Consider the following 115343-nt stretch of genomic DNA (forward strand, 5'->3'; position numbering starts at 1 on the left):
CCTCCTGACCCAGAACCTGACGCCCGTCCCGGCGCCCCCACTCATTGAGAGTCCGCTCCCTCCCGCGACTGGCACGACAGCTACCGGCGGGCGACTGCACGATGGTCTCGACAGGCTCGACCTACACGACAGGCTCGACCTACACGACAGGCTCGACCTACACGACGGGATTGACCCACACGACGGGATCAACCGGCGAGATGGGAACGACCCGAGTCCGGGTCGCGTGGGCGACGACTACCTCAACTGAACCGTTCGAGACCGGAGATCACTGCGATTCCGACGCGATACGGCCGCGATGCTGGCCGCGACACCGGCTGCGAAACTGGCAGCGAACGCGACTGCGAATCTGACCGACCATGAATCTGAATTCGACGACGATCCAGAACCCGGCTGCGGTCCCGACTGCGAATGCGATGCCAGCTGCGATTTCAGCTGCGATCCCGACTGCGAATAGTGCTGCGAACCAGGCTAGGCGGCTGGCTCGAGGGTAAGAACGTCGCTCGCGTCGCGGTTGATGGCGGCCGGTGTGTACAGCCATGGGCGGGTCTCATGGTCCCTCCAAAGCGGTGCCTGATCAGTGTAGTTGGCGTGAAAGGCGTGACCCGATGCCCCGGTGAGGTTGATCCAGGTGGAGTCGTCGAAGTTTTCCAGGCTAATCACCTGCCGCATCGAGGGCACCCAGTCCACCTGGTAGCCCTGGGTCGCATCCCAGCCGACAGCGTTCACGACGGACGAACCTCCGGCCAGGTGGTACGGACCACGGTTGAACAACCACTCCAACGGGGCAATCCCCGATTCACCGAAGGTGGCGCTCTTCAGGTCGAGGGTGTGGATGTCGCCCCACTGCCAATCCGCCGGGTTCGTTCCCATCAGATCGGCGGCCTCGGCCGCGGCATCCGTCATGGCCCGCCGAAGCATGCTGTCCTCGCCGACGGTGCCGCGCGCCGCGTTCGACCACCACGGGGAGTCTGGCTGATCGAGCAAACTCGTGACCACAGCGAACGATCGGTCACCACCGGTCAGGGCAGCACCGGCATCGATCTTGTCGGCGAACATGTCTTTCAGCAGTGTGCGCCAAATCACGTTGAAATAGGCAGCGGCGGCACTGTCGGCGTCGACTTGGTAATCCCAGCCGTCGAACAGCTTTTGCGCCTCGACGGCATTGCCGGTGAGGCGCACCTGCTGCAGAGCTGGCACCAGCGCCGCAGCAATGGCGCTGTAATTGTCACCCTGAATCTCACTCATCAGCTCTTTCGTCAGCGGGGTTTCCGCAGCGATGAGTTCTTGCAGCCGCGCAGTGATCTGGTTGGCTCGGTAACCCAGATCCCAATCGGCGGTCAATAGACTGGGGTAGCTCGGGTCAACGGCCGCGTTGTTGGCCGTGACGATGTATCCGCTAGGCGGATTGAAGGAAGTAGGCAGGGCGTCAAAGGGGATGTATCCGGTCCAGCCGTACTGGCTGGTCCAGCCCGGCACCGGCAATGTACCGTTGCCGCTGGCCCGAATCGGAATGAGACCCGGCGCCTGGTAGCCGATATTGCCGTCCACGTCGGCATAGGTGAGGTTTTGCGCTGGAACCTCGAACAGAGCGGCCGCGGCGCGGAAACTCGTCCAGTCCGTTGCTTGATTGAGGGCGAAAATAGCGGATGCTGTTCGCCCGGGGGTCAGCGCCGTCCACTGCAGCGATAGCTCATAGGTGGTTTGTTCAGCGCCCGCCTCGGCCGGAGCTGGCGTGGGCATCCCGGCGGCGACGGGAAAGTCACTCGCGATCTGCGGGTAGGCGGTTCCCGCAAAACCGCTCAGGAGCGGACCGTGTTCGGTCGAACGTATCTCGATCTTCACGTCGTCGCCGCCGGCAACGGCGATCTTTTCGTCGCGCAACAGCAGCGGCTTTGCCACACCGTCGAATTCGTAGCTGTCGCCGGTGACTTTCTCGACGTAGAGATCAGCGACGTCGGGGCCGAGGTTGGTGAAGCCCCACGCCACGCGGTCATTGTGACCGATGATGATGCCGGGCATCCCCGAGAAACTGTACCCAGCGACATCGAAGGGGCACTCCGCGCTGATCGACTGGCAACGCAACCCGACCTGATACCAGACCGAGGGCAGGGCGGGGCCGAGGTGCGGGTCGTTGGCGAGCAGAGGCAGGCCGGTGTCGGTGAGCGCGCCGGAAACGACCCAGGAATTGGAGCCGATCTCGCCGCCGGCCGGCCCGAGAAGTTCGGGCACCGAGCCGAGGTTTGCGCGCAGTTCGTTGAGTGCGCCGGCATAGGAGTTGACGTCGACCGGCTGCTGCGCGACCGGGACATCCGTTGAATCGGTGCCGGGTTCGGCGGCTTGCGGCGCGCCGGCCAGCGGCACGGTCACGGCCTGACTGCCGGTGATGGTGGGGTGCTGGCTGTACGGGAAGTCGGGGTGAAGCCGGTTGACCTCGGCGGGGGTGAGCGTGGTCGACAGCAGCGCCCGGTCGATCTCGTCGTCGAGGTTGGACCGAAGATCCCACGCCATGGCTTTCAGCCACGCAACGGAGTCGGCTGGGGTCCACGGTTCGACCTCGTACCCGGAGTTCTGTAAACCGAGCACCGCGTACTCCAACGACAGGTCTGCGCCGTGATGGTCGTCGAGGTAGGCGTTCACGCCATCGGCGTAGGACTGGTAATAGCCGAGGGTCACCGGGTCGAGCAGGTCCACTTCTTGCTCGGCGACGGCCCGCCAGCCCAGCGTGCGCACGAAGGTATCGGTGCCGACCTGGCTCTCACCGAACAACTCCGATAGACGACCACTCGTGACATGGCGGCGAAAGTCCATCTCCCAGAAGCGGTCCTGGGCGTGCACGTAACCCTGCGCAAGAAATAGGTCCGATGCCGTCTTGGCCGTGATCTGCGGAATGCCGGCGTCGTCACGTGTCACGGTTACCGCGCTCGACAACCCTGTGATGTTGACGGTGCCCGCCAGCGTGGGAAACGAGCGGGTGACCGTCCAGACGCCGAGCCCGGCAGTGACCACGACGAGGCTGACCACGATCCCGAGCGCAATCACCACCCGCCGAACGCGACGGTGGCCCTTGCTGCGCGGTGCGTCGGTGCCCACATCACTCCCTCGTGCGTTGGGTAAATCGTGCGGGCCGCCTGCAACGTGTCGTCGAAAAGCTCGGGTTCCGCTACCCGGATGCTAGCGGAACCCACCGACATCCGCTGAGCACGCGGGCGCTGGGCGCTGCGGAATCAGGCGTGCAGCGCGGCATTCAGGGTGATGCCGCTGCCGGCACGCGCGAGCACCTCAACGGCGCCGGAGACCGAGTTACGGCGAAACAGCAGGTTGGGCACGCCGGAAAGTTCGACGGCTTTCACCGTTGGCAAAGTGCCGTTGGAAGTGACCGGTTCGCCGACCAGAACAACCTTGGTGCCCGCCGTGACGTAGAGCCCGGCCTCCACCACGCTGTCATCACCGATCGCGATGCCCACGCCCGAATTGGCTCCGAGCAGCGCGCGAGCGCCGATTGAAATACGCTGCGTTCCTCCACCAGACAGGGTTCCCATAATGGATGCGCCGCCACCGATATCGGCGCCGTCACCGACTACCACACCCTGGGAGATTCGGCCTTCGACCATCGAGGAGCCGGTGGTTCCGGCGTTGAAGTTGACGAATCCCTCGTGCATCACGGTGGTGCCGGGGGCGAGGTGGGCGCCGAGCCGCACGCGCGAGGCATCCGCTATTCTCACGCCGGTCGGCACGACGTAGTCGAGCAATGGTGGGAACTTGTCGACGCCGCTGGCCTGAATGCCGGCGCGCTGCAGGCTCGGGCGCAGCCGGGCGAAGTCGGTCGGCAGCATCGGGCCAGCGTTGGTCCAGACCACGGTGGGCAGGTAGGCGAAGATGCCATCGAGGTTGATACTGTTCGGCAGAACGAGCAGGTGGGACAGCAGGTGCAGGCGCAGGTACGCGTCCGACGTGCTCGCCGGCGCCGCAGAGAGCGTGATTTCTACCGTGACCGCTTCGAGGCGAACCGCCCGGCGGGCATCGTCGACGGCTGCTTCGCTGAGTTCGGCGGGAACAATCCAACGATCGCGGCCGGCCGGCAGCGCACCGAGCGCAGGGGACGGAAACCACGTGTCAAGCACGGTGCCATCGGCGGCGACGGTCGCGAGACCATACCCCCAGGCCTGGGTTGAGGAAGCGGGCGGGGCATTTTCGGAAACAACGGAGGGCATACCTCTAGATTAGTAGGGTGACTTCTACGACTCCGGACCCCTCTACCCGCGCCACCGCCCCAGCAGAGTCAGCACAGCTCACCGTGCTTGACCTCACGGCCACGTCCATCGAACTGACCAGGCAAATCTGTGACATGGAGTCGGTGTCGGGCAATGAAACAGCCCTCGCCGACGCGATCGTCGCTGCCCTCGCCGGATTCAAGCACCTCGAAATCATTCGGGACGGTGACACCGTCGTCGCCCGAACCCAGCTGGGCCGAGCACAGCGGGTTGTTATTGCCGGGCACATCGACACCGTGCCGCTCAACGACAACCTGCCCACCCGTTACGAGACCATCGAGGGCACGGAGTACCTCTGGGGTCGCGGCACGGTCGATATGAAGGCCGGCGTCGCCGTGCAGCTCAAGCTCGCCGCCGAACTGAGCAACCCCAGCGTGGACGTGACCTGGATGTGGTATGACCACGAGGAGGTCTCCGATGATCTCAACGGGCTCGGCCGTCTGGCACGCAACCGACCCGACCTGTTTGTGGGCGATTTCGCCATTCTTGGTGAGCCGACCAAGAGCCAGATCGAGGGTGGCTGCAACGGCAACCTGCGCGTTGAGCTTCGCACCTTTGGACTGCGCTCCCACTCGGCGCGGAGTTGGGTCGGCGAGAATGCCATTCACAAGGCCGCACCGATTCTCAATATTCTGGCCGGGTATCAGGCCCGCGAGGTAGAGGTGGAGGGCCTCGTCTACCGGGAGGGTCTCAACGCGGTTGGCATCACCGGCGGGGTCGCCGGCAATGTCATCCCCGACGAATGCATGGTGCACGTCAACTACCGCTTCGCGCCGAGCCGCAGCGCGGACGAAGCGGTCGCCCATCTGCGCGAACTGTTCGACGGCTACGACCTCACCGTCGTTGACCGCGCTGAGGGAGCCCGACCGGGCCTTGACGCCCCGCTCGCCCGGCAGTTCATGAACGCCGTCGGCGGCGTCGCCGCTCCCAAATATGGCTGGACCGACGTCGCCCGATTCTCCGCGCTCGGCGTGCCTGCCGTCAACTACGGCCCCGGCGACCCGCTCAAGGCGCACGCCGACGATGAACGCGTGGCAGTGGCCGAGATCACGGCCTGCGAAAACGGCCTGCGCGACTGGCTGAGCACGTCGGTGAGCTAACGACGCGCCCCAGCCCGATGATGACTGAGCGGATGCTCCTCCCGCGACGGTCGCCGACTCGCTGGCTCCCGGCGCACTGGCACGCCCGCTACCGGCTGACCCCGTGGTGGGGCAAGGTATTCGTGGTCTGGGCGCTTTCACGCCTGGTCACGACGAGCCTCATCCTGGTCTTGGCGAGGGCGCAGGAGCCCAACGCCTGGACCGGTGCGAGCCCGAAATACACCGATTTCGCCACAATGTGGGACGGCCGGTGGTACAACATCGTCGCTGCAGTCGGGTACCCGGGCGTGCTGCCGAGCACCGAGGCCGGGCAGATCGGTGAGAACGCGTGGGCGTTCATGCCGGGCTACCCGGTGCTCGCGCGACTGCTGATGGTGCTCACCGGTTTTCCATGGGCGCCCGTGGCGGTTTTCGTATCGGTCGCCTTCAGTTTCGGCACCGCCTTGTTGTTCTACCGCCTCATGGTGCGCGTACAGCCATCGCCCACGGCCCTATTCGCGGTCGTGCTGTTCTGCGTCGCACCGTTGTCGCCGATTCTTCAGTTCGCCTATGCCGAATCGATGTACCTATTTTTTCTGACTCTCGCCCTGTACCTGCTGCTTGAGCGCCGATACTGGCTGCTCTATCCCGTTATCGCGGTGATGGCCCTGACCCGGCCGAGCGGGCTCGCTTTCGCCCTCGCTTTGGGACTGCACGTCATCTATCGCTTTGTTACCCGATCTCGTGATCCCTTCCCGCGCCGAGAGCGTCTGCTGGCGGCCTCCGTTGCCCTGTTCAGTGCGTTCATGGGCCTGGCCTGGCCGGCGACTGCCTGGGCCGTCACCGGCCAAATGTCGGCCTACACCGACACCGAGTTGGCCTGGCGCGCACCGTACATCGGCTATCAGGAGCTCGTGCCGTTCACGGCCTGGTTTCAGAGCGGACTCTGGTGGTTGGGGAGTCCGTGGGGCATTATTGTGGTCGTCGCCCTCATCCTCACCTTCGCCGTGCTGCTGTTCACACCGGCTGTGCGCCATCTGGGCGTGGACCTGCGACTCTGGCTGGTCAGTTACGGGCTGTATCTGCTCGCCGTGTTCTTTCCGCAGTCCAGCACGTTTCGGCTGCTGATGCCGATGTTTCCATTGCTCGGCGTCGCCGCGATTCCCCGTAGCCGAATCTACCGGGTGGCGATCATGCTGCTCCTGGTGGCCGGGCAGTGGGGCTGGTTGCTGATCTGCTGGCGCGTGGACGGTTACGACTGGACACCGCCGTAAAATTCCCCGCACTGATGATTTCCTCGCGTATGGTCGAGGTCGACGTACTCCTCGGAAAGGCAGCATGCCCAGCCCTAAACAGTCAGCGATTCCGCGCATCGACGTGGAACGACATCGCCGGGCCCTCCTTGAGGCCGCGGCCGACGAGCTCGCCCGCAATCCCGACTCCTCTATGGCGGAGGTCGCGCAGGCGGCAAAACTGACCAGAGCGACTCTATATCGTCATTTCAGCAACCGGCAGTCTCTGCTCACGGCCATCCAGGCTGAGGCACTGTCGCGCGCGTCGGAGACGCTCAGGGCGTGCCGTCTCGACGAGGGAAGCGCGCTCGAGGTGCTCAAGCGCGTGGTCGGTTCACTGGGCAAGCAGGGGATGCGCTTTCGCATCATTCTGATGCGGGCGCCCGACCACAACGCGCGATTTTTGACCCAGCGTGACCAGGTTCTCGCCCCGTTGGTCGGGGTCGTCATGCGGGGGCAGGCCGAGGGCGATATTCGTGCCGACCTGTCGCCGGAATGGATCGTCACGGCATTGGCCTCCCTGCTCATTTCAGCCGTGCGGGCGGCGCCCTTGGCGCAGCACTCCGAGGCGGAGGTGGCTGACCTCATCTTTCGTACCCTGGTCGGCGGGATCGCCACGGACGGAACGGCGAGGACGTCCAAAAACTAGACAACGCTGTCTCATTTCGTCTAGTCTCGGTTCAGGCGGCCCACATGGGCTGTCGGAGTCGATGAACCATGATGGGACTACCCGTGCTTTCTGCACTCGCTCGCATGTCAACCCGGTACCGCTGGATAGTGGTTGCAATCTGGCTGGTGCTGATCCTCGGGGCCGTGCTCGGCAGTCGAACGATCGGTGGCACTTTCAACAACGACCTGACGCTCGCCGGCACGGACTCGCAGGCCGCATACGACACCCTCCGCGAGCAGTTCCCCGAGCTGGCCGGTGATGGCATGCAAGCCATCGTGCACAGCACGGATGCCGCGGAGTCCGTCACGTCCCCGGCACTGCGCGCTGCGGTGGAGGATGCCGTGGCCACGGTCGCCGCCCTGGACGGCGTCGCCGCGGCCCGGTCGCCGTACGAACCGCCCCAGCCCATGGTGTCCACCGACGGCAGGACGGCTATGGTGACGATCCAATTCACGGCGCGGGCAAAGGACATTCCGGTGGAGACGCTGGCCCAGGCCCAGGCCGCATTCGAGGGCGTGCGCGTCGCCGGCGGACAAGTCGAATTCGGTGGCCCCGCCGCTCAGGCCGAGTCCGGGCCATCCGGCAGCGAAGCCTACGGGCTGCTCGCGGCCGCCCTGGTGCTGTTGATCGTGTTTGGTTCAGTTTTCGCCATGCTGGTCACGCTCGTCACCGCCCTGATCGCCCTCGGCGTCGGGCTCGCCTCGATCACCATGCTCGCTTCGACGGTGACCATCGGCACGTCCGGTCCTATCGTTGCCGCCATGATCGGTCTGGGCGTCGGCATCGACTACGCCCTGCTGATCGTGACGAGGCACCGTGAGGGGATGCGGCGGGGTCTGGCTCCGAACGCCGCTATCGAAGCGGCCATGACCACGGCAGGTCGCTCGGTGTTGGTCGCCGGCGCTACTGTGATCATCGCCATTTTGAGCCTGTATGCCATCGGAATCCCGTTCGTCTCCTCACTCGGCCTGGCCAGTGCCATCGTCGTGAGCGCGACGATGCTGGCCTCCGTTACCTTGCTGCCGGCGCTGCTCGCTATCTTCGGCCGAAACCTAGACCGCGTGCGCGTGCGCAGGATCGGCACGAAGACTCCCGCGGGTGTAACGGGCCCTGCCGGGCCCAATGGTGCCGGCCGCGCTGAATCTCAGCCTGGGGCGGGATGGCACGGCTGGGTCGAAAGAATCCAGCGCCGCCGATGGCTCGCCGCGTTCGCCTCGATCCTGGTTTTGGCCATTCTGGCCGTGCCGCTGCTCTCGCTTCGCCTCGGAACGGCCGACGGTGGGTCCCAAGCTGCCGACACCACCCAGCGAAAGGCTTATGACCTGATCGTGGAGGGATTCGGCGCGGGCTGGGCCGGTCCGCTCCTGGTCACGGTCGACTTCGGAGCCGATTCTACGCCGACCGAGAGCCAGGCCGCGAGCACTGCACTGCACGCCAAGCTGGCGGCGACGGAGGGTGTCAGCGCAGTTACCCCGCCGCGGTTCGGGACGAACGGGTCAACCGCGCTTTACACGGTGATTCCGACGAGTTCACCGGATGACGCGGCCACGGAGACCCTGGTTCACGAACTGCGCGACACTGTTCTGCCCGAGGCGGCGCCGGGCGCGAGCACCCACGTCGGCGGCGCGACGGCGACCAGTATCGATCTGGCTGACACGCTGCTGGCGCAGATCGGCTGGTTCATCCTGATCGTCGTGGTGCTGGCCTTCATCGTTCTCCTGATCGAGTTCCGGGCACCGTTCATCGCGGCCATGGCCGTGATCATGAACCTGTTCGCGGTGGGGGCCGCATATGGACCCGTCGTGGCCGTGTTCCAATGGGGCTGGTGGCCCGCCGACTGGCTGGGGGTCATGTCAGGGCCGGTGGAGTCGTTCGTTCCGGTCATGCTCTTCGCCGTGCTCTTTGGCCTGTCTACCGACTACACAGTGTTCCTGCTCAGCCGTGTCAAGGAGGAGCTCGCCCGCACGGGAGATCCGAACCTGGCGGTTCGCGATGCGTTGGCCGCCACGGCGAAGGTGATTCTGGCCGCGGCATCCGTCATGGTCGTGGTTTTCGGCAGCTTTATTCTGAATGACCAACGAACCGTGACGATGTTCGGTTTTGGCCTCGCCACGGCCATAGCCGTCTATGTACTCATCGTGATCCTGGTGCTCGTGCCGGCTCTGCTGGCTATAGCGGGCCGACCTGCTTGGGGGCGCACACCACGTCATCCGTCGAAAGATCCCGAGTCGGAACTCCTCGCTAGGGAGCCGAAACAAACCCCCGATCTAATACCTAATCCGACCTGAATTTACGTCTCAGGCCGTGATGGTCGATAATGGGTATACAAAGACGAATGGAAGGGGAGTTCATGGCGGCCATGAAGCCACGGACCGGAGACGGTCCAATGGAGGCGGTAAAAGAGGGGCGCCTGATCATCGTGCGTGTACCGCTCGAAGGTGGGGGTCGGCTCGTTGTCTCAGTCAACGACGCCGAGGCCAAAGAACTTCACGATGCGCTTGCCGGGGTTGTCGCTGCGGCGAAATAGCCTCGTGCTGGCTCAGAACCACACGTGATACCAGGAACGGCCGCGCAGTGAATGCGCGGCCGTTTCTGTGTACCCGTTCAGGGCTGAGCGGTGGAGCCGGTTAGCCGAGCCCGCCGGCCGAGAACCTACGCGCGCAATTTGGTGATCTGTAGCAGTCCATCGCCAACGGGGGAGAGGGCGCTGATTACGGCGCTCGATGCGGCGATCTCGGTGAGCAGGGTGCGAAACCCGGTCGCGACATCGTCGCGCTGCACCGGGTCGGCGACTCGGCCGCGCCAGAGGGCGTGGGCGACCAGTACGGTTCCACCAGGTCGGGCCAGGCGCAGTCCGTGTTCGACGTATTCGATGACCGACTGCGGGTCGGCGTCGATGAACACAATGTCGTAAGAATTCTCATTCATGCGCGGCAGTACCTCGCCGGCTTTGCCGGTGATGAGGCGCACCCGGTTGGCCGGAATCTTGGCCTCGGAGAAATTCGCCTTGGCGTGCTGCAGATGGTCGACCTCGGTATCAATCGAGGTCAAGGTTGCTCCGGGCGCCCCGGTCAGCAACCAGATACCCGACACTCCCGCCCCCGTTCCGACTTCGAGAATGCTGCGCGCCCCGGTTGCGGCGGCGATGACGGCCGATTGCGCACCGACGGACGGCGCGATCGCGTCGATCCCCAACTCGAGGGATTGCTGGCGCGCACGCGCGATCGCTTCGGACTCCACGACACAGTCGTCGGAGAATTTCCAGTTCAGTTCAATGTCAGACACAAATAACTCCAGAAGATGATTACGTCAAGACTAGGGCCGGGGCGCGTGTGGTCTGTGGATGCCTCGCCGGGCAGTTATTCTAAGGACATGTTTGGGTTGACGTTCGAGAAGATTCTTCTGATCGGGATCATCGCTGTCTTCTTGCTCGGACCCGACAAATTGCCGCACTACGCGGCCCAGCTGGCCCGACTGGTGCGCCAACTCCGCGACATGGCAAACGGTGCCAAGGAACGCATGCGCGATGAAATGGGCCCGGAATTCGACGATCTGGACTGGAAAAAACTGGACCCGCGCCAGTATGACCCGCGCCGCATCATTCGGGAAGCCCTCGCCGACGAAGATCCCTTCAAAGAAACGTCCGCGACCATTTCTCGCGCCGAGCCCAACCCCGACGGCGCATATCTGAAGCGCAAACGTGCCCGAGAGGCGGCCCTGGCCGCGCTCGAGCCGGCCCCGTTCGATTCTGAGGCCACCTAAGGCACCACATTCGTTCGTAAAGGAGTCGCGATGTCAAAAAGCCCCCCCCAAGTTCAGCGCATCAAGAAAAAGGTGTACGAGGCCGAACTGGCGCGGCTGCAGGCCGAACTCGTCACGATGCAGCAGTGGGTGAAAGCATCCGGTGCGCGGGTCGTGGTGATCTTCGAGGGCCGCGATGCTGCGGGCAAGGGCTCGGCGATCAAGCGCATCACGGAGTACCTCAACCCGCGCGTTGCCCGCATCGTCGCCCTGCCGATGCCCACCGAACGTCAGCGTGGCGAATGGTACTTTCAGCGTTTCATTGAGCACCTGCCGTCGACCGGTGAGATCGTGCTGATGGACCGCTCCTGGTACAACCGAGCCGGCGTCGAGCGGGTGATGGGCTACTGCACTTCCGATGAATACCGGCGCTTTCTGCACCAGGCGCCCCTGTTCGAGCGGATGCTCGTTGAGGACGGAATTCTGCTGATTAAGTACTGGTTCTCGGTGTCTGACCAGGAGCAGGAGCGCCGCTTTCGGTCCCGTCTGAATGACCCGATGCGACGCTGGAAGCTGTCCGAGACGGACGTGCTGTCGATCACCAAATGGGCCGACTATTCCAAGGCGAAGGATGAGATGTTCGTGCACACCGACATCGCCGAAGCGCCGTGGTGGGTGGTGGAGAGCGAAGACAAGCGGGTGTCCCGGTTGAACGTGATCAACCATCTGCTCTCGCTCGTGCCCTATGAAAAGATCGACCCGCCCAAGGTACACATTCCACCGCGCCCGCCGGCCTCCGACTACGAGCGGCCGCCGCGCGAGGAGAACCACGAGGTTCCCGACCACGCGGCGACGCTGGCCAAGCTCAAGGAGTAGCTGCGAGTGTGCAGCTAGCGCGGTGTGAGTCCGAGGCTCACGCCCGCCAGGCCCCTGGCCCGTGTCTTCATGCTGCGGGCGAGTTCTCGAATAGCGCGGGCGGCGGGGTCGTCCGGCGCGCCGAGCACGACCGGCAACCCGGCGTCCCCGCCGCTGCGCAGCGGCAGACTCAGCGGAATGTGCGCAAGAACCGGCACCGGGTTGGGCTGGCCGAGCGACAAACGCCGGGCTACTTCGGCACCGCCGCCGGTGCCGAACAGTTCCAGCAGGCTGCCGTCTGGCTGCACCATCGCCGACATGTTCTCGATCACGCCGTACACGGTTTGCCCGGTCTGCCGTGCCACGGTGCCGCTGCGCTCGGCCACATCGGCCGCGGCGGGCTGCGGGGTGGTGACGACGATAACCTCGGCGTGGGGCAGGAGCTGGCCGACCGTGATTGCGACGTCGCCGGTGCCCGGCGGCAGGTCGAGCAGGAGCACGTCCAAGTCGCCGAAGTAGACATCGGTGAGGAACTGCTTGATGGTGCGGTGCAGCATGGGGCCGCGCCAGGCGACCGCGGCCGACGCGTCATCGATGAACATTCCAATCGAGATGACTTTTACCTCGTGGCCGATGGGCGGCAGAATCATGTCGCCGACCTGGGTCGGTTTGACGGCGAGCCCCTCGTGTACGAGGCCGAGCAGGCCCGGGATGCTGAATCCGTGCACGTCGGCATCGACGATGCCCACCCGCAGCCCCTCCGCGCTCAGGGCCACCGCCAAATTCGCCGTGACGGTGGATTTGCCCACGCCACCCTTGCCACTCGTGATGGCGTACACCCGAGTAAGGGACTCCGGCCCAAACTGCACGCTGCGTTCCAGCTGACCGCCACGCAGCTTTTCGGTGAGGGCGGTGCGCTGTTCGCGGGTCATAATCGCGACCTCAACGCTCGCGTTGCCCGCCCCGCACACCGACTCGGCCGCGGCGAGAACATCGCTCTCAATGCGCTGGGCGGCCGGACAACCAGCGATGGTCAAGCGGATGCCGACGGTCACCAGACCCGTGTCGCTCACCGTCACGTCGGACACCATGTTGAGCTCTGTGATGGGTTTGCGAATTTCCGGGTCGGTCACTCCAGCCAAAGCGGTGAAGACTCTCGAGCGGATGCTGTCGGGCAGGGGTGCAGAAGTCATACGTGCGGGCGGCTTTCCGTGGTGCTGGGTTGCGGGGCGTCGTCGGACTCGCTGCGGTCATCCAGGTGCTCGAGCAATGCCCGCAGCTCCGCGCGAATAAAGTCCTTCGAGGCCATGTCCTTGATGGCGATGCGGAGCGCCACAACCTCGCGGGCCAGGTACTCGGTGTCGGCGAGGGTGCGTTCGGCGCGCTGTCGATCCTGTTCGAATTGCACCCGGTCACGGTCGTCCTGCCGGTTCTGGGCGAGCAGAATCATCGGCGCGGCGTAGGAGGCCTGCATCGACAGTACGAGAGTAAGGGCAATGAAACCGAGCGCGACGGAGTCAAATCGCCAGGCCTCCGGGGCGAGGGTATTCCACGAGATCCAGGCGACGGCGAAGAACGTGAGCCCGAGCAGAAACCACGGGGTACCCATACCGCGGGCGATGGCCTCGGTGAAGCGGCCGAACCGGTCACGGGAGTGGCCGTTGCGGCCGAGACCCACGATATTGCCGCTGCGCAGCCCTTTGGGCGCATCCAAACGCAGATCGGCGCGATTATTGCGGGCCACGAGTCATCCTCTGCGCTCCGGGCAGCGGAATGCTACCGGTCCTCAACTCGCTGCGGGCGGCGGCGCGGCGGCGCACGTCATCGTTACCGTCGTGGCTGCGCCAGTCGTCGGGCAGCAAATAGTCGAGCACGTCATCAATCGTCACCACCCCGACCAGTCGATAGTTCTCGTCGACGACAGGAACCGAGACGAGGTCGTAGCTCGCGAGAATACGGCTGACTTCAGCGGCTGAGGTGTCGGCGGTGACCGGGTCGAGGCCGGCGTCGAGCAGCGTGCCGAGGCGTTCGTGCGGTGGGTAGCGCAGCATCCGCTGAAAATGCACCATGCCGAGAAAACGCCCGGTAGGCGCCTCGTAGGGGGGCAGGGTCACGCAGATCGCCGCGCCGAGCGCCGGCGCCAGATCGTGACGACGGATGCGGGCAAGGCCCTCCGCAACCGTGGCGTCGGCCGAGACGATGATCGGCTCGGTCGTCATGAGCCCGCCGGCGGTGTCGGGGGCGTAGGTGAGCAGAAAACGTACGTCTTCGGCTTCTTCGGGCTCCATCAGGTCGAGCAGTTGCTCGCCGCGTTCTTCGGGCAGTTGGGCGATGAGGTCGGCGGCATCGTCGGGTTGCATCTGGTCGAGCACGTCGGCGGCGCGGGCGTCACCGAGGCTGGTCAGAATGCTGACCTGGTCGGCCTCGCGCATTTCTTCGAGCACGTCGGCGAGACGGTCATCGGGCAGCTCGCCCGCTACCTCGAACATGCGCTCGCGCGGTAGGTCCAGCAGCGTATTGGCCAGGTCAGCCGGTTTGAGATCGGAATAGGTGGCGATGAGGTGTTCGGCGGACTGCGCCTGCCCCTTGGTCAATTTCTCGCGCACCTCGGCCCAGGTGGCGAACGTCGTGACGCCCTTGACGAACGGCGAGGCGCTGGTCTTGGGGCGGCGCACGAACAGTTGGCTGATGGCCCAGTCGGCCTCGGTGCCTTCTTTGATCGCGACGTCTTCAATGGTGGCTTCGCCGGACCCGTCGTTGAAGAGCACCTTGCGGCCGAGCAATTCGGCGATGACACGCACCTCGCCGCCGCGCTGTTCGTAGCGGCGAACGTTGATCAGACCGGTCGTGATGATCTGGCCGCTGCCGATGCTGGTGACGCGGTTGATCGAGACGAACACGCGCCGTTTACCCGGGATCTCCACGATCAGGCCGACGACGCTGGGCGGGTCGTTTTTTCGGTAGACCACGAGAACATCGCGCACCTTGCCCACGCGGTCGCCCGCAGGGTCGAAAACGGTGCACCCGGCCAGTCGGGCAACAAAAACTCTGGTGGCACTCACCATATAAATGTAGGCCACTGGCCTGACAATGGGGGCGCGGCACGAACGGTTCGTCATTTCGCGGTGCCGCCGTGGGGCCGTGCGCCGGTCAAAGCACGCGGCTGCACGTTCAGGGGAGCGTGAAAGAATGTTGCTATGAGCAACCAGAGTCTTTTTTCCCGTCGCCGCTCGGTGTTGCCCCCGGTGTTGCCGCGCGGTGAGGTACTCGCCACGTATAGCACCTATGCCGAGGCGCAGGCCGCGATCAATTCGTTGGCCAAGGCGGAATTTCCGGTGAAACAGCTCTCGATCGTGGGTAACGATCTCAAGAGCGTTGAACGGGTCACCGGCAAACTCACCTACGGCCGAGTCGCTCTCGCTGGCGCAGCATCCGGTTCCTGGATCGGAATCTTCTTCGGAATTCTGTTCTTTCTGTTCTCGCCCACCGGGTCAAGCCTGCCGTTCGTATTTGCCGCCCTTATTATGGGTGCCGGCTTCGGCATGCTGCTCGGCATCGCGAGCTACGCCATCAACCGGCGCCGGCGTGACTTCACGTCGACCACGCAGGTGATCGCGAGCGACTATCAACTCATCGTCGATCCCGAACTGCTCAACCGCGCCCGTAACCTTCTGGCTGGCGCACCCGAGACGCCGCTAGCCCCAAGCCCGCAGACGCCCCCGCCTGAGTAACACGGGGTTAGCGCTGGGCGGCGGCGATCCAGGCCTCGACGTCGGTGGCGGTACGCGGGATGGCGGCGGAGAGGTTTTCCGCTCCGGTTTCCGTGACCAGGATGTCGTCTTCGATCCGCACACCGATGCCGCGAAATTCTGCGGGAACGGTGAGATCGTCCGGCTGAAAGTACAGGCCCGGTTCGATAGTGAAGACCATGCCCGGTTCGAGCACTCCGTCCATGTACATGTCGCGACGGGCCTGCGCGCAATCGTGCACGTCAAGCCCGAGGTGATGGCTGGTACCGTGCACCATATAGCGGCGGTGCTGGCCGTTCTCGGGCAGCAGGGCTTCCTCGGCGGTAACCGGGAGCATGCCCCACTCGGCGGTGCGCCGGGCGATGACCTTCATCGCGGCGGCATGCACCTCGCGAAAAACCGCGCCTGGGCGAACAACGGCCAGGGCGGCATCCGCTGCTTCGCGTACCGTCTCGTAGACCAGACGCTGCACCTCGCTGAATACGCCGTTGACCGGCAGGGTGCGGGTGATGTCGGCGGTGTAGTAGCTGTCGAGTTCCACACCCGCGTCGATGAGGATGAGGTCGCCGGGGGCGACGACGCCGTCGTTGCGGGTCCAATGCAGAATACAGGCGTGTGGGCCGGAGGCCGCGATGGTGTCGTAGCCGACCGCGTTGCCGTCGCTGCGTGCACGGGTGTTGAAGACGCCTTCGACAAGGCGTTCGCCCCGGGCGTGCACGCTCGACCGGGGCAGGTCGGCGATGACATCGTCGAACCCGCGTGCGGTGGCCGCGACGGCGAGGCGCATCTGCGCGACCTCCCACGCATCTTTCACGAGGCGTAGTTCCGAGAGATCGCGTGTCAGGGCCGCGTCGGGCTCGTGCTCGGCGTTGATCTCGATGCTGAACGGGGAGTCGGTGGCATTGCTGCCGAGTACCCGCTCGGCGGCGAAGCGCAGCCGGGCTTCATCCACCTGCTCGGTGAACGTGGGGTCGGCCTCACGCAGTACGAGGGTCTCGCTGTCGACCGCGAGCAGCACTGCAGTGAGGTCGGCGATGCCGCGCACAGCAACGGCCAGGTCGCTGGCGACCTGGGCAATCGAGGGGCGGGGGCCGATCCAGAATTCTCCGATGTCGGGGTTGGCATAGAATTCGTCGGAATCGCGGCCGGCGCGCTCCCGAAAGTAGAGAGTCGCGTCGTGGCCGCCGGCCGCAGTCGGTTCGAGTACGAGCACGGCACCGGGTTCGCTGTCGCTGCCCCAGCCGGTGAGGTGGGTGAAAGCGGAGTGAGCGCGGAAGGCGTAGTCGGTGTCGTTGGAGCGTTGCTTCAACCGACCGGCCGGAATGATCAGGCGCGCACCCGGATATTGGGCGGAGAGGCGCTCGCGCCGCGCAGCGGCGAAGGGCGCCTGTTCGCGGGCGGGCGGCAGCACATCGGTATGGTCGGCCCAACCGCTCGCGATGAACGATTTGAAGCCGGTGGAGTCCGGTGTGGTCGAACGGTTCTCGTTCGAGCGCGCAGCGGGAATAAGTGCGGAAGCAGTGGTATCAGCCATTCCTCCATTCTCGCACCGCACGCTGGGCAGCGGCCGATCGGGTTTGTGCAGATGCTGCGACGGATGTTACGTGGCCGGCGTGAGCGTGACCACGACCGGACGGTGATCGCTGCCGGCGTCGTCGAGCGACTCCACGATTTGCAGCGCGTTCACCTGCCAATTCGGGGTAGCCATCACGTGATCGATGGGGCTGCCCAGCAGAGCGGGAATATTGGTGGGCCAGGTGCCGACGGCTGCCGCACCGACCGACAGCGCGGCATCCGCGCAGTTGCCCAGCACGCTTTGCGCACTTCCGCTCGCGCGGCCGGCCATATGGTCGAGAGTGGAATTGAAATCGCCGGCCAGGATCACATCGTCGGTCTGGCACACGGTGGCGAGCCAGTCGAGGTCGCTGCGCCAATTCGACATCTCGTACTGGATCGGAGCGACGGCGTGCACGGCGACAATGGTCGGGCCATTTCCGTCGACCGGTTGGGCCACGACGGTGGGAAGAACGTTGGTATTGCCGGGAGGACCGGACCCGGCCGCATTGCTCACTGCGTACTCGCCGAGGTCGGGGCTGATCAGCAGCGTCGTTGACCGTGCTTTCGACACCAGATCGAAAGCGAGGGTGTGCACCCACATCGGCCGGCCCGCGTCGCGCATTGCCTCGGCGATGCGCACCCCGGTCTCTTCCGTCGTCTCGGGCAGGGTGACAACGTCCGCATTCTGGGCCACGGCGAGTTGGGCGATGACGGCGGCTCCGGGAGCGTCGCCGAGCGTATTCCAGCTCAGGACGGTGATGGAGCCGGACCCCGGTTCTGTGTCGGCCGGCACGCTGGCCGACGGGCTGCCGGCCGTTTCGGTGCCGGCGGTGAAACCGCGGGAGGTCAGAATGCCCACATTGGCCACCGCGAACAAGACGAGCAGCACCATGGCCATGCCGAAGGTGCGCCGCAATGGGCGAATAAAGCGCAGCAGGCCGCACAGAACGATGCCGCCGACGGCACCGACCACGGCGATCGCGCGGAACGACACGAGGTGGGCGACGATCCAACTGTTGTGCAGACCGAACGCTTGCGGCCAGGTGAGGACCAGAAGAACAGCGGCGGCACCGATTAAAAACAGTGCCTGAAGGAGGCGTGTGAACATTATTCTGAACCCTAGATCAGAATTCTGGGGAATCCCCAGTTGCCGCGGTACCAGCACCGCGGCACCTGGCCGGATGGTGGCCAACTAGCATGGGGGCATGGCAGTCGCGCGGCAATTCCAGGGTCCGATCGACCTGCATGCACACTCGAGCGTGTCCGATGGCACCGAGACCCCCGCCGAACTCGTGCGCGCTGCCGCCGTTGCGGGGCTCGGAACCATCGCCCTGACCGATCACGATTCGACTGCCGGCTGGGCCGAGGCATCCGTTGCTGCGCGAGCGGAACGGGTCACACTTATTCCTGGAATGGAATTCAGTACCCGGGTGCAGTACGCCAGTGTGCACCTATTGGCATATCTTTTCGACCCGGCTGATCCGGCGTTGCTGGCGGAGATGACGCGGGTGCGTGCAGCCCGCCTGACCCGGGCCGAACAGATGGTCGTCCGCATCGGCGCCGACTATGACCTGAGCTGGGACGACGTGCTCGCCCAGACCACCCCCGGCGCGACGGTGGGGCGACCGCACATCGCCGACGCCTTGGTGGCGCGCGGTCATGCCCTCAATCGGAGTGCGGCCTTCGCCGATATTCTGCACTGGAAAGCCGGCTACTTTCAGCCGCACTACGCCCCCGATCCGTTGCGGGCGATTGAGCTCGTGCGGGCTGCCGGGGGAGTGCCGGTCATCGCCCATCCCGCCACCCGCGGAATCGGTGACGTCGTCGAGGAATCCCGGCTGAAGACGCTGGTGGAGGCCGGACTGTTCGGTCTCGAATTGGAGCACCGCGAGAATATGCCCGAACCCACGGCGCGATTGTACGAACTGGCCGCAAAATTCGGGCTGTTCGTCACCGGTTCCAGCGATTATCACGGCACCGGAAAACCCAACCGGCTCGGCGAGAATACGACCGCCCCCGAGGTGCTCGAGCGCTTGATCATCGAGGGCCGCGGCTCGGAACCGGTCTACGGCTGAACCGACGGCTGAACTGCGTCGGCTGACGGCTGCGTGACGGTGCTGACTGCGTCAGCAGCGGATACAGCGGCGCGAAATCACAACAGCGCCCGGCCTCGGGACAGCCGCCGCCGAAGCGGAGCAGTACCGGACCGGGCGCTCATGGTACGAGGTCGTTAGATCGTGGTGCCGGCCTGCGGGGAGCGGCGGCGGGTGCGGCTACGACGCAGCGGCGCATTGTTACCGTCGTGGTGCTCGGCTCCGCCGCCATCGTGTGTTCCGGCGGCGGGAGTCGCGGCCGGAGCATCGGGGTTGGTGCTGGATCCGACGCGGGTGCGCGACCGGGTGGGCCGGCCGGCATCGTCGGGTCCGGCGGTCTTGGGGCGGTCGGAGCCGCGCGCGGAATCGCCGCGGCCAGAACCGCGGCCGCCCTCTGAACGGCCACCGTCTGAACGACCGCCATCGGAACGACCCGAGCGCCCGGAACTGGAGTGAGTCGAGTCGGAACGGCCACCAGCGCCGGAGCGTGCCCCGCCGGAACGACCCGCGCCGCCGGTACGACCGTCGCCTGCGGCGACATCCTTCACCGGGGTAGCGCGCAAACGGCCCTTGGCGCCGGCCGGAATATTCAGGTCGGTGTACAGGTGCGGCGACGACGAATAGGTCTCCATCGGTTCCGGCTGGCCGAATTCGAGGGCCTTGTTAATGAGCGACCACTTGTGCAGGTCATCCCAGTCAACAAAGGTGACGGCGATGCCGGTCTTGCCGGCGCGGCCGGTGCGGCCAACGCGGTGCAGGTACGCCTTCTCGTCTTCGGGAATGGTGTGGTTGATCACGTGGGTGACGTCTTCGACGTCGATACCGCGCGCCGCGACATCCGTTGCGATCAGAATTTCTTTCTTGCCGGACTTGAAGCTGGCCATGGCGCGTTCGCGCTGTTCCTGGTTCAGGTCGCCGTGCACGGCAGTGGCGTTAAAACCGCGGTCGCCGAGTTCTTCAACAAGCTTCGCGGCGGCGCGCTTGGTGCGGGTGAAGATGATGGTCTTGCCGCGACCCTCGGCCATGAGGATGCGGCCGATGACCTCGTCTTTGTCCATGTTGTGCGCGCGGTAGACGAGGTGCTCGATGTTGGCCTGCATGAGGCCTTCATCGGGGTCGGTCGCGCGAATGTGAATCGGGCGGTTCATGAAGCGGCGGGCCAGCGCCACGATCGGTCCGGGCATCGTCGCCGAGAACAGCATGGTGTGACGGGTCGACGGCGTCTGCGCGAAGAGCTTCTCAATGTCGGAGAGAAAGCCGAGGTCGAGCATCTTGTCGGCTTCGTCGAGCACCATTTCGCGCACGTTGGCGAGAGTGAGCAGACGCTGGCTGGCGAGGTCGAGCAGGCGCCCGGGGGTACCGACGACGATCTGCGCGCCAGCCTTGAGCTGTTCGATCTGGCCTTCATAGGCCTTGCCACCGTAAATCGAGACGATCTTGGTTTTTCGGCCCGTTGCAGCAAGCTCAAGGTCTTCCGAGACCTGCACGCACAGTTCGCGGGTCGGAACGACGATGAGCGCCTGCACGCCCGGCTCGGGGTCGAGGCCGAGGCGCTGAATGACCGGAAGGCCGAAGCCGAAGGTCTTGCCGGTGCCGGTCTTGGCCTGACCGATGATGTCCTGGCCGGCGAGGGCGAGGGGGATGGTCTGGGTCTGGATGGGGAACGGTTCGAGGATGCCCTTGGCGGCAAGGGAGTCGACCATGTCCTGGTCAATATTAAGTTCGGAGAAAGTCACGAATGTATGCCTGTCATTAACTGGAAGCGAAGTGCGCCCGTTTTTGCGTCTCGGGCAGCGGTCGCCGATCCTTGTCGGCGACGTAATTCCACCTTACTGCCCAGTCTGGACCGCGGCCACAGGCGCGCTGTTCTAAGCTAAGCCCGTGGTTACGTGGTTCGGTCGGCGCCCGCAGCGCAATGAAGCTCCTCGGCTTTCCGCCCGTGGGGTGGCCCAGCCAACCGAAAAAGTGGACATCAGTTCGCTTGCTCCGGGCGTGCGGCACTTTCTCGGCCAGGCCGCGTACTGCGAGCTGGGCGAATTCGAAAGTCTGGCCCGCGCCGTGGCGACCGCTCCAAACCTTGCCGTGAAGGAGGGACTCAGTGCTGCCGCCGGCCGGGCCCTGAGCAAGCATCACGGTCTGATCACCGAGATTCGTCGCCGCGGGCATGACCCGGCGACCGAGATGGCCCCGTTCGTCGCGGGCCTCGACGAGTTTCGCGGCAAAACCAACGGCTCCGACTGGCACGAACTGCTCGTGAGCTGCTACCTCGGCGGTGGCTTGCTCGACGATTTCTTTATTCGGCTTTCGGACGGCCTGCCGCGCGATATCGGGCCCCGAGTGGCACAGCTGCTCGGTGAAGATTCCGGCACCGACGTGCTCGTGCAGGAATTGCAGAAAGCCATCGAAAACGACCGGGCACTCGGTTCCCGGCTCGCGATGTGGGGCCGCCGTCTGGTCGGTGACACGCTGCTCGTGGCGCGGTCGGCGATGCCGGCTGCCGATCCCGCCGACGGTGCCGAGGCGCGCATCGAACCGGTGTTCACCGAGCTCATCGCCGCGCACACCCGCCGCATGGATGGTCTCGGACTCACGGCCTAGCCCACGCCCCGTTGACCGGCCCAGCTGAACGGCCAGGCCGAACCAGCTGGATGCCGGCCCGGTCCGACGCCGCCCTAGGCGACTTCTGGAGCCCCGGTTTTGGCGAGGCGTTGCAGCATCCGCTGGTCGGCGTGAATGCGTCGTCGACTGATCACAAGATTCAGCACGACGGATGCGACGGCGGATGTCCCGAGGGACAGCCACCAGATCCACCCGCCAGCCCAATTCCAGCCGAGCCAGGTCAGGGCGACCCACACCAGCGATGCGGCGGCCGTTCCGATTGCCGGAACCAGCACCGAACCCTGCGTTGACCGACCGGGCAGGAAGTACCGCGCCGCGAGACCGATGACCGCGCCGAACAGCGCGACGAACAAGAGCTCCATGACTGGTTAGGCGACGAAACCGACGCGGCGAGATTCTTCGCTGCCGAGTTCGACGTAGGCCAGACCCACGGTCGGAACGATGTACACGCGACCCTTGCTGTCGCTGAGCTTCAGGTAGCCCGTCTGACCGGAGAGGGCCGCCGCGACGGTCTCCTCAATCTCGGTCGCTGGCTGCGAAGTCTCAAAACCGATCTCCCGGGGAGAGTTGAAAATACCAATGCGAATATCCACCGAACTGCCTTTCGTAGCCTTGCGCCCAGAGTACGACAGAACGCAACGGTACCCTGACCGAGTTCACTGTCGGCGCAACCCGATACCGTTGAATCGTGATCAAGCACCCTCTCGGCCATCCCCTCGGCCAGCCCAGCGGCCAGCCTGCCGACTGGCACCTCGACGTTGCCCAGCAGTCCGTTCTCGACCTTCCCGACGGGGTGAGCGGCGCGGTCATCGGCGCTCCCGGCTCGGGTAAGACGACCACCCTCGTTGAACTTGTCGCCGACCGGGTGCTGAACCGGGGCTACTCGCCGAGCGAGGTACTGGTGCTGGTGCCGACCCGCACCGGTGCCACCGCGTTGCGCGACCGGATCGCCCTGCGCCTGGCCGTTCCCACCAACGGGCCACTCGCGCGCAGTGCCAACTCGGTGGCCTTTCAGATTGTGCGCTCGGCCGTGGCCCAGGCCGGCGGACCAACCCCGACGCTGCTCACCGGTGGTGAACAAGACCAGATAATTGCCGAGCTGCTGCAGGGACACCTCGACGATGGAGGACAGGCCGGCCCGGCATGGCCAACCACGCTCGGCCCCGACGTGCGCCGTCTACGCGGTTTTCGCACCGAACTGCGTGACCTCATGATGCGAGCCGTGGAGTACGGGGTGACCCCGAGCCAGCTCGAACGATTCGGTCTGGGCCGACCGGAATGGGTGGCGGCGGCCGCATTCATTCGCGACTACGAAGAGGCCAAAGACCAGGCCCGCCCCGGCCAGTACGATTCCACCGAACTCGCTCGTTACGCTGCTGCCGTCGTGGCCGGTGCAGAGACCGGACCGGCCGCTGTGGCGACGCTCGGCTCATTTGCGGGTCTTCGCCTGATCGTTCTTGACGACGCCCAGGAGGCGACTCAGGCCACGCTCACCCTGCTGGCCCAGTTTCAGGCGCGCGGGGTCGCGATCATTGCCCTCGGCGACCCCGACATCAGTACCGGTTCGTTCCACGGCGCACATCCGGATGCCCTCGGTCGCCTCGGAGCATATCTGCAAGCCCGGATCGGTGCGGATCTGGCCGCGCCGATCATATTGCCAACGGTGTACCGACACGGAGCGGGCATTCGCGGGGTCGTGCAGCAGATCACCAATCGGATCGGAGCGGCCGCGGCGGGCAGGCAGCGCGCTGCGCGGAGCGCTGGTTCTGATGACGCCGTTGCCGCTTCGGTCGAAGACCCTGGGGCCGACAGCGGTGCACTCAGCGACCAGTCAGTGCACACGGTGGTCGCGAGCAGTCCGGCGGATCAACTCGCGGAGATCGCTCGGCTGCTGCGGGAACGTCACGTGATCGACGAGGTCCCGTGGTCGCGCATGGCCGTGATCGTGCGCACCGGATCGCTGGTGCCATCGATCTCCAAGGGGCTCGCCGCACTGGAAGTGCCGACGCAGGTCTCGACCGCGAGCAGTGCTCTCCGCGACGAGTACGCGGTGAAAGCCTTCATCCTGGCCCTCGAGGTGACATTGGGGCGCAAACCGCTCGACCCCGACGCGGCCATCGAGTTGTTGCGCGGCCCGCTCGGCGGGCTCGACCCGATCACCCTGCGCCGGCTGCGCGCCGCACTGCGTCAGCAGGAGCTGGGCCAGCAGGAACCGGGCGAGCTGGTACCAGGCGAGCTGGAGCTGAGCGGCCCGGAGCTGAGCGGCGCTGCCGTCACCGCGCGGAGCGCCGATGAATTGCTCGTCGCTGCCCTGCACGATCCCGATCTGCTGGCCGGCATCGACAATCGCACGGCACGCCGCGCAGCCGGATGCGGGGAGAGCCTGCGCCAGGCCGCGATTGAGTACGCGGCCGGAGCGACCATCGAAGAGCTGCTCTGGGGACTGTGGCAACGCAGTGGCCTCGACCGGGAATGGAAGGAACAATCCGGTGGTACCGGCATTGTCGCCGACGAGGCCAATCACAACCTCGACGCAGTCGTCGCCCTGTTCTCCGCCGCGCAACGCTACGTTGAACGTACCCCGTCGGCGCCGCCGGTGTTGTTTCTGGAACACCTCGTCGATACCGATGTGCCCGAAGACACGCTCGCGCCGCGTGCCCTCGGCGCTGCCGTCACCGTGTCCACCCCGAGCGGCACGATCGGCGCCGACTTCGACATTGTCGTGCTCGCCGGCGTGCAGGCCAACGTCTGGCCCGACCTGCGAATTCGCGGCTCCCTGCTCGGCGCCGGCGACCTCGCCCGGGTCGCGTCCGGAGACGACGCCAGCGACGCGGATGCCCGCACCGGTGTGCTCCACGACGAACTGCGCATGTTCGCCCAGGCCGCCAGCCGCGCCACGTCGGAGCTTCTCATCACGGCCGTCAACAATGAAGAAAACGAACCGTCGGCCTTTCTGCGCCTGCTGCCGCAGCCCGACCCCGAGCGCGGCGTTGACGACCTCGCCCGCTACCCCTTGTCACTGCGTGGCCTGACCGGGCGCCTGCGCCGTGACCTGACCCGCGCCATCCGCTCGCCCGGTCGCGACGTCGAGACCGCCACCCGGGCAGCAGATGCCGCGGCCACCCTGGCCCGCCTGGCCAGCGAAAACGTGCCGGGTGCCGCGCCCGAACACTGGTACGGGCTGGCCGACCCGAGCACCGTGCGCCCGCTGAACGACCCGGACGCAGGGGATCAACCGGTGCGTGTCTCGCCCTCACGCATGGCCGCCTTCGAAACCTGCCCGCTGCATTGGCTGATCGGTCAAGTCGGTGGCGGAAGTTCAAACACCGCCGCGAATCTCGGCACGATCATCCATAAGGTGATGGAGGATGCCATCGATCGTCGCCCGGAAGCGCTCTGGCAGGGCGTGGAGGCCCGCTGGAACGAACTCGACTTCGATGCCGATTGGCAGTCGCGCGTGCAGAAAGTCGCCGCGCGGGCACTCACCGATCGGCTCGCCTCCTACCTGCTCGACTTCGAGCACGGGGGCGGCGAGTTGTTGAGCGCCGAGGGCACCTTCCAGCTGGCGGTGAGCGGCGCTGTGCTGTCGGGCACCATTGATCGAGTCGAGCGTCAGGCCGACGGCCGTGCCGTGATCGTCGACCTGAAAACCGGGAAGGGCGACGCGACGAGTGATTCCGGCGTCGCCGAACATCCGCAACTGGGCGCCTACCAGCTGGCGTTCCAGGAGGGTGCCATCGAGGGCGTGTCCGCCGATATGACCCTGGCCGGTGCCCGCCTGGTTATTGTCTCCTCCGGCACGGTCAAACAGAACTACCGCAATCCCACCCAGCCCGCCTTCACCCCCGAGCAGCTCGAGGCCTTTCGCACCCGGGTCGGTGACGACGCTGCCGGTATGGGCGGCGCCACATTCATCGCCGAGATCACCTCGCACTGCCTCGATCCGCGAACCCACGGATCCTGCCGCATCCACGTCATCAAGCAGGTCAGCTCATGAATTCCACCACCACGCTCGTCACGGTGTCGGCTCTCGACATCGCCGCGCAGCTCAAACTGCCGCCGCCCACGGACGAACAGCAGGCCGTTATCGAGGCACCGCTCACGCCCACCCTGGTGGTCGCCGGAGCCGGCAGCGGCAAGACCGAAACCATGGCGAACCGGGTGCTGTGGCTGCTCGCCAACGGTCATGTCAGGCCCGACCAGATTCTCGGGCTGACCTTTACCCGCAAAGCCGCCGGCGAGCTGGGGGAGCGTATCAATAAGCGCATCACCGACCTTGACGCGGCTGGCCTCATGCCGTCCCACGCCGGGCACGATGGTGACGCGAACGCGGCGGCCTCCGACCTGTTCAACACCCCCAATGTCTCCACGTATAATTCCTTCGCCAGCCGGCTTTTCACCGACAACGCCCTGCTGCTCGGCCGGGAGCCGGAATCGGTTCTGCTGAGCGAAACGAGCGCCTGGCTGCTCGCCCGACGTGTGGTCATAGACCACGGCGACGGTCGGCTCGTACCGTTTGGCAAGAGTCTCGACCTGGTCACCGACGCTGTGCTCCAGCTCAGTCGCGCCCTCGCCGAGAACCCGCCGGCCTGGCGCGACGGCGCCCCAGGCGCCCCGCACGACCTGGCCGGCCTGGCGCAGAGTTTCGCGTATCTCACCGATCTGCCCTACGGTAACCCGCGCAAAAAGACGCCGTACGGCTCGGTTGTTGATTCGTTGGCCGCGGTTGCGCCGCTGCCCGTGCTCGCCCACCTTGCCGCCCGCTACAGCAGCGAGAAACGCCGCCTCGGACTGATCGAATTCTCCGACCAGGTAGCGCTCGCACTCCAGGTATGCCAGAAGGTTGATGCGGTCGTCGGCCGCTACCGTGACCAATACCGAGTCGTGCTCCTCGACGAGTACCAAGACACCTCGGTCTTGCAGACCGAGCTGCTGCACACCCTGTTTCGCGATCATCCGGTGATGGCGGTCGGCGATCCACACCAGTCCATTTACGGATGGCGCGGCGCCAGTTCTGCAAACCTGCTCGGCTTTGCGCGCGACTTCAGCCCCGAGGCCACCGCCCCGACCATGTCGCTCTCGTTCACCTGGCGCAACCCCGCCCGCGTGCTCGATGCCGCCAATGCTCTCGTCGCCCCGCTCAGCTCGGCGCTGCGGGCCAAGCCGGGCGGAATCCAGGTTGAAACGCTCAAGGTGCCAGCCGGAACGAGAGCCGGTTCCGTCGACGTGCGCATGGCCGAAACCATCGCCGAGGAGGCCGGAGCCGTCGCCGACTGGTTCGCTGCCCGATTGGTCGGCGACCATACCGGTGCCATGCTCTTTCGAGCCCGCCGCGAGATGGACTACTTCGCCGAGGTATTGCGGGCGCACGGGGTGCGAGCCCACGTGCTCGGTCTGGGCGGCTTGCTGTCGACACCGGAGGTCGCCGACGTCGTTAGCGTGCTCCGCGTCGTGCACGACCCCGCTGCCGGCAGTGAACTGGTGCGCCTGCTCAGCGGCGCCCGCTACCGGGTCGGTGCGCGCGACCTGCAGGCACTGGCCGAGGTGGCCCGCTGGCTGGCCGCCCACGACTGGGCGCAGAAGGCTCTCTCGGCGGACCTGCGTGGCAAGCTGCGGGCATCCGTGGCCGGTGATGAGGGCAGCTCCCTCGTTGATGCCCTCGACTTTCTCGGCACGGCACCCGATTCCCACAGCCAGTTCGCCGGTTTCAGTGAGCTGGGACGTGCCCGGGTGCAGTCGGCCGGCCGACAATTGGCCTGGCTGCGTTCCCGCGCCGGGCTGCCGCTGCTCGACTTTGTGCGGTTGATCGAACAAGAATTTCGGCTCGACATCGAATTGACCGCCAACGAGGCCAACGATCTCGGCCTCGCCAATCTGTATTCCTTCCACGACACTGTCGGCGCCTTTCTTGATAGTGACGAGCACGGCACCCTGGCCAGCTTTCTGCGCTGGCTCAAACGCGCCGAACTGCAGGACGACCTCGGACCGCGCGCCGAGATGTCTGAGCAGGGCACCGTGCAATTGCTCACCGTTCACGGAGCCAAAGGCCTCGAATGGGATTTCGTGGCCATTCCCAACCTCACCGAGAAGAGTCTGCCCGCGGCCTCACGCGACACCAGCGGATGGCTGCGCTTCGGCGAACTGCCCTATAGCTTTCGCGGAGATCGCTCCGAGCTGCCCGAACTGTACGTCGGCGGGCACGACACCCAGCTCGACTACGACACCGCGTTCCAGACCTATAAAGACGAACTGGCGACGCGGCATGACGACGAAGAACGCCGACTCATCTACGTGGCCACCACGCGTGCCAAGCAGGAACTGCTGCTCACCGGCTCGTTCTGGGGCCCCGGACTTACCGTTCGTAAGCCCAGCCGCTACCTTCTGGAACTCGCCGAAGCCGGGCTCGGGCCGGATATCCCCGAGGCGAGCGCCGAAACCGACAAACCCGAGACCGCCGACGACGGCACCGAACTCTGGCCGTTCGACCCGCTCGGTACCCGCCGGGTCCTGGTCGAAGCCGCGGCTCTCCGTGTGCAGAGCAGTGAAGCGGATGCGCCCACCCGTTGGACCAACGCGGTCACCCTGCTGTTGGAAGAGCGGGCACTGCGACTGACCGGCGGCACGGTAGCCCCCATTCCCACCCGCATCCCGGCCTCCCGGTTCAAGGACTATGTTGACGACCCGACCGGCGTCGCCGCCGAACTGGCGCGCCCGATGCCGCAGCGCCCCTATCGGGCTACCCGGCTCGGCACACTGTTTCACTCGTGGGTCGAACGGCGCGCCGGTGGTGCCACCGGTACTGACCGCATCGATGTCGGGGTGAACGAACTGGACTTCGGCGACGACGACGGAGGCACGGGTACGTTGACCGACCTCGCCGTGCCCGAGCAGGAACAATTCGCCAAACTGCAGGCCACTTTTGAACATTCCGAGTGGGCCGAACGCCGCCCGATCGACGTCGAGATCGAAATTCACCACGTGCTCGGGGGACAGGTCTTCGTCTGCAAGCTCGACGCCGTCTACCGCACCGAGACGGGGTATCAGGTCGTCGACTGGAAAACCGGGCGGGCACCCAAGAATGCTGCCGACCTGGAACTCAAGCAAACCCAGCTCGCGCTTTACCGGTTGGCCTACGCCCGCTGGAAAGGTATCGATCCGAGCATCGTCGACGCCGTGTTCTACTTCGTTGCCGACGACACGGTCGTGGCCCCCGAGCGTCTCTACTCCGAGGCGGACCTGCTTGCCGCCTGGTCGGGAGCGCTGAACCCGCGCGTGGTGCCGACCGAATCGTCAACCGAATTGTCAACCGAATCATTGGCCGAACCGTCAGTCGAGTCGGCATCAGCGTCGTCTTCAGCGTCGTCAGAGTCAGAGTCAGAGTCAGACTCAGAGTCGGCGGTGAGTCCCGAAAAGTTGTAGCTGTCGGTGTGCATCGCCGCGTGCTGGTCGTAATCGCGAGCGGCGCGCGGCATGTGATCGAGCATGTTCTCCACGTCGCCGACGGTCATGATCGGGCCGGTTTCGGGGGAGAGCGGCTGCTGCGTATGGCTGTGCACCGTGTCGACGAGGCCGTCGAGCATGGCAACGGCGTCATCAACGATGGACTGATCGTGACTGCTCGAACCGTGCAGCAACCAGCGGGCCAGTTCCAGCTCCGCGTAGAGCATGGCGCGCTGGGTGATGTGGCTGTCGCTGCCCTGGCGGGCATCCACATAGGCGGTGATCGCCAGCTCGGCGGCGTCGCCGCGTGCGGCGAGCAGCCAGTGCAGGTCACGAGCGGGATCGCCGACGGCGAGCCCGGACCAACCGAGAATCCCTGACACGGCGTCGTCGGTGATCAGAATGGAATCCGCCGACATCGACCCGTGCACCACGGCCGGCGCGAACTGCCAGAGCGCCTCGTCGTCGGTGGCCTGCTCCCAACGGCGCAACAGCGCGGCGGGCAAATAACCGGTGTTGGCAGTCCGATCGATCAGGTCGATCGCATCCTTGCGGCACTGTTCAGCGCTCTGCTGCGGCAGCCCGGCGGTGCCGATGAAGGCGCTCGGCAGGGAATGGATCGCGGCGATGGCCCGCCCGATCGACCCGGACACACCCTCGTGCCCGGTGAGGGCATCCGCATCATAACTGTCACCGGCCAGCAGCTCATAGACAATGGCGCGGGTGCCCTGGATCGGCGTCTGGCCAACATATTCCGGCACGTCAAATGGCAGCCGGCTGCGATTGCCCGTGGTGAGCGCGCGCAGCGCCACGAGGTCGGCGGACTGCTCGGTTTCGGCCGACTGGCTGGTGGGAACGCGAATGATCAGCGCCCGGCCGTCTTTGTCAATGACCAGTGCCGAGTCGAAAAGTCCGTGCGCGCCGGCACTGTGCTTGCGGGCGTAGGCCACGTCGAGCCCCGGAACAGCGGAGGTGGCTAACGCGGCTAGAGTGAGTTGAGTTCTGGCCATACTTACTAGGTTAGATCGACTTCCGGCCTGGCGGTTGTTCGCCACGCCTCCACACAACGTTCTCGCAGAGCTCGGAGTTAAACCATGTCGTTCACTTTCACGACGCGGTTGCCGCTGTCTCGCCACGCGGTCGACCGTGACCACCTCAGCCGTGGCCTTCCCGGCCTGTTCGACCAGCTCTGGGCGGATGATGCCACCCGCGTTCTGCCCGTCTGGCATGGCAAAATTCTGCTTCAGTCGCCTATCTCCAACCCCAGCGGCGCTGAGAATCTGACCGACGTGCACCTGGCCCTGCTTCCGTCGCTGAACGTGGCGAACGCTGGCCTGCGCGTATACCTCGGCCGGTCGTTGCCGACCGACCTGCCCGAACCAGCCGGCACTCCCATCGTCGCTGTGCAGCTCGATGATGATGCCGCGGCCATCCTCGAACCCGACGAGAAGCGGTGGGCGAGCCTCCGAAGCGTGGCGACCGTGCTCGATGACCGGGACGCCGGTCTGTTTACCGAGGCCCTCGGCGTGCTCAACTGGCACGCCTCCCACTCCCACTGCCCGCGCTGTGGCGCCGCCACCATGGTTGAAGAGGGCGGCTGGGTCCGCCGCTGCCCGATCGATAACAGCCAGGTTTTTCCGCGCACCGACCCCGCCGTGATCGTGCTCATCACCGATGCCGACGACCGCATTCTGCTCGGCTCCAACGCCATGTGGGAGAACAACCGGTACTCGCTGCTCGCCGGGTTCGTTGAACCCGGCGAGCCGCTGGAAATGGCCGTGATCCGCGAAATGTTTGAAGAATCCGGACTCCGCGTCACAGACCCGGCCTATGTCGGCTCCCAGCCGTGGCCGTTCCCGGCTTCGGTCATGTGCGGGTTCACGGCCCGGCTGGCCGACGGGCAGCAGGCCCATGATCTACTCCCCGACGGCGCCGAAATTCTGGCGCTGCGCTGGTTCAGCCGGCAGGAACTGCACGATGCCGGCGAGTGGATGCTGCTGCCCGGCCCATCTTCGATCGCGCACGCCATGATCGCGCGTTGGCTCGGCGCGCCGCTGCCGGCCGCTCCCGAAATGATTCGCCCGTGACGGTGACCGCCGACTCGCTGCTGAAAGGCCTCGACGAGCAGCAGCGCATAGCGGCCGAAGCGCTGATCGGCCCGGTCTGCATGCTCGCCGGCGCCGGAACCGGTAAGACCCGTGCCATCACCCACCGCATCGCTCTCGGCGTGCTGACCGGCGCCTACACCCCCAATCGGGTCATGGCGCTCACCTTCACGAGCCGTTCGGCGGCCGAACTGCGCGGCCGGCTGCGCCAGCTCGGCGCCGGGGGAGTGGCCGCCCGCACCTTTCACGCCGCCGCTTTGTCACAGCTGAACTATTTCTGGCCGCACGTGGTCGGCGGGCAGGCGCCGCGCATCCTCGACGGCAAGGGCCGCATTCTCGGTCACGCCGCTGAGGCCCTGCACCTCAAGATCGATACGGCCACCCTGCGCGACCTCGCTGCCGAAGTGGAATGGCGCAAGACCTCGGGGCTGAGCATCGAAGCGTACGCGGCGGGCATCGCCCGACGCAGCTTGCCCGGTCGGCTCGACGTCGACCAGGTCGTCGCCCTGCAGCAAACCTACGAGAAGCTCAAAGACGAACGCAAGCAGATCGACTTCGAAGACGTGCTGCTGGCCATGGCCGGCATGATCGAAGCCGAACCCTCGGTGGCCCTGCAGGTGCGTGAGCAGTACCGGTTCTTCGTCGTCGACGAATATCAGGACGTTTCGCCGCTTCAGCATGATTTGCTCGCTCTCTGGCTCGGCGACCGCCGTGACCTCTGCGTCGTCGGTGACGCCAGCCAAACCATCTATTCGTTCGCCGGTGCCCGCAGCGACTACCTGCTGGACTTTCCCAAACGCTACGAAGATGCCACGGTGGTGCGCCTCGAACAGAATTACCGGTCTACCGCGCCGATCGTCGCGACCGCCAATCAGCTCATGCGGGGGCGTTCCGGAGCACTGACTCTGCACGCCGCGCAATCCGACACCGGTCCCGACCCGACCGTGCGCGGCTATGCCTCCGACATGGCAGAGGCTCGCGGCGTTGCCGAGCAGATTCTGCAGCTCATCGACTCCGGCACCAAGCCCGAAGATGTGGCGGTACTGTTTCGGGTCAACGTGCAGGCTGCTCTGCTCGAAACGGCGCTCACCGAGGTGGGGGTCAGCTACCAGATTCGCGGTGCCAAACGGTTCTTCGATCTGCCCGAGGTGAAGCAGGCGGTGATGAGCTTGCGCGCAGCATCCGTTTCCATCATCGGGGAACCGCTGTTCAAGTCGGTCAGCGACGTGCTGCGTTCCCTCGGCTGGAGCCAGACCGCGCCGGAGACGCGCGGTGCGGTGCAGGCCAGATGGGAGTCCCTGAACGCTTTGATGGGCCTGGTCGACGAGGCCGCAGCGGGAACCACTTTTCGTCAATTCACCGACGAACTGATGGAACGTCAGGCCGGCCAACACGAACCGACGGTCTCTGCGGTGACTCTGGCGACCATGCACTCGGCCAAGGGGCTGGAGTGGGATGCCGTGTTCGTGGTCGGCTTGAGCGAGGGGCTGGTGCCGATCAGTTATGCGAGCACGTTCGAGCAAATCGATGAGGAACGCCGGTTACTCTATGTCGGAATTACGCGGGCCCGGCGGCGACTCGCGCTCAGTTGGTCGTCATCGGGCGTGCAGGCTCGCGCGGCTCGGGAACGGTCCCGCTTTCTGCAAGAGCTTGGCAGCCGCACCGCTCGTGGAACCGGTGCGCGGAGCGCGTAATCGTGCCGGTGACGGCGTCAAAGCGAATTGATCGCGCGAACACCGCCGACCGGCCCGTCTCCAGGCGGTCTTGAACGAGTCCGGCAACCCGTGCGGCGACCTCAAAGCTCAGCCTGGGGGTTTCGCTGGGGGCCTGGCGCTGCGCGAGCTGGCAGGCCATGGCCGGCCAAGCCGGATCGACGTCGACGTGGGCCAGCTCGAGGCAGGTCAGGCAGGGTCCGACGCCCGGTTCGACCAACGGGCCGACCCGGGCGGCGCTGTCGCTGAACACCACCGGCAGGTGCGGAATGTCGCGGCGCAGCCAGTGCCCGTGGCGCTCCGGCGAGAAAACGTACTGCCCGACGAGCACCGCCAGCTCCGGCTCATCGCCGGGCGAGGGTTCCTCGATCCTGAGGTTGGACAGCAGGACGCGCAGTCGAAAGGCGGTCGGTCCGTCACCGTCGACGAGCACGGTGCGCGGCAGCGGTGTGCTGGCCGGCTGCGCGTCGTCGGGCACATACAACAGTGCCGGCTCGAGCAGCTCCAGCAGGCGCGTTACCTCGGCAGCGGATGCCCCGGCGAGCGTCCCGAGCAGAATGGCGCCGGAGCGGTGTACCCCCACGGTGAGTGCTGCCAGCACTGCCTCGTGCGCGACCGTGAGCTCGCGGATGGTCACGATGGCCTGGTCAATGCCGAGTTGCACGCTGTCCGGTGTGCGCCACACCAGCGGATATCGAGGATTCAGTCGAAGGGCCATGGCGACATGATGACGCAGATGTGCGGGGCGTGGAGAAGTTCTCCACAGGCAGTTTGGGTAACGGTGCGGGTTCAGTTCACGACACACCGCGCCTGCACCCAGAAGGGTGCGGGCGCGCTCACACCGAATATTGGGATTCAGCATTCACGCGGCCCGCACCTCTCCCGATTGAACGGGGGCGAACTAGTAGCGGATGACCACGCGACCGTCGATCTTGCCGCGCTTCATCTCGTCGAGTACCTCGTTGACCTCGTCGATGCGGCGTTCGGAGACCGTGGGGTGAATCTCGCCGCGGGCGTAGAACTCCAGGGCCTCTTCCATGTCCTGACGGGTGCCCACGATGGAGCCGCGAATGGTCAGTCCCTTGAGCACAATGTCGAAGATCGGAGCGGGGAAGTCTCCCGGCGGCAGGCCGTTGAAGACGATGGTGCCGCCACGGCGAGTCATGCCGATGGCCTGACCGAAGGCGGCCGGGTGCACCGCGGTCACGAGCACGCCGTGCGCACCGCCGGTGGCTTTCTGAATGGCGGCGACCGGGTCTTCGTCGAGCGCGTTGACGACAACCTCGGCACCGTGCTTGCGGGCGAGGGCGAGCTTATCGTCGGCGATGTCGACGGCAGCGACCCGCAGGCCCATCGCCTTGGCGTACTGCACGGCGATGTGGCCGAGGCCGCCGATGCCGGAGATGACGACCCATTGGCCCGGGCGGGCCTCGGTCATTTTGAGTCCCTTGTAAACGGTGACGCCGGCGCAGAGCACCGGTGCAATTTCAATCGGGTCGGCGCCGTGCGGAATGCGCACGGCGAAGCGAGCGTCGACCAGCATGTACTGCCCGAACGACCCATCAACGCTGTAGCCACCGTTCTGCTGCGCTTCGCACAGGGTCTCCCAACCGGTGCGGCAGTACTGGCAGCTGCCGCAGGCGCTCCAGAGCCAGGCATTGCCAACAAGGTCGCCGATGGCGAGATTAGTGACGCCGGCGCCGAGGGCAACGATCTCGCCGACACCCTCGTGGCCCGGGATGAACGGCGGGCTCGGCTTGACCGGCCAGTCGCCCTCTACGGCGTGCAGGTCGGTGTGACAGACGCCGCTGCTGATCAGCTTGACCAGGGCCTGACCCGGTGCGGGAGTGGGTACCGGCACCTCATCGATGGTCAGGTTCTGCCCAAACTCGTGCACGACCGCCGCGTGCATAGTCGTCGGTACCCGGGTCGAGGTGCTCGTCGTGGTCTCGGTTATTGTCATTGCCAAACTCCTTCGTTTGGGACATTTCGTCCGTTGACCGACTGTAGATCGGCAAAGGTTGCGGCAACGTTGCGACCCCACCTGAGGGGGAGAAAACTACAACTACTCCTCGTGCGGTCGGTCGGCGCCGTCATCGCGCAGCAGATCTTCGAGCGCCTGATCGACGTCGTCGAGCACTATCGGTTCCCCGCGAGCGGCGCTGGTGAGTCGACTGATCAGCCGCTGCGGATCGTCGATGTCCTCCGACGTGGGCAGTAAATCGGGGTGCGACCAGAGTGCGTCGCGCGCTTCGTTGCCGACGGCGTCCGTCACGGCCTGCCACATGACAGCGGCCTCCCGCAGTCGGCGTGGACGCAGCTCAAGCCCCACGAGCGTCGCAAAAGCGGATTCGGCGGGACCGCCGGAGGCCCGGCGGCGTCTCACGGTCTCGGCGATGGCATCCGCTTTGGGCAAGCGGATGGTGGCGCGAGCGGTGACGACGTCGACCCAGCCTTCGACCAGAGCGAGCATCGTTTCGAGGCGCGACAAGGCCGCGAGCTGCGACTCCGACTTCTGCTGGATGAGCGAACCGTCGACCATGGCCTGGCGTAAGTCCTCGGGGTTGGACGGGTCGAAGCTGCCGGCCAGCTCTTCGAGCCGGCTGGAGTCGATGCTGATGCCGCGGGCGTAGGCGGTGACCGCGCTGGTCAGGTGCAGGCGCAGCCAGCGGGCGTGGCGAAACAGCCGGGCGTGGGCGATCTCGCGCACGCCCAGATAGATCTGTACCTGATCTATCGGCACGTCGAGGCCATTGCCGAAGTCGGCCACGTTCTGGGGGAGGAGCGCGGCTTGTTGTTCGCCCAGGAGCGGAATGCCGACATCGCCACCACTGACGACCTCGCTCGAGAGCTGGCCAACGACCTGGCCGAGCTGCATGGCGAACAGGGTGCCGCCAATGCTGCGTACGAGCTGGCTCGCGTTGGCGACCATGCCCTGCATCTCTTCGGGCACCTGCTCGGCGAACACGCGGGTGAGGGAATCGGAGATACTCGTGGCGACGGGTTCGGCCAGCTGCGTCCACAGCGGCATCGTCGCGGTGACCCATTCGCGGCGGGTCATCAAACGCGGTTCAACGGTCAGTTCGGCCACGGTGATGACGTCATCGAGCCAGAGAGCGGCAATGTGAAAGGCCTGCCGCAGCTCAGTCTGCTGCACATCGGTCGCCGTGAGCTGGCCGTTGGCCGCTCGCTGCTGACCCTGCGTGAGCGCAATGTCCCAGTCAACGCCGGTGCCCTGCGTGTTGAGGGCGCCCTGCAACTGCTGCATGAGCGCGGCGATGCTGGCTGGGTCATTGGGCAGCCCGGCAGCACCGGCAAGTTGGCTCGGGTCGATACCGCTCTTGCCGCTTAAAATATCGCGCAGCATGTCGCGGAACTCATCACCGGGATTTTGATCGTCGGGCTCGCCCGGATTCTGATCGTTCGGGGGTAGGGAGTTGTCAGCCACTTCAGGCCCCTCTCAGTTGCATACTTCTACGCTAGTGCGAGTACCCCGCTCCGGGCTGGGAAATATCCTAGGCTGAAGGGCTCGCTGTGCGCTCGTCGCGAACACGGTACCGTGCACGGGCCAAGCGCAGGGCTCCAACACCGTACAAAGTAACCGCGGTACCCAACGCAAAACACGACCAGGAAAAAACGGAAGGAGCACGGTGGCTCTCTTCACCGATGACTCACCGGCACCCTCCGGTGTCCGGCGTCGCCGCCCATCGATCGGCGGGACCGCGCTGTTGATCGCCCTGGTTGCCGGGGTCATCCTTGGCATTATGCCGGCCCCGTACGTCATCGAGAAGCCGGGTCCGGTCTACAACACGCTGGGCACAGCGAAATACGACGACGTCGAAACACCGCTCATCACCATCGCCGACGAGACGGTCTACCCGACCAAGGGCACGCTCGACCTGCTCACCGTGTCGTTGCTGGGCAACCGGGAAAACCGCCCAAGCTGGCTGACCGTTGCCGGAGCCTGGTTTGACCCGAGCGAGGCCGTGTTGCCCATCGACCAAGTCTTTCCCGAGAATGTAACCGCTGAACAGCGCTCCGCGCAGAGCAGCGCCGACATGATCAATTCCCAACAGGATGCCATCGCAGCGGCGCTCACCCACCTCGGCTACGACTACCCCACGACGGTTTCGGTGGTCAGCCTGCCCGACGGCTCTCCGGCCGCGGGCATTATCGAGCCAAAAGACCAAATCTCCGCCGTGAACGGAACGGCGGTGGCCAGCGTCGCCGAGCTGCGGGCAGCCTTGCAGACCAACGGCACGGAGAAAGCGGCGAGTGTTGACATTGTGCGGGACGGTGCCGCCAGTACCGTCTCGGTCACGCCGGTCGAGAACGGCGGAAGCGTCGTGGCCGGGGTCAACGTATCCGTTGCGTACGACTTTCCCTTCGAGGTGCAGATCCAACTCGACAAGGTCGGTGGACCCAGTGCCGGCATGATGTTCGCGCTCGGCATCATCGACAAGCTCACGCCGGGGCAGTTGCAGGGTGGCGAAAACGTGGCCGGTACCGGAACGATCGACCAGGCCGGTGCGGTGGGCCCGATCGGCGGCATCCAGCAAAAATTGCACGGTGCGGTCGAAAACGGCGCCACCTGGTTTTTGGCACCGACCGACAACTGCGACGAGGTGACCGGCAATATTCCCGACGGTTTGAGCGTGTTCGCGGTTGCCACCCTCGATCAGGCCCTCGCCGCCCTCGACGGGATCAAAACCGGTGACACGAGCGGCCTGCCCACCTGCCCGGCGAGCTAATCCGCGGGGCACCCGCGAACGCGTCAGGGCAACGCCGGGCACGAGGGTCAGTGATGACTCTCTCAGGGGCAACTAAGTAAGATGGAGGCTGACCCTGATCACTTAGAGCAAGAGGCCAATTCGTGAGTTCATCAGCAGCCGACAACGCCCCACGGCGCAGCCGAGCCCCGCTAGCAATTACCGCAGCAATTATCGCGGGGCTGGTGATCCTGTTCTTTATTTTCGCCGGACTGTATACCGATGTGCTGTGGTTCGACCAGCTCGGGTTTTTGAACGTTCTCACCACGCAGTGGATCGCCGGCACCGTGTTGTTCCTGATCGGGTTCATCGCCATGGCCGTTCCGGTTTGGGTGAGCATCCAGCTGGCCTACCGACTGCGTCCGGTGTACGCCAAGCTCAACGCGCAGCTCGATCGCTACCAGCAGGTTATCGAGCCGCTCCGTCGCCTCGCGATGTACGGCATCCCCGCCCTGCTCGGCCTGTTTGCCGGAGTGGCCGCCGCCACCAGCTGGCAGACCGTGCTCATGTGGCTCAATCGCACCGAAACCGGGCGCGTTGACCCGCAGTTCAACTTTGACATCTCGTTCTACCTGATGGACCTGCCGTTCTACAAGTCTGTGCTCGCCTTCGCATCCGCTGTCGTGCTTATTGCGGCTCTCGTCGCGGTCGCGACCAGTTACCTGTACGGGTCGATTCGGGTCTCGGGCCGTGAAGTGCTCATCTCCAAGGCTGCCCGCGTGCAGATCGCTGTGACCGCAGCGCTGTACCTCATGCTCCAGGCCGTGAGCATCTGGTTCGACCAGTACTCCACACTCACCAACCAGGGCACGCTGATTACCGGTGCCGGTTATACCGACGTCAACGCGACCATCCCCGGCCGGGCCATTCTTGCCGGCATCGCCGCCGTCGTCGCGCTGCTGTTCATTCTCACGGCCATTATCGGCCGTTGGCGCCTGCCGGTTATCGGTACCGCGCTGCTGATCGTGTCGAGCTTGCTGATCGGTTCGCTCTACCCCTGGGTCGTCGAGCGCTTCCAGGTGGAGCCGAGCGCGAAGTCGCTTGAGGCGGACTATATCGAGCGCAATATCAACCTCACCCGGGACGCCTACGGCGTCGCCGACATCGAGGAGATTCCCTACAACGCGAAGACCACCGCGGAGCCCGGCGCCCTGCGCGAGGACGCCGCGACCACCGCGAACATCCGAATTCTCGACCCGGCGCTGGTCAGTGACTCGTTCGGCCAGCTCGAGCAGTTCCGCCAGTACTACCAGTTCCCCAAGAATCTTGACGTCGACCGGTACACCATCGACGGCACGTCGCAGGACACCGTCGTCGCCGTGCGTGACCTCAACCTCGACGGTCTCAATACCGGTAATACCTGGGTCAACTCGAAGACCGTGTACACGCACGGTTATGGCGTCGTGGCCGCGTACGGTAATCAGCGCTCGGTCGACGGCCAGCCGGTGTTCCTCGAATCGGGCATTCCGACCAGCGGTGCGCTCGGTGACTTCGAGCCGCGCATTTACTTCGGCGAGACCTCGCCGGAATACTCCATCGTCGGCGCTGAGGCGGATGCCAAGCCGATCGAACTCGACTACCCGTCGGGCACGGAGGGTGCCGGCCAGACCTACACGACGTTCTCCGGCGGCGGCGGACCGAAACTCGACAACGCGTTCAAGAAACTCATTTACGCGCTCAAGTTCCAGTCCGAGCAGATCTTCCTGGCCGCTTCGGTCAATGACAAATCCGAGATTCTGTACGACCGCGACCCCGTTACCCGCGTGCAGAAGGTTGCTCCGTACCTCACGCTCGACTCCGACGCCTACCCCTCGGTCGTTGACGGTCGGGTCAAGTGGATCATCGACGGTTACACCACCTCAGCGAACTACCCGTACTCAACTCCTGTCAGCCTGAGCGACGCGATCGCCGATACTCAGACGCCGGCGCAGCCCTACGCGCTCGACAGCATCAACTACATGCGTAACTCGGTCAAGGCCACCGTCGACGCCTACACCGGTGAGGTCACCCTCTACGCCTGGGACGAGACGGAACCGATCCTGCAGACCTGGCAGAAGATCTTCCCGTCAACACTCAAGCCCATGACGGAAATGAGCGGCGACCTGATGAGCCACGTGCGCTACCCGGCCGACCTGTTCAAGGTGCAGCGCGCCATTCTCGGTCAGTACCACGTGACCGACCCCGGTTCGTTCTACTCCAAGGACGATGCCTGGATTTCGCCGAACGACCCGGATTCCCCGGCGGCGAATCCGACCCTGCAGCCCCCGTACTACCTCACCATGCAGGTGCCCGGCGCCGACAAGCCCTCGTTCTCGCTGTACTCGACCTTCCAGCCGGAAGCGACTGGTGAATCCAGCCGCAACGTGCTCTACGGCTACCTCGCCGTGGATGCCGATGCCGGGTCAGAAGACGGCGTGCGCGCCGACGGCTACGGCCAGCTCCGATTGCTCAATCTGCCCAAGGACGGAACGGTGCCCGGCCCCGGCCAGGTGCAGAACGTCTTCAACGCCGACCCGACGGTGTCGACCGAGCTCAACCTGCTGCGGCAGGGATCCTCGACGGTGCTGAACGGCAACCTGCTCACCCTCCCGGTCGGTGGCGGACTGCTCTACGTGCAGCCCGTCTACGTGAAGTCCACCGGTGAGACCAGCTACCCGCTGCTGCAGAAGGTGCTCGTGGCCTTCGGCGATCAGATCGCGTTCGAAGACACCCTGAACGGTGCCCTCGATGTGCTGTTCGGAGGCGACTCGGGTGCCACAGCCGGTGACACGGCCGTACCCGACGCAGCTGCAGCCGGAAGTGCGGCAGATGCTGCCGCCGGCGGCACTGATGTTCCGACCGGGTCCACCGGCGATGCCGCAACGGATGCTGAACTCAAGTCGCTGCTCGCGGTCGCCAAGACGGCACTCGCCGACAAGGCAACCGCACTCGCCGCCGGCAACTTCGCCGACTACGGCACGGCAGACGCCAAGCTCTCCGAAACGATTGCGAGCATGCTCGCCCTCCTCGGCGAGTAGGCCACCGCAGCAGTAAGTTCTCCTACGCGAGTTTCATGGCACGATCTGCCGCAAGCCCTCATCCGTCTCGGGTGGGGGCTTGCGGCAGTTGTGCCTGATGGTGTTTGATTTGAAATAGAGACGCAATTTTCGGCGAATATTTTGCGATACCGACCCAAAGTGGTCGACCGAGCTTTGATGGTGTGCTAAATTTGTACTTGTAGCGCGGGGTGGAGCAGTTCGGTAGCTCGCTGGGCTCATAACCCAGAGGTCGTAGGTTCAAATCCTGCCCCCGCAACAAGTGAAAGGCTCGGAACTTCGGTTCCGGGCCTTTTTTGTATTCCAGGCCCGTGTCGCTCCAGTTCTACGGATCCGATCGCGGGTTCCCTATCGGGGTTCATAGATCTCGCGGCGATGTCCCAGCGGGAGGACGCTCGACGGTATGGCAAACGGTCGAGCTGGGTCGAGAGATCACGCTGAGTGAGTTAGGCTGATACGACCATCGCAAACACCGGGATCGAGAAAGTTCGATCCGACCAGGTTTTTTCGAAGGATGACCGCTTGAGTGGTCAGCGTCGCGGGGTGGAGCAGTTCGGTAGCTCGCTGGGCTCATAACCCAGAGGTCGTAGGTTCAAATCCTGCCCCCGCAACAAGTGAAGGCCCGGAACTTCGGTTCCGGGCCTTTTTCGTGCCTGCGGCGGTGCGCCACGGCTCGTTCCCTGCCGCATCGTGAACCAGGTTCCACCGGCCCCGTTGCGCGGTGGCTGTCCCTTACGCTGGGGAGGTGGTCGCCTATACGCTCAAGCAGTTGCAATATTTCGTGGCTGTCGCCGATCAGGGTTCGATTTCGGCGGCCGCTGCGTCCGTGCATATCTCGCAGGCGGCCATGTCGCAGGCCCTCACCGAGCTGGAGCGGATCGTGGGCTCTCAGCTGGTGGTCCGCCACCGAGCGCGAGGCATCGTGGTCACTGCCGTCGGGGTGCATTTTCTGCGTGACGCCAAAGCGTTGGTCCGGCATTCCGAGGAAGTGCAGGGCCGGGTGATCGAACGTCAGGATCGCCTCGTCGGACCACTCGTCCTGGGCTGCTACAGCGGCCTCTCGGCCTTCTGGCTTCCCGAGATCGGCCAGGGTTTCGTCAAGCCCAACCCGGGGCTGGAGGTGAAATTAGTTGAGGGTGACGGCGGGGAACTGCAGGAGCGGATGCTCGACGGCTATCTCGACGCCGTGATCACACACACTCGGCATCTCATTCCGCGTATCGGTTGGACGACGGTCATGGCAGGTGTGCCCTACGTGTTGGTGTCGTCGAGTCATTGGGCGGCTGGACGGCAGTCCATCCGCCTGGCCGAGTTGGCCGACGAGGACTTCGTATCCCTGGACATCCCCTCGGTCAGGGACAACCAGCTGGTCAACCTGCGGCAGTCGGGTCTTGATCCTAAAATCGCCTGGAAGTCCAGCAGCCTCGAAGCGGTGCGCGGCATGGTGGCCAAGGGGCTCGGATATACGGTCCTGGTGCAGCGACCACCCGTCAATGTCAGCTACGACGCGCTCCCGCTGACCGTGCTCGAGATTGAAGACGACGTCGGCCACAGCGACATTTGCGTGGCCTACCTGGATTCCGAGCGTATGAGCCTACGCCTGCGGGCATTCATCGACTTCTGCGCCGATGCCGGGGCCAGGAAGCAACGCGAAACGGCCAGCCACAAGGGCTGACCGTTCTAGGTGCTACCAGTGGAGGCTAGATGTCCTCCGCGGTGAGGTCCTGGTCTTTGCCTTCCTTGACGGTCAGCAGGCACAGCCCCGCGAGAACGAAAGTTCCCGCCCAGACGGCACCGGCCAGCCAAAGCGAGCCCCCGGTCGCGAGCACCAGTCCACTGATGACCAGCGGCGTGAATCCGGCGCCCAGGGTCGAGGAGAGCTGATAGACCAGAGAAGCACCGGTATAGCGAATGCGGGTGGGAAAAAGTTCGGCCGAAAACGCCCCGAACGGTCCGAAGATTGCGGCCTGAACGATGCCGTTTGCGATAAAGAGCGCCAGGGCGAACGACCACAATTCGCCCAGTTCCAGCATCCACATGATGGGCATCGCCATGACCGCGCCGGCGATGATGCCGAAAAACATGACCGGTCGACGGCCCAGCTTGTCGGAATGGCGGGCAGCAAACCAGATGCCGACAACGGTCAACGCCGCGCCGACGGCTTTGACGTTCAGCACATCGGTACGGTCCATGCCGGCACTGTCGACGACGTAGGAGATGGCCCAGACGGTCATCAGGCCCTGAACGGTGTAGGAGCTCATGCCGACGAGGGTGCCTTTGACAACGCTCAGCGGATACTTGGTGAGGACCTCCATGATGGGGATCTTCTTTCCTTCGGCCTTGTGCTCCAACGCCAGAAACAGCGGTGATTCAGATACCTTGAGCCGAATCACGAGGCCGATGGCGATCAACACGATGCTGATCAGGAACGGCACACGCCAGCCCCAGCTGAGGAACTGATCGTTGGGAAGGACGGAAACCGCGGAAACGGCGAGGGTGGCCAGTACCGCACCGGCCGGTCCGCCCATATTGGCGAAACTGGCCGCGAATCCGCGTCGTTCTTTCGGTGCGTGTTCCAGCGCCATCAACATGGCGCCGCCCCATTCACCGCCAACGGCCAGGCCCTGAACTATGCGAAGTGCGATGAGAGCGGCCGGGGCGAGCATTCCTATCTGCGCCGTCGTCGGCAACAGTCCGATCAGGACTGTCGCCAAGCCCATCATGAGCATCGAGGTGATCAAAACCCCCTTGCGGCCGAGCTGGTCGCCGAAGTGACCGAAGACGATACCTCCGATCGGCCGGGCCAGGTAGCCCACCGCTAGGGTGGCGAACGAGGCGAAGAGGGCCACGGCGGGATCGAGGTTGGTGAAGAAGACCTTGTTGAAAACCAGCGAGGCTGCCGTGGCGTAGAGGATGAAATCGTAGAACTCGATTGCGCTGCCGATGAAGGAGGACGCGAGGATGCGACGCATCTGTGGGGTGTTGAAGTGTGTCTCCGTCAAGCTCTCCGGAGTCTGCGCCTCGGCTGACGCGGGCGCAGCTGCTGGTGTGTTCATAGGGAAGACGTCATTTCCAATGTCGTGTATGAAAAGTTATCCGCTTCTTTGCGGATAACGGTGGTGAATGGAATCACATCCAGGTCGTCAGGGACCAGGAACGGGCCGGAGAAGGCATCGGCATGTGACAGCCAGACGGATATGGGCGTTGTGCCGGGAACCAGATGGTGCAGTGCCAGCCGTGCCGCTCCTGCTCGGTCGGCGATGGCGATCGCGTCCGGTACGGAGGTGTGCGACCGACGGTGGTGGTCCATGGAGGCCTGCGCTTCCTCCGTTCCGACGCTGCCGTAGGCGCGGGAGACCCAATCGAAGTCGATCGCCTCGTGGAGCAGCAGATCGGTACCCTGAGCGAGCCGGGCGAGATTCTCACAGGGTGCCGTGTCCCCGGAGATGGTCACGGATCCTTCCGCAGTATCGAAGCGGAAGGCGAAAGCCGGTGCGATCGGCGGATGCCGCACCAGCGTGGCCGTTACCGTCACCAATTCATCACGATAGATTTCGAACGGGATCATACCGATCGGCGTCGGGTTGGAGTTCGGATCGTAACCGATGTCGTCGGGAACGTGGATATCCGAGGGAATGAAGCGGTCCAGCGGCGAGGGCCGCAACGCGTCAATGACCCTGTCGTTCAAGTCGGCACCGTAGGCGCGCATGAGGTGCTCGAACATCACCGTCGTGCCCGGCGTGGGCTGCTCCGGGAAGAGCGGCGTGGGTGCAACTACGGCTCGTGGCGATTGGGGCGGCAGCGCGCCGCGGTCTCCGGGCCCGATGATCCTGATCGGTTCTTGATCAGGGCGGAGGGTGAACAGGCCGAAAATGGCTAGGCTGGCCAGGTCGATGCAGTGGTCCGAGTGCAGATGAGTGAGAAAAATCCCGCGGAGATTTCCGACGGAGTAGCCGGCCTTCATCAGCTGGTTGCCCACACCCGTTCCGGCATCGACCAGGTACACCGCGTCGCCCACAACGACCGCAGTGGAGATTCCAGCACGTTTGCCCGCGTTGGCACCGGTCCACCAACGAGGGCCACCCGCTGTGCCGAGGGTGACAACGTGGGGATTCAGTGATGTGGTATTCGCGATGGCCATTCCGATCCGCGTCGTCGATGACGCCTTGGGAAGCAACTCTGCCCGTGCCACTGGTTTCTGTAAAACTGATTAAAACAGTGAGACTTATCGGTTTTACCTCTGAATGGCCAAATTGGTGCGGCGCATCGTCGCGACATACCATGGGCACACCGGCCCCGTCAGGAGAAGCATGTCTCAGCCCAGTGAAGAACGTGGTTGGCTGGCGCGCACGGTTCTCCCGGGTGGTGACGAGCCTGACCCTCGGTTCACGCTGGCTAACGAGCGCACGTTCCTGGCCTGGGTTCGAACCTCCCTGGCTTTCCTCGCCGGCGGTCTGGCGCTGGAGGCATTCGCGTTCGAGTCCTTTCCCGACCCGCTGCGCAAGGCGCTGGCCGTGTTCCTGGTGGCGCTGGGAATGCTGATCAGTGCCGGTGCGGCCGTGCGGTGGGTATCCGTCGAGTCGAGCATGCGGCACAAAAAGCCACTGTCCCTGCCCATCACGGTTCCGCTCCTCAGCCTCGGCGTTGCCGCTGGCGCGGCGGTCGTGATCATTTTGATCGCCCTGAGTTAGTGTCCGGACCATCCTCCGCGCCCACGCATCAGGATCCCGGGCTGCAACCCGAGCGCACGATACTCGCCTGGGGTCGGACGGCCCTGGCGCTCTTCGTCGCCGCGCTGGTTTTTCTGCGCTGGTTGCCGCATTACGGTATCTGGATTCTCGTTCTCGTCGGTGCCGCCGGCGCCATCGCCGCCGGCATTTACGGCACGCAGCGCATTCGCTATTCGGCGCGAGTGCGGGGCATCGCGACGGAAAAATTTCACTCTGATATCGCTGCTATTTTCGCGATCAGCGGCTCCGTGCTGCTGCTGGGTGTGCTGGGCTTAATCATGCTGCTGACCAGCTAGGGTCGGGTTGTGCTCCCGGCCCGCGCGTTGCTCCGCGTGTAATGGCCGTATCGTTCACGCAACCGGGCGGGGCCCCGTGGCCGCTTGCTATCGGACTGACCGAAACAGGCGCACGATCACCCGTGCGCCGATCAGAATTTCCACGGCAGCTGACGGTCGAAGCCACCGTGACCGGGGGATCTCCACGAGTCTGCCCTGAAGGAAGCTCGCCACCGTGATGCCCGCCACCGGAGCGGCCCAGGCCGCCAAGGTCAGCGCACGGGCGCGACGGCTTGTTTCATGCCGCACGGTATACCAGGTCCAGAAAGCGGTGTCAGCAAGAAAGTCTGCCTGCTTCCCAAAAGTCGTCTCGGCGTGCGTGGCTCTGGCGAGCTTGCCGTCGAGCAGATCGGTGCCGAGCGCCAGTAGCGCTCCGGCTCGCCCCAATCTGTTTTCGAGGGCGGGCAGATTGGCACGAAACAGCGTGATCAGATTGGGCAGACCCAGATCGTCGTGTTTCTCGAGCAATCCGAGATGGCTGACCGTCATCATCCAGCTGGTCACCGCCCAGAGCCGACCACGCCGGTCGGCCAGCACGGCGATGACCAGGTGCAGGGCGGTCGTTTCCAGGAGAGCTCGAGGCCGCAGTCGAGCCTGAACCAGCGACCGAGCGGTGGCGGCGGTGAGAAACTCGGCCCACGCTTGCGGCCGCCATTGCCCGTGACGCAGCCCGTCGAGCAGAGCGTCGGTGGCTGCGCGGCTGGTCGTTGTGACCAGCGGTGAGCGCCATCGCGTTGGGCGGGGGTGTCGTCGGTTGTCTTCTATGAGTGGGTTGCCCGTCGTCGAGGACCGATCATCGCGGTCAAGCTGAGCAGGAGGCCAATGGCGATCGCTGCCACCGTCTCCGCGACGGCGCTGCCCGGTCCCCACAGGGTCGGACCCTGCAGGGCCTGAACATTCTCGAGCACGGCCGTTGCGAACATTGAGATTAGAGTACCGCCCGCCGCAAGGCTCAGCATGGGGCGAAAGGTCAGAGGGCGCTCACGACGCGCGCGAACGTATAGCGCAGCGGCGGCGACCGTGATGAGGGGCGCAAAATGGTAGGTCGTCGTCGGGTGGGTCGTGGCCATGAGCGCCCAGGTGAGCGCCACGGCGCTCGACACCGCTATCCCTTCGAGCGAGGCACGCCGGAGTGTGGGTGCGATGCCGGTGCGGGGTGAGTCCAGCTCTGGTGCCGCTGGGGGCGAGACCGGTGGCTGCGTCACTTGCGGTTCATGATGCGGTGGCACAGGGCGACGAAGGGATTCTCCTTGCGGTCGCCGTCGTCTTTAACCTTCACGATGTGCACACCTTTACCGAACGCGACATGATTACGGATGCTTTCTGCCGCCGGTGTGGGAGTGGGGTAGTACCAGGCTGCTTGCACGTTCTTCTGCCCGTCAACGGCAAGCGTGTAATACTTCGCGGTTCCTTTCCACGGGCACTGTGACGTAAGGGAATCGCGGGAAAAGTATGCGGAGTTCAGCGACTCCTGCGGGAAGTAGTGATTGCCCTCGACGCGGACAGTCTCCTCCGACTCGGCCAGCACGGTGTCATTCCAAATGGCTTGGTACATAGGGTTGCTCCTGTTCGTGATGCGCGGTATCGACTCAACTGCACCAACCGTAGGTCGCGTGCCCATCGGGGTTCCGTAATCTGGCACACATAACCCAGAGAATATGCATCGTCTGTGTGAGAGATCACAGAACTCGGCCGGTGCCGGCGCCTACCATGCAGGGAGGATGTGTACGTCGATAGGTGTACATCGATAGGGATGGAACAAGCATGAGCAACCAGAGCGCGAGACTGGAATTCACGGGATCCCAAGGGGCGACGTTGGCGGCACGGTTGGACCTGCCGGACTCGACGCCCCGGGCGTATGCCTTGTTCGCGCACTGCTTCACCTGTAGTAAAGACGTGTTCGCGGCAGCGCGCATCTCGCGGGCCTTGACCGACTTTGGAATCGCGGTACTTCGTTTCGATTTCACCGGCTTGGGGCAATCGGGGGGCGACTTTGCCAATACCAACTTCAGCTCAAATATTGAGGATCTGGTTCACGCGGCCGATTTTCTCCGCGAACACTATGTGGCCCCTTCGCTCTTGATCGGGCACTCCCTGGGTGGGGCTGCCGTGCTCGCCGTTACCAGCCGCATCCCTGAAGTTCGGGCGGTCGCCACCATCGGTGCGCCGGCCGATCCTGATCACCTCGCCCATCTTCTGCGCGAGAGCCGTGCGGAGATCGAAGCGTGCGGGGAGGCAGAAGTGCAACTCGCCGGTCGTACCTTCCGCATCCGTCGACAGTTCCTCGATGACATTGCCGCCCAGCCGCAAGCCGAACGCATCCGCGATCTGGGTGCGGCACTACTCGTCATGCACTCACCGGTCGATTCCACCGTCGACGTGGACAACGCGCGGCGCATCTACGGTGCAGCCCGGCACCCCAAGTCCTTCGTCGCCCTCGATGGAGCCGACCACCTTCTGACCAAGCCGGCCGATGCCGCCTTCGCCGCGGGGATGCTCGCAACCTGGGCCAGCCGCTATGCGCTGGACCCGAGTCCGGAGCCGATCGTTCCCGAGGTGGTGGCGGACCCGGCCGAAGGACTCGTCGTCGTGTCCGAGAGCGGTACGGGCGCCTTCGCGCAGAACGTCTTAATCGGTCAACATCGGCTCACCGCTGACGAACCCGAACCGATCGGCACCGACACCGGCCCCTCACCGTATGATTATCTCCTGGCCGGTCTCGGAGCGTGCACGTCGATGACCGTGCGGATGTACGCCGAGCGTAAGAAGTGGCCGCTGGAAAAGGTCACCGTGACGCTCCGGCACTCCCGAATCCACGCCCAGGATTGTTCCAATTGCGAAACCGAGACCGGTCAAGTGGATCGGATTGAACGGGTCATCCGTTTTGACGGCGACCTCGACGACGACCAACGGCAGAAGCTGCGCGAGATCGCCGACAAGTGCCCCGTGCACCGTACCCTGCACTCGGAGATCATTATCGACACCAGCGTCTCTCCGGATCGCTGAGGTCGCCCGGGCGTGCGGCTGGCACTGGGGAGATGCTTGTGCGCTTCATAGCCGACGCATAGACGCACTTGGTGGACTGTGGTTTCCCCACCCGGAAGGTACTTCATGCGTCAGTCCACACCCACCGATAGTTTCGGCCGACCGGCCCGCACACCTGGTCAGGCCCGGTCCAGGGCGGCTGCGAAGCCCATCGCCGCCGTGTTGGTTGGCATTCTTGCTCTGGGCGGCCTGGCGGCCTGCTCCTCAACCACGTCCGGCGCGTCATCTGCTCTGTCCTCCGAACAGGCCGCCGCTCTGGTCGGCTCGGACTTTTACGACACGAGCCTCGTGCACTCCATCACCATCGACTTTGATGAAGCCGAGTATCAGGCCATCCTCGATGCCTACACCGCCACCGGAGACAAAGACTGGATCTCGGCGACGGTCACCATCGACGGCACCGTATTCGAGCAGGTGGGGCTGCGGCTCAAGGGTAATTCCAGCCTGCGCGGCGTCGGCTCAGACACCACGGCGAGCGCCGATACCGACGACAGCGGCGACGGTTCAGCCAGCACCGATGATCCAGAGACTCTTCCCTGGCTGATCAGGCTGGACAAATATGTTGATGGTCAATCGTATGAGGACCGCACCGAGTTCATCGTGCGCGGTAACACCACCGAATCCTCGCTCAACGAAGCGGTGGCGCTAGAGCTCATCGGACTCAGCGGGCTCGTCACGGAGAAGTCAGCCGCGGTGCGGTTGAGCGTGAACGGCGGGGATGAGGCGCTGCGTCTCGTTATGGAGAGCATCGACGATGACCTCTGGAATGACGACACCTTCAGCAGCGACGGCATCACCTACAAGGCCGATTCCACCGGTGACTATACCTATCGCGGTGAAGACGCCGCTGACTATGAGGACATCTTCGACCAGAAGACGGGCGAGGACGACCTCACCCCGTTGACGTCATTCCTGGACTTCATCAACAATTCCGACGACGCGACGTTCAGCGCGGAGCTCGGCAACTACCTCGACGTCGACGCCTTCGCCACCTATCTGGCTATGGAGGACCTGACCTCGAACGCGGACGATATCGACGGTCGGGGAAACAACTCCTACCTGCGCTATGACAGCGAGACTGGGCTCATGACCGTGGTGGCCTGGGACGCCAACCTGTCCTTTGGCGCCGCGAACGTTGCAGCCGGCGGTGGCGGCGGTCAGGCTGGCGGCGGTCAGGCTGGCGCGGGTCAGGCTGGCGCGGGTCAGGCCGGCGATGGTGCGGCAGCAGGCGGTCCACCGGCCGGAGGTGCGGCAGCGGGCGGTCCACCGGCCGGCGGTGCGGCAGCGGGCGGTCCGCCGGCAGGTGGTCAGGGACTAGGCGATCAGGCCGCCGGCGCCGGCGCGGGCGGAATGGAGGGCAACAACGTGCTGGCAACCCGATTCCTGGCAGATAGCACCTTCTCTGCTCTCACCGAGACCGCAACGGCCGCACTCACGGCGAGTCTCTATGACAGCGGTGACGCCCAGGCGGTTCTCGACCGCTGGAGCGCCCTGCTGGAGGAGCAAGCGAGCGACCTGATCGCCACCGACACGCTGCAGAGCGAGGCCGACACCATCGCGGGGTTCTTCACCTCCTCAAACTGACAGTCCCGGGCCCGCACGAGCACGCTGCGTGTCCCTGATCTACCGGTGTCGTGCCACGGATAACGCGACTCGTGCGCGGCTCATAACCGGGTCATAGCTCACTCATAGCGATGTCCGACTGGATAGAGATCGTTGCACTACCGATTCTTGTATTACCGATTGTTCCTTTGGAGGACACCATGCTGCAGGCCACGATCATCCTGATCGATCTGCTCTTCATTAGCCTGCTCACGTTTGGGCTGTATTTCCCGCGTCACCGGCGCCGCGACCTTGTGGTCGCCTATTTGGTCGTCAACGTCGGTGTATTGGCCGTGGCCCAGGTGCTCGCGACCAGCACCGTCGGACTCGGGCTGGGGCTTGGCCTGTTCGGAGTGCTGTCGATCATCCGGCTGCGATCGAGCGAGATCGAGCAGCACGAGGTGGCCTACTACTTTGCGGCCCTCGCCATGGGACTGCTTGCCGGCCTGAGCACGGTGCCCACCGCGCTCACGATCTCGATGATGGGCCTCATCGTCGTCGTGGTGTTCTTCGGCGACAATCCCCGGCTGTTCCGCAGCTATCGGCAGCAGACCGTGGCCCTGGATGCCGCGATCGCCGACGAGGGTGCCCTGATCGCACACCTCGAAGGACTGCTCGGCGCCCGCGTGCACGGAGTGAATGTGCGCCGACTCGACCTGGTGAACGACACCACCCTGGTGGATGTGCGCTACCAGGTGAGTGCTGCGCGTTCCACCACCGCACCAACGCTGAACCGCACGTCCGGCGCAACGTCTGGCGGCACGGCCGACGCCGCGCCCGGCAGTCCAGTCCTGCAGGAGACGACACGATGACTGCCGACACCGCGCTGGACGGCACCGTGGTCGACGACACGCAGCTGGTAGATACTCCGCTGGAGGTGAGCCTCGCTCGCCTCGGCACAATCGGTCTGGCGGAACTCACGGAGCGAGCCAGCCTGCTCACCCGGATCGACCGCAAGTACGTGCTGCCGCGCAGCGAACTGCACCTGGTTTTGCGCGAACTTGATCCCGGTGTGCGAGTTCTCGACATTGAGGGGGTGCGGTCGTCAGCCTATGAGTCGGTCTATTTCGACACCCCGGAATTGACCAGCTTCATGATGGCCGCGCATCCCCGCCGGCGCCGGTTCAAAATTCGCACCCGCACCTATGTCGATTCCGCTCAAAGCTATCTCGAGGTGAAGACTCGGGGAGGCCGGGGCGTGACCGTCAAGGAGCGTCTGCCCTACGCGATCGACGACCGGTCGACTCTCACGAGCGAGGGGCGCCGGTACACGGACTCGGTGCTGGACGAGGCCGACATCACCGGCACGGCGGACCAGGAGCTGGCTCCGACCCTGCTGACCCGATACCTGCGCACCACCCTGTTCATTCCGGAGTCAGCCAGCCGGGCTACCATCGACACTGACCTGTCGTGGTCAGCCCTGACTGAGCCGGCCCGGTCCGGCTCGGCAGTGCCTCGGTACCAAACCCGGCAACGTCGACTGGATCGGCCCCGTCTGGCGATCATCGAGACGAAGTCGGGGTCGCGCGCCTCCGCCGTCGACCGGATTCTCTGGGCAAACGGACATCGGCCGGCCACGATTTCGAAGTACGGCACGGGAATGGCGGCGCTCTACAGCGATCTACCCGGCAACAAGTGGGCGCCGGTACTCCGCCGCCACTTCCGCTGATCCGCGCAGCCCACCCGCACCGCGCGGCGCATCACCCCCGGAACCCGTGGTTCCGGGGCGGTGTCGTACCCGGTCGCAGTGCCGTAGCGTTGCCGTCATGAGCACAGACGCGACAGCACCCCTTGATCCGCAGCTGGTCGATCAGCAGCTGGTGGATCAGCAGCTGGTGGATCAGCAATCCCTCGAACGTGAGTTGAACGACGCCCGAGCCGCCACGGCCTTCGTGTCAGGCCTGCTGCGCGGGCTTAGCGACACCGACCTCGACGGTAACTCCCTCCTGCCGGGCTGGACTCGTCGTCACGTTGTCGCCCACCTGGCCCAAAACGCGCTCGCGGTCGGCAGGCTGGTGAACTGGGCGGCGACCGGCGTGGAGAACCCGATGTATCCGTCGCGTGAGGTTCGTGATCAAGACATCGACACGACCGCCCTGCTCGCCCCCGCCGACCTGCGGGCACTGTTCCACGACACCGCTGCCGCGCTCGATGCGGCCTGGCTCGCTCTGCCGGAGTCACGCTGGTCGGCCCAGGTGCGAGCCGGGCAGGGGCGCATCGTGCCGGCATCCGCTACCTTCTGGATGCGCATCCGTGAGCTCTGGGTGCACGGTGTGGACTTGAACGCCGGTGCCGGCTGCGATGCCCTGCCCGAGCCGGTGCTCCGACGCATCCTGGGTGACGTGGTCACCTCCTGGCAGGCCAGCGGTGCGGGGGACGGTCTGGTCCTGTCGGTGTCGACGCCGGCTCCGTTCACGCTCGGCGATGCAACAGCGCCCGACGCGCGGGTAGTCACGGGCTCATTGGCCGCACTGACAGCCTGGGCCACCGGGCGAGGCAGTTCGGGCATTACGTCAGCTCAGGGAACCGTGGACGCGGCTCCGCACTGGCTATAGCCGCCGCTACAGTTCACCGCCGCTACCTTTCAACGATGGTGACGTCGAAGGAGTACAGGTCGGGGCGGTAGCAGTGTTGCCCGCACTCGATTGCGCGTCCGGCGCTGTCGTAGGCGGTACGGTCCATCGTGAGCAGCGCGGCATTCACCGCTATCTCCAGCAGCGCCGCTTCATGATCATTCGCAGAGCGCGCGCCGATGTGCTGCCGAGCCACGCGCATGTTCACACCGCGTGACCGCAACACCTGATAGAGCCCGTGTTCGACCAGATCGTTCTGCGCAAGATCGACGAAATCCTGCGGAAGCCAGTTTTCCATTATCGCCACCGGAACGTCATCGGCCAGTCTCACCCGGTGAATATAGAGCGTTGGGCTGCCGATCTCCACCACGAGTTTCTCGGCAATCCGGGGCGTAGCCGGCACGGTTTCCATGGCCAGGAGCCGGGTTGACGGTGTCTTCTGAGTATTGGTGAGGTCGTCCCACAGGCTGGTTAGTTCGACTTTGCGCGATACCTGACCGTGCACGACCTGGGTACCGATCCCACGTCGACGTACGAGTAACCCCTTGTCGACGATCTCCTGAATGGCCCGTCGTACGGTGGGTCGGCTCACACCGATTCGCTCGCCCAGAGCGATTTCATTTTCCAGTCGTGACCCCGGGGCAAGTTCACCGCTGAGAATCGCCGTCTCGATGCGCTGGGACACCTGGAAATACAGGGGAATCGGGCCGGAGCGGTCGAGGTCCATGAACAATCGCATGGGCAGTGGATTCTCGTTTCGCGCGCTCACTCAGCATCCCAACTGACTCGTCGTTTGGTCGACAGGTTGTAATGACATTATCAGGTCAGCCTGAGGTGTTACGCGCCCACGTGTTAAGCACCGAGCAGTCAGGCACCGAGACGGGCGACCGCGGCAACGGCGATTGCAACGGATGCCGCTGCCTCAGCTGCTTCGGCCGCCGTCGTGCCAGCGCCCAGCGTGAAACGCACGGCGGTCTGCGCAACGTCGGCCGATAGCCCCATTGCGGTGAGCACGTGTGAGGGCTCATTGCTGCCGGCCGCGCAGGCGGATCCGCTCGAACAGACAATGCCGCGCGCTTCGAGCTCGAGCAGCACGGCCTCGCCGCTCGTGCCTGGAAAAACGAACGATGCTGTGCCCGGCAACCGGTCGATCGGATCGCCGGTGAGTCGGGCGGTGGGCGTTTCGCGCAGCACCGTGCCGATGAACTCGTCACGCAGGGCGCTCGTGCGGCGGGCCGCTTCACTGCGTTCCTCGCCGGCCAAGCGCAGAGCCACCGCCAGGGCGACCGCTCCGGCCACATTCTCGGTGCCGCTGCGTTTGCCGCGCTCCTGGCCGCCGCCGTGCAGCAGGGGCTCGATCGTGAGACGAGAGCGTAGAAAAACCGCTCCGATGCCGGGGGGAGCCCCGAGCTTGTGGCCCGACAGGCTCAACGCGTCCACACCGAGCGCGTTGACGTTCAGGTCAAGCCAACCACCGGCCTGCACCGCATCGGTGTGGAACGGTACGCCCGCAGCGTGGGCAGCGGCGGCCAACTCCATGACCGGCTGCACGGTGCCCACCTCGTTGTTGGCGTAGTGCACCGAGACGAGCGTGCTGTCCGGGCGAAGAGCGCGGGCCAGTTCCGCGGGGTCGACGCGGCCGGAGGCATCCACTGGCAGCAGGGTCACCTCGAAACCGCACAGCCGGCGCAGGTAATCGCAGGATTCGAGCACGGCCTCGTGTTCGATGGGGGTGGTCACGATGTGACGGCCGCGCGGGGCGCCGAGGGCGATGCCCTTGATGGCGAGGTTGTCGCTTTCGGTACCGCCGCTCGTGAAGGTGACCTCGCCGGGGCGGCAATGCAGCGATCCGGCGACGCTGCGCCGTGCTTCCAGGAGCGCGGCCGCGGCGGCCTCACCGACCTGGTGATGGCTCGACGGGTTACCGAAGCTGGCGGTGAGGTGCGGCCACATGGCCGCCAGCGCCTCGTGGCGTACCGGGGTCGTCGCGGCATTGTCCAGATAGATCATGTGTCTTTTCGCGTTTCAGCGGGCAGGCGCGAAACCGACCGGCGTGCTCACGCGTACGGCGACGTCCAACCCCAGATCGAGAGCCTGCGCGCTGTGGGTGAGTGCCCCGACCGAGATCACGTCGACACCGGAGGCCGCGATGCGTCGAACCGTCTCGAGCGACACCCCGCCGCTCGCCTCGACGATCGCACGCCCGGCGACCTGAGTGACCCCGGCGCGCAGGTCGTCGGGGCTGAAATTATCGAGCATGATCGTGTCGATGCCCGCCGCGAGCACATCTTCAATCTGGTCGAGCCGGTCGACCTCCACCTCAAAATGGGTGGTGTGGGAGAGCCGGTCGCGCACCGCTCGCAGCGCCTCGGTGAGGCCGAGCGGCCCGGCCGCGAGCACGGCAAGGTGGTTGTCCTTGGCCATAACGGTGTCGGAGAGGCTGAACCGGTGGTTGTGCCCACCGCCATCGCGTACGGCTGCTCGTTCCAGGGCGCGCAGCCCCGGCGTGGTCTTGCGGGTGTCGACGATGCGGGCGGTGGTGCCGGCCGTCTCGGCTACGTATCGCGCGGTGAGGGTGGCGATTCCGCTCATCCGCTGCACGAAGTTGAGGCCGATGCGCTCGGCCTGCAGGATGCCGCGGGCGGGGCCGGTCACTTCGGCGAGGGTTGCTCCGATCTCGAAATGGTCGCCGTCGGCGATAAAACGGCGTACCTCGATGCGTGCGTCGGTCAGGGCGAAGGCAGCGGCAAAGACGGCACCACCGCTGAACACGCCGGGTTCGCGGGCCTGGAGTGTGGCCGTTGCGACGGCATTCTCGGGGATAAGCACGGCGGAGGTGAGATCGCCCCACGGTGCGTCTTCGTCGAGGGCCGCCTGCACAACTACGTTGATGGAGTGATCGGTCAGCATGCGATGGCCTCCTTGGCCGGAACGAGCGCGGGGTATCGGGTTTGCGAGCGGGACTGGGCCAGTTCGGGACGGGTGAGAGGGAAGTCCGAGCGGTAGTGCGCGCCGCGCGACTCTTCCCGGGCGAGCGCCGCCGACACGAGCAAGCGGGCGAGGTCGAGCAGGTTGCGGTCTTCGAGGTCAGCGACCGAGGTGCTCGTGGCTGCCGGCGCGATCCATCCCACGAGGGTGTCGGCGGCATGGGCCAGACCGGCGCCGGAGCGGTGTACTCCGGCGAATTCCCACATCAGGTTTTGCAGCGCGGCACGGTCGTGTCCTTGGGCGAGTGCGCTCGGGTCATCCTGGGTGGCCGCAACGGGTGCGTCCAGCTGGTGGGTGGGGGTTCCGACCGGCGCGACGGTCGCGACCGGCTCGAGTGCGGCGGAACGCCCGAGCGCGCGCACCGCGCGGTCGGCAAACACGGCCGCCTCGAGCAACGAGTTGGAGGCGAGCCGGTTGGCGCCGTGCGCGCCGGTCCGAGCGACTTCGCCGACGGCGAAGAGCCCGGGCAGGCTGGTGCGGCCCCAGACATCCGTTTCGACGCCGCCCATCCAGTAGTGCGCTGCCGGGGCTACCGGAATGGGAGCGACGGCCCAGTCGAGGCCCGCTGCCGTGCACGCTGCCGTGATGGTGGGAAAGCGGGTTTCGAGCAGGTCCCGGCCGAGCGCGGTCGCGTCCAGTGATACCGGGGCGCCGTGTTGGCGTTCCATCTGGCGGGCGATGGCACGGGCGACGACGTCGCGCGGCGCCAGCTCGGCGTCGGGGTGTTCGGCGAGCATGAAGCGCTCGCCGAGTTCGCCGCGCAGCACTGCCCCCTCACCGCGCACCGCCTCCGAGACCAGGGGAGTGCCCGGCACGGCCAGCGCCGTCGGGTGGAACTGGTAAAACTCCAGATCGGCAACGGATGCCCCGGCGCGATACGCCGCGGCCACGCCGTCACCGGTTGCGACCGTCGGGTTCGTGGTGTGCGTGTAGAGCGCCCCGGCACCGCCGGTGGCGAGGATCACGGCGTCGGCGTTGAGACTGTGCTGCACGCCGTCCGGGCCGAGAACTCGGGCGCCGTGCACCACCCGTGTGCCCGGCGCTGGGTCTGCGTGGGCGGTGGATTCGTGTGCCGTGCTTTCTGAAACGAGCAGGTCGACGAGCATGGTGTGTTCTCGAACTTCGATGGTGGTGCGACGCTGCACGGTAGCCACGAGCGCCGCTTCAACGGCCGCTCCCGTCGCGTCGCCACCGGCGTGTACCACCCGGGAGCGCGAGTGCGCAGCTTCGAGCCCGCGAGCCACGCCCGATTCGTCCCGGTCGAAGTCCACGCCAAAACGAATGAGGTCGCGCACCCGCGCCGGACCTTCTGTGCAGAGCACGCGCACGGCCTCCGGGTCGCACAAGCCAGCACCGGCCCGCAGGGTGTCGAGCACGTGGGCGTCGACCGAGTCGTCACGAAACAGGGCGGCGGCGATCCCACCCTGGGCGTACCGGGTGTTGCTTTCCGGCAGTACCGACTTGGTGACGAGCACGACATGGTGGCCGGCATCCGCTGCCCGCACTGCGGCCAGCAAACCACCGAGGCCGCTGCCGATGACGAGGACCGAAGCCATCTCAGGCACCGACCGCAACCGGTGGTCGGGCTGCGAGCATGCGCTCCAGGGCCACACGTGCGTGGCCGGCCACATCGGCCGACACCGTGATCTGGTTGAGCACCTGCGCCGGCGCTTCGCCACCGCCGACGAGCGCTTCGAGCACCCAGGCCAGGTAGCCGGCGTGAATGCGATACATAGTGGAGCAGGGGCAGATCACCGGGTCGAGGCAGAAGATCTCGTGTTCGGGATGCTGGGCGGCCAGCCGGTTCACAAGGTTGATCTCCGTACCGATCGCAAAAGTCGTGCCGGCCGGGGCCGCAGCGATTGCTTTCGCGATGAAGTCGGTGGACCCGGCCGAGTCGGCCGCATCCACGACGGCCATGGGGCATTCCGGGTGCACGATGACCTGCACGCCCGGGTGCTCGGCGCGGGCAGCGTCGATCTGCGGCACTGTGAAGCGGCGGTGCACGCTGCAAAACCCGTGCCAGAGCACGACTTGGGCGGTGTCGAGCTCGGCTGCCGTGTTGCCGCCGAGCGGCTTGGTCGGGTTCCACATCGGCATCGCATCGAGGGGAACGCCCATGGCCTTGGCCGTGTTGCGGCCGAGGTGCTGGTCGGGAAAGAACAGCACGCGCTGGCCACGTTCGAATGCCCACTCCAGAACGGTCTGGGCGTTCGACGAGGTGCACACAATGCCGCCGTGCTCGCCACAGAAGCCTTTGAGCGCCGCTGACGAGTTCATGTAGGTGACCGGAATCACCGGAACCCGGCCGGAGGCATCGGCGTCGGTGCCGTAGAGCTCCTCGAGCTGCTCCCAACACTCGGTGACCGAGTCGATGTCGGCCATGTCGGCCATGGAACAGCCAGCGGCGAGGTTGGGCAGAATGACGGCCTGATCGGGGCCGGAGAGCAGGTCGGCGGTTTCGGCCATGAAGTGCACGCCGCAGAACACGATGGCGGCCGCGTCCGGGCGGCTCTGAGTGGCCTGGGCGAGTTGAAAGGAATCGCCGACGAAATCGGCGTGGCGCAGCACTTCGTCGCGCTGGTAGAAGTGGCCGAGAATGACCACCGAGTCGCCCAGTACCTGCTTCGCTTCGACGATGCGGGCGCTGAGTTCCTCCGGTGAAGCGGTGCGGTAGCGCTCAGGCAGTGCGCCCTGGCGCGGCGAACCGGCCGGAATCACGTCGCCCATCGACGATCCAGGGCCATAGCCGGGCGTGCCGGCATCAAGCTCCCACGGCGGTGTCGCCAGCGCGGGGCTGCACGTGCTGCCGGTGGCGGAGCCGGTGCTGATGAGACGGATGGTGGTCTCGACCGAGGGAATCGTCATGGCCATACTCCTTGGAGATTGAAGAGGAGGGTGAAGTGAAGAGGGGTGAAGTGAACCGGGTGAACGTGGCAACCAGCCGGCTACATCGTCGGTCCCGGTGGATCGTGCTCGGCGGCCCGATCGTCGTAGCGGTAGAGTCGCGCCGGCCGATGCCGCGCCCCTGCCACATGCTGATCGGTGCTGATCAGGCTGCCCGATGACTCGATCGATCGTCGAAAATTGGCCGGATCGAGCGCCTTTTGCAATACGGCCTCGTGTACCTCCCGCAGCTGGGCCAGGGTGAACGTGTCGCCGAGAAAGGCGTGGGCAATGCGGGCGTATTCCACCTTCGTGCGCAGCCGCCAGAGGGCGTATTCCACGACGCTGTTATGGTCGAAAGCGAGTGGGGGCAGCTGGTCGGCGGCGAACCAACGCACGTTTTCGCCGACGGATGCCCGTTCCGCGACCTCGGATCGCACGAGTGCCCAGTAGACGACCGACACCACCCGCAGACCGGGGGAGCGATCGATATCGCCGAAGGTGTACAGCTGCTCCAGATAGCGCGGGGACAGGTCGGTCGTCTCGCGCAGCGTGCGGGCGGCGGCAGCGGCGAGTTCTTCGTCGGCCGGAAGCCAGCCCCCCGGCAACGCCCAGAGGCCGAGGTGCGGGTCGCGGGTGCGGCGCACGAGCGGCAACCACAGGGTCTTCAAGCCCGACTCGTCGTCGGGGCGCAAGGTGAAGATCACGGTAGACACGGCCAGGGTCGCCCGCACGGTGCTGCGTTCGAGCGGGCTCTGCTCGGTCAGGTTCTGTTCCAGCATGGGGATCCAGTCGTAAAGGTCTGTGTGACTTTAACTGCTGGAACCATCATATAGTCAAAACGACTCATATAGTCAAAATGACTCAAACTCGTGGCTGAGGCGACATCCGATCAGAATCAGGCTCCTGTGCGGCTGCGGCGGCAGCACGAGCACCGGCCCGGCTGATACCCATCCCGGTCAGGCCCCAGCGCGTGACCCTGGCCATCGCTTCCACGGCGATGCGCGGACTCATCTTGGATGACCCGCGGACCCGCTCGACAAAGGTGATCGGTACCTCGACAACGCGCAGGTTAGCGCGCACCGCGTGCAACAGCATCTCAATCTGAAAGCAATAGCCGAGGCTGTCCACGCTGGAAAGATCCATCCGCTCGAGGGCACGGGCCGAGTACACCCGGTAGCCGCCGGTGGCGTCACGTTGCGGCAGTCCCAGGAGCAGTCGGGAATAGAAGGATCCGCCACGGGAGAGCGCCCGCCGATGCCAGGGCCAATTTTCGATGGCCCCGCCCGGCACCCACCGTGACCCCATCACCACGTCGGCCGTGTCGGCCGCCGCCAGCAGGCTCGCGAGCTGTTCGGGCAGGTGTGAGCCATCGGCGTCGAGCTGCACGAGCTGGGTATAGCCGCGACTGAGGCCCCAACTGAAACCCTCGAGATAGGCCGCGCCGAGACCGGTCTTTTGCGTGCGGTGGAGCACGTGAACGCCGGGGTCCCGGTTGGCGATGGCGTCGGCGAGTGCGCCGGTGCCGTCGGGAGAGGAATCGTCGACGATCAGAACGTGCGCATCCGGCACGCTGGAACGGAGTCGACCCACGATCGAGCCGATGTTCTCTGCCTCGTTGTAGGTCGGCACAAGCACCAGGGTTGGGGTGGTGTTGAGATCGGGCACGGGGCTACCTCGTCATTTCAATGATCAGCGTGCGGTTCACCAGCGTCGTCTCGGCGACGTGAAACCCCTGGAGCGAAAGCGTGTGGACATCCGTTTCTCTTTGCGAATCTCCACTTCCCGAGTATTGCAGCAGCCAGATCCGGTTGAGGCCCGACACGGTCGGCAGCACGTCGGTCAGTGGTGCAACCTCGTCCCAAAGCCAGCCGGTATCGGCATACGACCGGGTCAGTGTCACGTCTTTCAAGCCGACGAATGCGTCGGGATACACGTGCATGGCCAGCCGCGGAATCCGGGAGGGGCGCACGCTCTGGTCGAACACGACGCCGTCGCCGGGGGTTGCCCGGCTGGCGATGATGTTCGCGGCCTGTCGCCAGTCGCTGCCATCGTTTTTACCGAAGTCGCCGCGCTGCACCGCGTAGGGGGGCACAGTCACGGCGATCAGCGCGATGATGATCGCGGCCCTCATCCAGTGGTTGGCCAGCGCCGCCACGCCCACCGCCATCACCACGCCTACCGCGGGGGCGCACAGCGAGAGGTAACGCAGCGAATACATCGGTGTGACCACGTGGGTGCCCACCAGCAGAATGGCGCTGGGAATAACCATCCAGGCCAGAAATATTGTCAATCCTCCGCGATCGGGCAGGACCGCAGATCGATGAGTGCCCGAGCGGCGACTGAACACCGCGATGACGGCCACCAGGATGAGCGCCCACGCCAGAATCGCCACCGGTACGGTGTCGAACCATTGCAGCACCGCCGCCTCAGATACGGTGACCTGCGGCCGTCGACCGATGAATGCGATCTGCTCCCGCTGTGCCACCCCGGCCAGAAATATGGGCACAGCCAGCACCAGGCCGAGCATGCTCGCGGCCAGCCAGATCACCGCCGTGCGCCAGAACGGATGCCGGCGCGACAGTACCAGCACGGCGACCGCGTGCACGGGGAGCAGGAGGGCGAGATAGAGAAAAACGTAGATTCCGATGGCCAGCAGAACCGCATACCCCAGCCAGAGAGCGACCTGCCGGCGCCGCCCGGCCGTGCGGCTGTGCACGGCGCGCACGAGCATAACCGTCAGCCAGACCGCGATGGCCGTTGCCATCGCGGTTGATCTCGCCTCAGCGCCCATGTAGGTGACGCGGGGCAAAATTGCAAACAGCAGTCCACCGATGACTGCGACCCACGGCGCGACAAAGGTGCGAGCCAGAACCACCGTGCCGGCTGCCGCTATGCCGATGGCGATGGCGCTCGGCGCGCGTGTGGAGATTTCCGAGGCTCCGAACACATCAATCCAGCCATGCAGGAAGAGGTAATACAGCCCGTGTACCGCGTCGACGTTGTCGAGCATGCGAAACAACGACGGAAGCGACCGTTCGGCGGACATGATGCTCGCCGCCTCATCACCCCAGTACGACGGCTGCCAGGACCAGGCAAACGACACTAGGAATGCTGCGATACCGACGAAAACGGCCGACCACCCGGCGGTGATGCCGGCAAAGAGGCGTCGAGGAACCGTGCGCAAGGCCGCGGGGTTCGGTGCGAGGTCTATGGTCACCTCGACAACTTACCCAGTGAACGTTAACGAAAGCCCTCGATAGACCCCGAGTTTGCTGCAAACACCAATCCCTTCCGCCGTCGGTGTCGGCACGTTCGGGCCAGCTAGGCTTCTGCCATGGTTCCAGTTGCACAGCCAGACCAAGCCCCCGCGGTTGGCGTTGCCGTCGCCCAGTTCGCACCGGGTCCCGATCGGGCACGCAACCGTGCCGTGCTGCGACAGCTCGCGACTACTGCGGCCAGTCGCGGAGCGCACCTGGTGGTTTTTCCCGAGTATTCCGCGTTCTTCGAACCGAAGCTCGGCCCCGCATTCGTGGCCGCGGCCGAACCTCTTGACGGCGAGTTCGTCACTGCGCTCGCCGCGCTCGCCACCGAGCTGGGCATCCACATTGTCGCGGGAATGCTGGAAACGACCAGCGACCCGGATCGGTTCTCGAACACCCTCGTCGCCGTCGATCCGTCCGGAGACCTCGTGGCGACTTATCGCAAGCTGCATCTCTACGACGCGTTCGGTGATCGGGAATCGGAATGGGTCCTTCCGGGGGCCATCGACGAACCCGAGATCTTTGACGTCGGCGGCCTGCGGGTCGGTCTGCAGACCTGCTACGACATCCGCTTTCCGGAGATTACCCGCCGCCTCGTCGATGCCGGCGCCACCCTGGTACTCGTGCCGGCGGAGTGGGTGCGTGGCCCGCTCAAGGAACAGCACTGGCGCACCCTGCTCACCGCTCGCGCACTGGAAAACACCGTTTTTGTGGCCGCCGCCGACCAGACTCCGCCGATCGGCGTCGGAACCAGCCTGATTATCGACCCGATGGGTGTCCCGCTGGCCAGCCTCGGTGAGGCAGCGGATGTCGCGGTCGCGTTTCTCGCACCCACCCGCGTCACCGCGGTGCGCGCGATCAACCCGGCCCTCGCGCTACGCCGCTTCGCGGTTGTCCCGCGCTGAGTTGATCAGCGTTCGGTGACGCTGGCCTTGGTCGCGCGGGTCTGGGCGGCGGCCCGAATACCGATCGCCGGCTCCACCTTGGGCGGCAGATTGGCATCGACAGCAGCGCTCTCTTCCGCCGTGACAACGAGGCCCTGCGAGCTGTTGGCCGAGCGGGTGAGCTGGGCGACCCAGTTCGGGTTGATGGTCGGTGCGTGGCCGCCAGCGAACTTGAAGTACAGCGGAATCGACGGGTGTAGCCAGGCTGAGCTGCGTCCATCGCCGACCACAGCGGCATCACGCCAGGACAGCAGAAAACTCTCGCCGCGGCGCAATTTCTGAATGATCACCAGCTGCAGGTGCGCCAGCATCCGGTCATCGAATTCGACGACGACACGATCGTAAGTAAGAGAACCCATGATTGCCACTTCCGTTTCATTGCAATCGGTCGCGCTGAGTGAAAACACTGAGGCCGGAACGAATGAAAGCGAAGCATGCACTTTGGCGTGGAACCGGGTACTGCTACCCACTGTCCTCTGTTGGGGGGACAAACACAAGGATTTTAGAAAGTATCCAGCTGGGGCGTGTGCGCTGTGTTCGCACCGGGCACGGCGACGTTGAGTCGGAGTAGCACCTCGAGGGGACGTTCGATCTGACCAAAGTGCCCGGCTCCAGCGATCGTACTGATGACACAGTGCGGCACGACGACGCGTAGACGCTCGTCGTCGTCTACCGCGACGAACACGTCGGCGTCGCCGTGCACCGAGCGCACCGGACAGCTGATCTGCGCCCAGCGCGTGGCCGCATCGTATCCGCCGGCCAGGGCGGCAGCCAGAACAAAACCGGCCGGGCGCACCTCGGTGCCGAGCGCGTCAACCACGCTGGCATCGATGGCATCGGGCTGACTGAAGAGCGGAGCGACGAGGGCTCGTAACAACCCGCGGCCCGCGACGGCCCGCACCAGGGCGCGGCCGAGGGAGCCGGTAAGCCGCAGCATCCGCATCGTGATGAGGAGGGCGGTGAAGGCCGGCAGAGTCGAAAAGTGACGAATCGGGTGACGAACACTGTCCGGAATCGAAAAAGACGTTGCGGAGACCAGACCCACGGATGCGGTGGCGCGCGTTTCGCTCGCAGCCAACTGCAACGCGATGAACCCGCCCATGGAATGGCCCACGACGTTCCAACGCTCGTAGCCGAGGGACCGGGCCAGTTCCGCGATGAGCTCGGCCATCGACTCGACGCTGGCCGCAGACTCGTCAGCGACTACCGGGGAGTCACCCCACCCCGGTAGGTCGGGAATGATGAGATCGTTCAGGTCGTGGTCGGTCGCCTCGGCGGCCTGCAGCAGGGGCGTCCAGGTGGTCCACGACCCGGCGGCGCCGTGCAGCAGTATGGTCGCGGTATCACTCGTGCTGCGGCGACCGTGCCGCACGACAACGGTTCCGCCCCTCAGACGCATGGTGCTCGTGGTCAGGCCGAAGCGCCGGGCCTCGGCGTTGAGCGCAAACGGGCTGTAGTCCGGCAGGGTCGCCGGTGCCGGCCTGGACGGTGGCGCCAGGGTGGGGGTGTGGCTCACGGGTCGCTCCAGCTGGATGCTCATGCTGGTAGTTCGGCGCCGCCGTTCCAGCGGATTGCCCGGGCCCAGGAGGTGGAGTCGCCGGCAACGCGCAGCAGATTAACAGGAAGGAATATCGCGCGGCTGCGGCCCGTTGCCGCCTCTGTACGGCACCGAACGTGTCGATGCCGTTCCCCCGAACGTGTCCGGCCTCAGTGGCCGGCTAATTTTTGAGAAAGAAGTGCGCGTGAATCTCTTTTCCCCGCTGAACCTGGGCGACCTTGAACTGCCCAACCGCCTCGTGATGGCACCGCTGACCCGCATCCGCTCTGGTCAGTCCGGCGTTCCCGGCGAACTCGTTGCCCGGTATTACACCCAGCGCGCTTCGCTCGGCCTGATCGTGAGCGAAGGCACCTACCCGAGCCACGCCGGCCAGGGCTTCCCCGGCCAGCCCGGACTCGTCGAGCCGGCGCAGCTTGCCGGGTGGAAGGCCGTCACCGACTCGGTGCACGCCGCCGGTGGCCGCATCGTGGCCCAGATCATGCATGCCGGTCGGGTCACCCACGAGGCCACCAACGGTGGGTTCCCCGTCGTGGCACCGAGCGCGATCGCCATCAACGGCACCACGCGCACCTACGACGGCAAACAGGACTACCCCGTGCCGCACGCGCTGACCACCGACGAACTTTCTGAAATCGTTGCCGAGTTCGTGCAGGCATCGAAAAACGCCATCGAGGCCGGGTTCGACGGCGTCGAATTGCACAGCGCCAACGGCTACCTGCTGCACGAGTTCCTGTCGCCCGCCTCCAACGTGCGCGACGATGCCTTCGGTGGTTCCCCGCAACAGCGTGCACGCTTCGTCATCGATGTGGTGACCGCGGTTGCCCTCGCGATCGGCGCCGACCGGGTCGGCCTGCGCATCTCACCCGAGCACAACATTCAGGACGCCCTCGAAACGGATGCCGCCGACCTCGCGGCCACCTATGGGGCCCTCGTCGACGGGATAGCCCCGCTCGGCCTGGCCTACCTGAGCGTGCTGCACGCCGACCCGCGTGGCGAATTCGTGCAGAATCTGCGCGCCGGCTTCGGTGGAGTCTTTCTCGTCAACAGCGGATTCGGCGCCGTCACAGCGCGCGACGAGGCACTCGGCCTCGTGCGTGACGACGTTGCCGATGCCGTCGTCGTCGGTCGTGCGGCCATCGCCAACCCCGACCTGGTGCGCCGCTGGCGCGAAGACCTGCCGGTGAACGAGCCCAATCCGCTCACCTACTACGGCGAAGGCGCCGAGGGCTATACCGATTATCCCGCCCTGGCTTCCTAGAACCCCGCTACCCCGCGTTGTTTCCCCGGGATGTGGTGGGGATTCAGCGGGGGGAGAGGGCGGCGAGCCGACGGGAGGCCTGCTGGAGCAAGGACTCTTTTTTGCAGTAGGCGAAGCGGAGGAGCGGCGCGTACTCGGCCCGGTAGCTGGGGGAGCAGAACGCCGCGATCGGTACCGCAACGACACCGGCCAGCTCCGGCAGGCGGCGACAGAGCTCGGCGCCGTCCAAGAAACCGAGCGGTGTGGCATCAGCCACGATGAAATACGAGCCCTGCGGCACACTGATCGCAAAGCCGGCCGTGCGCAGCCCCGTGGCCAGCACATCCCGCTTGCCCTGCATCTCCGAGGCGATTGACGCAAAGTAGGAATCGGGCAGGTCGAGTCCGACGGCAATAGCCGGTTGAAACGGTGCAGCATTCACGTAGGTGAGAAACTGCTTGACCGCGAGGATCGCCGTGACGATCCGGGCCGGCGCGCTGAGCCAGCCCACCTTCCAACCGGTGAGGCTGAAAGTCTTGCCGGCGGACGAGATCGTTACCGTGCGCTCCCACGCCCCTGGCAGCGTCGAAATCGGAATGTGCGGCGTTCCAAAGGTGAGGTGCTCATAGACCTCGTCGGTAACGATGATCGCGTCGTGCCGGTGCGCGAGCTCCACGATCAACTCGAGGGTTTGCCGGGGAAAGACGGCGCCGGTGGGATTGTGCGGGTCGTTCACGATAATCATCCGGGTGCGGTCGCTAACGACGGCCCGAAGCGCGTCCAGATCGGGTTGAAAATCGGGGGCGCGCAGCGGCACGGTGCGATGGATGCCTCCGCCGAGGCCGATGAGTGCGCCGTAGGCATCGTAAAACGGCTCAAAGGTGACGACCTCATCTCCGGGCTCGATCAGGGCCAAAACGGTCGCTGCGAGCGCCTCAGTCGCTCCGGCCGTGACCAGAATCTCGCTGCCCGGGTCAACGGCCAGGCCGTAGAAGCGCTGCTGGTGCCGGGCGATCGCCTCCAGCAGAACCGGCTGGCCGCGGCCCGGCGGGTACTGGTTGACCCCGTCGCTGATGGCCTGTCGAGCCGCTTCCAGCACGACGGCTGGCCCGTCTTCATCCGGAAAGCCCTGGCCGAGGTTGATGGCGCCGGTGCGCGCCGCGAGTGCGCTCATCTCGGCGAAGATACTCGCTGCCACGCTGCCGTCGGCGGCCAGGAGACCGGCGCCCTGGGCCGCGCGTCGCCAGGCGCCGGAAATGGTCATCGACTGTTCGGCATTCGTAGAGTCCTGCATCCTTCAAAACTACGACATCGGCAACGTCTCGGCTTGATCATTGAATGCTCTCAGTGTGTACATATCGAACATTCAGGTTTGAGCGCAAAGCTGGCAACGCTTGGAAGGAGCACCCATGACTGACAACACCAATGATTCCGGTAGCACTCCCGAACCGGTCGATGATGCCGCACCGATCGCCGTGAACGAGTCCGGTGAAGCCTCTACCCCCGCATTTCCGGCCAACCAGCCGGCACCCATGCACGCTCCGCCCGCTCCGCCCTCCGATGAGCAGCAGGCGGATTCCCAGCAAGCGGATTCCCAGACAGCCGATTCCCAGCCGGTCACCACCGCGCCCGCCGACACGAACCCGGTCACTACCCACCGCGCGACCACCAGTTCTGCGGTCACCCATTCAGCCACCGGCAATTCTCCCGACACGAACGCGGCCGACGCAGAAGCTACCGTTCCCGTCGGGAACGCACCGACGACGCCGGAAGTATTCGCCGCTGACCGGGCCCAGGCCCAAGTCCAGGCCGGCCACGATCAAACAGCCGCCTACCCGACGGATGCCTACCCCAGGGACGCCTTCGGCCGCCCGCTCGACGGCGCCGTCGGTCCCCACGGGGCAGCCGGGCAGCCGAACATCGCGCCGAACGTCGTACCGCGGGCTTACGCCACGGCGGATGCCTACCCTGGGCAGCCGTTCGCCGGCGCGAAGCCGCGCACGCCCGGTCGCCGCACGGGTTCCGTCACCCTGATTGCCGCGCTGGCCATTGGCGCCCTGATCGGCGGATCGTCCGGTGCCGGCATTACCGCGCTCATGATGAACGGCCAGAACAACGGCGTACCGGTCAGCCAGGCTGCCGGACCGAGCAATGTCGTGGTCAACAACACCAAGAGCGTCAACGAAATCACCGCGGTCGCTGCTAAAGCGTCACCGAGCGTCGTGACCATCGACGTCGCGAGCAGCTCGTCGGGCGGAACCGGCTCCGGAGTGATCCTCTCTGAAGACGGCTACGTGCTCACGAACACCCACGTCGTCACTCTCGATGGCGCAGCCTCCGATGTTAAAATCGAGGTCAAAAGCAACGACGGCAAGCTCTACACCGCCACTCTCGTTGGCACCGACCCCATTTCCGACCTCGCCGTGATCAAGCTGACCGACGCAAGCGGTCTCACCCCAATGGTGTGGGGCGATTCGTCTGAGCTGAATGTCGGCGACAGCGCCATCGCCATCGGCGCTCCGCTCGGCCTGTCCGGCACGGTAACCGACGGCATCGTCAGCGCTCTCAATCGCAGCATTACCGTCGCGAGTTCGGCCGCCCCGACCTCGCCCGACACGACAACGCCCGACGAGGGACAGGGTCAGAACCCGTTCTTCTTCGACTTCCCCAACCAGGACGGCACGCAGTCGCAGGGTAGTCAATCCGCCACCTCGAGCATCGCTCTTCCGGTGATTCAAACGGATGCCGCCATCAACCCCGGCAACTCCGGTGGTGCCCTGCTCAACGCCAGTGGTGAACTCATCGGCATCAACGTGGCGATCGCCAGTGCCGGCAGCACCACGTCATCCTCGGTCGCGGGCAGCATCGGCGTTGGATTCTCCATTCCGTCTAATTTCGCCAAGCGCATCTCCGACGAGATCATCGCGAATGGAACGGCCACCCACGGTCTGCTCGGCGCGAGCGTGAAGGATGCCTCCAGCTCGACCAGTAGCACCGTCGGTGCCCTGATCAGCGACGTCACCACCGGCGGCGCCGCCGAAAAGGCCGGTTTGGCCGCCGACGACGTCATCACCAACTTCAACGGTGTGCCGATCACGGATGCAATCGACCTCACCGCCCAGGTGCGCGTGCTCCCGGCCGGTGGAACCGCCGACGTCACCTACGTGCGCGACGGTAAGTCGATCACCGTCTCGGTCACGGTCGGGGAGCTCTCCAGCTAACCGCTCGCTCCTTCCACACAATCGCGTCGCCGGTTCCCCGGCGGCGCGATTGTGTGTATTCAGCGTCTCCAGGAAATGAGCGGCGCTCGTCCAATTCGCGGGCTGGTAGGCTCGGTCGTCCTACCCAACTACCGGAAAGCTGGCCAGCCAGGTGCACCAACGTGGTGACGGATTTCTTCCCGGGGTGTCGTATGTGATGCCCGTGCTCAATGAGGCGACGCACGTGCGAGCCGCTGTCGAGAGCCTGCTGGCTCAGGACTATCAGGGGGCGTTCGAGGTTACCCTCGCGCTCGGTCCGAGCATCGACGGCACGACCGAACTCGTCGAAGAAATGGCCGCTGTTGACTCCCGCATCCGGGTCGTGCCCAATGACGTCGGGTCGACACCGGCCGGACTGAATATCGCGATTCGCGCCTCCCAATACGACGTTGTCATTCGCGTCGACGCACACTCGGTACTCCCGCCCGACTATGCCCGGATCGCGGTCGAGACACTTGAGCGCACGGGCGCCGACAACGTCGGCGGCATTATGGATGCTCGCGGTATCAGCGCCTTTGAGCGGGCCGTGGCCCGTGCCTACGGCACCCGCATCGGCCTCGGCGGCACTCCACACCATGTGGGTGGGGCAGAAGGCGCCGCCGAAACGGTCTACCTGGGCTGTTTTCGCACCAAGAGCATCCTCAAGGTCGGACTGTTCGACGAGGGCGTCAAACGCGGCCAGGACTGGGACCTGAACCGTCGCCTTCGGGAAGCCGGAAGTTTGGTCTGGTTCACCCCAAAACTGCGCGTGCTCTACCGGCCTCGAGCCACCATGGCGCAGCTGGCACGACAAATGCTGTCCACCGGGCTCTGGCGCGGCGAGTTGGCCAGGCGCTATCCGGCGGCGAACGGCATCCGCTATTTCGTGCCACCGGCCATGGTGCTCGTTGTAGCCCTGGGATTGCTCCTCGGTATCGGTGGTCTCGTGCAGCTGGCCGTGGGGGCCGCGCCGTGGCTTCTGCTGGGCTTTATCGCGCCCGCCGGGTACCTCCTCATCGTGATGGCCGCGACCATTGCGGTGGCCCGGCCGGACGGATTTCGTGCATCCCTGCACTTTCTCGTAGTCTTGCCCTGCATTCACTTCTGCTGGGGGGTCGGGTTTGTGCTCGGTTTTCTTAAGCTCACCAGCAACATCACGGCACACACTGGAAGGTGAGCAGATGACCAGTTCGCCGAATTCCGCACACCCCCGCCCGGCTCGACCCGAGTCAATCGCTCAGCTGCGCGCGGTGGCGCAGCCCCCCGAAGTGCGGCTGCGCGCCAACGCCGAGCACTGGACGGCGAGCCTGTACCTGCGCGACCTGTCGCCGTACCTCACTTGGATGCTGCTGAAGACCCGCATCTCCGCCAACGGTGTGACCGCGCTCATGATTCTGGCCGGTTGGTCGACCGCTGCCGCCCTGCTGATTCCCGGCATTTGGGGCGCTCTGTTCGCGCTCGCGCTCAGCCAGGTCCAGATGCTCATTGACTGTTCCGACGGCGAGGTGGCACGTTGGCGTGGCACCTCCTCGCCGGCCGGGGTCTTCCTGGACAAGGTCGGGCACTATTCCACCGAATCGCTCATCCCCATTGCCCTGGGGTTTCGGGCGTCGGCGGCCCCATTCGAGTCGCCGGAGGACTTTTTGTGGACCAGCCTGGCGCTGATGCTCGCCTTGATCATCGTGTTGAACAAGGCGCTCAACGATATGGTGCATGTGGCCCGGGCCAATGCCGGGCTTAATCGTCTGGCCGACACCCACGGTGAAAAAACACCGACCTCGAGTCTGATCGCCCGGGTGCGTCGCCTCGCCCGCTTCGTGCCGTTTCACCGCATCTACCATTCGGTGGAGCTCACCATGGTGATCTTCGCCGCGGCCGTCCTGGGGCTGTTTTTGGGACAGCCGCTCGTGGACCGGGCCGTGCTCATCGTTCTGGTGCCGCTCGCGTTTTTGTCTCTCATCGGTCATTTCGTGGCCATTATGGCTTCCAAGCGTGTCCGCTCCTGAAATTTCCGCCGGCACTCCGACGGTCGGTGTGGTGGTGCTCACCCAGGGCACCCGGCCCCGGGACCTCGACCGGGGGATCCGGTCGGTGCTGGCACAACAGGGCATGGCACTCGACGTCGTGTGCGTGGGCAACGGCTGGCAGCCGACCGGTTTGCCCGACGGGGTGCGGTCGCTCGGGCTGCCGGAGAATTTGGGCATTCCGGCCGGGCGCAACCGTGGGGTGGCCCTCGTCACCGGCGAATATCTGTTCTTCCTCGACGATGACGCGAGCATTCCCGACTCGCATTTTCTCCGCGACGCGATTGCGAAACTGCGCGCTGACCCGACCATCGGCATGCTCCAGCCGCGGGTTGAGGATCCGACGGGTGTGGAATCACCTACGCGGTGGATTCCCCGGATCCGCAAGGGTGAGGCCACCTCACCCGGTCCGGTGTTCTCGGTTTGGGAGGGCGCTGTTCTGCTTCCTCGGGATGTATTCGACGCGACCGGTGGATGGGCGGAACCATTCTTTTACGCTCACGAAGGCATTGAACTGGCCTGGCGAGTCTGGGACCAGGGGAGAATCGCGTGGTACGCCGGCGATCTTGTGGCCAATCATCCGGTTATTTCGCCCACCCGGCACGCCGACTACTACCGATTGAACGCCCGTAACCGGGTGTGGCTGGCTCGTCGTAACCTGCCGGCCCTGTTGGTGCCGCTCTACGTGGGTTCCTGGACGCTGATTCAGGTTCTGCGCTGGGGTCCGCGCAACCGGTCTGCCCTGCGCGCCTGGTTTGGCGGCTGGCGCGAAGGGTGGCGCAGCGATCCGGGGCCGCGGCATCCGCTTCGAGCGCACACAATCTGGCGGATGACTCTGGCCGGGCGTCCGCCGATCATCTGATCGGTGTGGCGTGCGGGTAGTCTTGTCCGGTGGTTATTCGGACAGACGTCAGGCGTGCAGTCAAACTGGTCAGGGACGTTGTCGCTTCCCGCAAAGCCCAACACCGGCTGCGCGGCCCGCTGAAGCTGCGGGAGCCGCGCGCAGACAACCACTTCAAGATCGCCGTTTATTTCGCCGACGGCCCGGTCAACATGTATCAGATGCGCCAGTGGTATCAGCCCCTGGCCACGCTCGCCAAGACCTGGCCGGTACTCGTGCTCAGCCGTACCGGCGGTGGCACCCTGAAGCTCATGGACGAATCGCCGGTTCCCGTGGCCTACGCGCGCACGGTACCGCAATTGGAGCGGATCGTCGCCGAGCAGGACATCCGCATCGTGTTTTACGTCAACCAGAACCCGCGCAACTTTCAGATGATGCGCTACGGGCGCTGCTGGCACGTTTTCATCAACCACGGTGAGAGCGACAAGATGTATATGATCACCAACCAGTTCAAGGCCTACGACTACTCGCTCGTGGCCGGTGACGCGGCGCTGGCTCGACTCGACCGCGTGCTCTGGGACTACGATTTCGACAAGCGAGCCATCAAGATCGGGCGCCCGCAGGCCGACTACTTCAGCGGAGAGCTGCCGTACACGCCCGATGACCGCCAGGTCGTGCTCTATGCACCGACCTGGGAGGGCGACCGGGCCGGCGCCGCCTACGGTTCCATCGCCACCCACGGGGTGGCACTCGTCACGGCCCTGCTCGCCACCGGCAGCCACCGTGTCATTTATCGACCGCACCCGCGTAGTGGAGTCGTCGATCATCACTACGCGGCGGCCAATAAGACGATTATCGCGGCGATCGCGGCGGCGAATGCCCGGGACGAGCGCGCGCAGCACATCTATGACCATGGTCCCAACCTGGGCTGGCAACTGGCGGCAGCCGATGTTGCCATCGTCGATATCTCCGCCATGGTTTACGACCGGCTTGCCACCGGGAGGCCGCTCATCATCACCCGTCCGCTGAACCCGGCGGCCGTCATCGACGCGAGCGGGTATCTCTCCGACTGCGAGTGGCTCTCCGCCGAGCAGGCTGCATCCGTCGTGAACGTCGTCGAACGAATCACCCACGACGACGCGGCGGTTGAGCGTCTGCAGGTCTGGGTGCAGCGATACTTCGGGGACACCACCCAGGGCGTGGCCACCCAGCGTCTGCACGATGCCGTGCAGCACCTCATGGACGAGTGGGACCGGTTCGCGGCCGTGCACGATGCGGACATCACGATGGTGCCCGATCCGGCAGCAAACCCGCCGGTTGACCTATAGCGGTTGATCCTGAGGTTGATCCTGAGGTTGATCGGGCGTTTGATCCTGAGCGTGGTCCGGCGGGGGAGCAGGTAGGGACTTTCGTCCGCGTGGTACCCGCACGGCTCTTTGCCGGGGTGCCTTGTCGCGCACCGTCTTTTCTCGAATCGGCTTTTCGCGAACCGGCTTTTCTCGAATCGTGATTTCCCGCGCTCTCGGGTCGAGATCGGGCTGAAAACCCGCGGGCGCCGGACCGAATGCGAGGCGGGAGGCGTGCATGACCTTGCTGCCCAGAATGCGGTTTCCGGCACCGCCGATGACCGCGCCGATTCCGAACGGCAGGGCTTTGCCGATCAGGCTGGCACTCCCGCGGGTCGCGAATTGGCGCAGGAAGGCACTCTTGAGTCGGTCGGTGAGCGGGCCGAGAATCGCCCGTGGGAGGCTATTGGTGATGAGCTCACCCCAGTAGGTCGTGCGGGCTGTTCCCGAACCGGTGACCTGACCGGCGAGCTGCCGCACCAGATCGCTGCCCTCCCGGCCCAGCATCATGGTCATGACGAGGGCCCGGGCCCGGTCCGGGTCTTCCACGGCAATTCCATGAACCTCGCTGATCGACTGTGTGAACAGCGCCGTGGCTTCCAGGAATCCGGCGGTCTCCACGCCGGACAGCGCCAGGGTGATACCGGTGCCGACGCCGGGGATGACCGCGGTAGCGCCCACAGCGGCACCGCCGGTCGTGACCGCCGCGAGGTAGCGATTTTCCAGAATCCGCACGATCTGTTCGGGGGAGGCGTAGGGGTTGCGCCGACGGATGCTGCGAATATGCGCGAGAACGACGGGGCGGTGAACGGCCAGAACCCGATCGAATCCCCGGACGAATCCGGTCGGCAAGGCACCGCCCTGCGGGGTGCCGCCGGTCGACGACAGCATCGGTGGGCTTTTTCGTGGCATGTCTCGCCTTCCTCGCGTGGGTCTGGCCAAGTTTACGCGGTGCACCGGAGAGCACGCCCAGCCGCAGGCCCACACGCCGGCCCCGACGTGCGCAAGAAACTAACTTTCGTCAAATGTCCACCCGCTAGTCAAGATTGCGCTGTGCCACTACAACTAAAGAATGCGTGAGCCCAAATCAGAAGCGTCCCGACTGCTCGGCATCCGTTTGCGGGAGCGCCGTCTGGCGCTCGGGTTCAATCAGGAGTCCGTCGCATTGCTCGCCGGACTCAACGTGTCGAATTATGCCCGGATCGACCGGGGTCATGGCAACCCGACGATGTACACCCTCATTCGGTTGGCGGCGGTGCTGCAACTTGAAGTGAGCGAACTGATGATCGGTCTCGACGTAGCGCAACTACCGCCCACGCACGACGCCTACATCGCCATAGAATTTCAGCGATCGCAGGATTCGATGGCCAATCGACGGGTCGGCTAGTTCGTCTCGGTCGTCTCGGACGACTCGGCTCGGCTCGGTCAGGTCGCTGGTTTGACGCCGTAGTCGCTGTTGTACCGAGCCAGCACCTCGGTGATTGGTGCGTCGAGCACCAGATCGCCCTTGTCGAGGTAGAGACCACGGCTGCAGAAGCGCCGCAGGTCGCGTTCGTTGTGCGAAACGATGAACAGGGTGCGTCCGCCGGCCAGAAGCTCTTCGATGCGGCGATAGCACTTCTCCCGAAATGCCTTGTCGCCCACGGCCAGAACCTCGTCGACCAGCAGAATCGGTTCCTCGAGCCTGGAGATGACAGCGAAAGCGATCCGAACCTTCATGCCGCTCGACAGATGCTTGTAGGGCGTATCAATGAAGTCGGCAATCTCAGCGAATTCAATGATCTCGTCAAACCGTTCGGCGACCTGTTTGCGCGTCATACCGTGCAGACCTGCCGTCAGATAGACGTTGTCGCGCACGCTGAGATCGTCGACAAACCCGCCGGTGATCTCAATCAGGGGAGCAACGCCCTCGGTGACGTGCACCGCGCCCTCATCGGGCAGGACCACTCCGGTGACCAGCTTGAGCAGGGTGGACTTGCCCTGACCGTTGCGGCCAACGACGCCGATCGCTTCACCCGGTTGCACGGTGAAGCTCACGTGCTGCAATGCCCAGAATTCGCCCGGCCGGCTGCGCCTTTTTCTGGCACCGAAGAGGTCCTTGAAATTGCGACGACCACGCCGATTCCTGCGAAAGCGGATGCCGACATCCTGCAGCGAAATCACCGGCAGAGCTACCGCTAATTCTGTGCGCGACTCCTTCACGGGGACCACTAGATCTCCTTCAGAACGGCGCGCTCGGTGCGACGAAAGACCAGGAGCCCCAGCCCGAGAAAGACGAGGGACATGACCAGACTGATGATGACCCCGAACCAATCGAGTTGGTCGGGAAAGAACGCCGACCGATAGAGGCTGAAAATTCCGTTCAACGGGTTGAAAGCGGCCCAGAAGTGCAGTTCAGGGGGCAGATCGGTGGTGCCGTAGATGATGGGGGAGGCGTAGAACAAAAACCGCAGAATGAGCTTAACCGCCCGCTCAAGATCGCGGAAAAACACGACGAGCGGGGCGACGATCAGTCCGATGCCCACCGTCAGGATCGCCTGAATAATGATGGCCAGTGGAAACAGCACCGCGTTGGCGTTGAGCTCGGCACCGAACACGATCGCGAACAGCACGAGTACGGGAATCGAGGCGAGAAACTCGATCCCTTTCGACAGCACCAGACGGTTTACCCAAATCGTGCGCGGAATGCGGGTGGAGCGAATGAGTTTGGCCTCGCGCAGAAACGCCCGGGTGCAATCCGAGATCGCACCGTTGAACCACATCCAGGGCAACAGAGCAACGAGGAGAAAGACAATGTACGGTTCGTTGCCGACTCCGCGGTCGAGTACCTGGGTGAAGACGAACCAGTAGATACCGGCCATCACGAGGGGATCGAGGATGGACCAGAAGTAGCCGAGGAGAGACGTTGAGTAACGCACCCGCAGGTCACGCTGCGTCAGCAGCCAGAGGGAATGCCGATAGCGCGCGATCGGTGTGCGCTGCTCGGGGCGCATCTGGGCGTAACTACTCACGCGGTCTATCGTATGGGAGCACGGAGAGTCTTCCGCGCCAGTGGGCTATTTGCGCCCCGCGGGAGACGACGAAACCCCCACGCCGTAGCGCGGGGGTCGGGTCTGCGGCTTTCGCCTCGATGAAGTGGTTAGACGAACAGGTTGGCGCGCTCGAGGTCTTCGGCGAAGTCCACCTCGACGGCGTAGAAGTCCGAAATGTTCACCGGCTCCACGAGCATGCGGTTGTGTTCGATGGCCAGCTCAATGCCACGCTCGAAGTAATCCTGGTCCGCCACCTTGCTCAGCTGGCGGATGAGGGTTGCCTTGTCGGCGCTGGAAACGTAGTTGATGCCGACAGCCTCGCCGAGGCCGCCCTTGACCGTCTTGGACAGTTCCTTGATGTAGCCTTCAGCGCTGGTCGTGTACTTGACCTCTTCATCGGACACCTTGTCGGTGTTCACGGTGACGAAGGACTGGTCGCGGGCCATCATGGCGGCGGCGCGGTCGAGAATGGCCGGGTCGAAGACCACGTCGCCGTTCATCCACAGCACTCCGCCGGACTTCGAGGCCTGCAGCGCACGCAGCAAGCTCTTCGAGGTGTTGGTCTGGTCGTACTCTTCGTTGTAGACGAAGGATGCTTGCGGGAATGCTTCGATGATGTGCTCGAGCTTGTACCCCACGACGATCGTCACCTTGGCGGCCTTGCCGAAAGCGTGTGCGATGTTGTCGAACTGCTGCTGCATGATCGTGCGGCCGTCGTTCAGCTCAGTGAGCGGCTTCGGCAGCGAGCGCCCGAGACGGCTGCCCATACCGGCCGCCAGAATGACTACTTGCGTCGTCACGATTATCTCCTCAAGAATGGTTGGGGCTAGACCTGAAAACCCCGTCAGTACTGAAGAGTTTGCCTAGGATTCACCCACATGTTCACGTAAAGACACACCGTTATGTCAATCTCACCATAACCTGTTCGGCCGTTCGGAGGGTAGAAACCTCTCAGCACGTGTCCATTTCGTGACCCGTCGTGGAGCGTACTCACAGGTTGAATGTGTCGTTGCGAGCGCTTCAGCGCCCCCGCGTCAGTGGTAGTTGGTAGGTTAGCTGAGTGACTTTTGTACCGCCCCGCCCCGACCCCGATGACGAGTCTGTCGCGGACCGTTCCGCCGAAAATGAGGCACCGATCGCTGCTCCTGCGGCAGCCAGCAAGCCGGTTGCCAGCAAGCCGGCAGCGCGCAAGCCCGCCGTTCGGAAGCCCGCCGGTTCGAAGCCCGCGGGTTCGAAGCTCGCCGGTTCTGATTCGGTCGCCGCCAAGCCGGCCGCTCGCAAACCAGCTGTGCGCAAGCCCGCCGCTAGCAAGCCCGCCGCTAGCAAGCCGGCCGCGCCAGCGCCGACCGATGCTGCAGCGACCGATGCTGTACCTACTAATGCTGTATCGACCGATGCTGTATCGACGGATGCTGCCCGTACTCCTACCGCCGGCGGCAAGCCGGCCGTGAATAAGCTGGCCGTGAATAAACCCGCCGCCCGCAAACCTGCCGTGCGTAAGCCTGCTGTGCGCAAGCCGGCAACACCGAAGACCTCGTCCGCCGCCGCGCCCACCCCGGCCAAGACGCTCGCCCAGAAAGCAACCGACGAAACCACGCGGCCCTATGCGACCCGCGATGCACTGGTCCCGGCCGCATCGCAGTCACCGGACGTGACTAACGAGCCGAACCTGACAGGCCAGCCGGGCATGACGAACGAGACGGCAGGCCCAACGTCCTCCGACGCTGCGGCGCAGACCGAAGCGACAACCGATGCGAAGACTGCCACAGCGGTGCCGACTACAGCGGCGCCCCAGCCCGTGTTAGAGCCCGCTGTTCTGGCGCCGATCGTCATCGAAGCACGGGGCCTGGTCAAACGTTTCGGCCATAACATCGCTGTCTCCAATCTTGACCTCACTGTGCGGGCCGGTTCGTTCTACGGCATCGTCGGACCGAACGGGGCCGGAAAGACCACGACCCTGTCCATGATCACCGGTCTGCTGCGCCCGGCCGCCGGAACCGTGCGGGTGCACGACATCGACGTCTGGGCCCGACCGAACGAGGCCAAACGCCAGATGGGAGTGCTGCCTGACCGCCTTCGCCTGTTCGACCGTTTGACCGGCGCCCAACTGCTCTACTACGCGGGTACGCTGCGCGGACTCGATAACGACACCGTTCGCAGTCGATCGGCCGACCTCGCCTCGGCGTTCGGCCTTGAGGACGCCCTCAATCGTCTCGTCGCGGACTACTCCGCCGGTATGACGAAGAAGATCGCCCTCGCCTGTGCCATGATTCATTCCCCACGGCTTCTCGTGCTCGACGAGCCGTTCGAATCGGTCGACCCGGTGTCTGCGGTCAATGTGACAGAAATCTTGCAGAAGTACGTGGCTGCCGGTGGAACCGTTGTGCTCTCCAGTCACGGTATGGACCTGATCCAGCGTGTCTGCGATCACGTTGCCATCATCGTGCAGGGCCGAGTGTTGGCAGCGGGAACCATCGCCGAGGTTCGCGGCCAGAAGACATTGGAAGATCGATTCGTTGAGCTCGCTGGCGGGCGCAAGGTCGCGGAGGGCATGGAGTGGTTGCACAATTTTTCGGACTGAAACTCCGTCTGCTGGCCAATCTGTTTCGTCGTAGCCCCTGGCAGATCGTTGGCCTTGTCATCGGTCTGCTCTATGGACTCGGCGTCGCGGTGGCACTGCTCACCGCCCTGATCGCCCTGCGTTTTGTTGGCGACCCCGCACTGATCCGTGATTTGCTCACGGTGGCCGGATCGGTCGTGGTACTGGGCTTTTTGATAGTTCCGATCGTGGTCGGAATCGACGACAGCATGGATCCGCGCAAGTTTGCGTTCCTGGGCATTCCCAATCGCTCACTCTCGCTCGGTCTGGCCGGTTCGGCACTAATCGGTATCCCGGCCGCCACTCTGACCATCGTGCTCCTCGGCACGGTTTTCACCTGGTCACGCGGCCTCGGTGAGACGCTGCTCGCACTGGTGTCGGCCGTGCTCATACTGGCAACGTGCATTCTGCTATCCAGGGTCAGCGCATCACTGGCAGCTTTTCTGCTCTCCACCCGACGCTCCCGGGAATTCACCGGGCTGATCGGTGTCGTTCTGCTGGTGTTGATTTCTCCGCTGGTCGTGGTGCTGCTCAGCACGGATTGGGGTCGCCACGGGCGAACCCTGCTGGGCACTCTCGCCGCGATTCTCGGCTGGACGCCGCTCGGCGCTGCCTGGGCGGTTCCCGGGGATGCCTCGACCGGCGCGTGGGGCGCCGCTATTCTCAAATTGCTCATTGCCGCGGCGTCGGCCTACGCGCTCTGGCTCAGCTGGCAGCTCGTGGTCGCCCGCATGCTGGTGTCGCCCGGCCGTGAAGCCGCGGCGAAGCAGTATTCGGGGCTGGGCTGGTTCGACCGGCTGCCGCACAGCTCGGTCGGCGCGATCGCCGCCCGCACCCTCACCTATTGGGCGCGAGACTCGCGGTACTGGGTATCGCTCATCATGATTCCGATTGTTCCGATCGTCGCGATCCTGCCGCTGAGCATCGCCGGCGTGCCGCTGGCCTACCTGGCGCTTATTCCCGTGCCGCTCATGTGCCTGTTCCTCGGGTGGACGATGCACAATGATGTCGCCTACGACAGCACGGCGATCTGGCTGCACGTGGCGTCGGGAACGCGCGGATTTCCCGACCGCATCGGCCGACTCATTCCCTCGCTCCTCATCGGCATTCCGCTGATCGGAATCGGCTCGGCCATCAGCGTGGGTGCCTATGGCGACTGGGCGGTGCTTCCGTCCATGTTGGGCGTGAGCACGTGCATCTTCCTGGCCGGGCTGGGCTTTTCGAGCTATACGTCCGCGCGGTTTCCGTACCCCGTGGCAAAACCCGGCGACAGCCCCTTCGCGCAACCGCAGGCGTCCGATACCGCCGCCGCCATCGTACAGTCGCTCACCTTCACCGGGTCGATCATCGTGGCACTTCCCGCGCTTATCTTCGCCTACCTCGGTATCTTTGAGGATCCGGCGTGGCATATGCGTGCCCTCACCGTCGGCCTCAGCCTCGGCGTGATCGCCGTGGCCCTGGGACTCTGGCGTGGCGCGCGAAGCTACAATCGGCGCGGACCCGAGATGCTCGCATCCGCTCTGCGCGCGTAATCCCGGCTCCGAGCCGACCCGTGCAGATGCGATCCCGTGCCGGGACGCGACCTGGTGCTTAGAATGGTGGCATGACTGAATTCATGCGTGCGAGCACAATAGAACCCGCCCAGCCTGGCGGCGGAACGTCCACGCTCGACCGTGAGCTCGAAGAACTCCTCAACCAGGAGCAGATCGAGCCCGGCGACCACGAACGGTTCTCACACTACGTACCCAAAGACAAAATTCTCGAGTCGGCCATCTCCGGTAAGCCGGTCAAGGCGCTGTGCGGCAAAAAGTGGCTGCCGGGTCGCGATCCGGAGAAATTCCCGGTGTGCCCGACCTGCAAAGCCATTTACGAAAAGATGAAGTCGAAGTAGCCGGTCATCGGTACGTGGTGGGGATAACAGCCTCGCCGCGGCCCAATCGGAACGCCTCGATCGGCAGTTCCTGCATAACGGATGCGTTGTGGGCGCGTGCCCGCACCGTTCCGGCTGATCCCAGATAACGTTCCTCGACGGTTCCGTCGACGATCAGCGGAACGATCAGCGCGCGTTCCAGACCGCTGGGGGAGTTGACCCTTGCCTCGGCGCCGGGACCGGCTCCTGGACCCTCTCCCAGCAGGACGATCTCTTCCTGGGCAGTGCCGACGGCATCCACTCGGCGCAGCGCGTTCTTGCGGCCACCGATAGAGAGCTTCGCGGCCGATGTTTTGGCGACAGAGATCCAGTCGTCGTCCAAACCCTTGTGCGCGACGAGCTTATAGACCAGACCGGCGGCCGGTTCGCCCGACCCGGTGACGACCGACGTGCCCACACCGAAGGCGTCCACCGGGCTCGCCGAGAGGGCCGCAATGGAGTACTCGTCGAGGTCGCTCGTGACGGTGATTTTTGTGTTGACCGCGCCGAGACTATCCAGTTGGGCGCGCGCCGCCGCGACGACGGTGGGCAGGTCGCCGGAATCGATGCGGATGGAGCCGAGTCGGGTCCCGGCGACTTTGACCGCCAGCGCGATCCCGGCTGGCACATCGTAGGTGTCCACGAGCAAGGTTGTGGCTGCCCCGAAGGCATCCACCTGGGCTTGGAAGGCCTCTTCCTCGCTGTCGTGCAGCAGCACGAACGAATGGGCGGCCGTTCCCATAGTCGGCAAGCCCCACTGGCGGCCGGCCTCAAGATTGCTCGTGGCCGAAAAGCCGGCAATGAACGCGGCGCGGGCAGCGGCAACCGCCGAGTGCTCGTTGGTGCGGCGTGATCCCATCTCGGCGATCGGTCGACCGAGGCTGACCGAGACCATGCGCGCGGCCGCGCTGGCGACCGAGATGTCGTAGTTGAGCACGCTGAGAATGAGCGTCTCCAATATGACGCCTTCGGCGAAGGTGCTCTCTACCAGAAGCAGCGGTGACCCGGGAAAGTACGCTTCGCCTTCCTGGTAGCCCCAGACGTTGCCGCTGAAGGCATAGTCGGCGAGGTAGTCGAGGGTCGGGGTGCGTACGACAGAGTTTTCGGAGAGCCAGGTCAGTTCCGCGGTGGTAAAACGAAATTGGCGAATCAGCTCGAGCAGGCGACCGGTGCCGGCGACGATGCCGTAGCGGCGGCCGGCGGGCAGGCGGCGAGCGAACGCCTCGAACATGCACTCCCGATCGGCTGTACCGCTCGAGATGGCGGCATCCACCATCGTGAGCTCATAACGGTCGGTGCGAAATGCGGGGGACGGGGTCACCCGGCACAGCTTATCCGCAACCGCGGACTAGGCTTGATTTCCGTGAAGGATGCACCGATTGGTATTTTCGATTCCGGAGTGGGCGGCCTGACCGTCGCCCGGGCGATCAAAGACCAGTTGCCGGGGGAATCCATTCTCTACATCGGCGATACGGCGCACTCGCCGTACGGCCCGAAAAAGATCGCCGACGTGCGTGGTTTTGCCCTCGATGTGCTCGATGAACTCGTGGCGCAAGACGTGAAACTGCTCGTGATCGCGTGCAACACGGCATCGGCGGCGGTGCTGCGGGATGCCCGGGAACGCTACAGCGTGCCGGTGATCGAGGTGATCCAGCCAGCTGTGCGCCGTGCGGTCGCGACGACCCGCAGCCAACGGGTGGGGGTCATCGGCACCCTCGGCACCGTCAATTCGCGGGCCTATAACGACGCCTTCGCGGCGGCTCCGCAAATCTCACTGTTCAGCCAGGCCTGCCCGCGCTTCGTCGAATTCGTCGAGGCCGGCGTCACGACCGGCGCCGAGGTGCTCGCCGTCGCCGAGGAATACCTGGCACCGCTGCGCGCGGCCGAGGTCGACACCCTCGTGCTCGGCTGCACCCACTATCCCTTTCTGCGGGGCGCCATTTCCTACGTGATGGGGGAGGGCGTGACCCTGGTGTCCAGCGATACCGAAACGGCCAACGACGTCTACCGGGTGTTGGTCAGCCGGGGGCTCGAACGCGCCAGTACCACCCCGCCCACCTACCGCTACGAGGCCACCGGCGACAGCGCCGAAGACTTTCTCGCCCTCGCCCATCGTCTGATCGGGCCTTCACCCACTCACGTTGACCTGATCGAGACCGGCACGCTCAATCTGAGCGAACTGGCCACGCCACCCTTTTCCCACTTACACCCGAATTTCTAGGAGTACACCGTGACCGAAACACTGCGCGCCGACGGGCGCACCAACGACGAACTGCGCACGATCACGATCGAGCGCGGCTGGAGCGACCAGGCCGAAGGGTCGGCATTGATCTCCTACGGCCGCACCAAGGTGCTCTGTACGGCATCCTTCACCAACGGAGTGCCGCGCTGGATGAGTGGCAAGGGTAAGGGCTGGGTGACCGCCGAATACTCGATGCTGCCGCGTTCGACCAACAGTCGTATGGATCGCGAATCGGTCAAGGGCAAGATCGGCGGCCGTACGCACGAGATCAGCCGTCTGATCGGTCGCAGTCTGCGCGCGGTCGTTGACATGAAGGCACTGGGCGAGAACACCCTCGTACTCGACTGTGATGTGTTGCAGGCCGACGGCGGAACGCGCACCGCGGCTATCACCGGCGCCTACGTGGCCCTCGCCGACGCTCTCGAATGGGGCCGCACCAAGAAGTTCATCGCGCAGAAGGCGCAGCCGCTCATCGACAGCGTCTCGGCCGTGTCCGTCGGCATCATCGGCGGGGTCCCCATGCTCGACCTCGCCTACACCGAAGATGTCCGCGCCGACACCGACATGAACGTCGTCGTGACCGGGCGCGGCAAATTTGTGGAGGTGCAGGGCACAGCGGAAGCGGCACCGTTCGACCGCGCCGAACTGGACACCCTGCTCGACCTCGCCCTCAAGGGCGCCGTCAGCCTCACCGAGTTTCAGACCAGCGCACTGGAGCGCTGAATGGTGCAGATCGTTCTCGCCACGCACAACGCCCACAAAGTCGAGGAGTTGCGGCGCATTCTGGCCCCGCAGCTGCCCACGGTTGAGGTGCTCGCCTACGACGGCCCCGAACCGGTCGAAGACGGTGTCACCTTCACCGAAAACGCTCTGATCAAAGCCCGCGCCGCGGCGGCCCACACCGGCCTGCCAGCGATCGCCGATGATTCGGGCATCTGCGTGGATATTCTGGGTGGCGCCCCCGGCATTTTTTCTGCGCGTTGGTCAGGGCCTGCCAAGGACGCCGCCGAGAACCTGCGCCTGCTGCTCTGGCAGCTCAGCGACGTCCCCGAGCAGCACCGAGACGCCCACTTCACCTGTGTGGCCGCACTGGCGCTCCCAGACGGCACCGAACGTGCCGTGACCGGCGAATGGCCTGGCCAGCTTCTGTTCGAACCGGCCGGCGAGAACGGTTTCGGTTACGACCCGATCTTCCTCCCCGAGGGCTACGCCATTTCAGCCGCCGAACTGTCGGCGCACGTGAAGAACCAGGTCAGTCATCGGGCGATTGCCTTCGAGGGTCTCGTACCGGTTTTGCGTGAGGTGCTCGAGTGCTGAGAACGGCATTCATTCCCAACTAGGGTCCGGCACGTGCGTGGGGTTGGCGGGCGACCCGCGGCGGCTCTAACGTGGAGGCATGGGCCACGATCACGCGCACGGCACCGGATCAAACCGGAAGCGATTGTCGATCGCCATCGGCATCGTGGCCACCGTGCTGCTGCTCGAAGTACTGGGCGCCTGGCTGACCGGCTCGCTCGCGCTGCTGGCCGATGCCGGGCACATGCTGTCCGACCTGTTCGGGCTCATCGTCGCGCTGACCGCGACCGTGGTGGCGGCTCGGCCGGCCACCGATCGGGCCACCTTCGGCTTCGCTCGCGCCGAGGTGTTCGGAGCGCTCATCAACGGGTTGATTCTGATCGGCGCGGCCGTTGTCGTCTCGGTCCTGGCCATTACCCGGCTGATCACGCCCGGTGAAACCGTGCTCCTCGGTACTCCGATGCTCGTCGTCGCCGTCATCGGACTGGCCGCCAACGTGGCCGCGATTCTGCTGCTGCGACCCGCTGCGGCCGGGTCGATCAACATGCGTGGCGCCTACCTCGAGGTGCTCGGGGATGCCCTGGGCTCGGTGGCCGTCATCGTAGCCGCCATCGTTATCCTGACCACCGGATTTGGCCAAGCGGATGCCATCGCCTCGCTCGTCATCGCCGGGATGATCGTGCCGCGCGCCTACTTCTTGCTGCGGGATGTCGTGCGGGTATTCAGTCAGGCAACGCCCGCCGATACCGACATCAGCGAAATTCGCCGTCACCTGCTCGGTACCGCGGGGGTCGTGGCCGTGCACGACGTGCACGTGTGGGCGATTACGAGTGGCGCCCACGTTTTCACCGCGCATATCGTCGTTGAACCGGAGGTGCTCGCCGCGGGCACGGATACTCTTCTTGACGCGTTGTCGGAGTGCCTGACCGTGCATTTCGATGTGGCTCACTCCACCTTCCAGCTGGAACCGGCGGAGCACGCCGACCATGAAGGTCACCAGCATCGGTGAGCCGTATCGCAGAACTAGCGGTAACCGGTGCGGCTGATCAACGGTGCTGATCAGGCCTCGTGCCGCCCGTCGTGGTTGGTCTTGAACGTCTCGGGGTCGAGCAGGTGGCTGCCCGTGTTGGCGGCTGGGGTGGGGTGGTCGCGCAGGCGCCGGGCCTTCACCACGGACAGTACGTAGTGGTACACGGTGGGAATAAGAGTGACGACCACCGCACCGAGCAGAATCAGGTCGATATACGTCGTGACAAAATCGGCGACCGGAGGAATATAGCCGAGAAAGTATCCGCCGAAGGTGAGGCCGGCGCCCCAGAGCAAGGCGCCGATCAGATTGTAAAGGGTGTACTTGCGGTAGTCCATATGACCGACGCCCGCGGCGACCGGCGCGAAGGTGCGCACAATCGGCACGAATCGGGCAACAATTACGGCCACACCACCGAAGCGCACGAAGAACGCATTCGTGCGGTCAACGTTTTTGATGCTGAACAGTCCCGATTCCTTGCGTTCAAACACACGCGGACCGAATTTGTGGCCGATCAGATAGCCGACTTCACCGCCGAGAAAGGCGGCGAAACCGATGGCCAGGGCCACCCACCAGATATCGATCCGGATGACGCCGGCCGCGGGAAACGCCAACAGGCCCGTGATGACCAGCAGCGTATCGCCCGGCAGTAGAAAACCGACCAACAGCCCGGTCTCCGCGAAGACGATCGCGCAGACCACCAGCAGGGCCCACGGACCGGCCGACTCAATGATGTGGGTCGGGTCGAGCCAAGGGATCAGGGCGGTGTGGATCACGCGGGAGAACTCCAGTCGGCGAAAGGCAGACGTTCGGGCAACGGCGGCGGATGCTGTGACACAGGGTATCGCCTAATCGTGGGAAAGTACCCGGCAGGCACCCCCGCAAACGTGGGCGGTCAGCTGGCTGAGGGGCTGTCTTCGAGATCGTGCGCGGTGGCATCCGCTTTTCGTTGCGCCCGGTCGATGCGCCAGGTGCGGAAGCCTACGATGACGGAGGCCGTGATCAGCACGCCGGCGATGATGTAGGCCGCATTCTTGACGCCGGGGATCGTCGCCGCGTAGTAGCCGATGAGGGTGAGCCCAACACCCCAGGACAGTGCTCCGAGCAGGTTGCTGGAGAGAAACTTGTAGTAATTCATGCGACCGACACCCGCCACAACCGGTACGAACACCCGGGCCCAGGGCATGAATCGGGCGATGACGACCGACCACCAGCCGAACTGTCGGTAGAACGTTTCGGTCTTGATGATCGCCGCCTGGATGCGTCGGCCGCCGTGCCGTTCCAGATATCCGCGCCCATAGTGTCGGCCGAGCAGAAAACCCACCTGGTCGCCGAGGAAAGCGGCGATACCGGTTCCGATCACCAGTATCACAATATTGATGTTGCCCGTGGAGGCGGCGACCAGCCCGGAACCGAACAGGAGCGAGTCCCCGGTGACGAAGGGGATGAAGACGCCCAGGAACAGCGCGGTTCCGGCGAAGACCAGACCCCAAATAAGCAGGTAGAACAGCACGGCGCCCGTGTGTGCGAGAACATCGTTTAACTGACCGTCGAGTGCTGAAACCTGAACCATGTGCGGGAGAGGGGACTTGAACCCCCACGCTCGAAAGCACAGGATCCTAAATCCTGCGTGTCTGCCAATTCCACCACTCCCGCCGGTGTTGTCTCAGTCTAGTTGGCTGCGTCTGCGCTGACACTGACTCTGAGGGTGTCGTGGCCGAGCAATTCCGCGGCAAAAGACTCCATTTGGGCGCGGAGCGCGCCGACGAGTGCCGCCACCGCTGGCAGCCGCAAAGACTCCGTGCGCAGAACCATCCAGTACGGCAGTCGCTCCTGAAAATCTTCGGGCAGCAGGCGCACCAAATCCGCGTGTTGATCGGCCATGAAACACGGCAGGAATCCGATACCGGCTCCGGCGCGGGTGCCTTCCACGTGCACGAAGACGTTGGTGGAGCTCAAGGACTCCCGCATCTGCGGCACCAATCGTCGGGGAGCGTCGAGGTCGTCGACCTGTTGCATGGAATCGACAAAATAGACGAGGGGATGCTCGGTCAGTTCGGCGATGCTCCTCGGCGTGCCGTGTGTCTGCAGGTAGTGGCGGGACGCGTACATTCCGAGTGTGTAGTAACCGAGCAGGATCGACTCAGCCCGATGCACCTGCGGCTCGCCCACGACGACTTCGATGTCCAAGCCAGAACGGTGCTGCAGGGCGCGTCGGGTGACGGTGACAATCTCAACACGCAGCAACGGATGCCGTCGCTGGAGGGCGGCGACGGCGGGGGCGGCGACATAAGCGCTGAAGCCGTCCGTGGCCGACATTCGCACAACGCCGGAAAGCTGTTGCCCCTCCGCGTCGGATCCGCGCAGCAACGTGACGGCGGATTCGACGCCCTCGGCAGCTGTGCGTGCGCGTTCGCCGAGCTCGGTCAGCTCCCACCCGCCCACGGCGCGGGCCAGCAGTCGACCATCCAGATCGCGTTCGAGGGCGGCGATGCGCCGTGACACGGTGGTGTGGTTAAGTCCGAGGCTCGCCGCAGCGGTAGTGAACCGCCCGGTTCGAGCGACGGCCAAAAAGATGAGCAGATCATCGGGGTTGGGGGTCGCGCCGGTGGAGGGAAAGGTCATATCTGCAATTATGCACATGTGCTCTGATGTTTTGGCTCTTGTCGCACGCCCGTCGTGCGTGAATACTCAGTGAGGTCGTTCTTCTGCAGAGCTTCTCGCAGAGTCTTCTGAAAAGAATCCTGCGGAAACGACCAAACTCATCCCGCACCACCTCAGGCAACCACGTGTCATCGCCGACACAAAGGAGACAGACAATGAGTGTCAATCAACGCGTTGGGGCTGCCGGTTCCGGCAAAGCCGGACGAAGCGCTGGATCAGAGGCGGAAACTTCCGGCCTCAAAAAAATCGTCGCCGCCTCAATGGTGGGAACGGTCGTGGAATGGTACGAGTTTTTTCTCTACGCGACCGCGGCCAGTCTGGTTTTCGGGACGGTGTTCTTTCCGAACGCCGGTAGCGAGCTCGACGGCATCATCGCCGCCTTTCTGACCTATGCGGTGGGATTCATCGCGCGACCGCTCGGTGGCATTGTGTTCGGCCAGATCGGTGACAAGCTCGGTCGCAAACACACCCTGCAGGTCACGATTATCATGGTCGGTGCCGCAACATTCCTGATGGGGTGCCTGCCCGGCTACGACACCATCGGCTATTGGGCTCCGGCACTGCTCGTAGCCCTGCGCTTCATCCAGGGCTTCGCCGTCGGTGGCGAGTGGGGCGGCGCGGTTCTTCTCGTCGCCGAGCACAGCCCGAACAAATCGCGCGGATTCTGGTCGAGCTGGCCACAGGCAGCCGTTCCGGTCGGTAACCTGCTCGCCACTCTCGTGCTTCTCACCATGACCTCGATTCTTCCGCCCGAGCAGTTCCTCAGCTGGGGCTGGCGCGTAGCGTTCTGGCTTTCCGCGATCATCGTCGTGATCGGCTACTACATCCGCACCCACGTCAGCGAAGCCCCGATCTTTCTCGAGGCCCGCGCGCAGGTTGAGGCCGAAAAGGCCGTCAACTACGGTGTGCGCGAGGTCATTCGCAAGTACCCCAAGGGAATCCTCGGAGCCATGGGCCTGCGGTTCGCCGAAAATATTCTGTATTACATCATCGTGAGCTTCTCGATTGTCTACTTGAAGACGGTGCACGAATACGACACCGGCCAGCTGCTGGTCGCCCTGCTTATCGCTCACGTCGTGCACTTCATTGTGATTCCGCAGGTCGGTCGACTCTCGGACCGCCTCGGACGCAAGCCCGTCTACCTGGCCGGTGCCGTTCTCGGTGCGACGTGGGCGTTCTTCGCCTTCCCCATGTTCGACACCCTGAACCCGGTGCTGATCATTCTCGCGATCACGGTCGGGCTCTGCTTCCACGCACTGATGTATGCGGGCCAGCCGGCCATCATGAGCGAAATGTTCCCGACTCGCATGCGCTACTCGGGTGTGTCGCTTGGCTACCAGGTCACGTCGATTCTCGCCGGCTCCATGGCGCCGATCATCGCCGCCGCCTTGCTGCAGAAGTACAATTCCTGGATTCCGGTCGCGATCTACATCATGATCGCCTGCGCGATCACGGTGGCCGCCGTCGTCACCCTCAAGGAGACCAAGGGAGCGTCACTGCGCGAGGTCGACGCGGTGGATGCTCGCAAGCACGGGCTGGAGCCCGCTGCCCAGACGAACTGACCCGACAGCGTAACCCGCGTCGGCGAGGGGCGGGGTGCCGTCGGTGCCCCGCCTCGTGCCGACCTGCCGTGCAGTGAATGCGCAATCGAAGGAATGTCATGACTGAGAACACCGACGCTGCCAGCGTCACCGCCACCCGCCCGACGCAGCAGCCCCTCGCCGGGCGACGTGCCCTCGTCACGGGTGGGGCGAGCGGAATCGGCGCCGCAGTCGTGCGGGCACTCGCCGCCCGCGGTGCCCACGTCGTCGTCGCCGACATCGATACCGCCGGTGCCACTGCGCTGGCGGAGGAGGTGGGCGGGTCAATCTGGACCGTCAACCTGATGGCTACCGCTGTCCTCACCGACGACGCTCTCGCGGTGGCCTTGAAGGGCGTCGATATCCTGGTCAACAACGCCGGGATTCAGCGGATCAACCCGATCCAGGACTTTGAGCCGGCCGATTTTCACAACATTCTCACGCTCATGCTCGAGGCACCCTTTCTGCTCATTCGGGCCGTGCTGCCCCAGATGTACGCGGCAAATTTCGGGCGCATCATTAACGTGTCGTCGGTGCACGGCATTCGCGCCTCGCCGTTCAAGAGCGCGTATGTGTCGGCCAAGCACGGGCTCGAGGGACTGTCCAAAGTGACCGCGCTCGAGGGTGGTGAACACGGGGTCACGAGCAACTGTGTCGCCCCGGGCTACGTGCGTACGCCGTTGGTCGAGAAGCAGATCACCGACCAGGCGCTCGTGCACGGAATTCCGGAATCGGAGGTGCTCAGCAAGATCATGCTCACCGAAAGCGCGATCAAGCGCCTGGTGGAACCGGCCGAGGTCGGGTCCCTCGTGGCCTGGCTAGCTTCCGACGACGCCGCCATGGTCACCGGATCGAGCTACACGATGGATGGCGGCTGGTCGGCTCGTTAGTCATTGGTTCCCGCAGAGATCCGGTCCTGCAAGTACTGCAGGGCGTCGCAATAGCGGCGCCCTGCTGCTAGTTCTCGTGGCCGCCGACCCGGGATACCCAGGAACACACTGACGCGGCGAAACAGGATGCGTCGGTATCCGTCGCGATCATTTTTGGACGTCGCAACACAAAAAACAAGCCCTGTGGATAACTTGCACGAAAAATTGCAAATGAGGCCATCATTCGGGGATGACCGAAGCCGTTCGTATTATTACAGAGCAAGTGCGGCTGCGGGTGCGCCGTGAGGGCGTTGATCTGGCCGCCAATAATTCCCTGGTGGAACAGTATGTGAGCGACGAACTGCGCCGCTACAGCGAGCGGGCCCTCGGCGGGCTGGCCCCGATGATCGCCGACGAGCACCAGGCCACTCGGGAGGTTGTGGCCGCCCTCACCGGCTTCGGCGTTTTGCAGCCGTTTCTGGACGATCCCGAAATTGAAGAAATTTGGATTAACGGCCCGGCCCGGGTTTTCGTGGCGCGCGACGGGGTGCCCGAACTGACCACGCTGCTGCTCGGCGAGCAGGACGTGCGCGATCTGGTCGAGCGGATGCTGCAGGCATCCGGACGGCGGGTCGACCTCTCGTCGCCGTTCGTCGACGCATCGCTACCCGATGGTTCCCGGTTGCACGTGGTGATTCCCGACATTACGCGTGCGCACTGGGCGGTGAACATTCGCAAGTTCACCCGGCGCATCCGAGACCTCAACCAGCTTGTCGGGCTTGGCGCGCTCACCCAACAGGCCGCTGACTTTTTGCGGATCTGCGTGTTGGGCGGCCAAAACATTCTCGTGTCTGGCGCCACCCAAACCGGCAAGACGACGATGCTGAACGCCCTGCTGTCGTCGACCCGGCCCAGCGAGCGCATCGTGACCGTGGAAGAAACCTTTGAACTCGACCTGTCCGCCCGCGACGTCGTCGCGATGCAGTGTCGGCAGCCCAGCCTGGAGGGTACCGGGGAGATCACCCTGCGCCGGTTGATCAAGGAATCGTTGCGGATGCGGCCCGACCGGCTTGTCGTCGGTGAGGTACGCGAGGCGGAGAGCCTCGACCTGCTGATCGCTTTGAACAGTGGGCTTCCGGGGATGTGCTCGATTCATGCCAATAGCGCCCGGGACGCCCTTGCCAAACTCTCGACGCTGCCATTGCTGGCCGGCCGAAATATTGACTCGTCATTTGTGCTGCCGACCGTGGCCGGGTGTATTGACATCGTGGTGCACTGCGAGATTGATCGGCACGGCCGTCGACGTGTCACCGAGATCATCGCGCCGAGCGGCCAGCTGTCCGGTTCGATGATCGAGGCGAGCCCGGTATTTCTGTCTCCCCACGGGCACCTCGAACCGACCGGTTCCCATCCCACCAAGCTCGCTAAATTTCGTGCTGCCGGCCTCGACCCGGCGCAGGTCTTGCGACAGGGGGCCGCATGATTCTCGTGCTGGGGTGTGTGCTCGGCAGCGGGCTGGTGCTGGTGCTCGCGCCGTTCCTCTGGCCGGCCGGTAGTACACCCAAACGGGCCAGGGTGGGGGAGCGGATGCGGGTACGCCTGGTTCAGGGCGGTCTGGGGGCGGTGCCGCTGCCGGCTTTCCTGGCGGTGTCGGTGATCGTGGGTGTGGCATCCGCTGCCCTGGTGCACGGAATCTTTGCGGTTCGGGCGCTCACCGCCGTGGCGGGGCTGGCCGGGCTGCTGTTGCCGTGGCTGATCGTGTCGTGGCGTGCGGCAGCCAGGCGGCGCGCCAATCGCACAGTGTGGCCTGACGTTGTTGATCATCTGGTGTCGGCGCTCCGCTCGGGACTGGCATTGCCCGACAGCGTGAGCACTCTCGCTCAAGCCGGGCCGGTCGCTACCCGTAGTGCGTTCGCCCAGTTCGAACGTGAATACCGGGCCACCGGCAACTTCAGCTACTGCGTTGACGAGCTCAAGCGTTCCCTCGCCGACCCGGTCGCTGACCGCATTTTGGAAACCTTGCGGATGGCGCGGGAAGTCGGCGGCAGCGACCTCACAATCGTGCTTCGGAGCCTCGCAGCCTGGCTGCGGCAGGATGCCGCGGTGCGGCTTGAGGTGGAAGCCCGCCAATCGTGGGTGGTGAACGCGGCCCGCCTGGGCGTTGCAGCGCCATGGATCATTCTGATTCTGCTCGCCTCGCGCCCCGAAGCGGCCATCGCCTACAACTCACCGGCCGGCGGAATCGTGATTTCGAGCGGTCTCGGCCTGTCGGTCGTTGCTTACCGCCTGATGATCGCGCTGGGTCGTCTTCCGGAGGAACGCCGATGGTTCTCCTAGCGCCGCGGCGTCGAATGGTGCCGGACAGTCGACCAGCGGGGTGCACTGGACCAGCGGGGTGCAGCCGTTGAGTGCCATGCTGGGCTGGGCGATTCTGTGTGGAACGGGTCTGGGCGTTGGGCTCTGGTCTCTGGTGAGCATGACACCACGGCTGACCCGGCCGCGCCTCATCGACCGGGTCGTGCCCTATCTTCTCGATGTCTCCCCGGAAGCGCGCCGGATCCTGGCCCGGCGAACGGTGAACCCGATTCCCGTACTGGGCAGCCTGTTCGCGCCGCTGTTCACGGCCCTCACGCGGGGGCTGTCGAGCCTGCTCGGTGGCAGCGACACCATTGCGCGCCGCCTGCATCAGTCCGGGTCGGTGAAGACCGTCGAGGAGTTTCGCTCCGTGCAGTTGGTCTGGGCGTTGCTGGCCTTCGCCGTCGGAACGGTGATCACCGTTGTTGCTCTGGTGGAGTTGCCGGTGCCGGCCCGGCTGGTGGTGCCTTTTGTGGCTGCCGTTGGTGGCGCCGCGCTGCGGGATTGGCTGCTGCAGCGGGCAGCGACCGCTCGATTGGCCCGAATGCGCAGTGAACTGCCGACCGTTCTGGAATTTCTCACTCTGTCGCTGTCGGCGGGTGAAGGAATTCTGGACTCGATCCGGCGGGTGTCCCGTACGAGTTCGGGGGAGCTGTCGCGAGAATTCGCCGGGGTGGTCGCCGATGTTCATGCCGGGGTTCCGATCGGCGCCGCGTTGCAGTCACTCGCGCGTGGGATCCAACTTCCGGAGGTGACCCGGTTTGTCGACCAGGTCACCGGCGCACTGGACCGGGGCTCGCCCCTGGCCGAGGTGCTGCGTGCGCAAGCGCAGGATTCCCGCGATCAGACCAAGCGCACGCTGCTCGAGATGGCCGGAAAGAAAGAGGTCGCGATGCTTGTTCCGCTGGTCTTTTTGATTCTGCCGATGACCGTGTTGTTTGCTGTTTTTCCCGGCCTCGTTGTGCTGCAGGCCGGGTTCTGATGTTCCGCCGCTGTGTCCCTGAAATTGTCCCCGTCCGGTCCACTCACGCACACGAGAAATGAGAATGTCATGAACCGAATTATGTTTCGCCTCCGCAGCCTGCTCCGCGACGAAACCGGTGATGTGCCCGGTTGGGTGTTGATCACCCTCATGACGGCGGGCCTGGTGCTGATTATCTGGGGGCTCGCCGGCCCTGCGCTCAGCGGCGTTTTTCAGCAGGCCATGGACCGCGTCAGCAGTTTCTGACCGGCGAGATGCGCGAGCTCAGCAAGCGGATGGTGCGCCTCGTTTCGCGGCGCACCCCTGCGTTCCGCGACGAAGCCGGATCCGCCGTCGCCGAATTTGTGATGGTGGTGTCCCTGCTGACATTTCTGACGCTCATGGTGATGCAGCTGGCCCTCGCGCTGCACATTCATAACACAGTGCTCGATGCCGCTGCTGAAGGGGCCCGCTACGCCACGCTCGCCGACAGCAGTCTGCCGGCGGGAGCACAACGCACCCGCGACCTGATCACGACGGCCATCGGGGCAAGGTACGCCACCGATGTCGCGGCCCGGTTTGGGGACAGTGCCGGATACCCCAGTGTCGAAGTGCGAGTGATCGCACCGCTGCCGCTCATGGGGTTGCTCGGTGCTCCGCGCGGATTGGAGGTGGTGGCACATGCGTCGGTCGAATCGCTCCATTAGCTGGCGTGCCGTGCTGCGGGGAGGGGAAGCCGGCTCGGCGTCGCTCGAGTTCATTACTGCGGGCATGATTCTGCTGGTTCCCCTCGTTTACCTGGTGCTGGCGCTCTCCGCCCTGCAGGGTGGTGCCCTCGCCGTGGAGGGCGCTGCCCGGCAAGCGGCTCGGGTCTACGTACAGGCGCCGGATGAGGTCACAGCCACGGAACGCGCCCACCGGGCCGTGGCTTTCGCGCTCGAGGATTACGGCCTCGACCCCGGTGATGCCGTCGTTCAGATCGAGTGCGGTGGCGGTAGGGGGCATTGTCTGACTCGCCGGGGGCTGGTGACGGTGACCGTGCGCATTGGAATCACGCTGCCGCTGGTTCCCGACCTGCTCGCGGTGAACCAGAGCGCGAGCGTGCCGATGACGGCGGCATCGTCTCAGCTTGTCTCCCGGTTCGGCGGCTTCGAATGATCCGGCGCCTGCCGCACGCCTCGAATGAGCAGGGATCCACCCTGCTCCTGATGATCTTCTATGGGTTTCTGGCCCTGAGTCTCGTGCTCGTGGCATTGGCGGCGACATCGCTCTATCTGGAACATAAACGGTTGCTGAGCTTTGCGGACGGGGCGGCGCTCGCCGGGTCCGAAGCGTTCACCCTGGCCGCGGTGCAGGTGGGTGCGGTTGGGCCCCGGCCGCAGCTGCGATCGGACGACGTCTCGGCGGCGGTTGATGAGTACCTGCGCCTCGTGCCACACGATTCGTTCGAGGCGCTCAGCGTGACGAGCGCGGCATCCGCCGACGGGCAGAGTGCATCGGTGACCCTGCGATCGTGGTGGCGCCCGCCCGTGCTCACCTTCGTGGTTCCCGACGGCGTGCCCCTCGAGGTGACCGTGGTCTCCCGTGCAGTGTTTCACTAATCGTGTTTCCGGCGCCTGTTCGCTGGAAACTCGATGAAAATCGCTCTGGTAATTTCAGAATTGGAGCGTACTATACACAGACACGTCGTTGACATGAAGACTCCCTGCTCGACCGGGGGCCTTCGCTCGTGTACCAGTGTCGACACTCGTGCCAGCCCCGGTCCCGGTTGGTAGTGCTGGCGACCGTGGGTCGTCGTTCAGCCGGGTTGGTCGCCGCCGGTTGACGTGGCCCCGTATGGCGGCTGAGAACCATCAAGAACGGCTGTGAAATCATGGATGCATTACTCGACGAGCAGGTTATGGAGCACCTCGACTTTGAGTTTGTGCTGCCCTGTGAGGGCGTGCATCACGATCGTGGACTGAGTGGGCACGATCCGGCCGAATCGGGTGAATACATGGTGATCTCACCGTGCTGTGGCCCCAAGGTGATCCAGTGTTCTTCCCGGGTCGACGCGATGCGTGTTTCCGGAGCGCTGTTCTGCGGTGCCTGCCAGCACGAGCACCTGACGAGCGAATACCAGTTCGTACCACTCCAGTCGTAGATAGCGGCTCGCGCGGGTAGTTTTCAGCGGATGCCGCGCGCTGTACCCTCGGTAGGTGCCCTGATGGCGCCGACGGGAGCAGTGTGCGTACCAAGCGGGACCAACTGAGCGGTGCGGGTGCTCAGATCGCCACCGAAGTCAGCATCAATTTCGGGTCGTCCCTGGCCGGGCTGCTCATACCGGTCGTTGGATCGCCCATCGTCGTGGCGGCTCGACAGATTGTCATGGTGATCGTCGTGCTGCCGCTGGCCCGGCCCAAACTGAAAAATCTGAGCTGGAGCCGCGTCTGGCCGCCGCTGGCCCTCGGCGTCGTCCTCGCCGTGATGAACCTCACCTTTTATCAGGCCGTGAACATGCTCGGTCTGGGCATCGCAGCGACGATCGAATTTCTCGGACCGTTCGCCCTCGCCCTGCTCACCAGTCGCCGCGTACTCGACTTTGTGTACGCCGCGGCCGCCGCCGGGGGAGTTTTTCTGTTGACCTGGTCGGACGGCACGCTCGACGTGCTCGGTATCGTGCTCGCCCTGACCGCGGCCGCCTCGTGGTTTTGCTACATTCTGCTGACCCGGCGAGTGGCAACCGAGTTCGCCGGTCTGGAAGGCATTTCCATCGCGAGTGTGGTCAGTCTGGTGATCGTCGTGCCGATCGCCCTCTTCACCCTCGACCTCTCGGCCTTTACCTGGGGAATCGTCGGGCTGCTCCTGCTCGTCGGCGTCGTCTCCTCGGCCTTTCCCTACACGCTCGACACCTACATTTTGCGTCGGATCAGTCCGCGCCTCTACGCGATCATCACGAGTTTTGGACCGGTGATTGCCGCCGGTTTCGGCGCGCTCGTGCTCGGCGAGACATTCACCCTGCTGCAGCAGGGCGCCATCGTGGTCGTGTGTGTGGCGGCCGGAGCGGCGATCGCGAGCCAGCGAGACCGGCCCACCTCCGACCTCGAGCTGACCGCTACCGCCATTCCCTAGGCCGGTGACGATGCGGGCGAGCCCGGTCATCCGCTCGTAACCGGTGCCGGGCCTACTCGACGCGCAGGCCGAGGTGCGCGGCGAGAAGCGGGGCCAACAGGCTCAGCTGGGCATCGTCGATCGTGGCGCCACGCAGACCCTCAAGACCGTGGATGGCCGAGAACTCGCTCGAGCGCAGGTCGACGTCTTTGAGCTTGGCGCCGCCAACGTCGAGCGTGCCGATGCGGCAGTTCTGCAACTCGAGGCGCTGCACCGTGGCGCTGCCGAGGTCGAGTTCTTCGATGATGCAGTTGCTGATCAACACATCGGTCAGCGTGGCATTGCGCAGGTTCACAAAATCGAGCTTCGACCCGTCGATGTGCACCGAGCGCAACGTTGCCTCGTAAACCTCGACCGACCCGAGCCGGGCGTGCTCGATGCGCACGTCACGCCAGCTGGAACGTGGCGCGCTGAACACCGGCGCGTGTAGGTCAGCGGCGAGACACTCCGAAAAAGATGCTCCGCGCAGCTTGGCCTCGTGCAGGGAAACCCGGGTGAACTCACATTCAGTAAACGAGATTCCGGTGAGGTCTCGGCCGTCGAGATCGATGCCCGAGTAGCGTTCCGCCTCGCGGCCGTCACCGGAACGCAACCGTGCACCGTCGCTATCGGTGAGGTCGTCGGGCAGCGTGATGCGGTCGATCGACGCTTTGCGGGTGCCTGGTTTCGCCACCCTAGGCGAGCGGCTCGAGGACGAAAACGGGAATCTCGCGGTCCGTTTTCATTTGGTACTCGGCGTAGTCCGGGTACGCGGCCACGGCGCGCATCCACCACAGTGCTTTTTCGTCGCCGGTGACCTCGCGGGCACGCATGTCCCACTTCTGCGAACCGTCCTGCAATTCCACTTCGGGGTGCGCCACGACGTTGGCGTACCAGACCGGGTTCTTGGGGCTGCCGCCCAGCGAGGCGACGACGGCGTAGTGACCATCGTGTTCGACCCGCATGAGCGGTGTCTTGCGCAACTTGCCGCTCTTCACTCCGAGAGTCGTCAGCACGATGACGGGCATGCCACGCAGGGTTGTGCCCTCGGTACCACCCGATTTCTCGTACAGCTCGACCTGTTCGCGAGAGCGCTGGGAGGTGCTTGGTTCGTATTCTCCGATGAGGGGCATGCCTGCCCCAACGCTTGGACCGTCGCGAACATTCCGCCGCGTCGTGGCATAACTCCTGCAATTTGTGGACTTCCAGAAGCGGATGCCCGCAAATTCGCCGAAGAACTATTGCTCGCGCAGAAATTGCAGGAGTTATGAACGAGATCGCGAGCCGGGCGAGGCGCCGGTCCGTGGGCTAGAGACGGCTGCGAGGCCGGTGCGGGGCAAACCGGGGAATGTAGCGTCGCAGAAGCACGGCACCGAACAGGCCGAATGCCCCCATGATGCCGCTCGCGATCGACAACGATGCCAGCGCTGTGATGCCGGCCACGGCGAGAGGCGCCGCAGCACTGCCGAAATCGGCGGTGAATCGCCAGGCGCCGAGGAACGGCGCCGGATGGCGCTGCGGAGCGAGGTCGGCGCCGAGCGTCATGAGCAGGCCGCTGCCGATGCCGTTGGCGAGGGAGAGAAACATCGCCACGCCGATGAACCAGCCCACGTTGCTCGGCAGGTCGTGCGTGAACGCGAGCGCGACGTGCCCGAGGCCCAAGCCGATCATCGAGGGAACCGCGCTCCAGATACGACCGAATCGGTCCATGATCTGACCGCTGACGTAGAACAACACAAAGTCGATACCGCCGGCGATCCCGATGATGAGGGCCGTGTCGGGCGCGCTCACTCCGATGCTGACCGCCCACAGGGGCAGCATGACCGTACGGCTGGCTCGCATCGCGCCCACGAGGGCGGCCCCGGTGCCGAGCCGCGCGAGCACACCGCGGTGGGTGCGGATGGTTTGAAACAGGCCCTCAGCATCATCGGCGACCACCGGCACAGCGGATGCCGCCGGCTCCGTCCCGGCTGCCGATTCCGATGCAGCATCTCCCCGCGCAGCAGCGGGTTCCGGCGATGCCGGGCCCGACGCCGTACTTGCGGCGGTCGCCGTCGGGGCGCTCGGCGCCGCAAGGTCACGGGTGGGATCCGGCAAAACCAGCAGCATCGTGACCGCGAGCACGCAGCAGGCGATGAACACCCAGAACGCCGCCTGGGTGCTTCCGGTGAGGTGGATGAGCGCGGCGGACAGGAACGGTCCCACGAACCAGCCCGCCCGAAACACGCCACCGAGCGTTGACAGGGCGCGGGCGCGATAGACCAGCGGTACGTAGCTGGTCATGAAGGCGTGCCGGGCGAGAGCGAACACGGCCGTAGCGATACCGATCAGAAAGATGCCGACGCCCAAAACCAGCGGATTCGGCGCCACGAGGCAGATGACGATCGCGCCGATCGTGACAACGGATGCCCAGATCATCGAGTTGCGTTCACCGATGCGGGCCACGACCCAGCCGCTGGGAATGTCACCGATGAGTTCACCGAGCATGATCATGGCGGCGATCACCCCGGCGATGGCCAGGGTGGCGCCGAGATCGTTGGCTACCAGCGGAATCAGCGGAATGATCGCGCCCTCACCGATCGAAAACAGCAGGGTGGGCAGAAACGCCGTCAGGGCGATCGACCGCAGGTTGAGGGGGGCTCGGGGCAGGCTCATCAGAGTCGATGCTACGCCAGCCCGGTAGGCTGGACAGAACATGATTGACTTGGATTTCTCAGTACAGATCGCCGCGCTGCGGACCACGTTCGGCGACATCCGCTCGGTAATCGACATTGATCGACTGCGGGCGGACATTGACGACCTCAGCGGTGAGGCCGGTATGCCCAATTTGTGGGACGACACCGAGCACGCGCAGAAGGTGACGAGCGACCTCAGCCACCGGCAGTCGCAACTGGCGCGCATCGAGAGCATCACGACGCGGCTGGACGATCTGGAGATGCTCGTCGACATGGCCAATGACGGCCAGGGCGACCAGGAGCTTGCCGATGAGGCCGCCGCCGAACTGGCCAGCCTGCAAAAGCTGCTCGGAGAACTCGAGGTGCAGACCCTGCTCAACGGCGAATTCGACGAGCGCAACGCCGTCATCACCATTCGCGCCGGCGCCGGGGGAGTGGATGCCGCCGACTTCGCCGAAATGTTGCTGCGCATGTACCTGCGGTACGCCGAACAGCACAACTGGCGCACGAGCGTTCTCGACATCAGCTACGCCGAAGAGGCCGGCATCAAGAGTGCGACGTTCGAGGTTGACGCCTCCTACGCCTTCGGCACGCTCAGCGTCGAGGCCGGTACGCACCGCCTCGTGCGGATGAGCCCATTCAACTCGGCCGGCAAGCGCCAGACCTCGTTTGCCGCGGTTGAGGTCGTGCCACTGATTGAGCAGACCGAATCAATCGAGGTGCCCGACGGCGACATTCGCGTTGACGTCTTTCGTTCCAGCGGCCCCGGCGGCCAGTCGGTCAACACCACCGACTCCGCCGTGCGTATCACCCATCTGCCCACCGGAACCGTGGTGAGCTGCCAAAACGAAAAAAGCCAGATCCAGAACCGCGCCGCCGCCATGCGGGTACTGCAGTCACGACTGCTGGTGCTCGAACGGGAGAAGGAAGCCGCCACCAAGAAGGAACTCGCCGGCAATATCACCGCGAGCTGGGGCGACCAGATGCGCAGCTACGTGCTCGCGCCGTACCAAATGGTCAAGGACCTGCGCACCGAATACGAGGTGAACAACCCCAGCAACGTCTTTGACGGCGACCTGGACGGATTCATTTCGGCCGGCATCCGCTGGCGCAAGAAAGCACCCGAAGACTAGAGGCTTGCTGCACAGGGTATGTCGCAGTAGGGAAATCGCCCGCGGATGCCTAGGCTCTAAGAGCTATGATCCGTTTTGATCACATAACCAAGAAGTATCCCGGCACCACTCGGCCGGCATTGAACTCGATCGACGTCGAGATTTTGCGAGGCGAATTCGTCTTTCTGGTCGGCGCCTCCGGATCGGGCAAATCGAGCTGCCTGCGGCTCGTGCTCAAGGAGGAAAAGCCGACCAGCGGCAGCATTCACGTGCTCGGCCAGGACCTGCGGTCGATCTCCAACCGCAAGGTGCCCTACTTTCGCCGCAATATGGGCGTGGTCTTTCAGGACTTTCGCCTGCTGCCGAATAAAACCGTGTTCGACAACGTCGCCTTCAGCCTGCAGGTGATCGGCAAGAGCCGCGGTTTCATTCAGGAAGCCGTGCCCGACACGCTCCAGATGGTGGGGCTGGCCGAAAAGGCGCAGCGCCTGCCGCACGAACTCTCCGGTGGTGAGCAGCAGCGCGTCGCCATCGCCCGCGCCATCGTGAACAAGCCGCAAATTCTGCTGGCCGATGAGCCCACCGGAAACCTCGACCCCACCACGAGTGCGGAGATCATGTCACTGCTCGCGAGCATCAATGCCAGCGGTACCACCGTGATCATGGCCACGCACGAGGCCGGCATCGTCGACAAGATGCAGCGCCGCGTGATCGAACTCGTCAACGGCGAGATCGTGCGTGACGAGCGTCAGGGCGGCTACGCCACGGCATCCATCCCCACCGTGCCGCCCTCATCGATAGCGGATGCATCCGACAGCGCGCCGTCGCCCGCGCCGTCGCCCGCCACGTCGCCCGCCACGTCGACCTACGCCTCGGACGCCGAATCCGCCGATCCGGCGTCGTCCCGGCCGGAACCGTCCCACCCGCCGCTGACCCACCCGGCGGCGCCCGTTCCCGAGACTTCCCTGTCGTCACACCAGTCCGCTGCCGCCTCGGACCCGACGCCGACGCCCGCCCCGGCCCCAGCGCCGACACCGGTCGCCGTGCCGGAAGCCGATGAGACGCCGGAGGCACCGGCGTCACCCATGACGCGTCCGGTGCTGCCGGTCGCCGCCAACGACGACCCGGAGCAGCTCACTCTCGCCGAGAAACTCGGTCTGCGAGCACCGGGGGAGAAACCCGACCAAACGGGCGAACAGAACGTGGGGCCCACCCGATGAGGGTCGGGTTGGTGCTCTCCGAAGCCGCCAACGGACTGCGACGCAACGCTTCCATGGTCGTCTCCGTCGTGCTCGTGACGTTTATCTCGCTCACCTTCGTGGGTGCGGCCATTCTCATGCAGATGCAAATCGGCCAGATGAAGAACTTCTGGTACGACAAAGCGCAGGTCGGCATCTACATGTGCTCCGAAATTTCCCCCGGCGAAACCTGCACCGGCGGTGATGCCTCGGAGGATCAGATCGCCGCGGTTGAAGAGCAGCTGAAATCACCGACCCTCGCGCCGTTCATCGATAACTACTATTTCGAGACGCACGAGCAGGCCTTCGAGAACTTCAAAAAGCAGTTCGCCGGCAACCCGGTCGCCGACTATGTCACGGCCGACCAGCTCAACCAGACGTTCTGGGTCAACCTGAAAGACCCATCCCAATCGGCGGTGCTGGTTGAGAGCCTGTCCGGAGTTGCGGGGGTCGAGAATGTCGCTGACCAGCGCAAATACCTCGATCAGATCTTCTCGGTGCTCAACGTGGCGAGCTACACGGCCATCGGTATCGCCGGATTGATGCTGATTGCGGCGGCGCTTTTGATCGCCACCACCATTCGATTGTCAGCGTTCTCGAGACGACGGGAACTGGGCATTATGCGGTTGGTGGGCGCCAGCAACCGGTTCATTCAAACCCCGTTCATTCTGGAAGGTGTGTTCGCGGCGCTGCTCGGCTCCCTGCTGGCCGGCGGAGCTATCGTGGCCCTCGTGTACTTCTTCGTGCAGGGCTATCTCGGGGCCAGACTCACGGGCTTTGCCCTGATCGGCATGGACGATGCGTTCGTCGTGGTACCCATCCTGCTCGTGGTCGGTGCGGTGCTCGCCGCGTTCTCGGCCAACTTCGCCATCACCCGCTACCTCAAGGTCTAAGGCAAACGGATGCCGGGGCTGGCCGGCCCCCGGTTCCGCTAGACTGATGGGCTGTTGAGTGGCCGTGTGGCCCACTCGCTGTGCCGCCGGATTGGCGGCATCCGCTTGTACGACGAATCGAGGTGAGGTACATGCCCAAGGAACGTGGCGAAAAGGTCGTGGCGACCAATCGCAAGGCCCGACACGATTACCTCATCAGCGACACCTACGAGGCCGGGATGGTCTTGAGCGGCACCGAGGTCAAGTCTCTGCGCGCCGGTCGGGCGACCCTGGTTGACGGTTACGCCTTCATCGAGGGCGGCGAGGCCTGGCTGGATGCGGTGCACATTCCGGAGTATTCCGGCGGATCGTGGACCAACCACCCGCCGCGGCGCAAGCGCAAACTCCTTCTGCACAAGAAGGAAATCGTTAAGATCAGCCACAAGACCAAAGAAGGCGGCTACACCCTTATTCCGTTGCGGATCTACTTCGCCGACGGTAAGGCCAAGGTAGAACTTGGTGTTGCCAAGGGTAAGAAGGAGTACGACAAGCGTCAGACCCTGCGGGAACGCACCGACAAGCGCGAATCGGATCGCGCCATGTCGGCGCAGCGTCACCTCGGCGACTAGCTTTCGGATACTTCTGTTCGAGGCCGTTCTGCTGTAGTATGGAGGGCTGCACCGAAAGGTGTTGCTTGGTAACTCAATAGCGTGTGACACGAACCCATCGCGAGCGTCGCTCGCCCTGTGTATGGGGATGATCGGTTTCGACATTGTTTGCGCAATTGTGAGAAGCGGGTCGAGGATGCAGGGTTATCTCGTTAACGATCTCTGCAAAATATAAGTGCTAATTCAAACCGCACTGACTTCGCTCTCGCTGCCTAAGCGAAAGCACTAGAGAAGTCCGCCAGACCGGGAATGCTCTCTACCCGGATCCTGACGTCATTTAGAGAACTTGCTTCTACATTGAGCCACGGGGTGTAGAGGGACTTAAACGAAGGCTGGGCCTGTCGGAGTAGATGCCAGTGGCAAATTCCGGGGCCGAGAAAGCGATTTCACTGGATACACCCGTAGAAGGCATATGACCACAGCAGTGGACCGGGGTTCAATTCCCCGCATCTCCACCATCGGTTCTGTCACACGCTGTTGAGCGCGCTCGTTAGGCCGCCCCGCGGGGCGGCCTAACGGGATTAACGCTGTGTCGGCCCGTTCACTCCAGCCGGCGCAGGCCGATCGCGGTGCGGATCGGATCGCGCTGGCCACCGGAATGCACGATGCAATCACCGTCCACACTCAGCTGGCTGGCGTGGCACGAGAGTGCGGCTACAACGGTCTCGTGCTGATCCGCCAGGTCGAACCACTCCGCATCCGGTGTGCGGGTTTCGCGAATCTCGGCGTAGGCAATCCTGAGGAAGCGGCAGGCCGCCAGCGTCGCATCGTGCACGCGCACGTGGTCGGGATGCCCGTAGCCACCGGCGGCGTCATAGCTGATGACGAGATGCGGTTGCACGTGCGCCAGAACGGCGACGAGGTCGGCGACAACCTCGGCGAGCGGCGCGCGGGCGAGGGCATCCGCTTCGCTGTCGGGCGCCGGACCGGCCAGCCCGGGGCGGATCCATTCCATGCCGGAGTCCCGGTAGCGGCGTGGGGGGAGGCCGAGGGCGCGGGCCTCATTTTCGCCCAGCCAGAAACCCTCGTTGACGCCGAGGGTGCGTGCCGCCCGCTCGAGTTCTCGTTCGCGTTCCTCGGCCAGGGCCGGGCTACCGGCGAGGACGGACAGCGGCCCGGCGACGACTTCTCCGCGCTCACCGCGGGTGGCGGTGACCAGGCTGATCCGGATGCCGCGGCCGGCAAGATACGCGATGAGACCGCCGGTGCTGATGGTCTCGTCGTCGGGGTGCGCGTGCACGAGCAGCACCGATGTGACGGAATCGAGGATACTCATGCCTCGATCAGTTTCTGGCCGATGGGCGCTGTCGGCGGGTTGGGGTCGACCAGATCGTCGTGGTGAATAGCGTCGACGAGGGTGTGCAGCGGCTCGCCGCTGCCGCCCCACTGCAACGAGATGATTTCGGCGGCGATCGAGACCGCGGTCTCCTCGGGCGTGCGTGATCCGAGGTCGAGGCCGATCGGGCTGCGCAGCCGGGCCAGCTCCGCGTCGGTCACGCCGACGTCGCGCAACCGCTCCAGCCGGTCCAGATGCGTGCGACGCGATCCCATGGCCCCGATGTAGGCCACGGGCGGGCCGTGCAGGGCGGCTTCCAGCAGGGGGACGTCGAATTTGGGGTCGTGGGTGAGCACACAGATCACCGTGCGGGGATCAATATGCCCGCCCGCGATCTGCTCGCGCAGGTAACGGTCGGGCCAGCTCACCACGACCTCGTCAACGCCGGGAAATCGTGCGGCGGTGGCGAACACACCGCGAGCGTCACAGACCGTGACCCGGTACCCCAGAAAGGTGCCCAGCCGGGCCAAGGCGGTGGCGAAATCGATCGCACCGAATACGAGCAGGCGGGGCCGGGGAGCATAACTGGCGAAGAACACCCGCATGCCCTCGCCGCGGCGCTCACCGTCGGGACCGTAGGTCAGGGTCGTGTTGCGTCCGGCGGCGAGCAAACCCTGGGTGTCATCGCCGATGGCGTGGTTGGCGCGGGCTGATCCCAGATCGCCCTCGAAACCGTGTGGCCGCACCACGAGATGGCGGCCCAGCCGGCCGGCATCGGGATGCTCGATCACCGTGGCCACGCCCACCGGCCGGCCGGCGTCAACGTCGTCGCGCACGCCCTCGAGCAGGGCGAAGGTGTCGCGCGAGACGGGTTCGATGAAGACATCGAGGATGCCGCCGCAGGTGAGCCCCACGGCAAACGCGTCGTCATCACTGATGCCGTAACGCACGAGCACCGGCACGCCCTCGGCAGCAACCTGGGTGGCCAGTTCGTAGACCGCGCCCTCGACACAGCCGCCAGAAACCGAGCCAGACACCGTGCCGTCGGCGCTGACCAGCATGGAAGCTCCGGCCGGGCGCGGCGCGGACTGGAAGGTGCGCACGACCGTGGCCAGACCGGCGGTGGCACCGGCCGTCCAACCCGCCAGGAGGGTCTCCAGAACTTCACGCATGCCGGGCTCCCATCTGTGTTATCGAATGCCTCAGCGGCCGGACGCGCGCCGACCAATTCGGTATGCGATAAACGCTACCGTGGACAGCAGGGCCAGAAGTTTCACCGGGTCGCTCAGCTGGTCGGCGATGACGCCCTTGACCAGGCTCATGGCGTCCAGACTCGGTGCTGCCGCCGGTGCCGACCGGTGCGGCGTGGCATGCTGCCCGCCAGCCGGCGCGACACGTGGCGGTACCGGTCGGGGTGGCAGGCCTGACCGGGGAGACTGCGCTGTGACGTCCGGCAGGGCATCGGCGGCCGGAGCATCCCCGGGCGGGATGTTGGTGAGGTCGGCGACCGCGCGGGGGGCGGCCTGCGCGAGGGTCTCCGGGTCGGCGACGTGGTGGCCGACGGGAGCGGCGGCATCCGCTGCACCGGCTGAATCAGGCTGGGCATCATTCTCGATCAGGTCTTGCAGATTGCCGGCGAACAGGCCCATCATCTGCTCGGTGACGCTGCTGATGACGCCCTTGCCCATCGCCGCCGCTTTGCCCGACAGCGACAGGTCGGCGCTCACGGTGCCCCGGGTGACGCCGTCGGTTTCAACGAGCACGAGCGTGACGGTGGCCTGGGCGGTGCCCTGCCCGCGGGTTTCCTGCGCCTTGCCGGAGAAGACCGCGCGGTGCGCCTCGGCGTCGCGTTCGTCAACGTTCATCTGGCCGCGATACTGCATGGTCACCGGGCCGAGCTTGACCTTCATGCCCACCTGATAGTTGTCCTCGGAGAGTTTGTTCAGTATCTGCGCGCCCGGCACACAGCTCGCGACGCGTTCGAAATCCATCAGGGTGTTCCACACCGTGTCGACGGGGGCGATAACGGTGAAGGTGCTGTCGAGTTGCATCAGGGAGTCCTCTACTGGGTCGAGTTGGGGGTTGTACCGGGGGTCATGTTGTGTGGCTGGTGCGCAATCGTCGCGGTCGACGGGCCGCGAATAGCGGCCGCCACCTCGGCGAGGGCCGCGTAACTGTGCCCGCTCACGAAGGCATCACAGTAAGGCAGGGCGGCCGCCATGCCGCCGACGATCGGCCGGTAGTCGACCGCGACCTTGCGTGGATTCACCCAGACAATCCGGTGCGCGAGCCGGCGCAGGCGTGCCATTTGGGCGTCGACGTCGGCCGGGTCGTCCTGCGCCCAACCGTCGGAGAACACGACAATCACGGCGCCGCGGGCCAGACCGCGCCGACCGAAGTCGTCGATGAATCGACGGATGCTCTCGGCCAGCCGGGTGCCGCCGGCCCAGTCCGTGGCGGTGGCAGCGGCCTGGGCGAGAGCCTGGTCGGGGTCGCGTAGGGCCAATTGGCGGGTCAGCCGGGTGAGGTGCGTGGAGAACACGAACGCTTCGGCGCGGGCCCCGGAGGCCGCGCCCTGCAGCAGCGAGAGGAAAACCCGCGTATACGGTTCCATCGACCCCGACACATCGCACAGAAGCACCAGTCGGCGCGGTGAAACACGGCGGTGGGAGTAGTGCAGGGTGATCGGGTCGCCGCCGGTTCGCTGCGCGGCCCGCACGGTGCGGGCTACGTCGAGTCGGTCGCGCCGGTGCGGCGACGGATGCGTGCGGCGGCTGAGGCGGGACGGCGTCGACAGCACGATGCGAGCCACGAGCCGGCGCAACCGGGCGAGTTCATCGGGGGCGAGATCGGCGAAGGCGATCTCGTGCAGGTGCTCATCGCGGGAGGCCATGGCCAGGATGGCATCACGCTCCGGGCCATCATTCTCACCCGAGTCGTCGGCACCGGGAAGCGGCGCGGGCGGGGTCGGCGCGGTGTTCGGTTCGGGGGAATCGGTGGCCCGGCTGGTCGGCGCGGCCGCCTTGATCTGCGGCTCGGATCCGATCGCCGGGGGAGCGTTCGGGTCGCCGCGGCTCCCGGCCGGGTCGAGTCGACCGTCGAACACCGCGCTGAACACGGCGTCAAAGAGGGCGAGATGCTGTTGCTGGGAGACGAAGACGACCCGGCAGGCCCAGTACAGGGCCGCGCGGTCGGTCGGGGGTACCAGTCGCAGCGCTTCGGCCAGCCGAGCTGCCCGATCGGGCGACACCGGGAGTCCGGCGCGGTGCAGGGTCGTGCTGAAACCGGCGGCGAGGGCCGCCGTTTCGATCGAAGGGTGGCGGGCAGTGCGGCCGGCCTCAGACATCGGCGGCCTCCGCAACCCACGCGCCGCCGCGGGAGGCAGCGAGATCAAGGTCATCCCGGTTCTTGAGTATGGAACCCCAGGTCTGCTCGACCGCCCGAGCGCTGAGCTGCTCGATACCCAGCACGGTCAGAGCCGTCACCCAGTCGATGGCCTCCGCGATTCCGGGCGGCTTCACGAGGTCAAGGGAGCGTAACCGGGTGATCGCGCCCGCGGCCTCGGTGGCGATGGCCTGCGAACTGCTGGGCACCCGGCGGCGCACGATCTGTGCGATTCTCTCCGGCCCCGGGTAGTCAATCCAGTGATACAGACAGCGCCGGGTCAGGGCATCATGCAGGTCGCGCGTGCGATTGCTCGTGAGAATCACGATCGGCGGATGCGTGGCCCGCACGGTTCCCAGCTCGGGAATGGTGACCGCCGCTTCGGCGAGCAGTTCAAAGGTGAAGGCTTCGAACTCGGCGTCGGCCCGGTCGATCTCGTCGAGCAGCAACACAGCCGGTCGGGGGCCGGCGTGCTCGATCGCCTGTAACAGCGGGCGGCGCAGCAGATAATCGCGGCCGAACAATTCAGTTTCGGCCAGGTCAACACCGCGCGCCTCCGCCAGACGAATTCCGAGCAGCTGCCGCGGATAATTCCACTCGTACAGTGCCTCCCCGGCGCTGATCCCCTCGTAGCATTGCAACCGAAACAGTTCGGTGTGCAGCAGACGGGCGAGGGCTTTGGCGATCTCGGTCTTGCCGACCCCCGGTTCGCCCTCCAGCAGCAGCGGCTGCCGCATGCGCACGGCCAGAAATACCGCGGTCGCCAGACCCTCATCGGCCAGATAATCTTCAGCGTCGAGGGCGCTCCGCAAAGCGGAGACGTGCGGAACCAGCTCCGCCATGGTCTCCGGGTCTGTCGGGTCGGGGCTGGTCGGTTGCGCGCTCATCGGGTGTGCCCCCGACGGGCGACCAATGCCCTAGCGCGCGGTTGCATACTGCTCCGGATGTTCCAGAAAGGCTGCGCGGCAACCCGCCGAGCAGAAATACACGGTCTGACCGTTGTACTCCGCGTGCAGCGACGAGGGCATCCCGGCCACGGACATGCCGCAAACCGGATCGGTCACGGCCGGAGGCCTGATGGTGGCGGCATCCGCTGACGCCTCGTGCCTTCCGGTATCCAGCGCACTCGCGCGCTCGGCCCGCTCCCGCACCAGCTGGGCCAGAATCGACACCGCAATCTCTCCCGGGGTGCGCGCGCCGAGGTCGAGTCCCGCCGGGCTGAACACCCGGGCCCGCTGCTCGGGCGACACATCGAGCGAGGAGAGCACCGCCGCGCCGCGCCTGGGACTGGCCACGAGCGCAACGTAGGGCACCCCGGCGGCGAGGGCGGCCAGCAGCGCCGGCTCCTCATCACGACCATGCGAGGCGACGATCAGCGCCGCGTCGCCGGCTTCGGGGGCGGCGGAGGCGCCATCCGCTTGTACAAGGTCGAAGCCGACCAGCGGCGCCATGGCGGCGAGCGCCTCGGCGTCGGGTGTGGAGCCGACGACGATCAGGCGGGGCAGCGGAATGCGCGGCTGGAGAAAGATCTCGATCGCCCCGCCGCTCACGCAGGGGTTGGAGACCTCGACGGTGCCCTCCTGTACGGTGCTCGAGGGCACTCCGGCGACAACTTTGAGCAGCAGCGGCTGCCGACTGGCGAGAACCTGCAGGCTGTACAGGCGAACGGATGCCTCCACGCATGTTCCCCCGACGAAGCCCTCGATTTCACCGGTGGCGCGCACGAGCGCCGTGTCGCCGGCATGCGCGCTCGTGGGACGCACCGCGTGCACCACGGTCGCGTGCACAAACGGCTCGCGGCGCGCCTCGAGCTCGAGTTCCAGTACCGATTGCACAGCGGGCATGCTAGACCGGCGGTCTCGTGCGGCCTTGCATGGCCTCCCAGACCCGGGCCGGTGTGCAGGGCATATCCATGTGCACGACGCCGAACGGGGCAAGTGCGTCGACGACGGCATTGACGACCGCCGGGGGTGAACCGACCGTGGCCGATTCGCCGACGCCCTTCGCGCCGATCGGGTGGTGCGGCGACGGCGTCACTGTGAAGCCGGTCTCCCAATCGGGCACCTCCATGGCCGTGGGGATGAGATAGTCCATGAACGAGCCACCGAGACAGTTGCCTTCCTGGTCGAACTCGATGATCTCCATGAGCGCCATGCCGACACCGTCGGTGAGGCCGCCGTGAATCTGGCCCTCGATGATCATGGGGTTGATGCGGGTGCCGCAGTCGTCGACGGCGATGAAGCGGCGCACCTTGACATGCCCGGTGCCCGGGTCGACATCGACGACGCAGATATAGGCACCGAAGGGAAAGGTGAGGTTGGGCGGATCGTAGGTGATCTCGGCATCGAGGTTGCCGTCGATTCCCTCGGGCAGCGCGACCGTGCCGTGGGCGCCCATCGCGATCTCGGCCATGGTCTTGCCCACACTCGGGTCGCCCTTGACAAACCAGCGGCCTTTTTCCCACTCCAAATCTTCCGGTCTGGTCTCGAGCATAGCGGCGGCAATGAACCGCGCCTTCTCCCGCACCTTGCGGGCGACGAGGGCGACGGCGGCGCCGCTGACCGGTGTGGACCGGCTGCCATAGGTACCGAGGCCGAACGGCGTCTGGTCGGTGTCACCGTGCACGACATCGATGTCTTCGGGCGGGATACCGATTTCTTCGGCCACGATCTGCGCGAACGTCGTTTCGTGACCCTGACCCTGACTCTGCGCCGAGATGCGAACAACGGCTTTGCCGGTGGGGTGGATGCGCAGTTCGGCTCCGTCGGCCATGCCGAGTCCGAGAATATCCATGTCTTTGCGCGGACCGGCCCCGACCGTTTCGGTGAAGAACGAGATGCCGATGCCCATGAGCTCGCCGCGTTCGCGTTTCTCCTTCTGTTCGCGGCGCAACTCGTCGTAACCGGCCATCTTCATCGACAGCCGCATCGTGGGTTCGTAGTCACCGGAGTCGTACTCCCAGCCGGTCTTGTTGGCGTAGGGAAACTGTTCCTTCTTGATGAAGTTTTTCAGTCGCAACTCGGCGGGGTCCATCTCCAGCTTGCGGGCCAGGATATCGACCATCCGCTCGACCAGGTAAACCGCCTCGGTGACGCGGAAGGAACAGGCGTACGCCACCCCGCCCGGGGCCTTGTTGGTGTACACGCCGGTGACGGTGCAGTGGGCGGCCTGGAGGTCGTAGCTGCCGGTGAAAATGTGGAAGAACCCGGCCGGGTACTTGGTGGGCTGGGCGGTGGCGTTGAAGGCGCCGTGGTCGGCGAGCACGCTGGTGCGCAGGCCCAGAATCCTGCCCTCCTTGGTCGCGGCGATTTCACCCTGCATGATGTAGTCGCGGGCGAACGAGGTCGACATGAGGTTTTCGGAGCGGTCCTCGACCCATTTCACCGGTTTGCCGGTGACGATCGAGCCGACCACGGCGAGAATGTAGCCCGGATAGATGCCCACCTTGTTGCCGAAGCCGCCGCCGATGTCGGGGGAGACCACGCGAATCTTGTGCTCGGGAATGCCCGAGACCATGGCGAACAGGGTGCGATGGGCGTGCGGGGCCTGGGTTGTTTCATACAGGGTGAGACGGCCGTCGATGGGATCGAAGTCGGCGACCGCGCCACAGGTCTCCATGGGCGCCGGGTGTACCCGCGGGTAGACGAGTTCTTGTTTGACCACGACGTCAGCGTTGGCAAAGACGGCATCCGTTTCGGCTTTGTTGCCGGCCTCCCAGTCGAAGATGTGGTTGTCGGTGCGGCCCTCGAGGTCGTCGCGAATGACAGGAGCGTCGGCATCCAGCGCTTTCCGAGCGTCAACGACCGGTGGCAGCACGTCGTATTCGACCTCGATCAGTTCGAGGGCGTCGCGGGCGGCGTAGCGGTCATCGGCGACGACGAAGGCCACTTCCTGACCCTGGAAGCGCACCTTGTCGGTGACGAGCACGGCCTGCACGTCCATCGAGAGGGTGGGCGCCCAGGCCAGACCGAGTGCCTGCAGATCGGTACCGGTGATGACGGCGACAACCCCTTTGTGGGCGAGCGCTTTGGTCGTGTCGATCGACACCAACCGGGCGTGGGCCACGGGAGCGCGCAGAATGGCGCCGTGTAGCATGCCGGGCAGCACGATGTCGTCGACATAGTGGCCCTTGCCGCGCACGAAGCGCGGGTCTTCTTTGCGCTGCATCCGACCGTGGCCGATGGGCCGATCGTGGTCACCGGCGGCCGGGTTCGACGGGCGGTGTTCGAGGATGGTCATGCGTGCACCTCTGCATCTGTCGTAGCGTCTGTCGTTTCGGTGGTTGCCGGCGCGGCTCCCGCGGCGGCGCTCTCCGCGCTCGCTTCGGCAGATCCGGCGGGATGCTCGGCGGCCCACTGAATCGAGCGCACGATCGTGGCGTACCCGGTGCAGCGGCAGATCTGCCCCGAGATGGCCTCGCGAATCTCGAGCGGCTCGGGGTGCGGGTTGTGGTCGAGCAGGGCGCGGGCGGTGAGCATCATGCCGGGGGTGCAGAAGCCGCACTGCAGGCCGTGCTCCTCCATGAAGCCCTGCTGCACCGGGTCGAGGGTGGCGCCGTCGGCGAGCCCCTCCACGGTCGTAATGGCGTGACCGTCGGCCATGGCGGCCAAAACGGTGCACGACTTCACCGGCTGGCCGTCCATCAGCACCACGCAGGTGCCGCAGTTGCTGGTATCGCAGCCCCAGTGTGTTCCGGTGAGCCGCAGGTCGTCGCGAATGAAGTGCACGAGCAACACTCGGGGTTCGATCTCGCGGGTGACGTCGGTGCCGTTGATGGTCATACTGATCTGCATCGGGCTCAGCCTTCCTGGGTCGTGTCGGTGGTGGTGCCGGAAGCGGATGTGCCGGACGCGGATGCTGCGGCGCGGCTGCACGCCACCCGCAGCACGCGCCGGGTCAGTTCGTCGGCGAGGTGCCGCTTGTAATCGACCGGTCCGCGCTGGTCGGCGAGGGGATCACAGGCTTGACCGGCCAGGCGACCGGCCTCGACGAAAAGGGTTTCGTCGGGAGCGTGACCCACCAGCACCGCTTCGACCTCGGTCACGTTGCGGTCCAGGCCCACCGCGGTGAGTCCGACCGCGACGTGTTCGATTGTGCCATCGGCGGCGAGCGTCACGCTCGCGCCGGCCGCGGCGACGGCCCAGTCTCCGACCCGGCGCTCCACTTTTTCGTAGGCGCTGCCGGAGCGGGCCCGTACCGGCAGTCGCACCTCGATGAGCAGCTCGTTCTGGGCGACGGCCGTCTCGTACGGGCCGCGGTGGAACTCGGCCATGGAGAGCATCCGTTCACCGGCCGGCCCCCGCACGACGGCCACCGCTTCGAGAACGTGGCACACCGTGGAGAGGTCCTCGGCCGGGTCGGCCTGGCAGAGGGAACCGCCGATGGTGCCGCGGTTGCGCACGATCGGGTCGGCAATGACACGTTCGGCATCGGCGATGATGGGGAACAGGCGTCGAATCTCGTCGGATTCGAGCAGGGTCGTGTGCCGGGTCATGGCACCGATGCGCAGCACCGCCTGATCGACCAACAGATAGTCGAGCTCGAACAGCTCGTTGATATCGATGAGCCACTCGGGGCGGGCGAGGCGCAGCTTCATCATGGGAAGCAGGCTGTGGCCTCCGGCGACGACCCGTGCCTCAGCGCCGTGGCGGTCGAGTAGGGCCAGAGCGTTATCGACCGAGCTGGCGCGAACATAGTCAAATGGAGCCGGAATCTGCACGGGCTTCTCCTCGCTGAGAGGTACCTAAGTGCCAGGCATCATTGCACGACACTGTCGTGCCACAGCTTGCTCCCCGCGCCTCCCGAAGTCAATCACCTTCCGTCGGGGGTGTGCTCAGAGGGCTAGGGGCGGCGACGCCAGGATTTCCAGAACCGGGTTTCGGCGGCAGCGCCCTGGTACTGCTCGTGGGCGTGCAGGCGGCCGTAGCTGAACGTGTTCTCGCCGTGCAGGTAGGCGTCGACGGCTCCACCCCGCAGCAGGTGTTCACGGGCGATGACGCTATCGTGCTGATCGCCGAGGATCGTCTGCAGTTTTTGGGCGAACCGGCTCACCCGCGCGGCTCGCTTCGGACTGAGCGGCAGCGCCGTCTCGGCCGCATAACGCAGCCGCTTGGCCCGTTTGCGCACGGCATGCAGGGCGAGATCACGCTCCGACCCCGGCGCGGCTCTGGCAGCCCGGCGCACGGCTTGGCGCAGCTTCTTCCACTCCTTCGTGATCAGGGTCGGAACAACGACGCGGGCGTCTTGGTCGGCCACGGCGGTGAACGGCGGCGTGGCGAGCAGGGCGTCCAGAGCATCGAGCAGCCGAAAGTAGCGGTAGGTGTCGAGCGCCGCGACGAGCGTGTGGTCGGCGGTGTCGGCATCCGTTTGCGCGTGTGTTTGGAGGCGTTCGCGAATGGGGCCGAGCAACAGCGTCGGGCTTTCGCGGTCGAGCAGACCGGCCAGGCGCCGCTGCAGTACCTCTTCGTCACGCGAGCCGCCGAGCACGGCGGCGAGCCAGCCGAGCTCGGTGCGGAGGTGTTGCAGCACGGTCGGGTCGACGAGGGAACGGTAGGTGGCCAGCACCGAGCGCAGCCGGCGGGTGGCCACACGCATGGCGTGCACGGAGCCGGCCGTGTGCTGGCGAACCAGCGGGTCGTGCTGATTAATGACGTCAATCTGTTCGTTCAGGCTGGCCAGCAGCACGTTGCGGGCCGGACCGCCGGGGGTGGCCCGGCGCCGTTTCTGGGCCGGCGCCGCCGGAAAGCGGTCGCCCAGCGCGCGCGCCAGTTTCGAGGCGTGCCGCGACACGAGTATGCCGCCGCTTGCCAGCACCGCCTGCCCCGCGTCGAGCAGATCCTCCGGTGCGTCGACCA

General features: G+C 65.1%; 105 protein-coding genes, 3 tRNA genes, 1 other RNA gene and 1 pseudogene (1 of these 110 running past the window's edge). 57 read left to right on the forward strand and 53 right to left on the reverse strand.

Annotation, left to right across the window (positions count from 1 at the left end):
* Window positions 1-471: 471 nt before the first annotated feature.
* Window positions 472-3093 carry a penicillin acylase family protein gene (locus QMK22_RS06480; protein WP_283496814.1) on the reverse strand — a complete coding sequence of 874 codons (2622 nt, stop codon included), beginning with the start codon at window positions 3091-3093 and terminating at the stop codon, window positions 472-474.
* 134 nt (window positions 3094-3227) lie between these two features.
* Window positions 3228-4214: a 2,3,4,5-tetrahydropyridine-2,6-dicarboxylate N-succinyltransferase gene (gene dapD, locus QMK22_RS06485; protein ID WP_283496815.1), complete on the reverse strand. Its 987-nt coding sequence runs from the start codon at window positions 4212-4214 to the stop codon at window positions 3228-3230.
* An 83-nt stretch (window positions 4215-4297) separates the two neighbouring features.
* Between dapD and dapE the strand changes: the two genes are divergently transcribed.
* The 5 genes from dapE (at window position 4298) to QMK22_RS06510 (ending at window position 9842) form a co-directional block, all read left to right on the forward strand.
* Window positions 4298-5374 carry a succinyl-diaminopimelate desuccinylase gene (gene dapE / locus QMK22_RS06490; protein WP_283497104.1) on the forward strand — a complete coding sequence of 359 codons (1077 nt, stop codon included), beginning with the start codon at window positions 4298-4300 and terminating at the stop codon, window positions 5372-5374.
* Window positions 5375-5406: 32 nt separating this feature from the next.
* A complete protein-coding gene (locus tag QMK22_RS06495) occupies window positions 5407-6627 on the forward strand; it encodes a putative hexosyltransferase (protein WP_283496816.1) in 1221 nt (406 codons plus the stop codon).
* A 64-nt stretch (window positions 6628-6691) separates the two neighbouring features.
* A complete protein-coding gene (locus QMK22_RS06500) occupies window positions 6692-7294 on the forward strand; it encodes a TetR/AcrR family transcriptional regulator (protein ID WP_283496817.1) in 603 nt (200 codons plus the stop codon).
* Between the two features lie 128 nt (window positions 7295-7422).
* On the forward strand, window positions 7423-9603 hold the full coding sequence (locus tag QMK22_RS06505) for an MMPL family transporter (protein ID WP_283496818.1): 2181 nt from the start codon (window positions 7423-7425) through the stop codon (window positions 9601-9603).
* A 62-nt stretch (window positions 9604-9665) separates the two neighbouring features.
* The gene (locus QMK22_RS06510) at window positions 9666-9842 is read left to right on the forward strand and encodes a DUF3117 domain-containing protein (RefSeq protein ID WP_092108645.1); all 177 of its coding nucleotides are present in this window, start codon (window positions 9666-9668) and stop codon (window positions 9840-9842) included.
* A gap of 125 nt (window positions 9843-9967) precedes the next feature.
* On the opposite strand, the gene QMK22_RS06515 is transcribed toward QMK22_RS06510, so the two are convergent.
* Window positions 9968-10600, reverse strand: a complete 633-nt coding sequence (locus QMK22_RS06515) for an O-methyltransferase (protein ID WP_283496819.1) — start codon at window positions 10598-10600, stop codon at window positions 9968-9970.
* Window positions 10601-10687: 87 nt separating this feature from the next.
* Here QMK22_RS06515 and QMK22_RS06520 point away from each other — a divergent pair, with 87 nt between their 5' ends.
* Window positions 10688-11077, forward strand: coding sequence for a sec-independent translocase (locus QMK22_RS06520; RefSeq protein WP_283496820.1), 390 nt, complete (start codon window positions 10688-10690; stop codon window positions 11075-11077).
* 30 nt (window positions 11078-11107) lie between these two features.
* Entirely contained in the window at window positions 11108-11932 is an 825-nt protein-coding gene (ppk2, locus tag QMK22_RS06525) for a polyphosphate kinase 2 (protein WP_283496821.1), read from the forward strand.
* 14 nt (window positions 11933-11946) lie between these two features.
* On the opposite strand, the gene QMK22_RS06530 is transcribed toward ppk2, so the two are convergent.
* The 3 genes from QMK22_RS06530 to QMK22_RS06540 are packed head-to-tail and all read right to left on the reverse strand — an operon-like array spanning window position 11947 to window position 14973.
* On the reverse strand, window positions 11947-13104 hold the full coding sequence (locus tag QMK22_RS06530) for an Mrp/NBP35 family ATP-binding protein (protein WP_283496822.1): 1158 nt from the start codon (window positions 13102-13104) through the stop codon (window positions 11947-11949).
* A complete protein-coding gene (locus tag QMK22_RS06535; protein ID WP_283496823.1) occupies window positions 13101-13655 on the reverse strand; it encodes a DUF1003 domain-containing protein in 555 nt (184 codons plus the stop codon). Before QMK22_RS06535 ends, QMK22_RS06530 begins: the two co-directional genes overlap by 4 nt.
* Entirely contained in the window at window positions 13642-14973 is a 1332-nt protein-coding gene (locus QMK22_RS06540; RefSeq protein ID WP_283496824.1) for a magnesium transporter MgtE N-terminal domain-containing protein, read from the reverse strand. The genes QMK22_RS06535 and QMK22_RS06540 overlap by 14 nt, the downstream gene beginning before the upstream one ends.
* Window positions 14974-15108: 135 nt before the next feature.
* Between QMK22_RS06540 and QMK22_RS06545 the strand changes: the two genes are divergently transcribed.
* The gene (locus QMK22_RS06545) at window positions 15109-15642 is read left to right on the forward strand and encodes a YflT domain-containing protein (RefSeq protein WP_283496825.1); all 534 of its coding nucleotides are present in this window, start codon (window positions 15109-15111) and stop codon (window positions 15640-15642) included.
* Window positions 15643-15649: 7 nt separating this feature from the next.
* Here QMK22_RS06545 and QMK22_RS06550 read toward each other — a convergent pair whose 3' ends face one another.
* Window positions 15650-17194 (reverse strand): aminopeptidase P family protein, encoded by a 1545-nt coding sequence (locus QMK22_RS06550; RefSeq protein WP_283496826.1) that lies wholly within the window; start codon window positions 17192-17194, stop codon window positions 15650-15652.
* Window positions 17195-17260: 66 nt separating this feature from the next.
* Window positions 17261-18325 (reverse strand): endonuclease/exonuclease/phosphatase family protein, encoded by a 1065-nt coding sequence (locus tag QMK22_RS06555; protein WP_283496827.1) that lies wholly within the window; start codon window positions 18323-18325, stop codon window positions 17261-17263.
* Between the two features lie 97 nt (window positions 18326-18422).
* Between QMK22_RS06555 and QMK22_RS06560 the strand changes: the two genes are divergently transcribed.
* Entirely contained in the window at window positions 18423-19292 is an 870-nt protein-coding gene (locus QMK22_RS06560; protein WP_283496828.1) for a PHP domain-containing protein, read from the forward strand.
* Between the two features lie 155 nt (window positions 19293-19447).
* Here QMK22_RS06560 and QMK22_RS06565 read toward each other — a convergent pair whose 3' ends face one another.
* On the reverse strand, window positions 19448-21046 hold the full coding sequence (locus QMK22_RS06565; protein ID WP_283496829.1) for a DEAD/DEAH box helicase: 1599 nt from the start codon (window positions 21044-21046) through the stop codon (window positions 19448-19450).
* A 145-nt stretch (window positions 21047-21191) separates the two neighbouring features.
* Between QMK22_RS06565 and QMK22_RS06570 the strand changes: the two genes are divergently transcribed.
* On the forward strand, window positions 21192-21908 hold the full coding sequence (locus QMK22_RS06570; RefSeq protein WP_283496830.1) for a ferritin-like fold-containing protein: 717 nt from the start codon (window positions 21192-21194) through the stop codon (window positions 21906-21908).
* 74 nt (window positions 21909-21982) lie between these two features.
* On the opposite strand, the gene QMK22_RS06575 is transcribed toward QMK22_RS06570, so the two are convergent.
* A complete protein-coding gene (locus tag QMK22_RS06575; protein ID WP_283496831.1) occupies window positions 21983-22291 on the reverse strand; it encodes a hypothetical protein in 309 nt (102 codons plus the stop codon).
* A 6-nt stretch (window positions 22292-22297) separates the two neighbouring features.
* A complete protein-coding gene (locus tag QMK22_RS06580) occupies window positions 22298-22522 on the reverse strand; it encodes a DUF3107 domain-containing protein (protein WP_092108379.1) in 225 nt (74 codons plus the stop codon).
* Between the two features lie 95 nt (window positions 22523-22617).
* Here QMK22_RS06580 and QMK22_RS06585 point away from each other — a divergent pair, with 95 nt between their 5' ends.
* Window positions 22618-25926, forward strand: coding sequence for an ATP-dependent helicase (locus tag QMK22_RS06585; protein WP_283496832.1), 3309 nt, complete (start codon window positions 22618-22620; stop codon window positions 25924-25926).
* On the forward strand, window positions 25923-29348 hold the full coding sequence (locus QMK22_RS06590; RefSeq protein ID WP_502857207.1) for an ATP-dependent helicase: 3426 nt from the start codon (window positions 25923-25925) through the stop codon (window positions 29346-29348). Before QMK22_RS06585 ends, QMK22_RS06590 begins: the two co-directional genes overlap by 4 nt.
* Before the next feature lie 293 nt (window positions 29349-29641).
* On the opposite strand, the pseudogene QMK22_RS17540 reads toward QMK22_RS06590, so the two are convergent.
* Window positions 29642-30379: pseudogene (locus tag QMK22_RS17540) on the reverse strand (phosphotransferase); the annotation flags it as partial.
* An 84-nt stretch (window positions 30380-30463) separates the two neighbouring features.
* Here QMK22_RS17540 and nudC point away from each other — a divergent pair.
* Both nudC and QMK22_RS06605 read left to right on the forward strand, forming a co-directional pair.
* Window positions 30464-31456 carry an NAD(+) diphosphatase gene (nudC, locus tag QMK22_RS06600; RefSeq protein WP_283496834.1) on the forward strand — a complete coding sequence of 331 codons (993 nt, stop codon included), beginning with the start codon at window positions 30464-30466 and terminating at the stop codon, window positions 31454-31456.
* A gap of 2 nt (window positions 31457-31458) precedes the next feature.
* The gene (locus QMK22_RS06605) at window positions 31459-33168 is read left to right on the forward strand and encodes an ATP-dependent helicase (protein ID WP_283497105.1); all 1710 of its coding nucleotides are present in this window, start codon (window positions 31459-31461) and stop codon (window positions 33166-33168) included.
* Here QMK22_RS06605 and QMK22_RS06610 read toward each other — a convergent pair.
* The 3 genes from QMK22_RS06610 to QMK22_RS06620 form a co-directional block, all read right to left on the reverse strand.
* Entirely contained in the window at window positions 33059-33904 is an 846-nt protein-coding gene (locus QMK22_RS06610) for a TOMM precursor leader peptide-binding protein (RefSeq protein WP_283496835.1), read from the reverse strand. The genes QMK22_RS06605 and QMK22_RS06610 overlap by 110 nt on opposite strands.
* Window positions 33905-34087: 183 nt before the next feature.
* Window positions 34088-35098, reverse strand: a complete 1011-nt coding sequence (adhP, locus tag QMK22_RS06615; protein ID WP_283497106.1) for an alcohol dehydrogenase AdhP — start codon at window positions 35096-35098, stop codon at window positions 34088-34090.
* A 153-nt stretch (window positions 35099-35251) separates the two neighbouring features.
* Window positions 35252-36553: a zinc-dependent metalloprotease gene (locus QMK22_RS06620; RefSeq protein ID WP_283497107.1), complete on the reverse strand. Its 1302-nt coding sequence runs from the start codon at window positions 36551-36553 to the stop codon at window positions 35252-35254.
* A gap of 283 nt (window positions 36554-36836) precedes the next feature.
* Here QMK22_RS06620 and QMK22_RS06625 point away from each other — a divergent pair, with 283 nt between their 5' ends.
* The 5 genes from QMK22_RS06625 to QMK22_RS06645 all read left to right on the forward strand — a co-directional run bounded on the left by QMK22_RS06625 (window position 36837) and on the right by QMK22_RS06645 (window position 42665).
* Window positions 36837-37937 carry a YlbL family protein gene (locus QMK22_RS06625; RefSeq protein ID WP_283496836.1) on the forward strand — a complete coding sequence of 367 codons (1101 nt, stop codon included), beginning with the start codon at window positions 36837-36839 and terminating at the stop codon, window positions 37935-37937.
* 122 nt (window positions 37938-38059) lie between these two features.
* Window positions 38060-40972, forward strand: coding sequence for a UPF0182 family membrane protein (locus QMK22_RS06630; RefSeq protein WP_283496837.1), 2913 nt, complete (start codon window positions 38060-38062; stop codon window positions 40970-40972).
* Between the two features lie 203 nt (window positions 40973-41175).
* A tRNA-Met gene (locus QMK22_RS06635) sits at window positions 41176-41249 on the forward strand.
* A gap of 278 nt (window positions 41250-41527) precedes the next feature.
* Window positions 41528-41601: transfer RNA gene (locus QMK22_RS06640), tRNA-Met, on the forward strand.
* A gap of 134 nt (window positions 41602-41735) precedes the next feature.
* Window positions 41736-42665, forward strand: a complete 930-nt coding sequence (locus QMK22_RS06645) for a LysR family transcriptional regulator (protein WP_283496838.1) — start codon at window positions 41736-41738, stop codon at window positions 42663-42665.
* 25 nt (window positions 42666-42690) lie between these two features.
* Here QMK22_RS06645 and QMK22_RS06650 read toward each other — a convergent pair whose 3' ends face one another.
* Window positions 42691-43992, reverse strand: coding sequence for an MFS transporter (locus tag QMK22_RS06650; protein ID WP_283496839.1), 1302 nt, complete (start codon window positions 43990-43992; stop codon window positions 42691-42693).
* Window positions 43993-44042: 50 nt separating this feature from the next.
* Window positions 44043-45131 carry an MBL fold metallo-hydrolase gene (locus QMK22_RS06655; RefSeq protein ID WP_283496840.1) on the reverse strand — a complete coding sequence of 363 codons (1089 nt, stop codon included), beginning with the start codon at window positions 45129-45131 and terminating at the stop codon, window positions 44043-44045.
* A gap of 169 nt (window positions 45132-45300) precedes the next feature.
* Between QMK22_RS06655 and QMK22_RS06660 the strand changes: the two genes are divergently transcribed.
* Window positions 45301-45681 (forward strand): YidH family protein, encoded by a 381-nt coding sequence (locus tag QMK22_RS06660; RefSeq protein ID WP_283496841.1) that lies wholly within the window; start codon window positions 45301-45303, stop codon window positions 45679-45681.
* Window positions 45681-46016, forward strand: a complete 336-nt coding sequence (locus tag QMK22_RS06665; protein WP_283496842.1) for a DUF202 domain-containing protein — start codon at window positions 45681-45683, stop codon at window positions 46014-46016. Before QMK22_RS06660 ends, QMK22_RS06665 begins: the two co-directional genes overlap by 1 nt.
* An 87-nt stretch (window positions 46017-46103) precedes the next feature.
* Here the strand turns inward: QMK22_RS06665 and QMK22_RS06670 are convergent, their stop codons facing one another.
* The 3 genes from QMK22_RS06670 to QMK22_RS06680 all read right to left on the reverse strand — a co-directional run bounded on the left by QMK22_RS06670 (window position 46104) and on the right by QMK22_RS06680 (window position 47610).
* Window positions 46104-46559 carry a CDP-alcohol phosphatidyltransferase family protein gene (locus QMK22_RS06670; protein WP_283496843.1) on the reverse strand — a complete coding sequence of 152 codons (456 nt, stop codon included), beginning with the start codon at window positions 46557-46559 and terminating at the stop codon, window positions 46104-46106.
* A gap of 257 nt (window positions 46560-46816) precedes the next feature.
* Window positions 46817-47260 carry a hypothetical protein gene (locus QMK22_RS06675; RefSeq protein ID WP_283496844.1) on the reverse strand — a complete coding sequence of 148 codons (444 nt, stop codon included), beginning with the start codon at window positions 47258-47260 and terminating at the stop codon, window positions 46817-46819.
* Window positions 47257-47610: a DUF427 domain-containing protein gene (locus QMK22_RS06680; RefSeq protein WP_283496845.1), complete on the reverse strand. Its 354-nt coding sequence runs from the start codon at window positions 47608-47610 to the stop codon at window positions 47257-47259. The genes QMK22_RS06675 and QMK22_RS06680 overlap by 4 nt, the downstream gene beginning before the upstream one ends.
* Before the next feature lie 209 nt (window positions 47611-47819).
* Here QMK22_RS06680 and QMK22_RS06685 point away from each other — a divergent pair, with 209 nt between their 5' ends.
* From QMK22_RS06685 to QMK22_RS06705, 5 genes are all read left to right on the forward strand, one after another.
* Window positions 47820-49061: a bifunctional alpha/beta hydrolase/OsmC family protein gene (locus QMK22_RS06685; RefSeq protein ID WP_283496846.1), complete on the forward strand. Its 1242-nt coding sequence runs from the start codon at window positions 47820-47822 to the stop codon at window positions 49059-49061.
* A gap of 105 nt (window positions 49062-49166) precedes the next feature.
* Window positions 49167-50684 (forward strand): CotH kinase family protein, encoded by a 1518-nt coding sequence (locus tag QMK22_RS06690; RefSeq protein ID WP_283496847.1) that lies wholly within the window; start codon window positions 49167-49169, stop codon window positions 50682-50684.
* A gap of 110 nt (window positions 50685-50794) precedes the next feature.
* The gene (locus QMK22_RS06695; protein ID WP_502857213.1) at window positions 50795-51514 is read left to right on the forward strand and encodes a DUF4956 domain-containing protein; all 720 of its coding nucleotides are present in this window, start codon (window positions 50795-50797) and stop codon (window positions 51512-51514) included.
* A complete protein-coding gene (locus tag QMK22_RS06700) occupies window positions 51511-52371 on the forward strand; it encodes a polyphosphate polymerase domain-containing protein (RefSeq protein ID WP_283496848.1) in 861 nt (286 codons plus the stop codon). Before QMK22_RS06695 ends, QMK22_RS06700 begins: the two co-directional genes overlap by 4 nt.
* A 97-nt stretch (window positions 52372-52468) precedes the next feature.
* Window positions 52469-53257 (forward strand): maleylpyruvate isomerase family mycothiol-dependent enzyme, encoded by a 789-nt coding sequence (locus QMK22_RS06705; RefSeq protein WP_283496849.1) that lies wholly within the window; start codon window positions 52469-52471, stop codon window positions 53255-53257.
* A gap of 22 nt (window positions 53258-53279) precedes the next feature.
* On the opposite strand, the gene QMK22_RS06710 is transcribed toward QMK22_RS06705, so the two are convergent.
* The 8 genes from QMK22_RS06710 to QMK22_RS06745 all read right to left on the reverse strand — a co-directional run bounded on the left by QMK22_RS06710 (window position 53280) and on the right by QMK22_RS06745 (window position 62369).
* Entirely contained in the window at window positions 53280-54014 is a 735-nt protein-coding gene (locus QMK22_RS06710; RefSeq protein ID WP_283497109.1) for a GntR family transcriptional regulator, read from the reverse strand.
* Between the two features lie 128 nt (window positions 54015-54142).
* Window positions 54143-55285: a cysteine desulfurase family protein gene (locus QMK22_RS06715; RefSeq protein ID WP_283496850.1), complete on the reverse strand. Its 1143-nt coding sequence runs from the start codon at window positions 55283-55285 to the stop codon at window positions 54143-54145.
* Window positions 55286-55300: 15 nt separating this feature from the next.
* Window positions 55301-56185: a carboxylating nicotinate-nucleotide diphosphorylase gene (gene nadC, locus QMK22_RS06720; RefSeq protein ID WP_283496851.1), complete on the reverse strand. Its 885-nt coding sequence runs from the start codon at window positions 56183-56185 to the stop codon at window positions 55301-55303.
* Window positions 56179-57819: an L-aspartate oxidase gene (nadB, locus tag QMK22_RS06725; RefSeq protein ID WP_283496852.1), complete on the reverse strand. Its 1641-nt coding sequence runs from the start codon at window positions 57817-57819 to the stop codon at window positions 56179-56181. Before nadB ends, nadC begins: the two co-directional genes overlap by 7 nt.
* A gap of 1 nt (window position 57820) precedes the next feature.
* Entirely contained in the window at window positions 57821-59131 is a 1311-nt protein-coding gene (nadA, locus tag QMK22_RS06730; protein ID WP_283496853.1) for a quinolinate synthase NadA, read from the reverse strand.
* 80 nt (window positions 59132-59211) lie between these two features.
* Entirely contained in the window at window positions 59212-59931 is a 720-nt protein-coding gene (locus QMK22_RS06735) for an NUDIX hydrolase (protein ID WP_283496854.1), read from the reverse strand.
* Between the two features lie 82 nt (window positions 59932-60013).
* Entirely contained in the window at window positions 60014-60817 is an 804-nt protein-coding gene (locus QMK22_RS06740; RefSeq protein WP_283496855.1) for a polyprenol monophosphomannose synthase, read from the reverse strand.
* Window positions 60818-60821: 4 nt separating this feature from the next.
* Window positions 60822-62369 (reverse strand): glycosyltransferase family 39 protein, encoded by a 1548-nt coding sequence (locus QMK22_RS06745; RefSeq protein WP_283496856.1) that lies wholly within the window; start codon window positions 62367-62369, stop codon window positions 60822-60824.
* A gap of 117 nt (window positions 62370-62486) precedes the next feature.
* On the opposite strand from QMK22_RS06745, the gene QMK22_RS06750 reads away from it, so the two are divergent.
* Window positions 62487-63317 carry a carbon-nitrogen hydrolase family protein gene (locus tag QMK22_RS06750; protein ID WP_283496857.1) on the forward strand — a complete coding sequence of 277 codons (831 nt, stop codon included), beginning with the start codon at window positions 62487-62489 and terminating at the stop codon, window positions 63315-63317.
* A gap of 5 nt (window positions 63318-63322) precedes the next feature.
* Here QMK22_RS06750 and QMK22_RS06755 read toward each other — a convergent pair whose 3' ends face one another.
* Complete coding sequence (locus QMK22_RS06755) at window positions 63323-63715, reverse strand: DUF7882 family protein (RefSeq protein WP_283496858.1); 393 nt, start codon at window positions 63713-63715, stop codon at window positions 63323-63325.
* 143 nt (window positions 63716-63858) lie between these two features.
* A complete protein-coding gene (locus QMK22_RS06760) occupies window positions 63859-64872 on the reverse strand; it encodes an alpha/beta fold hydrolase (protein ID WP_283496859.1) in 1014 nt (337 codons plus the stop codon).
* Window positions 64873-65098: 226 nt separating this feature from the next.
* Here QMK22_RS06760 and QMK22_RS06765 point away from each other — a divergent pair, with 226 nt between their 5' ends.
* Window positions 65099-66172, forward strand: a complete 1074-nt coding sequence (locus QMK22_RS06765) for an alkene reductase (protein WP_283496860.1) — start codon at window positions 65099-65101, stop codon at window positions 66170-66172.
* 43 nt (window positions 66173-66215) lie between these two features.
* Here the strand turns inward: QMK22_RS06765 and QMK22_RS06770 are convergent, their stop codons facing one another.
* Complete coding sequence (locus tag QMK22_RS06770) at window positions 66216-67415, reverse strand: aminotransferase class I/II-fold pyridoxal phosphate-dependent enzyme (protein WP_283497110.1); 1200 nt, start codon at window positions 67413-67415, stop codon at window positions 66216-66218.
* A 145-nt stretch (window positions 67416-67560) separates the two neighbouring features.
* Between QMK22_RS06770 and QMK22_RS06775 the strand changes: the two genes are divergently transcribed.
* The 5 genes from QMK22_RS06775 to QMK22_RS06795 all read left to right on the forward strand — a co-directional run bounded on the left by QMK22_RS06775 (window position 67561) and on the right by QMK22_RS06795 (window position 73583).
* Window positions 67561-69372: a trypsin-like peptidase domain-containing protein gene (locus tag QMK22_RS06775; protein WP_283496861.1), complete on the forward strand. Its 1812-nt coding sequence runs from the start codon at window positions 67561-67563 to the stop codon at window positions 69370-69372.
* 151 nt (window positions 69373-69523) lie between these two features.
* Complete coding sequence (locus QMK22_RS06780; RefSeq protein ID WP_283496862.1) at window positions 69524-70567, forward strand: glycosyltransferase family 2 protein; 1044 nt, start codon at window positions 69524-69526, stop codon at window positions 70565-70567.
* Between the two features lie 4 nt (window positions 70568-70571).
* The gene (locus tag QMK22_RS06785; RefSeq protein WP_283496863.1) at window positions 70572-71396 is read left to right on the forward strand and encodes a CDP-alcohol phosphatidyltransferase family protein; all 825 of its coding nucleotides are present in this window, start codon (window positions 70572-70574) and stop codon (window positions 71394-71396) included.
* Entirely contained in the window at window positions 71383-72276 is an 894-nt protein-coding gene (locus QMK22_RS06790) for a glycosyltransferase family 2 protein (RefSeq protein ID WP_283496864.1), read from the forward strand. Before QMK22_RS06785 ends, QMK22_RS06790 begins: the two co-directional genes overlap by 14 nt.
* Window positions 72277-72305: 29 nt before the next feature.
* The gene (locus QMK22_RS06795; protein ID WP_283496865.1) at window positions 72306-73583 is read left to right on the forward strand and encodes a CDP-glycerol glycerophosphotransferase family protein; all 1278 of its coding nucleotides are present in this window, start codon (window positions 72306-72308) and stop codon (window positions 73581-73583) included.
* Here QMK22_RS06795 and QMK22_RS06800 read toward each other — a convergent pair.
* The gene (locus QMK22_RS06800) at window positions 73578-74513 is read right to left on the reverse strand and encodes a hypothetical protein (protein WP_502857221.1); all 936 of its coding nucleotides are present in this window, start codon (window positions 74511-74513) and stop codon (window positions 73578-73580) included. The two genes, QMK22_RS06795 and QMK22_RS06800, sit on opposite strands and share 6 nt — an antisense overlap.
* 160 nt (window positions 74514-74673) lie before the next feature.
* Here QMK22_RS06800 and QMK22_RS06805 point away from each other — a divergent pair, with 160 nt between their 5' ends.
* The gene (locus QMK22_RS06805; protein WP_283496866.1) at window positions 74674-74988 is read left to right on the forward strand and encodes a helix-turn-helix domain-containing protein; all 315 of its coding nucleotides are present in this window, start codon (window positions 74674-74676) and stop codon (window positions 74986-74988) included.
* A 38-nt stretch (window positions 74989-75026) separates the two neighbouring features.
* Here the strand turns inward: QMK22_RS06805 and QMK22_RS06810 are convergent, their stop codons facing one another.
* From QMK22_RS06810 to QMK22_RS06820, 3 genes are all read right to left on the reverse strand, one after another.
* Window positions 75027-75803: an ABC transporter ATP-binding protein gene (locus QMK22_RS06810; RefSeq protein WP_283497112.1), complete on the reverse strand. Its 777-nt coding sequence runs from the start codon at window positions 75801-75803 to the stop codon at window positions 75027-75029.
* An 8-nt stretch (window positions 75804-75811) separates the two neighbouring features.
* A complete protein-coding gene (locus QMK22_RS06815) occupies window positions 75812-76594 on the reverse strand; it encodes an ABC transporter permease (RefSeq protein WP_283497113.1) in 783 nt (260 codons plus the stop codon).
* 146 nt (window positions 76595-76740) lie between these two features.
* A complete protein-coding gene (locus QMK22_RS06820; RefSeq protein WP_283496867.1) occupies window positions 76741-77433 on the reverse strand; it encodes a phosphocholine cytidylyltransferase family protein in 693 nt (230 codons plus the stop codon).
* An 887-nt stretch (window positions 77434-78320) separates the two neighbouring features.
* On the opposite strand from QMK22_RS06820, the gene QMK22_RS06825 reads away from it, so the two are divergent.
* From QMK22_RS06825 to QMK22_RS06835, 3 genes are all read left to right on the forward strand, one after another.
* Window positions 78321-79214 (forward strand): ABC transporter ATP-binding protein, encoded by an 894-nt coding sequence (locus QMK22_RS06825; RefSeq protein ID WP_283497114.1) that lies wholly within the window; start codon window positions 78321-78323, stop codon window positions 79212-79214.
* Window positions 79190-80764: a GumC domain-containing protein gene (locus tag QMK22_RS06830; protein WP_283496868.1), complete on the forward strand. Its 1575-nt coding sequence runs from the start codon at window positions 79190-79192 to the stop codon at window positions 80762-80764. Before QMK22_RS06825 ends, QMK22_RS06830 begins: the two co-directional genes overlap by 25 nt.
* A 71-nt stretch (window positions 80765-80835) precedes the next feature.
* A complete protein-coding gene (locus tag QMK22_RS06835; RefSeq protein WP_502857224.1) occupies window positions 80836-81123 on the forward strand; it encodes a DUF3039 domain-containing protein in 288 nt (95 codons plus the stop codon).
* A gap of 4 nt (window positions 81124-81127) precedes the next feature.
* Here the strand turns inward: QMK22_RS06835 and QMK22_RS06840 are convergent, their stop codons facing one another.
* On the reverse strand, window positions 81128-82462 hold the full coding sequence (locus QMK22_RS06840) for a nicotinate phosphoribosyltransferase (protein WP_283496869.1): 1335 nt from the start codon (window positions 82460-82462) through the stop codon (window positions 81128-81130).
* A 42-nt stretch (window positions 82463-82504) separates the two neighbouring features.
* Between QMK22_RS06840 and murI the strand changes: the two genes are divergently transcribed.
* The 4 genes from murI (at window position 82505) to QMK22_RS06860 (ending at window position 85688) form a co-directional block, all read left to right on the forward strand.
* Window positions 82505-83362 (forward strand): glutamate racemase, encoded by an 858-nt coding sequence (murI, locus tag QMK22_RS06845; RefSeq protein ID WP_283496870.1) that lies wholly within the window; start codon window positions 82505-82507, stop codon window positions 83360-83362.
* 9 nt (window positions 83363-83371) lie between these two features.
* Window positions 83372-84106, forward strand: a complete 735-nt coding sequence (gene rph, locus QMK22_RS06850; protein WP_283496871.1) for a ribonuclease PH — start codon at window positions 83372-83374, stop codon at window positions 84104-84106.
* The gene (gene rdgB / locus QMK22_RS06855; RefSeq protein ID WP_283496872.1) at window positions 84107-84700 is read left to right on the forward strand and encodes an RdgB/HAM1 family non-canonical purine NTP pyrophosphatase; all 594 of its coding nucleotides are present in this window, start codon (window positions 84107-84109) and stop codon (window positions 84698-84700) included.
* Between the two features lie 79 nt (window positions 84701-84779).
* Window positions 84780-85688: a cation diffusion facilitator family transporter gene (locus tag QMK22_RS06860; RefSeq protein ID WP_283496873.1), complete on the forward strand. Its 909-nt coding sequence runs from the start codon at window positions 84780-84782 to the stop codon at window positions 85686-85688.
* A 50-nt stretch (window positions 85689-85738) separates the two neighbouring features.
* On the opposite strand, the gene QMK22_RS06865 is transcribed toward QMK22_RS06860, so the two are convergent.
* From QMK22_RS06865 to QMK22_RS06880, 4 genes are all read right to left on the reverse strand, one after another.
* The gene (locus QMK22_RS06865; RefSeq protein ID WP_283497116.1) at window positions 85739-86479 is read right to left on the reverse strand and encodes a DedA family protein; all 741 of its coding nucleotides are present in this window, start codon (window positions 86477-86479) and stop codon (window positions 85739-85741) included.
* A gap of 122 nt (window positions 86480-86601) precedes the next feature.
* Window positions 86602-87279 carry a DedA family protein gene (locus tag QMK22_RS06870; protein WP_283496874.1) on the reverse strand — a complete coding sequence of 226 codons (678 nt, stop codon included), beginning with the start codon at window positions 87277-87279 and terminating at the stop codon, window positions 86602-86604.
* Between the two features lies 1 nt (window position 87280).
* A tRNA-Leu gene (locus QMK22_RS06875) sits at window positions 87281-87362 on the reverse strand.
* Window positions 87363-87377: 15 nt separating this feature from the next.
* A complete protein-coding gene (locus QMK22_RS06880; protein ID WP_283496875.1) occupies window positions 87378-88331 on the reverse strand; it encodes a LysR family transcriptional regulator in 954 nt (317 codons plus the stop codon).
* 194 nt (window positions 88332-88525) lie between these two features.
* Here QMK22_RS06880 and QMK22_RS06885 point away from each other — a divergent pair, with 194 nt between their 5' ends.
* From QMK22_RS06885 to QMK22_RS06935, 11 genes are all read left to right on the forward strand, one after another.
* A complete protein-coding gene (locus tag QMK22_RS06885) occupies window positions 88526-89932 on the forward strand; it encodes an MFS transporter (protein ID WP_283496876.1) in 1407 nt (468 codons plus the stop codon).
* 98 nt (window positions 89933-90030) lie between these two features.
* Complete coding sequence (locus QMK22_RS06890) at window positions 90031-90840, forward strand: 3-hydroxybutyrate dehydrogenase (RefSeq protein ID WP_283496877.1); 810 nt, start codon at window positions 90031-90033, stop codon at window positions 90838-90840.
* Between the two features lie 229 nt (window positions 90841-91069).
* Window positions 91070-92302, forward strand: coding sequence for a TadA family conjugal transfer-associated ATPase (locus QMK22_RS06895; RefSeq protein WP_283496878.1), 1233 nt, complete (start codon window positions 91070-91072; stop codon window positions 92300-92302).
* A complete protein-coding gene (locus QMK22_RS06900; RefSeq protein ID WP_283496879.1) occupies window positions 92299-93156 on the forward strand; it encodes a type II secretion system F family protein in 858 nt (285 codons plus the stop codon). Before QMK22_RS06895 ends, QMK22_RS06900 begins: the two co-directional genes overlap by 4 nt.
* Before the next feature lie 40 nt (window positions 93157-93196).
* Entirely contained in the window at window positions 93197-94156 is a 960-nt protein-coding gene (locus QMK22_RS06905) for a type II secretion system F family protein (protein ID WP_283496880.1), read from the forward strand.
* 69 nt (window positions 94157-94225) lie between these two features.
* Window positions 94226-94402, forward strand: coding sequence for a hypothetical protein (locus tag QMK22_RS06910; protein WP_283496881.1), 177 nt, complete (start codon window positions 94226-94228; stop codon window positions 94400-94402).
* A gap of 8 nt (window positions 94403-94410) precedes the next feature.
* On the forward strand, window positions 94411-94842 hold the full coding sequence (locus QMK22_RS06915) for a TadE family protein (protein WP_283496882.1): 432 nt from the start codon (window positions 94411-94413) through the stop codon (window positions 94840-94842).
* The gene (locus QMK22_RS06920) at window positions 94817-95293 is read left to right on the forward strand and encodes a hypothetical protein (protein ID WP_283496883.1); all 477 of its coding nucleotides are present in this window, start codon (window positions 94817-94819) and stop codon (window positions 95291-95293) included. The genes QMK22_RS06915 and QMK22_RS06920 overlap by 26 nt, the downstream gene beginning before the upstream one ends.
* Entirely contained in the window at window positions 95290-95736 is a 447-nt protein-coding gene (locus QMK22_RS06925) for a pilus assembly protein TadG-related protein (RefSeq protein WP_283496884.1), read from the forward strand. Before QMK22_RS06920 ends, QMK22_RS06925 begins: the two co-directional genes overlap by 4 nt.
* Window positions 95737-96008: 272 nt before the next feature.
* On the forward strand, window positions 96009-96278 hold the full coding sequence (locus QMK22_RS06930; RefSeq protein ID WP_283496885.1) for a hypothetical protein: 270 nt from the start codon (window positions 96009-96011) through the stop codon (window positions 96276-96278).
* Between the two features lie 83 nt (window positions 96279-96361).
* Complete coding sequence (locus QMK22_RS06935) at window positions 96362-97246, forward strand: EamA family transporter (RefSeq protein ID WP_283496886.1); 885 nt, start codon at window positions 96362-96364, stop codon at window positions 97244-97246.
* A gap of 52 nt (window positions 97247-97298) precedes the next feature.
* On the opposite strand, the gene QMK22_RS06940 is transcribed toward QMK22_RS06935, so the two are convergent.
* The 3 genes from QMK22_RS06940 to QMK22_RS06950 form a co-directional block, all read right to left on the reverse strand.
* On the reverse strand, window positions 97299-97958 hold the full coding sequence (locus tag QMK22_RS06940) for a pentapeptide repeat-containing protein (protein ID WP_283496887.1): 660 nt from the start codon (window positions 97956-97958) through the stop codon (window positions 97299-97301).
* 1 nt (window position 97959) lies between these two features.
* Window positions 97960-98397: a nitroreductase family deazaflavin-dependent oxidoreductase gene (locus QMK22_RS06945; RefSeq protein WP_283496888.1), complete on the reverse strand. Its 438-nt coding sequence runs from the start codon at window positions 98395-98397 to the stop codon at window positions 97960-97962.
* Between the two features lie 175 nt (window positions 98398-98572).
* Entirely contained in the window at window positions 98573-99919 is a 1347-nt protein-coding gene (locus tag QMK22_RS06950) for an MFS transporter (RefSeq protein ID WP_283496889.1), read from the reverse strand.
* A gap of 40 nt (window positions 99920-99959) precedes the next feature.
* On the opposite strand from QMK22_RS06950, the gene prfB reads away from it, so the two are divergent.
* The 5 genes from prfB (at window position 99960) to ssrA (ending at window position 104287) form a co-directional block, all read left to right on the forward strand.
* Window positions 99960-101072, forward strand: a complete 1113-nt coding sequence (prfB, locus tag QMK22_RS06955) for a peptide chain release factor 2 (protein ID WP_283496890.1) — start codon at window positions 99960-99962, stop codon at window positions 101070-101072.
* A 65-nt stretch (window positions 101073-101137) separates the two neighbouring features.
* The gene (gene ftsE, locus QMK22_RS06960; protein ID WP_283496891.1) at window positions 101138-102271 is read left to right on the forward strand and encodes a cell division ATP-binding protein FtsE; all 1134 of its coding nucleotides are present in this window, start codon (window positions 101138-101140) and stop codon (window positions 102269-102271) included.
* Window positions 102268-103182 carry a permease-like cell division protein FtsX gene (gene ftsX, locus QMK22_RS06965; RefSeq protein WP_283496892.1) on the forward strand — a complete coding sequence of 305 codons (915 nt, stop codon included), beginning with the start codon at window positions 102268-102270 and terminating at the stop codon, window positions 103180-103182. Before ftsE ends, ftsX begins: the two co-directional genes overlap by 4 nt.
* A gap of 131 nt (window positions 103183-103313) precedes the next feature.
* Window positions 103314-103790, forward strand: a complete 477-nt coding sequence (gene smpB / locus QMK22_RS06970; RefSeq protein WP_283496893.1) for an SsrA-binding protein SmpB — start codon at window positions 103314-103316, stop codon at window positions 103788-103790.
* A gap of 123 nt (window positions 103791-103913) precedes the next feature.
* Window positions 103914-104287: a transfer-messenger RNA gene (gene ssrA, locus QMK22_RS06975) on the forward strand.
* Window positions 104288-104370: 83 nt separating this feature from the next.
* Here ssrA and QMK22_RS06980 read toward each other — a convergent pair.
* The 10 genes from QMK22_RS06980 to QMK22_RS07025 all read right to left on the reverse strand — a co-directional run.
* Window positions 104371-105105: a PIG-L family deacetylase gene (locus QMK22_RS06980; RefSeq protein ID WP_283496894.1), complete on the reverse strand. Its 735-nt coding sequence runs from the start codon at window positions 105103-105105 to the stop codon at window positions 104371-104373.
* Window positions 105102-106277 carry an XdhC family protein gene (locus QMK22_RS06985; protein ID WP_283496895.1) on the reverse strand — a complete coding sequence of 392 codons (1176 nt, stop codon included), beginning with the start codon at window positions 106275-106277 and terminating at the stop codon, window positions 105102-105104. Before QMK22_RS06985 ends, QMK22_RS06980 begins: the two co-directional genes overlap by 4 nt.
* 30 nt (window positions 106278-106307) lie before the next feature.
* Window positions 106308-107156 (reverse strand): SRPBCC family protein, encoded by an 849-nt coding sequence (locus tag QMK22_RS06990; protein ID WP_283496896.1) that lies wholly within the window; start codon window positions 107154-107156, stop codon window positions 106308-106310.
* 11 nt (window positions 107157-107167) lie between these two features.
* Window positions 107168-108451: a vWA domain-containing protein gene (locus QMK22_RS06995; RefSeq protein ID WP_283496897.1), complete on the reverse strand. Its 1284-nt coding sequence runs from the start codon at window positions 108449-108451 to the stop codon at window positions 107168-107170.
* Window positions 108444-109376, reverse strand: a complete 933-nt coding sequence (locus QMK22_RS07000; protein WP_283496898.1) for an AAA family ATPase — start codon at window positions 109374-109376, stop codon at window positions 108444-108446. The genes QMK22_RS06995 and QMK22_RS07000 overlap by 8 nt, the downstream gene beginning before the upstream one ends.
* 30 nt (window positions 109377-109406) lie before the next feature.
* Window positions 109407-110324, reverse strand: a complete 918-nt coding sequence (locus QMK22_RS07005; protein ID WP_283496899.1) for an XdhC family protein — start codon at window positions 110322-110324, stop codon at window positions 109407-109409.
* A gap of 10 nt (window positions 110325-110334) precedes the next feature.
* Window positions 110335-112728: an aerobic carbon-monoxide dehydrogenase large subunit gene (locus tag QMK22_RS07010; RefSeq protein WP_283496900.1), complete on the reverse strand. Its 2394-nt coding sequence runs from the start codon at window positions 112726-112728 to the stop codon at window positions 110335-110337.
* On the reverse strand, window positions 112725-113282 hold the full coding sequence (locus QMK22_RS07015; protein WP_283496901.1) for a (2Fe-2S)-binding protein: 558 nt from the start codon (window positions 113280-113282) through the stop codon (window positions 112725-112727). Before QMK22_RS07015 ends, QMK22_RS07010 begins: the two co-directional genes overlap by 4 nt.
* A gap of 5 nt (window positions 113283-113287) precedes the next feature.
* Window positions 113288-114208 carry an FAD binding domain-containing protein gene (locus tag QMK22_RS07020; RefSeq protein WP_283496902.1) on the reverse strand — a complete coding sequence of 307 codons (921 nt, stop codon included), beginning with the start codon at window positions 114206-114208 and terminating at the stop codon, window positions 113288-113290.
* 122 nt (window positions 114209-114330) lie between these two features.
* Window positions 114331-115343 carry the 3' portion of a CYTH and CHAD domain-containing protein gene (locus QMK22_RS07025; protein WP_283496903.1) on the reverse strand. The gene runs 505 nt beyond the window's last position, so the window shows 1013 of its 1518 coding nt (coding positions 506-1518); its start codon lies beyond the right edge, outside the window; it ends in the stop codon at window positions 114331-114333.

It is taken from the genome of Cryobacterium sp. PH29-G1, assembly GCF_030063365.1.
Taxonomy (GTDB): Bacteria; Actinomycetota; Actinomycetes; order Actinomycetales; family Microbacteriaceae; genus Cryobacterium.

Coding starts and splice junctions, on each gene's coding strand:
- dapD (WP_283496815.1), bottom strand. CDS start 4,214: ATGCCCTCCGTTGTTTCCGAAAATGCCCCGCCCGCTTCCTCAACCCAG.
- QMK22_RS06495 (WP_283496816.1), top strand. CDS start 5,407: ATGCTCCTCCCGCGACGGTCGCCGACTCGCTGGCTCCCGGCGCACTGG.
- QMK22_RS06500 (WP_283496817.1), top strand. CDS start 6,692: ATGCCCAGCCCTAAACAGTCAGCGATTCCGCGCATCGACGTGGAACGA.
- QMK22_RS06510 (WP_092108645.1), top strand. CDS start 9,666: ATGGCGGCCATGAAGCCACGGACCGGAGACGGTCCAATGGAGGCGGTA.
- QMK22_RS06520 (WP_283496820.1), top strand. CDS start 10,688: ATGTTTGGGTTGACGTTCGAGAAGATTCTTCTGATCGGGATCATCGCT.
- ppk2 (WP_283496821.1), top strand. CDS start 11,108: ATGTCAAAAAGCCCCCCCCAAGTTCAGCGCATCAAGAAAAAGGTGTAC.
- QMK22_RS06530 (WP_283496822.1), bottom strand. CDS start 13,104: ATGACTTCTGCACCCCTGCCCGACAGCATCCGCTCGAGAGTCTTCACC.
- QMK22_RS06545 (WP_283496825.1), top strand. CDS start 15,109: ATGAGCAACCAGAGTCTTTTTTCCCGTCGCCGCTCGGTGTTGCCCCCG.
- QMK22_RS06550 (WP_283496826.1), bottom strand. CDS start 17,194: ATGGCTGATACCACTGCTTCCGCACTTATTCCCGCTGCGCGCTCGAAC.
- QMK22_RS06555 (WP_283496827.1), bottom strand. CDS start 18,325: ATGTTCACACGCCTCCTTCAGGCACTGTTTTTAATCGGTGCCGCCGCT.
- QMK22_RS06560 (WP_283496828.1), top strand. CDS start 18,423: ATGGCAGTCGCGCGGCAATTCCAGGGTCCGATCGACCTGCATGCACAC.
- QMK22_RS06575 (WP_283496831.1), bottom strand. CDS start 22,291: ATGGAGCTCTTGTTCGTCGCGCTGTTCGGCGCGGTCATCGGTCTCGCG.
- QMK22_RS06590 (WP_502857207.1), top strand. CDS start 25,923: ATGAATTCCACCACCACGCTCGTCACGGTGTCGGCTCTCGACATCGCC.
- nudC (WP_283496834.1), top strand. CDS start 30,464: ATGTCGTTCACTTTCACGACGCGGTTGCCGCTGTCTCGCCACGCGGTC.
- QMK22_RS06610 (WP_283496835.1), bottom strand. CDS start 33,904: ATGGCCCTTCGACTGAATCCTCGATATCCGCTGGTGTGGCGCACACCG.
- adhP (WP_283497106.1), bottom strand. CDS start 35,098: ATGCACGCGGCGGTCGTGCACGAGTTTGGGCAGAACCTGACCATCGAT.
- QMK22_RS06620 (WP_283497107.1), bottom strand. CDS start 36,553: ATGCTGCGCGATATTTTAAGCGGCAAGAGCGGTATCGACCCGAGCCAA.
- QMK22_RS06655 (WP_283496840.1), bottom strand. CDS start 45,131: ATGGCCATCGCGAATACCACATCACTGAATCCCCACGTTGTCACCCTC.
- QMK22_RS06660 (WP_283496841.1), top strand. CDS start 45,301: ATGTCTCAGCCCAGTGAAGAACGTGGTTGGCTGGCGCGCACGGTTCTC.
- QMK22_RS06680 (WP_283496845.1), bottom strand. CDS start 47,610: ATGTACCAAGCCATTTGGAATGACACCGTGCTGGCCGAGTCGGAGGAG.
- QMK22_RS06685 (WP_283496846.1), top strand. CDS start 47,820: ATGAGCAACCAGAGCGCGAGACTGGAATTCACGGGATCCCAAGGGGCG.
- QMK22_RS06690 (WP_283496847.1), top strand. CDS start 49,167: ATGCGTCAGTCCACACCCACCGATAGTTTCGGCCGACCGGCCCGCACA.
- QMK22_RS06695 (WP_502857213.1), top strand. CDS start 50,795: ATGTCCGACTGGATAGAGATCGTTGCACTACCGATTCTTGTATTACCG.
- QMK22_RS06700 (WP_283496848.1), top strand. CDS start 51,511: ATGACTGCCGACACCGCGCTGGACGGCACCGTGGTCGACGACACGCAG.
- QMK22_RS06705 (WP_283496849.1), top strand. CDS start 52,469: ATGAGCACAGACGCGACAGCACCCCTTGATCCGCAGCTGGTCGATCAG.
- QMK22_RS06710 (WP_283497109.1), bottom strand. CDS start 54,014: ATGCGATTGTTCATGGACCTCGACCGCTCCGGCCCGATTCCCCTGTAT.
- QMK22_RS06715 (WP_283496850.1), bottom strand. CDS start 55,285: ATGATCTATCTGGACAATGCCGCGACGACCCCGGTACGCCACGAGGCG.
- nadC (WP_283496851.1), bottom strand. CDS start 56,185: ATGCTGACCGATCACTCCATCAACGTAGTTGTGCAGGCGGCCCTCGAC.
- nadB (WP_283496852.1), bottom strand. CDS start 57,819: ATGGCTTCGGTCCTCGTCATCGGCAGCGGCCTCGGTGGTTTGCTGGCC.
- nadA (WP_283496853.1), bottom strand. CDS start 59,131: ATGACGATTCCCTCGGTCGAGACCACCATCCGTCTCATCAGCACCGGC.
- QMK22_RS06735 (WP_283496854.1), bottom strand. CDS start 59,931: ATGCTGGAACAGAACCTGACCGAGCAGAGCCCGCTCGAACGCAGCACC.
- QMK22_RS06750 (WP_283496857.1), top strand. CDS start 62,487: ATGGTTCCAGTTGCACAGCCAGACCAAGCCCCCGCGGTTGGCGTTGCC.
- QMK22_RS06755 (WP_283496858.1), bottom strand. CDS start 63,715: ATGGGTTCTCTTACTTACGATCGTGTCGTCGTCGAATTCGATGACCGG.
- QMK22_RS06770 (WP_283497110.1), bottom strand. CDS start 67,415: ATGACCATTTCCGGCGCCTGGCGACGCGCGGCCCAGGGCGCCGGTCTC.
- QMK22_RS06775 (WP_283496861.1), top strand. CDS start 67,561: ATGACTGACAACACCAATGATTCCGGTAGCACTCCCGAACCGGTCGAT.
- QMK22_RS06785 (WP_283496863.1), top strand. CDS start 70,572: ATGACCAGTTCGCCGAATTCCGCACACCCCCGCCCGGCTCGACCCGAG.
- QMK22_RS06800 (WP_502857221.1), bottom strand. CDS start 74,513: ATGCCACGAAAAAGCCCACCGATGCTGTCGTCGACCGGCGGCACCCCG.
- QMK22_RS06805 (WP_283496866.1), top strand. CDS start 74,674: ATGCGTGAGCCCAAATCAGAAGCGTCCCGACTGCTCGGCATCCGTTTG.
- QMK22_RS06815 (WP_283497113.1), bottom strand. CDS start 76,594: ATGCGCCCCGAGCAGCGCACACCGATCGCGCGCTATCGGCATTCCCTC.
- QMK22_RS06825 (WP_283497114.1), top strand. CDS start 78,321: ATGACGAACGAGACGGCAGGCCCAACGTCCTCCGACGCTGCGGCGCAG.
- QMK22_RS06835 (WP_502857224.1), top strand. CDS start 80,836: ATGACTGAATTCATGCGTGCGAGCACAATAGAACCCGCCCAGCCTGGC.
- rdgB (WP_283496872.1), top strand. CDS start 84,107: ATGGTGCAGATCGTTCTCGCCACGCACAACGCCCACAAAGTCGAGGAG.
- QMK22_RS06860 (WP_283496873.1), top strand. CDS start 84,780: ATGGGCCACGATCACGCGCACGGCACCGGATCAAACCGGAAGCGATTG.
- QMK22_RS06870 (WP_283496874.1), bottom strand. CDS start 87,279: ATGGTTCAGGTTTCAGCACTCGACGGTCAGTTAAACGATGTTCTCGCA.
- QMK22_RS06880 (WP_283496875.1), bottom strand. CDS start 88,331: ATGACCTTTCCCTCCACCGGCGCGACCCCCAACCCCGATGATCTGCTC.
- QMK22_RS06885 (WP_283496876.1), top strand. CDS start 88,526: ATGAGTGTCAATCAACGCGTTGGGGCTGCCGGTTCCGGCAAAGCCGGA.
- QMK22_RS06890 (WP_283496877.1), top strand. CDS start 90,031: ATGACTGAGAACACCGACGCTGCCAGCGTCACCGCCACCCGCCCGACG.
- QMK22_RS06895 (WP_283496878.1), top strand. CDS start 91,070: ATGACCGAAGCCGTTCGTATTATTACAGAGCAAGTGCGGCTGCGGGTG.
- QMK22_RS06900 (WP_283496879.1), top strand. CDS start 92,299: ATGATTCTCGTGCTGGGGTGTGTGCTCGGCAGCGGGCTGGTGCTGGTG.
- QMK22_RS06910 (WP_283496881.1), top strand. CDS start 94,226: ATGAACCGAATTATGTTTCGCCTCCGCAGCCTGCTCCGCGACGAAACC.
- QMK22_RS06915 (WP_283496882.1), top strand. CDS start 94,411: ATGCGCGAGCTCAGCAAGCGGATGGTGCGCCTCGTTTCGCGGCGCACC.
- QMK22_RS06920 (WP_283496883.1), top strand. CDS start 94,817: ATGCGTCGGTCGAATCGCTCCATTAGCTGGCGTGCCGTGCTGCGGGGA.
- QMK22_RS06925 (WP_283496884.1), top strand. CDS start 95,290: ATGATCCGGCGCCTGCCGCACGCCTCGAATGAGCAGGGATCCACCCTG.
- QMK22_RS06930 (WP_283496885.1), top strand. CDS start 96,009: ATGGATGCATTACTCGACGAGCAGGTTATGGAGCACCTCGACTTTGAG.
- QMK22_RS06945 (WP_283496888.1), bottom strand. CDS start 98,397: ATGCCCCTCATCGGAGAATACGAACCAAGCACCTCCCAGCGCTCTCGC.
- QMK22_RS06950 (WP_283496889.1), bottom strand. CDS start 99,919: ATGAGCCTGCCCCGAGCCCCCCTCAACCTGCGGTCGATCGCCCTGACG.
- prfB (WP_283496890.1), top strand. CDS start 99,960: ATGATTGACTTGGATTTCTCAGTACAGATCGCCGCGCTGCGGACCACG.
- ftsE (WP_283496891.1), top strand. CDS start 101,138: ATGATCCGTTTTGATCACATAACCAAGAAGTATCCCGGCACCACTCGG.
- ftsX (WP_283496892.1), top strand. CDS start 102,268: ATGAGGGTCGGGTTGGTGCTCTCCGAAGCCGCCAACGGACTGCGACGC.
- smpB (WP_283496893.1), top strand. CDS start 103,314: ATGCCCAAGGAACGTGGCGAAAAGGTCGTGGCGACCAATCGCAAGGCC.
- QMK22_RS06980 (WP_283496894.1), bottom strand. CDS start 105,105: ATGAGTATCCTCGATTCCGTCACATCGGTGCTGCTCGTGCACGCGCAC.
- QMK22_RS06985 (WP_283496895.1), bottom strand. CDS start 106,277: ATGCGTGAAGTTCTGGAGACCCTCCTGGCGGGTTGGACGGCCGGTGCC.
- QMK22_RS06990 (WP_283496896.1), bottom strand. CDS start 107,156: ATGCAACTCGACAGCACCTTCACCGTTATCGCCCCCGTCGACACGGTG.
- QMK22_RS06995 (WP_283496897.1), bottom strand. CDS start 108,451: ATGTCTGAGGCCGGCCGCACTGCCCGCCACCCTTCGATCGAAACGGCG.
- QMK22_RS07000 (WP_283496898.1), bottom strand. CDS start 109,376: ATGAGCGCGCAACCGACCAGCCCCGACCCGACAGACCCGGAGACCATG.
- QMK22_RS07010 (WP_283496900.1), bottom strand. CDS start 112,728: ATGACCATCCTCGAACACCGCCCGTCGAACCCGGCCGCCGGTGACCAC.
- QMK22_RS07015 (WP_283496901.1), bottom strand. CDS start 113,282: ATGCAGATCAGTATGACCATCAACGGCACCGACGTCACCCGCGAGATC.